This window comes from Parvibaculum indicum (assembly GCF_011762095.1).
Lineage (GTDB): Bacteria > Pseudomonadota > Alphaproteobacteria > Parvibaculales > Parvibaculaceae > Parvibaculum > Parvibaculum indicum.
This window is the reverse complement of the sequence record NZ_JAASQO010000008.1, coordinates 1-115,343: the sequence shown is the minus strand read 5'-3', so window position 1 is coordinate 115,343 and position 115,343 is coordinate 1. Positions and strand designations below refer to the sequence as shown.

General features: G+C 63.2%; 88 protein-coding genes, 1 pseudogene and 3 riboswitches (1 of these 92 running past the window's edge). Of the genes and pseudogenes, 32 read left to right on the top strand and 57 right to left on the bottom strand.

The window, feature by feature from the left end:
* Window positions 1–817: the 5' portion of a PQQ-dependent sugar dehydrogenase gene (locus FHS78_RS11335; RefSeq protein ID WP_167094287.1), read on the bottom strand. It extends 530 nt beyond the left edge of the window; the window shows 817 of its 1,347 coding nt (coding positions 1–817); its start codon is at window positions 815–817; its stop codon lies beyond the left edge, outside the window.
* A 173-nt stretch (window positions 818–990) separates the two neighbouring features.
* Here FHS78_RS11335 and FHS78_RS11330 point away from each other — a divergent pair, with 173 nt between their 5' ends.
* On the top strand, window positions 991–1,350 hold the full coding sequence (locus tag FHS78_RS11330) for a hypothetical protein (RefSeq protein WP_167094285.1): 360 nt from the start codon (window positions 991–993) through the stop codon (window positions 1,348–1,350).
* A gap of 64 nt (window positions 1,351–1,414) precedes the next feature.
* Here FHS78_RS11330 and FHS78_RS11325 read toward each other — a convergent pair whose 3' ends face one another.
* The 6 genes from FHS78_RS11325 to FHS78_RS11300 form a co-directional block, all read right to left on the bottom strand.
* The gene (locus tag FHS78_RS11325) at window positions 1,415–2,917 is read right to left on the bottom strand and encodes a flavin-containing monooxygenase (RefSeq protein ID WP_167094462.1); all 1,503 of its coding nucleotides are present in this window, start codon (window positions 2,915–2,917) and stop codon (window positions 1,415–1,417) included.
* 242 nt (window positions 2,918–3,159) lie between these two features.
* The gene (locus FHS78_RS11320; protein WP_246220457.1) at window positions 3,160–3,834 is read right to left on the bottom strand and encodes an OmpW/AlkL family protein; all 675 of its coding nucleotides are present in this window, start codon (window positions 3,832–3,834) and stop codon (window positions 3,160–3,162) included.
* Between the two features lie 178 nt (window positions 3,835–4,012).
* Window positions 4,013–5,440: a membrane-bound lytic murein transglycosylase MltF gene (gene mltF, locus FHS78_RS11315; RefSeq protein ID WP_167094282.1), complete on the bottom strand. Its 1,428-nt coding sequence runs from the start codon at window positions 5,438–5,440 to the stop codon at window positions 4,013–4,015.
* A gap of 161 nt (window positions 5,441–5,601) precedes the next feature.
* Window positions 5,602–6,831 carry an acyl-CoA dehydrogenase family protein gene (locus FHS78_RS11310; protein ID WP_167094280.1) on the bottom strand — a complete coding sequence of 410 codons (1,230 nt, stop codon included), beginning with the start codon at window positions 6,829–6,831 and terminating at the stop codon, window positions 5,602–5,604.
* Between the two features lie 40 nt (window positions 6,832–6,871).
* Complete coding sequence (locus FHS78_RS11305; protein ID WP_167094278.1) at window positions 6,872–7,996, bottom strand: acyl-CoA dehydrogenase family protein; 1,125 nt, start codon at window positions 7,994–7,996, stop codon at window positions 6,872–6,874.
* Window positions 7,993–8,133, bottom strand: a complete 141-nt coding sequence (locus FHS78_RS11300; RefSeq protein ID WP_167094276.1) for a hypothetical protein — start codon at window positions 8,131–8,133, stop codon at window positions 7,993–7,995. Before FHS78_RS11300 ends, FHS78_RS11305 begins: the two co-directional genes overlap by 4 nt.
* Before the next feature lie 216 nt (window positions 8,134–8,349).
* Here FHS78_RS11300 and FHS78_RS11295 point away from each other — a divergent pair, with 216 nt between their 5' ends.
* The 4 genes from FHS78_RS11295 (at window position 8,350) to FHS78_RS11280 (ending at window position 14,206) form a co-directional block, all read left to right on the top strand.
* The gene (locus FHS78_RS11295) at window positions 8,350–8,910 is read left to right on the top strand and encodes a hypothetical protein (RefSeq protein WP_205305289.1); all 561 of its coding nucleotides are present in this window, start codon (window positions 8,350–8,352) and stop codon (window positions 8,908–8,910) included.
* A gap of 187 nt (window positions 8,911–9,097) precedes the next feature.
* Window positions 9,098–11,752 (top strand): aminopeptidase N, encoded by a 2,655-nt coding sequence (gene pepN, locus FHS78_RS11290; protein ID WP_167094274.1) that lies wholly within the window; start codon window positions 9,098–9,100, stop codon window positions 11,750–11,752.
* 295 nt (window positions 11,753–12,047) lie between these two features.
* Window positions 12,048–13,793: a PAS domain-containing sensor histidine kinase gene (locus tag FHS78_RS11285; RefSeq protein ID WP_167094272.1), complete on the top strand. Its 1,746-nt coding sequence runs from the start codon at window positions 12,048–12,050 to the stop codon at window positions 13,791–13,793.
* Window positions 13,794–13,912: 119 nt separating this feature from the next.
* Complete coding sequence (locus tag FHS78_RS11280; protein ID WP_167094270.1) at window positions 13,913–14,206, top strand: YrhK family protein; 294 nt, start codon at window positions 13,913–13,915, stop codon at window positions 14,204–14,206.
* Window positions 14,207–14,277: 71 nt separating this feature from the next.
* Here the strand turns inward: FHS78_RS11280 and FHS78_RS11275 are convergent, their stop codons facing one another.
* Together FHS78_RS11275 and FHS78_RS11270 are read right to left on the bottom strand one after the other, a co-directional pair.
* A complete protein-coding gene (locus FHS78_RS11275; protein ID WP_167094268.1) occupies window positions 14,278–16,017 on the bottom strand; it encodes a ShlB/FhaC/HecB family hemolysin secretion/activation protein in 1,740 nt (579 codons plus the stop codon).
* 59 nt (window positions 16,018–16,076) lie between these two features.
* On the bottom strand, window positions 16,077–23,393 hold the full coding sequence (locus FHS78_RS11270; RefSeq protein ID WP_167094266.1) for a two-partner secretion domain-containing protein: 7,317 nt from the start codon (window positions 23,391–23,393) through the stop codon (window positions 16,077–16,079).
* A gap of 239 nt (window positions 23,394–23,632) precedes the next feature.
* Here FHS78_RS11270 and FHS78_RS11265 point away from each other — a divergent pair, with 239 nt between their 5' ends.
* Window positions 23,633–24,577 carry a LysR family transcriptional regulator gene (locus FHS78_RS11265; protein ID WP_167094264.1) on the top strand — a complete coding sequence of 315 codons (945 nt, stop codon included), beginning with the start codon at window positions 23,633–23,635 and terminating at the stop codon, window positions 24,575–24,577.
* Between the two features lie 21 nt (window positions 24,578–24,598).
* Here the strand turns inward: FHS78_RS11265 and FHS78_RS11260 are convergent, their stop codons facing one another.
* Together FHS78_RS11260 and FHS78_RS11255 are read right to left on the bottom strand one after the other, a co-directional pair.
* Window positions 24,599–25,516 (bottom strand): response regulator transcription factor, encoded by a 918-nt coding sequence (locus FHS78_RS11260; protein ID WP_167094262.1) that lies wholly within the window; start codon window positions 25,514–25,516, stop codon window positions 24,599–24,601.
* A complete protein-coding gene (locus tag FHS78_RS11255; protein ID WP_167094458.1) occupies window positions 25,506–28,898 on the bottom strand; it encodes a hybrid sensor histidine kinase/response regulator in 3,393 nt (1,130 codons plus the stop codon). The genes FHS78_RS11260 and FHS78_RS11255 overlap by 11 nt, the downstream gene beginning before the upstream one ends.
* 296 nt (window positions 28,899–29,194) lie before the next feature.
* Here FHS78_RS11255 and FHS78_RS11250 point away from each other — a divergent pair, with 296 nt between their 5' ends.
* The 14 genes and pseudogenes from FHS78_RS11250 to ureG all read left to right on the top strand — a co-directional run bounded on the left by FHS78_RS11250 (window position 29,195) and on the right by ureG (window position 41,396).
* Window positions 29,195–30,037 carry a hypothetical protein gene (locus FHS78_RS11250; RefSeq protein WP_167094260.1) on the top strand — a complete coding sequence of 281 codons (843 nt, stop codon included), beginning with the start codon at window positions 29,195–29,197 and terminating at the stop codon, window positions 30,035–30,037.
* A gap of 31 nt (window positions 30,038–30,068) precedes the next feature.
* Entirely contained in the window at window positions 30,069–31,367 is a 1,299-nt protein-coding gene (gene urtA, locus FHS78_RS11245; RefSeq protein ID WP_167094258.1) for an urea ABC transporter substrate-binding protein, read from the top strand.
* Between the two features lie 104 nt (window positions 31,368–31,471).
* On the top strand, window positions 31,472–33,148 hold the full coding sequence (gene urtB / locus FHS78_RS11240) for an urea ABC transporter permease subunit UrtB (RefSeq protein ID WP_343041965.1): 1,677 nt from the start codon (window positions 31,472–31,474) through the stop codon (window positions 33,146–33,148).
* Window positions 33,145–34,332: an urea ABC transporter permease subunit UrtC gene (gene urtC / locus FHS78_RS11235; protein ID WP_167094256.1), complete on the top strand. Its 1,188-nt coding sequence runs from the start codon at window positions 33,145–33,147 to the stop codon at window positions 34,330–34,332. The genes urtB and urtC overlap by 4 nt, the downstream gene beginning before the upstream one ends.
* Entirely contained in the window at window positions 34,329–35,081 is a 753-nt protein-coding gene (gene urtD / locus FHS78_RS11230; RefSeq protein ID WP_167094254.1) for an urea ABC transporter ATP-binding protein UrtD, read from the top strand. The genes urtC and urtD overlap by 4 nt, the downstream gene beginning before the upstream one ends.
* Window positions 35,082–35,084: 3 nt before the next feature.
* Window positions 35,085–35,780, top strand: coding sequence for an urea ABC transporter ATP-binding subunit UrtE (urtE, locus tag FHS78_RS11225; RefSeq protein WP_167094252.1), 696 nt, complete (start codon window positions 35,085–35,087; stop codon window positions 35,778–35,780).
* Between the two features lie 142 nt (window positions 35,781–35,922).
* Complete coding sequence (locus FHS78_RS11220) at window positions 35,923–36,636, top strand: urease accessory protein UreD (RefSeq protein WP_167094250.1); 714 nt, start codon at window positions 35,923–35,925, stop codon at window positions 36,634–36,636.
* 11 nt (window positions 36,637–36,647) lie between these two features.
* Window positions 36,648–36,947 (top strand): annotated as a pseudogene (locus FHS78_RS11215) (urease subunit gamma); the annotation flags it as partial.
* A 13-nt stretch (window positions 36,948–36,960) separates the two neighbouring features.
* Window positions 36,961–37,548 carry a HupE/UreJ family protein gene (locus FHS78_RS11210; protein WP_167094246.1) on the top strand — a complete coding sequence of 196 codons (588 nt, stop codon included), beginning with the start codon at window positions 36,961–36,963 and terminating at the stop codon, window positions 37,546–37,548.
* 11 nt (window positions 37,549–37,559) lie between these two features.
* Window positions 37,560–37,865 carry an urease subunit beta gene (locus FHS78_RS11205; protein ID WP_167094244.1) on the top strand — a complete coding sequence of 102 codons (306 nt, stop codon included), beginning with the start codon at window positions 37,560–37,562 and terminating at the stop codon, window positions 37,863–37,865.
* Window positions 37,866–37,875: 10 nt separating this feature from the next.
* The gene (gene ureC / locus FHS78_RS11200) at window positions 37,876–39,585 is read left to right on the top strand and encodes an urease subunit alpha (protein ID WP_167094236.1); all 1,710 of its coding nucleotides are present in this window, start codon (window positions 37,876–37,878) and stop codon (window positions 39,583–39,585) included.
* An 11-nt stretch (window positions 39,586–39,596) separates the two neighbouring features.
* Window positions 39,597–40,082: an urease accessory protein UreE gene (locus tag FHS78_RS11195; RefSeq protein WP_167094234.1), complete on the top strand. Its 486-nt coding sequence runs from the start codon at window positions 39,597–39,599 to the stop codon at window positions 40,080–40,082.
* Window positions 40,009–40,755, top strand: a complete 747-nt coding sequence (locus FHS78_RS11190) for an urease accessory protein UreF (RefSeq protein WP_246220456.1) — start codon at window positions 40,009–40,011, stop codon at window positions 40,753–40,755. The genes FHS78_RS11195 and FHS78_RS11190 overlap by 74 nt, the downstream gene beginning before the upstream one ends.
* Window positions 40,752–41,396, top strand: a complete 645-nt coding sequence (ureG, locus tag FHS78_RS11185; protein ID WP_167094232.1) for an urease accessory protein UreG — start codon at window positions 40,752–40,754, stop codon at window positions 41,394–41,396. Before FHS78_RS11190 ends, ureG begins: the two co-directional genes overlap by 4 nt.
* 72 nt (window positions 41,397–41,468) lie before the next feature.
* Here the strand turns inward: ureG and FHS78_RS11180 are convergent, their stop codons facing one another.
* The 7 genes from FHS78_RS11180 to FHS78_RS11150 form a co-directional block, all read right to left on the bottom strand.
* On the bottom strand, window positions 41,469–41,888 hold the full coding sequence (locus tag FHS78_RS11180) for a DUF1636 domain-containing protein (RefSeq protein WP_205305288.1): 420 nt from the start codon (window positions 41,886–41,888) through the stop codon (window positions 41,469–41,471).
* A gap of 10 nt (window positions 41,889–41,898) precedes the next feature.
* Entirely contained in the window at window positions 41,899–42,699 is an 801-nt protein-coding gene (locus FHS78_RS11175; RefSeq protein ID WP_167094230.1) for an ABC transporter ATP-binding protein, read from the bottom strand.
* Window positions 42,696–43,730, bottom strand: coding sequence for a FecCD family ABC transporter permease (locus FHS78_RS11170; protein ID WP_343041964.1), 1,035 nt, complete (start codon window positions 43,728–43,730; stop codon window positions 42,696–42,698). Before FHS78_RS11170 ends, FHS78_RS11175 begins: the two co-directional genes overlap by 4 nt.
* Window positions 43,717–44,592, bottom strand: coding sequence for an ABC transporter substrate-binding protein (locus FHS78_RS11165; protein WP_167094228.1), 876 nt, complete (start codon window positions 44,590–44,592; stop codon window positions 43,717–43,719). Before FHS78_RS11165 ends, FHS78_RS11170 begins: the two co-directional genes overlap by 14 nt.
* Window positions 44,585–45,163, bottom strand: coding sequence for a DUF7676 family protein (locus tag FHS78_RS11160; RefSeq protein ID WP_167094226.1), 579 nt, complete (start codon window positions 45,161–45,163; stop codon window positions 44,585–44,587). The genes FHS78_RS11165 and FHS78_RS11160 overlap by 8 nt, the downstream gene beginning before the upstream one ends.
* A gap of 61 nt (window positions 45,164–45,224) precedes the next feature.
* Entirely contained in the window at window positions 45,225–47,126 is a 1,902-nt protein-coding gene (locus FHS78_RS11155) for a TonB-dependent receptor plug domain-containing protein (protein WP_167094223.1), read from the bottom strand.
* A gap of 164 nt (window positions 47,127–47,290) precedes the next feature.
* Window positions 47,291–47,487: riboswitch (cobalamin riboswitch) on the bottom strand.
* 45 nt (window positions 47,488–47,532) lie between these two features.
* Window positions 47,533–48,555 (bottom strand): FecCD family ABC transporter permease, encoded by a 1,023-nt coding sequence (locus FHS78_RS11150; RefSeq protein WP_343041963.1) that lies wholly within the window; start codon window positions 48,553–48,555, stop codon window positions 47,533–47,535.
* A gap of 214 nt (window positions 48,556–48,769) precedes the next feature.
* Here FHS78_RS11150 and FHS78_RS11145 point away from each other — a divergent pair, with 214 nt between their 5' ends.
* Window positions 48,770–49,525 carry an ABC transporter substrate-binding protein gene (locus FHS78_RS11145; protein ID WP_167094222.1) on the top strand — a complete coding sequence of 252 codons (756 nt, stop codon included), beginning with the start codon at window positions 48,770–48,772 and terminating at the stop codon, window positions 49,523–49,525.
* On the opposite strand, the gene cobO is transcribed toward FHS78_RS11145, so the two are convergent.
* From cobO to cobW, 3 genes are read right to left on the bottom strand one after another with little or no spacing between them, the layout of a single operon-like run.
* Window positions 49,522–50,142, bottom strand: coding sequence for a cob(I)yrinic acid a,c-diamide adenosyltransferase (cobO, locus tag FHS78_RS11140; protein WP_167094220.1), 621 nt, complete (start codon window positions 50,140–50,142; stop codon window positions 49,522–49,524). The genes FHS78_RS11145 and cobO overlap by 4 nt on opposite strands.
* Window positions 50,142–53,906 carry a cobaltochelatase subunit CobN gene (cobN, locus tag FHS78_RS11135; protein ID WP_167094217.1) on the bottom strand — a complete coding sequence of 1,255 codons (3,765 nt, stop codon included), beginning with the start codon at window positions 53,904–53,906 and terminating at the stop codon, window positions 50,142–50,144. Before cobN ends, cobO begins: the two co-directional genes overlap by 1 nt.
* Entirely contained in the window at window positions 53,906–54,961 is a 1,056-nt protein-coding gene (cobW, locus tag FHS78_RS11130; RefSeq protein WP_167094215.1) for a cobalamin biosynthesis protein CobW, read from the bottom strand. The genes cobN and cobW overlap by 1 nt, the downstream gene beginning before the upstream one ends.
* Before the next feature lie 116 nt (window positions 54,962–55,077).
* A riboswitch (cobalamin riboswitch) is annotated at window positions 55,078–55,282 on the bottom strand.
* Between the two features lie 43 nt (window positions 55,283–55,325).
* Between cobW and cbiB the strand changes: the two genes are divergently transcribed.
* The 3 genes from cbiB to FHS78_RS11115 are packed head-to-tail and all read left to right on the top strand — an operon-like array spanning window position 55,326 to window position 58,758.
* Window positions 55,326–56,306 (top strand): adenosylcobinamide-phosphate synthase CbiB, encoded by a 981-nt coding sequence (gene cbiB, locus FHS78_RS11125; RefSeq protein ID WP_167094213.1) that lies wholly within the window; start codon window positions 55,326–55,328, stop codon window positions 56,304–56,306.
* Complete coding sequence (gene cobD / locus FHS78_RS11120) at window positions 56,303–57,298, top strand: threonine-phosphate decarboxylase CobD (protein WP_167094212.1); 996 nt, start codon at window positions 56,303–56,305, stop codon at window positions 57,296–57,298. Before cbiB ends, cobD begins: the two co-directional genes overlap by 4 nt.
* Window positions 57,295–58,758, top strand: coding sequence for a cobyric acid synthase (locus FHS78_RS11115; protein ID WP_167094210.1), 1,464 nt, complete (start codon window positions 57,295–57,297; stop codon window positions 58,756–58,758). The genes cobD and FHS78_RS11115 overlap by 4 nt, the downstream gene beginning before the upstream one ends.
* Here the strand turns inward: FHS78_RS11115 and cobU are convergent.
* The 6 genes from cobU to FHS78_RS11085 all read right to left on the bottom strand — a co-directional run bounded on the left by cobU (window position 58,733) and on the right by FHS78_RS11085 (window position 68,731).
* Window positions 58,733–59,287, bottom strand: a complete 555-nt coding sequence (gene cobU / locus FHS78_RS11110; protein WP_167094208.1) for a bifunctional adenosylcobinamide kinase/adenosylcobinamide-phosphate guanylyltransferase — start codon at window positions 59,285–59,287, stop codon at window positions 58,733–58,735. The two genes, FHS78_RS11115 and cobU, sit on opposite strands and share 26 nt — an antisense overlap.
* A gap of 13 nt (window positions 59,288–59,300) precedes the next feature.
* Complete coding sequence (locus FHS78_RS11105) at window positions 59,301–60,053, bottom strand: adenosylcobinamide-GDP ribazoletransferase (RefSeq protein ID WP_281356646.1); 753 nt, start codon at window positions 60,051–60,053, stop codon at window positions 59,301–59,303.
* Window positions 60,050–60,625, bottom strand: coding sequence for a histidine phosphatase family protein (locus FHS78_RS11100; protein WP_281356645.1), 576 nt, complete (start codon window positions 60,623–60,625; stop codon window positions 60,050–60,052). Before FHS78_RS11100 ends, FHS78_RS11105 begins: the two co-directional genes overlap by 4 nt.
* Window positions 60,622–61,731 (bottom strand): nicotinate-nucleotide--dimethylbenzimidazole phosphoribosyltransferase, encoded by a 1,110-nt coding sequence (cobT, locus tag FHS78_RS11095; protein ID WP_246220455.1) that lies wholly within the window; start codon window positions 61,729–61,731, stop codon window positions 60,622–60,624. Before cobT ends, FHS78_RS11100 begins: the two co-directional genes overlap by 4 nt.
* A gap of 180 nt (window positions 61,732–61,911) precedes the next feature.
* Window positions 61,912–62,045: riboswitch (cobalamin riboswitch) on the bottom strand.
* Between the two features lie 19 nt (window positions 62,046–62,064).
* Entirely contained in the window at window positions 62,065–63,831 is a 1,767-nt protein-coding gene (locus FHS78_RS11090) for a ShlB/FhaC/HecB family hemolysin secretion/activation protein (protein WP_167094204.1), read from the bottom strand.
* 7 nt (window positions 63,832–63,838) lie between these two features.
* Entirely contained in the window at window positions 63,839–68,731 is a 4,893-nt protein-coding gene (locus FHS78_RS11085) for an MBG domain-containing protein (RefSeq protein ID WP_167094202.1), read from the bottom strand.
* A 455-nt stretch (window positions 68,732–69,186) separates the two neighbouring features.
* On the opposite strand from FHS78_RS11085, the gene FHS78_RS11080 reads away from it, so the two are divergent.
* Window positions 69,187–69,846 carry a response regulator transcription factor gene (locus FHS78_RS11080; protein WP_167094200.1) on the top strand — a complete coding sequence of 220 codons (660 nt, stop codon included), beginning with the start codon at window positions 69,187–69,189 and terminating at the stop codon, window positions 69,844–69,846.
* A 9-nt stretch (window positions 69,847–69,855) separates the two neighbouring features.
* On the top strand, window positions 69,856–71,733 hold the full coding sequence (locus FHS78_RS11075; RefSeq protein WP_167094198.1) for an ATP-binding response regulator: 1,878 nt from the start codon (window positions 69,856–69,858) through the stop codon (window positions 71,731–71,733).
* A gap of 123 nt (window positions 71,734–71,856) precedes the next feature.
* Here the strand turns inward: FHS78_RS11075 and FHS78_RS11070 are convergent, their stop codons facing one another.
* From FHS78_RS11070 to FHS78_RS11000, 15 genes are all read right to left on the bottom strand, one after another.
* A complete protein-coding gene (locus FHS78_RS11070) occupies window positions 71,857–73,242 on the bottom strand; it encodes a glutamine synthetase family protein (protein ID WP_167094196.1) in 1,386 nt (461 codons plus the stop codon).
* Between the two features lie 14 nt (window positions 73,243–73,256).
* Window positions 73,257–74,603, bottom strand: coding sequence for an NAD(P)/FAD-dependent oxidoreductase (locus tag FHS78_RS11065; protein ID WP_167094194.1), 1,347 nt, complete (start codon window positions 74,601–74,603; stop codon window positions 73,257–73,259).
* A gap of 62 nt (window positions 74,604–74,665) precedes the next feature.
* Entirely contained in the window at window positions 74,666–75,196 is a 531-nt protein-coding gene (locus tag FHS78_RS11060) for a periplasmic heavy metal sensor (protein ID WP_167094192.1), read from the bottom strand.
* Entirely contained in the window at window positions 75,193–75,732 is a 540-nt protein-coding gene (locus FHS78_RS11055) for a hypothetical protein (protein WP_167094190.1), read from the bottom strand. The genes FHS78_RS11060 and FHS78_RS11055 overlap by 4 nt, the downstream gene beginning before the upstream one ends.
* Before the next feature lie 27 nt (window positions 75,733–75,759).
* A complete protein-coding gene (locus FHS78_RS11050; RefSeq protein ID WP_246220454.1) occupies window positions 75,760–76,332 on the bottom strand; it encodes an RNA polymerase sigma factor in 573 nt (190 codons plus the stop codon).
* Between the two features lie 161 nt (window positions 76,333–76,493).
* Complete coding sequence (locus FHS78_RS11045) at window positions 76,494–77,417, bottom strand: EF-hand domain-containing protein (RefSeq protein ID WP_167094186.1); 924 nt, start codon at window positions 77,415–77,417, stop codon at window positions 76,494–76,496.
* A gap of 230 nt (window positions 77,418–77,647) precedes the next feature.
* Window positions 77,648–78,787, bottom strand: coding sequence for an aminomethyl transferase family protein (locus tag FHS78_RS11040; protein WP_167094184.1), 1,140 nt, complete (start codon window positions 78,785–78,787; stop codon window positions 77,648–77,650).
* Window positions 78,784–80,364 (bottom strand): phytoene desaturase family protein, encoded by a 1,581-nt coding sequence (locus FHS78_RS11035; RefSeq protein WP_167094182.1) that lies wholly within the window; start codon window positions 80,362–80,364, stop codon window positions 78,784–78,786. The genes FHS78_RS11040 and FHS78_RS11035 overlap by 4 nt, the downstream gene beginning before the upstream one ends.
* Entirely contained in the window at window positions 80,361–81,974 is a 1,614-nt protein-coding gene (locus FHS78_RS11030; protein WP_167094180.1) for a phytoene desaturase family protein, read from the bottom strand. The genes FHS78_RS11035 and FHS78_RS11030 overlap by 4 nt, the downstream gene beginning before the upstream one ends.
* A 244-nt stretch (window positions 81,975–82,218) precedes the next feature.
* Window positions 82,219–85,173 (bottom strand): bifunctional [glutamine synthetase] adenylyltransferase/[glutamine synthetase]-adenylyl-L-tyrosine phosphorylase, encoded by a 2,955-nt coding sequence (locus FHS78_RS11025; protein WP_167094178.1) that lies wholly within the window; start codon window positions 85,171–85,173, stop codon window positions 82,219–82,221.
* A gap of 27 nt (window positions 85,174–85,200) precedes the next feature.
* A complete protein-coding gene (locus FHS78_RS11020) occupies window positions 85,201–86,607 on the bottom strand; it encodes an ATP-binding protein (protein WP_167094176.1) in 1,407 nt (468 codons plus the stop codon).
* Entirely contained in the window at window positions 86,594–87,271 is a 678-nt protein-coding gene (locus FHS78_RS11015) for a response regulator transcription factor (protein WP_167094173.1), read from the bottom strand. Before FHS78_RS11015 ends, FHS78_RS11020 begins: the two co-directional genes overlap by 14 nt.
* A 54-nt stretch (window positions 87,272–87,325) precedes the next feature.
* The gene (locus FHS78_RS11010) at window positions 87,326–88,849 is read right to left on the bottom strand and encodes a DegQ family serine endoprotease (protein ID WP_246220453.1); all 1,524 of its coding nucleotides are present in this window, start codon (window positions 88,847–88,849) and stop codon (window positions 87,326–87,328) included.
* A gap of 199 nt (window positions 88,850–89,048) precedes the next feature.
* Window positions 89,049–90,284: a bifunctional alpha/beta hydrolase/OsmC family protein gene (locus FHS78_RS11005; protein ID WP_167094171.1), complete on the bottom strand. Its 1,236-nt coding sequence runs from the start codon at window positions 90,282–90,284 to the stop codon at window positions 89,049–89,051.
* Between the two features lie 67 nt (window positions 90,285–90,351).
* Window positions 90,352–90,936, bottom strand: coding sequence for a TetR/AcrR family transcriptional regulator (locus FHS78_RS11000; protein WP_167094169.1), 585 nt, complete (start codon window positions 90,934–90,936; stop codon window positions 90,352–90,354).
* A 118-nt stretch (window positions 90,937–91,054) separates the two neighbouring features.
* Here FHS78_RS11000 and FHS78_RS10995 point away from each other — a divergent pair, with 118 nt between their 5' ends.
* Window positions 91,055–91,876, top strand: coding sequence for an alpha/beta hydrolase (locus FHS78_RS10995; RefSeq protein ID WP_167094167.1), 822 nt, complete (start codon window positions 91,055–91,057; stop codon window positions 91,874–91,876).
* Between the two features lie 25 nt (window positions 91,877–91,901).
* On the opposite strand, the gene FHS78_RS10990 is transcribed toward FHS78_RS10995, so the two are convergent.
* The 5 genes from FHS78_RS10990 to ccmI all read right to left on the bottom strand — a co-directional run bounded on the left by FHS78_RS10990 (window position 91,902) and on the right by ccmI (window position 96,873).
* Window positions 91,902–92,387: a cytochrome c-type biogenesis protein gene (locus FHS78_RS10990; RefSeq protein ID WP_167094165.1), complete on the bottom strand. Its 486-nt coding sequence runs from the start codon at window positions 92,385–92,387 to the stop codon at window positions 91,902–91,904.
* 3 nt (window positions 92,388–92,390) lie between these two features.
* Complete coding sequence (locus FHS78_RS10985) at window positions 92,391–94,379, bottom strand: heme lyase CcmF/NrfE family subunit (protein ID WP_167094163.1); 1,989 nt, start codon at window positions 94,377–94,379, stop codon at window positions 92,391–92,393.
* Window positions 94,376–94,861: a cytochrome c maturation protein CcmE gene (gene ccmE / locus FHS78_RS10980; RefSeq protein WP_167094161.1), complete on the bottom strand. Its 486-nt coding sequence runs from the start codon at window positions 94,859–94,861 to the stop codon at window positions 94,376–94,378. Before ccmE ends, FHS78_RS10985 begins: the two co-directional genes overlap by 4 nt.
* A 104-nt stretch (window positions 94,862–94,965) precedes the next feature.
* Window positions 94,966–95,658 carry a chitosanase gene (locus tag FHS78_RS10975; RefSeq protein WP_167094159.1) on the bottom strand — a complete coding sequence of 231 codons (693 nt, stop codon included), beginning with the start codon at window positions 95,656–95,658 and terminating at the stop codon, window positions 94,966–94,968.
* Window positions 95,659–95,712: 54 nt separating this feature from the next.
* A complete protein-coding gene (ccmI, locus tag FHS78_RS10970) occupies window positions 95,713–96,873 on the bottom strand; it encodes a c-type cytochrome biogenesis protein CcmI (RefSeq protein WP_167094157.1) in 1,161 nt (386 codons plus the stop codon).
* 192 nt (window positions 96,874–97,065) lie between these two features.
* Here ccmI and FHS78_RS10965 point away from each other — a divergent pair, with 192 nt between their 5' ends.
* Complete coding sequence (locus FHS78_RS10965; protein ID WP_167094156.1) at window positions 97,066–99,249, top strand: acylase; 2,184 nt, start codon at window positions 97,066–97,068, stop codon at window positions 99,247–99,249.
* A gap of 6 nt (window positions 99,250–99,255) precedes the next feature.
* Here the strand turns inward: FHS78_RS10965 and FHS78_RS10960 are convergent, their stop codons facing one another.
* Window positions 99,256–101,133 (bottom strand): PAS domain-containing sensor histidine kinase, encoded by a 1,878-nt coding sequence (locus FHS78_RS10960; RefSeq protein WP_167094154.1) that lies wholly within the window; start codon window positions 101,131–101,133, stop codon window positions 99,256–99,258.
* 292 nt (window positions 101,134–101,425) lie between these two features.
* Here FHS78_RS10960 and FHS78_RS10955 point away from each other — a divergent pair, with 292 nt between their 5' ends.
* Together FHS78_RS10955 and FHS78_RS10950 are read left to right on the top strand one after the other, a co-directional pair.
* Window positions 101,426–102,649, top strand: a complete 1,224-nt coding sequence (locus FHS78_RS10955; RefSeq protein ID WP_167094152.1) for a CaiB/BaiF CoA transferase family protein — start codon at window positions 101,426–101,428, stop codon at window positions 102,647–102,649.
* A gap of 29 nt (window positions 102,650–102,678) precedes the next feature.
* The gene (locus FHS78_RS10950; RefSeq protein WP_167094150.1) at window positions 102,679–103,704 is read left to right on the top strand and encodes a D-cysteine desulfhydrase family protein; all 1,026 of its coding nucleotides are present in this window, start codon (window positions 102,679–102,681) and stop codon (window positions 103,702–103,704) included.
* Between the two features lie 12 nt (window positions 103,705–103,716).
* Here the strand turns inward: FHS78_RS10950 and FHS78_RS10945 are convergent, their stop codons facing one another.
* Window positions 103,717–105,111 carry a hypothetical protein gene (locus FHS78_RS10945; protein WP_167094148.1) on the bottom strand — a complete coding sequence of 465 codons (1,395 nt, stop codon included), beginning with the start codon at window positions 105,109–105,111 and terminating at the stop codon, window positions 103,717–103,719.
* A 362-nt stretch (window positions 105,112–105,473) separates the two neighbouring features.
* Between FHS78_RS10945 and FHS78_RS10940 the strand changes: the two genes are divergently transcribed.
* Window positions 105,474–105,680: a cold-shock protein gene (locus FHS78_RS10940; protein ID WP_167094146.1), complete on the top strand. Its 207-nt coding sequence runs from the start codon at window positions 105,474–105,476 to the stop codon at window positions 105,678–105,680.
* Window positions 105,681–105,902: 222 nt separating this feature from the next.
* A complete protein-coding gene (locus FHS78_RS10935; protein ID WP_167094144.1) occupies window positions 105,903–107,285 on the top strand; it encodes a YhjD/YihY/BrkB family envelope integrity protein in 1,383 nt (460 codons plus the stop codon).
* A 530-nt stretch (window positions 107,286–107,815) separates the two neighbouring features.
* Here the strand turns inward: FHS78_RS10935 and FHS78_RS10930 are convergent.
* The 8 genes from FHS78_RS10930 to FHS78_RS10895 form a co-directional block, all read right to left on the bottom strand.
* A complete protein-coding gene (locus tag FHS78_RS10930; protein ID WP_167094142.1) occupies window positions 107,816–108,418 on the bottom strand; it encodes an RT0821/Lpp0805 family surface protein in 603 nt (200 codons plus the stop codon).
* Between the two features lie 261 nt (window positions 108,419–108,679).
* Window positions 108,680–110,053 carry a sensor histidine kinase gene (locus FHS78_RS10925; RefSeq protein ID WP_167094140.1) on the bottom strand — a complete coding sequence of 458 codons (1,374 nt, stop codon included), beginning with the start codon at window positions 110,051–110,053 and terminating at the stop codon, window positions 108,680–108,682.
* The gene (locus FHS78_RS10920) at window positions 110,043–110,714 is read right to left on the bottom strand and encodes a response regulator (protein ID WP_167094138.1); all 672 of its coding nucleotides are present in this window, start codon (window positions 110,712–110,714) and stop codon (window positions 110,043–110,045) included. Before FHS78_RS10920 ends, FHS78_RS10925 begins: the two co-directional genes overlap by 11 nt.
* Before the next feature lie 11 nt (window positions 110,715–110,725).
* Complete coding sequence (locus tag FHS78_RS10915; protein ID WP_167094136.1) at window positions 110,726–111,124, bottom strand: PepSY domain-containing protein; 399 nt, start codon at window positions 111,122–111,124, stop codon at window positions 110,726–110,728.
* A gap of 65 nt (window positions 111,125–111,189) precedes the next feature.
* Window positions 111,190–111,861: a nitroreductase gene (locus tag FHS78_RS10910; protein WP_167094134.1), complete on the bottom strand. Its 672-nt coding sequence runs from the start codon at window positions 111,859–111,861 to the stop codon at window positions 111,190–111,192.
* 35 nt (window positions 111,862–111,896) lie between these two features.
* Complete coding sequence (locus tag FHS78_RS10905; RefSeq protein WP_167094132.1) at window positions 111,897–112,925, bottom strand: acyl-CoA dehydrogenase family protein; 1,029 nt, start codon at window positions 112,923–112,925, stop codon at window positions 111,897–111,899.
* 14 nt (window positions 112,926–112,939) lie between these two features.
* A complete protein-coding gene (locus FHS78_RS10900) occupies window positions 112,940–114,082 on the bottom strand; it encodes an acyl-CoA dehydrogenase family protein (protein WP_167094130.1) in 1,143 nt (380 codons plus the stop codon).
* Between the two features lie 39 nt (window positions 114,083–114,121).
* A complete protein-coding gene (locus FHS78_RS10895) occupies window positions 114,122–114,925 on the bottom strand; it encodes an SDR family NAD(P)-dependent oxidoreductase (RefSeq protein ID WP_167094129.1) in 804 nt (267 codons plus the stop codon).
* Window positions 114,926–115,343: the final 418 nt, after the last annotated feature.

Here is a 115,343-nt window from a genome sequence, read left to right as displayed (position 1 = left end):
CCAGACCGTTGGGGTTGCGCAGGCCGCTTGCGTAAATGCGCGTCTTGCCGGTGGCGCGATCCAGCTCCCAGATGGCGGCGCGGCCCTCTTCCGCCTCCATGCCGTTTTCGCCGACATTGGAGTTGGAGCCGACGGTGATGTAGAGCTTCGTTCCGTCGGGGCTCGCGATCACGTTCTTCGTCCAGTGGTGGTTGATGCCCGCCGGCAGGTCCACCACCTTCTCGCCGCTTGCCTCGATTTCGGTTGCGCCTTCCTCATAGGGGAAGCGCCAGAGACTGTCGGCATTGGCGACATAGAAGTCGTTGCCCACCAGCGTCATGCCGAAAGGCGAATGAAGGCCGGTGAGGAAAGCGGTCTTCACATCCACCATCCCGTCGCCATCGGTGTCGCGCAGAAGCGTGATGCGGTCCGCGCTTTCCACGATGGCGCCCGCGGCGGACTGGATCTTCTCCGCCACCCAGCCCCGGAAGCCGCCATCGCCCTCTTTCGCCGGAGCGGCGGTCTCGGCGACGAGAATGTCGCCATTGGGGAGCTTGTAGAGCCAGCGCGGATGCGCAAGCCCGGTCGCGAAGGCGTTGACCTGCAGCCCTTTCGCCGCCACCGGCTTTTCGCCCTCCGGCCAGCCCACGGCCGAGGCGATGTTGACGGTGGGCATGAGGGTCTTTTGGGGCGCGGGCAGTTCAGGCGCGGGGCCCGTGCCCTCCGCCACGGTGAGGGTCGCGCTCTCCGGATAGACGATGAATTTCAGGAATGCCCCGCCCGCCAGCACCAGTACGACGAGAATTCCCAACAGCCATTTCACAGCTTTACCCGACATGACGCCCTCTTCCCTTGCCCGGCCTCCTGCCGCCGGTTCCTGTGCGGAGAAGATAGCAGACATGACCGGATTGTCTTCCCCGGTCATACGCCGAGTTCACATCACGATTATGTGGCTGGAGGGACGTGCGTCCGGCGGTTAGGCTGCGCCGGATCCAACGGAAGGAATATTCCATGCAACGCATCGTCATTGCCGTTCTTCTGGCCGGGATTGCCGGCACCGTCGCCAATGCGCTGGCGGCCATGGTCATCGGCGGCGTGGAGAAATGGTCATTGATGCTGATGCCGGCGCGCTATGCGATTGCGTGCCTGATCGCCGTGCTTCTGCCCGCGATCTTCCGCTACACCCGGCCGACCCTGGGCGTGGTGGTGGCGGCCGTCGTGCTGACGGGCATTCCTTCGCTCAATGCCAAGCTCGTGCTCGGCGTCGGTGCGCCCTGGTTCAACGTGCTGCTTCTGAACGCGGTCTATGCGGCGGTGGCGATGCTCGTCTATCTCGCCATTTCCGGCGATCTTACCCGACGCCACCGCTAGGGGAAAAACGGGCGGACGATCGTCTCGCCCGCCCGCTCTCAGCATTTAGTCGTTCAGGCCCGCCTCAGGCGTTGGCGCCTGCCAGGGAGTATTCGTCGAAATCGGGCTGGCGCATCTCCCACCAGTAGCGGGCGGTGAAGCTCGACCAGTTGTTGGTCACCCTGCCGTCCTCGGTCTTGTACCAGGAAGAGCAGCCCGCGGCCCAGACCGTGCTCTGCATGTCTTCCTGAAGTTCGCGGTTGAACTCCGCCATGGCTTCCGGCTTCACGTCGATGTAGCGGGCATGAGATGCCTTCACCGCTTCGATACATTGCAGGATGTAGTTCACCTGGCATTCGATCATGAAGATGATCGAGTTGTGGCCGAGATTGGTGTTCGGCCCGTAGAGCATGAAGAAATTGGGGAAACCCGCCAGCGCGACGCCGCGATGAGCCTCCGCGCCCTTTGCCCATGCATCGTTGAGATCGAGCCCGCCACGGCCGGTCACATCCATCGGCGCGAGGAAGCGTGTCGCCTCGAAGCCGGTCGCAAAAATGATGGCATCGACCTTGTGCTCGACACCGTCCTTCGTCACGACGCCTTCCTTGGTGATGCGGTCTACGCCATGATCGTCCACATGGACATTGGGACGGGCAAGCGCGGGGAACCAGTCATTGGAAAGAAGAATACGCTTGCAGCCCGCCGGATAGTCGGGTGTGAGCTTCTTGCGCAGTTCCGGATCGGCTATGGCGTCTTCCAGTGCCTTTTTCGACGCCTTCTCGAAGAGCTTCCCGAAAAAGCTGCCTTGCGTGAAGGCAAGGAAATTGCGCTCCAGCGTCATCCAGATCAACCAGCGCTGCAGCCGCGCCACAAAGGGGAAAGCGCGATAGAGCTTCTTTTCCCATTCCTTGTAGGGACGGTCGGCCTTGGGCACGACCCAGTTGGGCGTGCGCTGGAAGACGGTCATGTCCTTCACGACCTTCGCGATCTCGGGCACGAACTGAATGGCGCTGGCGCCGTTGCCGATCACGGCGACCGTCTTACCGGTCAGGTCGTGCTCGTGCTCCCAGCGGGCGGAGTGAAATTCGATGCCCTCGAACTCGTCCAGTCCCGGAATATCCGGCGTGAAAGGCCGGTTGAGCTGGCCGACGCCGGAGACGACGATATTGGCCGTCACTTCGCGGCCGTCCTTCATCTCCAGATGCCAGAGACCGGTCGCCTCGTCGAAGCGGGCGGCGCGAACCTCGCTGTCGAACTGGATATGCGGATAAAGGCGATATTTGCGCGCGACATGCTCGAAATATTCCTCGATCTCGGGCTGGGGCGCGAAACGCCGGCTCCAGTCGAGCTTGGGCTCGAAGGAATAGGAGTAGAGCATGGAGGGAACGTCACAGCCGGCGCCGGGATAGGTGTTGTCGCGCCAGGTGCCGCCCACGCGGTCGGCTTTTTCGTATATCGTGAAATTCGAGATACCGGCCTGCCGCAGGCGGATCGCCATGCACAGGCCGCCGGCCCCGGCCCCAAGGATGGCAACGCTCAGGCCCTCTTCCCTGACCCGGGCCGTATCGATCCCCGTTCCATCGACCATCTGGTTCAACGGCTTTTCCTCCAGCAATGCGGTTGTTTTGCGCCCGCGCCGCCCCGCGGCGACTAGGGTGATTACCCTATTTTTAGCACAAAAAAACTGCCCCCCGCAATGCGAGGGGCAGCCATCATTGGTAGCCGTACCGGCGGCGCCCGGTCTCCCGTCTTCTTCCCCGTGGGGCTGCGGGTGGTGGGGGACGAAGACCAGCCTCGAAGACCGTCCGTCCGCCTATACCGCCGCCAATGTCAGAAGCGGTAGCCAACGCCGATACCGACGATCCAGGGATCGAGGTTCACATTGGCGGTGACCGGCGTGCCGCCCGCATTGATCTTCACATCGGTGTCGAGCCAGAGCTTCTTCACATCGAGGTTCACGGACCAGCTGTCGTCGATCGCATAGTCGACACCGGCCTGCAGCGCATAGCCGAGGTTGTTTTCATAGTCGATCGAGGTGATCGAGGAGCCCGCATCCTCATTGTAGAAGATTGTGTAGTTGAGGCCCGCGCCCAGATAGGGGCTCAGACGCTCTTTCGGCATGAAGTGATACTGCACCGTCAGGGTCGGCGGCAGCAGGTTGACCTTGCCCAGATCGAGCTGGGCGGCGCCGACGTTCCACTTCACATCGTGACGGGTCGTCGCGGCGATCAGTTCCAGCGCGACGTTGTCGGTGAGGAAGTAGGTGAAGTCGAGTTCCGGGACATACTCGTTCGAGACATCGGGCTCGCCGGCAATGGAAGCATTGTCCGCGTTGTCGCGCGGGATGACGCCGATGGCGCGCGCCCGGATGACGAAGTCGCCCGCCGACTTGCCCTTGAAACCGTCAGCCGCCTGTGCAGCCGGCGCCACGGACGCCACGCCCGCCGCCAGCACCACGCCCAGCGCAATCTTGCCGAGTGCGGAATATTTCATGTTGCCTTTCATTTTCTTCTCCTTGAGACGGCACCGGAAATCGGTTTTCAGCCCCGCCGGTGCATTGCAATTCGTTCGGACACATCATCCGCCAAAGCCCATAAAAATTTAGTGGTCATTTGGTCGCAGTGGCATGGCGAGGTGTCGCACCCCTAGCTACAGGAACCGGCGCTCAAGGCATTGTCCGAGATCAAATCAGGCCGCGGCTCTGGCGAAGAATGTACATATAGGTGCGGATCTGCTGCACGAAATGAAGGGCCTGGCGGCCCCGGCCTCTTCCGTGGCGAAGCGTTGCATATATCTCCGGCCTTTGAAGCAGAGGCAGAACCTGCCGAAGGTCCGTCCACGAATTGGCATCGAGACCGCGCCGAGCGGCCAGAATGCGCGCATCCAGCAAATGGCCGAACCCCATATTGTAGGCGGCCAGCGCCATCCAGGTCCGGTTGTCTCCCTCGATCCCGTCCGGCAGCCTCTCCTCGATACCGGCGAGATATCTGGCGCCGCCATTCAAGCTCTCCACGGGATTGAGGCGATCTTCCACGCCGAGTTCATTGGCGGTCGGCAAGGTCAGCATCATGAAACCGCGCACGCCCGTGGGGCTCTGCGCCTTCGGGTTCCAGTGCGATTCCTGCCACGACATCGCGGCCAGCAACTCCCATGGCAAGCCGCTCTCCGCGGCCGCGCGACGAATCGCCTTTTCGTATTTCGGCAGCACATTCTCGATGGCGCGGCGGAAGCTGCGTATATCGACATAATCGAAAAGCGACAGGAAGCCGTGATAGCGGCGCTCCAGCCGTGCGACGAGCCCGGACTTCTCCGCCTCGGCGAACCATTCCGACAATTTGCCGTCCAGCTCTTCCTCGCCTTTGGGAAAAGCCCATCCGACCGGCTCGTCCTTCGACAGGTAGAACGCTCTCCTGAGTTCGATCCTGTAGGGCTGGGTGACCTTGAAGGTGATGCTGTTGGCGACGGTGCAATCGGCCTCGCCATCCGCGACGCGCGTGAGAAGCTCGTCGTTCGACGCATTCTCGACACTTATGTCGATCCCTTCCGAGGCCTCGGCCTTCTGCCGGAAGAGGTCCGCGCCATAGGTTCCCCCCGCCAGCAATATACGCCGCCCTTCCAGGTCCTTCATCGACCGGATGCGGCCTGCGGGCCGGCGGCAGGCGACAAGCTGGCGCACGGTTTCATAGGGTTGCGTGAAAGCGAAACGCTCGCGGCGCTCATCCGTGGCGACAATGCCGGCGGCTGCGATATGACCGGCATCGTTCGCCAATGCGTCGAGCAGTTCCGGCTCGGTGTCGTAGATACGAAAGACAATCTCAACACCGAGGGATTCCGCGAAATCCCTGGCCAGCGCATATTCAAAGCCGGTGGGGCCCGTGCTGCCTTCGTAATAAAGCGCGGGCGAGTTGCGGGTCAGAACGACAAGCCGCTCGTCGGAAAGGATGCCTTCCAGGCCCGGCGTGACCGGCGGCACGTAGAGCTGACGGATGACGGAGAGCGCAAGACCGAAAAGGATCACGCCCACGACCGGGAAATAGGGTCCATAACCGGCCGGCGTCGCCGGGAGGCGGGCCTTGAGCCATACGCCCATGGCGCGCACAACTCCGCTCATCCATGAAACTGCCGATTTCAGCGCCGCTTTCAAACCCTGCCCCGGATTTTGGATCCGGACGGGAGCCTAACACGGCCCCGCGCCGGCCACTCAAGACAGAACACGCAAAAAAGGGGTCCGGAAAACCGGACCCCTTTGCGAAGGCAGGAAAGTGCCCCGCCCTATTTTCCCTTGGGCAGTTCGTTGAACGCCTTGTCCTTGTCCACACGCACATCCTGCGGCAGGCCCAGCACGCGCTCGGCCACGATGTTGCGCAGGATTTCGTCGGTGCCGCCGGCGATGCGGTAACCCGCCGCGCCGAACCACTGCTCGGTATAGGCGCCTTCCAGCGGCGAGACATTGCGGTCGCGGATGATGCCACCCTGATCCTGCAGGTCCATGCCGAAGGAACCGAGATCCTGCATCTTCTTGGCCGCCACGATCTTGCTGATCGAGGATTCCGGGCCGGGGGTCTCACCCTTCGACAGCGCGGTCAGCGTGCGGAAGCGCGTGAACTTCAGGCCTTGGGCCTGCACATACCAATCGGCAATGCGCTCGCGCACCGCGCCATTGTTAATGGCGGGGCCGTCCGCGATATCGACATCGCGGGCGAGACGGATGAGATCGTCCACATCCGCATTGCCCTGGCTGCCGCCCACCGCGAGGCGCTCGTTCATCAGCGTGGTGAGCGCGACCTTCCAGCCGTCGCCTTCCTTGCCGAGACGCTGGCTGTCCTTCACACGCAAATCGGTGAAAAAGACTTCGTTGAAGCCGCTTTCGCCCGACATCTGCCGGATCGGACGCACTTCCACGGCCGGATCCTTCATGTCGATCCAGAACATGGTGAGGCCCTTATGCTTGGGCACATTCGGGTCGGTACGGGTCAGCAGGATGCCGTAATCGCAAAACTGGGCGCCGGAGGTCCAGACCTTCTGACCGTTGATGACCCATTCGTCGCCGTCCTTTTCCGCGCGGGTGCGCAGACCGGCAACGTCCGAGCCGCCCGCGGGTTCGGAGAAGAGCTGACACCAGATCTCCTCGCCGCGAATGGCGGGCTTCACGAAGCGCTTCTTGTGCTCGTCCGAGCCCCAAGCCATGACGGTCGGAATGCACATGCCCAGACCGATCGCGAAGATCGATCCGGGCACGTCGTATCTCGACTCTTCCTGACCGTAGATCACGCTGTGAATGGGCGAAGCGCCGGCGCCGCCCCATTCCTTGGGCCATGTGAGGGCCGCATAGCCCGCATCGGCCTTCTTGGCCTGCCATTCCTTGTTGCGCTTGACGACCTGATCCTGCGTCCGGTCGACATTGGCGTTCTTGGCTTCCGACTTCAGCGTCGCGTTCTTGCTCAGCCAGTCGCGAACCTCTGCGCGGAATTTGGCTTCTTCCGGTGTGTCGTTGAAATCCATGACGTTAATTTCCCTTTGCCGAATTCTGTTTTTGGTTCGCTCAGGCTGCGTTCTTCGCTTCGAGGCGCGAGACGAGCTTCTCCTTCCACTGGGCGGACGCGCCCACGGTGAGAGCCAGCAGCTTGGCGCGGCGGTAGTGGAACTGGCAGTTCGACTCCCATGTGTAGCCGATGCCGCCATGGGTCTGGATGTTCTCCTGCGCGCCGAAGACATAGGCGTCATTGCCCGCGATGCGCGAGGCGGCGGCGGCTTCGGTGAGTTCCGAACCCTCGTCGTTCAGCATCATGGCGCCGTAATAGGCGTTGGACTTGGCCAGTTCCTTCTTCACATACATATCGGCGAGCTTGTGCTTGATCGCCTGATAGGAGCCGATCTGACGGCCGAAGGCGTAGCGCTCCAGCGCATATTCCTTCGCCATTTCCAGCGCCGCCTCGGCACCGCCGACCTGCTCGAAGGCGAAAAGCACGGCCGCGCCGTCCAGCACGCGCTGGAGCTGCGACCAGCCCTGACCGGCCGGGCCCATCAGCTCGGCGGGCGCATCCTTGAAGGCAAGCTGCGCATGGGGCCGCGTCGGATCGATGGTGCGCAGGCTTTCCGCCGTGACGCCATCGCCTTTGAGGTCCACCAGCGCGAGCGAGATCGCGCCCTCGCCGCTGCCGCCGGAATTCACGACCACGACGGCGACATCGGCCGCTTCGCCATCGGCCACGGGCTGCTTCAAGCCATTGACCTTGCCGTTGGCGAACGCCGTTTCGATGTTGCGCGGGTTGGCGGCCTTGAGACCCTCGCCCAGGGCGAGCGTGCCGACGGCCTCGCCGCTGGCGAGCTTCGGCAGCCATTTCTGTTTCTGCTCTTCCGTGCCGAAGAGCTTGATCGCTTCCGCGGCGAGATAGATGGAGGAAGAGAACGGTACCGGCGCCGCGGCGCGGCCCAGTTCCTCGGCGATCACGCAAAGTTCCAGCGCGCCGAGGCCGAGGCCGCCATAGGCCTCCGGGATGGCCGTGCCGGTGAGGCCCATGTCCACGAGGCCCTTCCAGACGCCGGCATCATAGGCGTCCTTGCCTTCCAGATGCTTGCGCGCGACGTCATAGCCGCTCTTGTCGCCCAGGAACTTGCGTACCTGCTCCTTGAGCATTTTCTGATCGTCGGAAAAATCGAAATTCATAGTACCTCCCGCAAGGCCGGTAGCGGCGGAGCGTCGTCGCTGCCCGCCGGATCCGGCTCTTTCATGACTTTCCAGTCCGGAAAAATGGTCTTGTCGCCCGTCCCGGCAAGCGCCGGGGCGATCCGTTTGGCGCGCATTGTTCCCGGATTTCCACCATCTGAAAAGGCCCGCCTGTTTTACGTCGCGTCGGGCTTGAGGCGGCGGGGACGCCCGCGAACGGCCTCGTTCCCAAACTGCGAAACTCCGCGGTCTCCCATGGCGAAATATTCGTTTTCTTTAACAGCCTGCTAACCGGCCGTCGCCGATGATGCCCGAGGCGAAAGGTCGGGCTTAGGGGCAAAGGATATTGCGGGATGGCCAAGGCACAATTTCATAAGAACCAGCGCGTTTATGTCCGCCCCGTGGGCACATGGGCCGTGATCGAGCGGCTGGTGCCGCAATGGGTCAAGGACATGGATGAGCCCTTGCGCATCAATTACGATGTGGGTCTCGGCCGCGAGTTCCGGGCCAACGAACTCGAGACGGAGGAGAGCGAAGCCCTCACCCATCTCGATCCCAATATGGAAGCGTGGCATGTGCTGCGGGTGCCGAACAAATGGCGCTCGGACTCCGAATCGGCCAATCACCCCGTCCCCGGCACCCATCCCGTTATCGTGACGGGCGGCCATGAAGGCGGCGGCTGGCGCGTCCCCGGCATCGAATACGACCTCAATCCGGAACGCTGCGAGATACAGGCCCGGATCATGGCGGCAAGCCCGCAATTCATGGTGCTGCTGCAGCGGCTGATGGAAGTGGCCCGCAACAATCCGGAAAACCTGCCGGACGACGTCATGGACATTGCCAACGATGCCGCGGCAACCCTTGCGAAAGTGCTGCGCAAGGGCGCCGAAGACGAGGGAAACGGCGGCGCCTGACCCCATACGGGCGCTTCCCGATCCGTCCTCCCCGCCCCATTTCCGCCATGCGAATTGCGGAAGCTTTCCCGAACGATTATCTCCTGTTCACGGGCCGGTGCGCAGGGGCCTGGAAAAGCAGTTTGCCGCCAGTCCTGCCCCTTGCATATCCGCGACCCGATTGCCCCCCGGTTTCGAGTGATCATCGATGAAAAATGAAGACCCCCGCACCATCCGCCTTGCCGAATACACGGCGCCCGCCTTTCTGATCGACGAAGTGGCGCTCGACATCTCTCTCGACCCCAAGGCGACGCGGGTACATTCCAGGCTGACCGTGCGCCGTAACCCCGACAGCAAGGCCGCCGACGCGCCGCTGGTGCTCGACGGGGAAAAGCTGACGCTTCACGAGGTAAAGCTCAATGGTGAGACGGTGAGCCCGAACGGCTATCAGGTCGACGAGGCCCAACTCACCCTGTTCGATGCACCAGACGGCCCCTTCACCCTCGAAATCGTGACCGATTGCGCGCCGGAAGAAAACACGGCGCTGACCGGGCTCTATCTTTCCAGCGACATCTATTGCACGCAGTGCGAGGCGCAGGGGTTCCGCCGCATCACCTACTTCCCGGACCGGCCAGACGTGATGGCGACCTATCGCACGCGCATCGAGGCCAACAAGACCGATGCGCCGGTGCTGCTGTCGAACGGCAATCTGGAGGCAAGCGGCGATCTGGACGGTGGACGCCATTTCGCGGAATGGCACGACCCCTTCCCGAAACCCTCCTATCTGTTCGCACTGGTGGGCGGCAAGCTCGGCCATGTGGAAGACAAGTTCACGACCATGTCGGGCCGCGAGGTGACGCTTCGCATCTATGTGGAGCCCGGCAATGAAGACCGCTGCGCCTATGCGATGGAAGCGCTGAAGCGCTCCATGAAGTGGGACGAGGAACGCTTCGGGCGCGAATACGATCTCGACATCTTCATGATCGTCGCGGTGAGCGCCTTCAATATGGGCGCGATGGAGAACAAGGGTCTCAACGTCTTCAACGACAAATATATCCTTGCCCGCGCCGACACGGCGACCGATGCCGACTATGCCGCGATCGAGGCGATCATCGCGCATGAATATTTCCACAACTGGACCGGCAACCGCATCACCTGCCGCGACTGGTTCCAGCTCTGCCTGAAGGAAGGGCTCACCGTCTTCCGCGATCAGGAGTTCACCTCCGATATGCGCTCGCGGCCGGTGAAGCGCATTTCCGACGTGAAACTTCTGCGCGCGCATCAGTTCCCGGAAGATGGCGGGCCGCTCGCCCATCCGGTGCGCCCCGACGCCTATATCGAGATCAACAATTTCTACACGGCGACCGTCTACGAAAAGGGCGCGGAGCTCTGCCGCATGATCCATACGCTGGCGGGGCCGGAACGCTTCCGCAAAGGCATGGACCTCTATTTCGAGCGGCATGACGGCGAAGCGGCAACGGTGGAGGATTTCGTTTCCTCGCTGGCCGATGGCGCGGACCTCGATCTCGACCAGTTCATGCGCTGGTACAGCCAGTCCGGCACGCCGGAAGTACTCGCATCCGGTACCTACGATGCAACCCGGAAGAGCTACACGCTGACGCTGAGCCAGGTCTGCCAGCCGACGCCGGGCCAGCCCAAAAAGGCGCCCTATCACATCCCTGTCGCCATGGGGCTTGTGGGGCCGGACGGCAATGACATTCCCCTGCAGCTTCAGGGCGAGGATGCGCCCATCGGCCCTTCGCGCGTGCTGAACCTGACCGAGCAGGAACAGACCTTCCATTTCGTCAATGTGCCCGCGAAACCGGTGCCGTCGCTGCTGCGGGGCTTTTCCGCGCCGGTGAAGCTCAATGCCAATCTCAAGGAACGCGATCTCATGTTCCTGATGACGCATGACAGCGACCCGTTCAACCGCTGGGAAGCGGCGCAGCGCTATGCCACGGGACTTCTGATCGGCCTTGTCGGCGCGCAGGCCAATGGCGACAAGAACCGCCAGGGGACGGCGTTCGCCGACATGATCCGCGCCCTGCTCGCCGACAGCTCGCTCGATCCCGACTATGTGGCGCAGATGATCGTGCTGCCGAGCGAGCAGACGATTGCGCAAACCATCGGCAAGGATGTCGACCCGGACGCCATTCATGCGGCGCGGGAGACATTGCGCGGCTCCATCGCGGTGCAGCTTCGCGACGAGTTTGCGAAAACCTATGAAGCCTTCCGTGTCGACGGCCCCTACTCGCCCGATGCCGACCATGCCGGCCGCCGGAGCCTGCGCAATGCATGCCTTGCCTATCTGGCCGCCGTGCCGGGATCGCAGGACGGCGTTGCGCTTGCCCTCGCGCATTACAGGCAGGCGACCAACATGACGGACGCCATGGCCGCGCTCGGTGTTCTCGCCAATGTGGAGGAGCCCGCGCATGACGAAGCGCTTGCCGACTTCTATGACCGCTGGAAAGACAATCACCTGGTCGTGGACAAATGGCTCACCCTGCAGGCGCTCTCCACAAGGCCGGACACGCTGGACCGGATAAAACGTCTGACCACCCATCCGGCCTTCAACATCAAGGGGCCGAACAAGGTGCGGGCGCTCATCACCAGCTTCGCGGCGGCCAACCAGGTCCGCTTCCATGCCGAGGACGGCGCGGGCTACGAATTCGTCGCCGACAAGGTGCTCGAACTCGACCGGCTGAACCCGCAGGTGGCGGCGCGCATGCTCGGCAGTTTCAAGAGCTGGCGGCAATTCGAGGCCGGGCGCCGGGCGAAGATGGAAGCTGCGCTGAAGCGCATCGCCGAAACCGAGGGATTGTCCCGCGACGTCTACGAAATCGCGACCAAGACGCTTGCGTAAGCAAGATGGGATTTCGCCTGATCCAGTTGGCGAAAAATCGCCGAAAAGGCGCTATCCTGTCCATGCAATCGTCTGTGGACTGAGTCCGATTTGCATCGGTTAATGAAAAGTTAACGCGCGACTATGGACAAAGCCGTGCCCAACCCGAATCATCCCTTTCAAGTAACTGATTCGGAACGGCTATACAGGCAAGGCCATGGCGGACGCCAGCACCGGCAGACATGAGACGATAGGCAAGATGAGCGGCAGGCCCGCCATATGGGATTCGTCGCTCCGGCGGAACGGATGGCTCGGCATGTCTTCTGGAAAAGTCGCCCGCCTTCTGCTCGCCCTTTCCGGGGCCTGCCTTGTTGCGCTCAATGCCGCGCTTTATTTCGACGAGGGCTGGTCGCGCACGCTCGCCTTTTCCGGCCTGCTGTCGGCCGGCTATGTGGCGCTTGCCTGGCTCCTCGTGCATCTGCGCGAAAGCAAGCTGGAAGCGGAGGCCGCGCTGGTCGAAAACCAGCAGCGTTTCGACATGGCCTTCGCGGGCGCGCGCTGCGGGATCTGGGACTGGGACCTGACGGAAAACCGCGTCTACTGGTCGGCGGCGATGTTCGACATGGTCGGCCTCAAGCAGCCCTCGCGGCGCATGTCGCCCAATGAAGTGAAGGCGCTGACGCATCCCGACGACCTCGCCGCGATCGACGAGATCATGCAGGCGGCGAGCCGGCCTTCCCGCTCCTACGACACCGATTTCAGGCTGAAGCATGCCGACGGGTCGTGGGTCTGGGTGCATGCCAAGGGCCAGGTCTGGGGCGGCGGAAGGCTGGCCAGCGAACGGCTTGTCGGCATCACTATCGACATCACGGAACAGAAGCTCGCCGAAAAGCGCGTTTCGGAAGCGAATGAACGCCTGCGCGACGCCATCGAGAGCATCGGCGAGGCCTTCGTGCTCTGGGACGGCGACAACAGGCTGGTAACCTCGAACAGCAAGTTCGCCGAATTCCTCGACCTGCCGGAAAGCGACGTGGCGCCGGGCGTCACCCTGCCGGACCTCATGGCGCAAGCCTCGGTTACGGAAAGCTGGCCGCAGCCCGGCACGGGGCGCAATGAGAGCGTGCGCGAGATCCACCTGCCCAGCGGGCGCTGGCTGCAGATCAGCGAGCGCCGCACCAAGGATGGCGGACATGTGAATGTCGGCACGGACATCACCGACATCAAGACGCAGGAAGCACAGCTCACCGAGAGCAAGGGCGAACTGGAGCGCACCGTGCGCGACCTCGAGACCTCGCGCCAGAAGCTGCAGGAGCAGGCACGCCAGCTTGTGGACCTTGCAGAGAAATACGCGGTCGAGAAAACGCGCGCCGAAACGGCGAACCGCTCCAAGTCCGAATTCCTCGCCAATATGAGCCATGAACTGCGGACGCCGCTCAACGCCATTATCGGCTTTTCGGAAATGATGGAGTCGGAGCTTTTCGGCCCGCTCGGCGCGCCGAAATATCACGAATACACGCAGGACATCAAAGGCTCCGGGCAACATCTGCTTGAACTCATCAACGACATTCTGGACATGTCGAAGATCGAGGCGGGCCGGATGACGCTTGAAAAGGACGATCTCGACATCAACGAAGTGCTGGGCGAGTCGCTGCGCCTCGTCAGCGGGCGCGCCGAGGAAGCCGATCTCAAGATCGTCAACGAAGTCGCGGGCCTGCCCCATGCGCAGGCCGACAAGCGCGCCGTGAAACAGGTGCTGCTCAATCTGCTGTCCAACGCGGTGAAGTTCACGCAGGCCGGCGGCAGCATTCACGTTACCGGCAAGGCGGAGAACGGCATGCTCACCATTGCCGTGCGCGACACCGGCATCGGCATTCCGTCGAGCGCATTGCCCAAGATCGGCCGTCCCTTCGAGCAGGTGGAAAGCCAGCACAACAAGAAGCACAAGGGCACCGGCCTCGGCCTCGCCCTGTCGCGCTCGCTGGTGGAAATGCATGGCGGCGAACTCGGCATCGAGAGCATCGAGGGCGTCGGCACGACGGTGAGCTTCACGCTGCCGCTCTGACCGACCGTTGACTTGCAGTCCGGGTTCGGGGCCTTCATCCTTCGGGAGGGACGCTCGAGCGTCCTCCTCAGGATGAGGAACATCCGCTTCGTTCAATCCTCAGAGCAGACGAGGAGGCCATGGCGCAAGAGACGCAATCCAAAACGGCTCCCCATCCCCGCACCCTTTCGATCCATGTCGGCCATGAGCAGATCGTCATCGAGCGCATTTACGAAGTCGCCAGTATCGTCAACGACTTCATGATCGGTGCGTGGTTCCTCGCGGGCAGCATCCTCTTCTTCTGGGAAGAGACCACTTACGACGGAACATGGCTTTTCGTGATCGGCAGCGCGCAACTTCTCATCCGCCCGGCGATCCGGCTTGCGCGCCACATCCACCTCCGACGCGGCACGCCCAGCTATTCGCAGTGGTGAAATGGCTGCCCCGAAGGTTCCGCGCCCCGGCGAGACAGGGCGTCATGGTCAGCAATGCCTTTGCGTTACGCCTAATATGAGAGCGTAACGGCAATGGCCCCTCTCGCTCCGCGTTCGGATTTTCCAGGCAGGCGACGCAGCTGCCAACCCATATCGAAACGCACGGAGAGGTGTCGGTCCAGCACATAGCGCGCACCGACACCGGCCCCCTGAATGGAGGCCTGTTTCGAAACGCCGGATACCCGGTCGTGGCCGACAAGCCACGCATAATCCCAGAAGGCGACAAGCTGCGCCTGATCGCCGACACCGTTCACCGCATGACCGAGCAAACGGAACGAAGGCGAGCGCAGTTCGTTGGAGAGAAGGAGCCCCTGCGACCGGTTCACGGCGCGCTCTTCATAGCCACGCACGCTGTCCGTGCCGCCGGCGCCAAGCCGTTCGCTTGCCGGCAGATTGCCGTCGGCCAGCTGCGCCTTCAGGCGGGCAACCCAACTAGCGTCCATCGGCAGGCGCGTCACGCGGGTGACGGTGGCCGCGTCATACACATATCGCGCATCCACGTCCACCTGCCCCGCCGCTACGAAAGCACTGTCGGTATTGTCGCCGCTCATGCCGCCGGGGCTTAGATAGAGCGTATTGTTGAAGCTCGTCTGTCCCCAGTCGTCGGCCAATGTGAGGTCGTATCCCAGCAGGAACTGATCGACTTCCGTCTTGCTGGCGAAGACCTGCGTCCCGCCAAAGGAGAGGTCGTTGTTGGAGGATTTGTAGTCGAAGCCCGCCGTGACCGAGTGATTGGCCCAGTCCAGCGCGGGCAGCTCATGCCGATAGCGCAGGCTCGCCTGCCAGCTCTCGCCCACCTGACCGAAAAAGGGCCCGACATCCGGCACCTGCTGCACATAGGAGCCGAAGACTTCCAGCGTGTCGAGCCAGGGCAGCGGTACGGTGTAGGTCGCCGCATGCGCCATGAAACGGGGATCGTCCGGCAGGCCCGGCCCCCTGTCGCGACTTTTCAACAGATCGCCGCTGGTGGTGAACTGATAAGAAAGCCGATGTCCGGCCCAGAAGGCATTGCCCCAGTTGAACCCCGCGCTCCAGCGGTCGCGGCCCGTCACAGGCAGGCCGGTATTGTCGTAGCTTGCATAGACGCGCAGCGGGAAGCGATCCTTCACCTGCAATCCGATATCGGTCTCGCCGAAGGAGGCGCCGGGCTTCAACACCGCATTCACCTGACGGAACGGATTGGCGTTGAGCTGACTGAGGCCACGTCTCAGGCGGCCGACATCGATTGCCGTGCCCGGCTCCTGTGCAAGCCCGCCGCTGTACTGGCTCGCCGCAAACCACTCGTTGCCGCCGACATCGATCTTGCCGAGGCGGAACTCCATCACCAGAATCTGCACCGTGCCCGAGGTCACGTCCTGGGGCGGGAAAACGACATCGACGAGCGGCTTGCCCTGTGCGCGGAAGGCATCGACCACGGCACGCGATATGGCAGCGAGATCGCTCTGCCTCAGCGGCCGGCCGATAAAGGGGGACAACGCATCGCGCACGGCCGCAGCGTCGTCGCCCGACAGGGAGGAAATATCGACGCCCTGCTCCGTCACGCCGGCCTTGACGACATCGTCCGGCGCGGTGCGGACGACAATGCCTTCGAGCGACGGGAGGATCGTCCTGTCTTCGCCCGCGGCCTTTCCCGGCCCGGATGGTGAGGGCAATTCGAGCCCACCGCCCTCGCCGGCAGGCATTTCCTGCGGCGCCACGCGGTCGAAATCCTGTGCGAGCGCCGCGCTACCTGTCAGCGACGTCACGCACATCAACGGCAACCAAAGAGAGGCTCCACCCCGTCTTTTCACGAACTTGCCCTTTCGCATCTCTATTGCCGACCGGGCGGCAGATCGCTGCCGGATACATGCCGTATCCGGTTGATGCGGCCGGTATCGCCCTCGATGAAGGTCCAGCTTCCGGGTTCCTCGCCAAAGACGAGACGCCACGCTTCGAGGATGAGCGGCAGAGCCCAGAAGCCACCCGACTCCTCTCCCGGTCCCATGGCACTCTCTTCAGGGCTCCAGCTGTTCTCCAGCTGACGCGGCACGATGGGCGTCACCGTCGGATCGTCCGGCAGCGGCGGCATGTCGGGCCCTATCGTCAGCATGCCCGGCACGAGAGTGATGTCGTAACCGAGCTGGCTCGAATAAAGCCCGCTAAACGTCAGGTCCGATCCGGAATAACTGCCCTCCTCGTCGCTTGCCGAGGTGTAAACCGGCGTTCCGAAGACAAGGGAGCTGTCATGGCCCGATGGGTTGTAGGTCAGCGTGCCGACGTCGGTGCTCGTCGTGCCGCCGTTATAGGTCTTGGTGCCGTTGCCCCCGGTGATCGTCAGCGCGGTCAGGAAGCTGCGCAGCAGCGGCGCCGTGTAGCCCTCATAGATGCGCCAGACCGAAGCCGTGCCGCCCTCGCCGTCGATGTCGAAGCCGTGATCGAGGAAGGTCGAGAGCTGCCTCATCTGCGCGCTGGTCACGCCATCGACATTGGAGACGGTGCCGATGCCGAGATCGCCGACGGCCACCGACTGCCCGCTTGCCTCGCGGTCCCAGACACTGTCCGTGAGATTGAAATAAACGTACGCGCTCTGACCGACCAGGCCGCCCGACAAGGCCCCATCCACCAGGCCCGAGGCGTATGAGGTGCTGACGCTGGCCCGTCTGCTCCAGCCGATGAGCCCGCCGGCGATGCCGGAGCCACCCGACGCAACGGTGCTGCCCGATGCGTAGGAATCGGAGACATGAAGCCCGTCCGCCATGCCGACCAATCCGCCCGCGATGCCGGAGTCGCCCGACGCGATCGTGCTGCCCGATGTGAAGGAGTTGGAGATTCCGACATTGTCGCTCGCAAAACCAACCAGCCCGCCTACCAAGGCATTGCTGTCGGTCCCGAGGACCGATCCGGAAAACCAGGAGTCCGAAATCGAGAAATTGCTATCAAGGCGGCCGACGAGACCACCCACGTTGCTGCCGCTGCCCACCGATGTGACTGTTGCCGACGCCCAGGAATTCGTGATGCTACCGTCATCATATGTATAACCGATCAGTCCGCCAGCGAGCGTGCCGGAAACGGTTCCGGTAAAGCTTGAGTCCGTGAGGTTCAGGCCCGCTTCCACATAGCCGAACAGGCCACCGACGTTGGAATTCGCACCACCACCAGAAACATCAACGTCGGCGCGAATATTCGTGGCCGTCCTGGACTCTGTGCTGGAATAGTACCCCCCGACCCCGCCGACATAGTAGCCGCCTGACGACACCGTGCCACTGACGTAGATATTGGCCAGGGTCAAGGTGCCGGCATAGCTCTGCGAATGTCCAAACAGGATGCCTGCCTCACGGTTGCCGGCTGCAACAACATGGGCGTTGGTGAGAGACAGGTCCTTGATTTCAACCGATACGGCGCTGCCGGATTCGAGTTGGTTGTCCCAAGTACCAATGAGGCCGGCGTTGTCATTGGGGGGTTTGTAAACGTATAGCCCGTCGATGGTATGTCCGCCGCCATCGAGAGAGCCGGCGAGAAAGACAGGCGCGAACCCCGCGCCACCGTTCCATCCGGATGTGCCCGTGGCATCGATGTCGGCGACGAGCTGGTAGCTGCGGCCGTTATTGCCGGATGGTTGGTTCCCGAGAGTATCCAGTCCCGTGATCCCCTGCAGGCCGTAGACATCGAAAAGCTGATAAGGGTCCGCGACGGAACCATCGCCACCCTGCACCCTGACAAAGCTTGCGTTGTGGTGGTTCGTCCTGAAATCAAGCGCCTCGAAGGACGGCAGGCTCGCCCCGACCTGATACCAGTAGCCCTTCGGGAGATTGAAGGTGCCGACATCGACCGTGCCGTTGGAGCCGGTGCTGATCGTACCGACGTAGTCGCTTCCGCCAGTGCCATAGGCGCGCAGCGTCAATCCGCCGTTCTGGCCGTCGATCGCGCCGTTGAGCGCGATATCGTCGTCAGAGGTCAGCGTCAGCGTGCCGGTGCCATTCCAGGTGACGCCGCTGTTGAGCAGGATCGAACCGGCATCGGTTGTCTTCAGCACCCGGTCGCCGTCGATGGTGAAGGCGCCGCCGCTGGTCAGCGACAGAAGGCCGCCCGCGGTCAGGTCCCGATCGAGCATGTAGTTGGACGCGGCATTGAGATAAAGACCCTGGCCGCTCGCGGTGAGCTGGGTCGCGCTCGTGTCGATGAAATCGATATCGGTGTCGGTATAGGAGCCGAGCGCCGTGGTGAGGTTTGCGACCGTATCGGACAGCGCCGCCTCGTTCGTGACGAGGTTGAGCGATGAGCCGTAAATATTGAGCCCAGTGACGCCGCTGCTTGTGACGTTGTCGCCAAGGGCCGCGGCCTGCGTGCTTTCGCCATCGAGATAGGCGAGCACCCCGGACGCGTCGAGCGATCCCGCCTCGCGCAGGATATAGTAGTAACCGTTGGCGCCGGTGACGGCCGATCCGAACAGGTCGCCGCCCGTAATCGCATTGACGTTCGCGCCGGCAAGCGCCGTCGAGCCGTTGTCGCCATAGGCGATGCCCGAGACAGCAACCGGCGTCGTGTCGTACTGCCAGCTGAAATAGGGATAGAGCCCGTCGCCGGTCGCCCAGATGGTGTTGTCGAGGCTGAAGCCGAGACCGAAGTCGAGCGTGCCCTGCATCTGCGCCGTCGTCCGGCTGCCGGTGTTGGTCACCGTCGGGGTATAGAAGGAGGGCGCGTAACCGATCGCGTCGCTCTGCCCGGTCGTCCCGATGTCCCAGGCCGCATTGGTTATGGATACGTTGCTGTCGCTGACGTCAGCGACAAGTGCCCCCGCATACCCTTCGGCCTCCACGAGACCAGTAACAAAGGAATTTTCAATGACCGTGTTTCTGTCGGCACTGCCGACAAGGCCGCCCGCCGAGGCTCCGTCGATGCCGAGCATCTGCCCGGCAAAATAGGAGTTCGAAATCGTGAGGTCTTCCGTTTCACCGACCAGTCCCCCACCCACCCTGAAACTGCCCGACGCGATGACTGTCGCCGTCGAATAGGAGGTTTCGATCCTGTTGTTTTCGTCATCGACGGTTCCGACAAGTCCGCCGGCCCATCCTCCGTTTATTGTTCCCGTCGAGCTGGAATTCGAAATTGTCAGGCCTTCGCCCATGATGCTCACCAGACCGGCAGCGGAACTGCCTCCACTAGCCACCGTCACGGAAACATCGGCATGCACGTTGGTCATCGTCGATTGATTGATATTGCCGTAATATCGGGCGCCGACGCCCGCACCCCAGGAATTCGTCTCGACCGTGCCACTGACAGTGACATTCGACATGTTGTGACCGTGGTAGTTCCCTCCGCCGGTATCGCCGACCAGGATCGCCGTCTGGCTGTCTCCGGTGACAGACGCGTTGGTGAGTGTGAGATCCTTGATTTCCAGGTCTCTCCCAGAGGTGAAGTAATTGTCTTGCCAGTAGCTTATGAGTGCGACATTGCTCTCGGACGGCCGGTTGATATAGAGCCCGTCAATCGTATGTCCGGCTCCATCCAGACTCCCGGAAAAGTTAACGGGATCAAAGCCCGCTCCGCTATTCCAGGACGATGTGGCTGACGCATCGATATCGTTGGCGAGTTCATAATAGAGGCTGTAATCAAAGGAACCGGCGCCGACACGCTGGTCCCTATCGGCGATTCCCTGAAGGCCATAAACGTCGAAAAGCTGGTAGGGGTTGAGGTAGGTGCCATCACCACCTTGCGCTCGAATGAAGGTGGAGAGTCCGCTGACAGTAATGGACTCCGCCGAAAACGATGGCAGGCTGCCACCAACCTGGTCCCAAACGCCTCTGGTGAGCACAAAATTGCCCACAGTCACAGCGCCTCCCGCCCCCGTGGAGATCGTGCCGGTATTGTCACTGCTGCCATTGCCACTCGCGGAGAGGGTCAACCCGCCACTCTGGCCGTCGATAGCCGCATCAATTGCGATGTTGTCGGCGGCGTTGAGCGTCAGCGTGCCGGCGCCGGACCAGAGAAAGCCGCTATCGACGAGAATCGAACCGGCATTGGTCGTCTTCAGTGTCCGGTCGGCATCGATGCTGAAATCGCCGCCGCTGGTCAGCGACAGGAGCCCGCCCGCGGTCAGGTCCTGATCGAGCAGATAGTCCGACGCCGCATCGACATAAAGCCCGTAGCCATTCGCGGTAAGCTGGGTCGCGCTCGTGTCGATGAAATCGAGGTCCGTGTCGGCGAAAAGACCGAGCGTCGCGGTGAGGTTCGCAACCGTGCCCGACAGCGTCGCCTCGCCGGTGACGAGGTTGAGCGAAGGACCGAGAATATCGATGCCGGTGACGCCGGTGGCCGTCACGCTGTCGCTGAAGGCCGCGCCCTGCGTCGCTTCGCCATTGAGATAGGCCAGCGCACCGTCTGCGTCGAGCGTGCCCGGAAGAGCGAGATAATAATAGTAGCCGTTCGCACCCGTGCCGGTGCTGCCGAGGATCGAGCCGCCGGAGAGAATGCCGATCTCGGCGCCCGTCAGCGCCGTCGCACCCGCGTCGCTGTAGGCGAAACCGGAAACGCCGATGGGGCCGTCAGGATAGAGCCATTCGAGATAAGGATAGAGCCCCGCCGCCGCTTCCCAGATGGCGTCGTCGAAGCCAGTGAGGAGACTGCCCTGCATCTCCGCGGTCGTCAGCCCCGTGATGCCCCCGTCGCCACTGCCGATACCGCCCGCCTGCCCGCTGGTCTCGGTGTTCCAGTACACCGACGTGATGTTGGACGGATCGCCGTGGTTTATGCCGGCGAAACCGCCGGTCAGCGACGGCCCGGTGACCAGTCCGGTCGAATAGGAAGTGCCGATGCTACCGTAGTTCTGTCCGACGAAGCCGGCGATATGGTTGGCCGTTCCCGTACCGGTAACGGCACCCGTGGCGTAGGAATTGGTGATCGTGCCTTCGTTGCTCCCGACAAGCCCCCCTGCCCAGTCAGCGCTGCTCGTGACCGCGCCAGTGGCGAAGGATTGGTCGAGCACGCCATCGGCGCTGGCATAGCCAAGCGAACCCAGAAGGCCGCCGACCCCGCCCGCGCCGGACACGGCGCCGGTGGCATAGGACCGGGAAATATCCATGCCGAGCGTCACACCGGCCAGACCGCCGATCCCGGCGCCCGAGCCGGTAACGTCGCCGCTGGCGGAGGAGAGCGTGATCGTTCCGTACTGGAGGACCCCCGCCAGGCCGCCGGTAAAGCCCGCACCCGCGACCGTCGTGCTCGTGGAAACCGAGGTGATCGACCCTCCGTAGAGCTCCCCGAGCAGGGAGCCGGTTCCATCCCCGCCGGTGACGCTGCCGCCGGACAGGACCAGATTGCTGAACGTGGCGTTCTCGGCATTGCCGAAGAGACCGACCCATTCTTCGCCCGGCCGGCTGATCGTCAGGCCGGAGATCGTGTTGTCCTGCCCATCGAAGCTGCCGGTGAACTTGATATCGGAGGGGTCGTCATCATTGCCGATCGGATCGAAGCCCAGACCGCCGTTCCAGCCCGCCGTGCCGGAAGCGTCGATATCGTTCGCGAGCACGAAGCTCTCCGCGAGCAGGCTTTCCGATGCGATGCCCTGCAGGCCATAGGTATCGAAGATCCGGTAGGGCGCGGCGCCGGACCCGTCGCCGCCGAGCACGCGGAGGAAAGTCGCGTTCTCGATGTCGAAGCTGAAGTCCGTGGCGTTGAAGGAAGGCAGGCTTGCGCCGCTCTGTTCCCATGTGCCGGAGGTGAGCGAGAAGGTGCCGACATCGACGGCGCCGCCGGCGCCCGTGGTGACGGTGGCGCCGCTTCCCGCCGCAAGCGTCAGCCCGCCATTCGCGGCGGTGATGGCCTCATTGATCTCGATGTTGCGGACGGCCGTCAGCGTCAGCGTGTTCGCCGCGGACCAGCTCAGCGCGTCGTTGACGAAGATGTCGCCATTGCCGTCTGTCGCGCCGTCATTGCTCGACAGGGCGACGTTGCCGCCTTCGAGATTGGCGGAAAGCGTCGCGCCCGTGATGTCGCCGCCGGAGGCCGCGATGGTGAGGTCGTTCGGATCGATGAGCCAGATGCCCGACGTGCCGCCTTGGGCGAGCGTCGTCACGCGCGCCGTGTCGGCGATGGTGAGGGTCGCGCCCGAGGTCTCGACGAAGCCGCCCGTGCCGCCCTCGCCGCCCTTCGCGTCGATCTTGCCTGAGAACGCCGTCTTGCCGGTCGCGATCAGCGTCGCCTCGCCGCCGTCCTTCCCCGCCGCCGCCGCGGAGACGTCCACGGTGCCGGACAGGGCGATCTCGCCCGCCCGAACCTGTACCTCGCCGCCCGAGCCATCCGCGTTGCGAGCCTCGAGCTTTTCCCCGATGGAAACCTCGCCACCGGCGGTGAGAAGGATACGACCATCCTTCGTTTCGCTGCCCGTCGCCCGGATCACGCCTTCGGTGTTGCCCGCCAACGCATAGACATTGCCGCCCGCGGCGGCGAGCTCCGCCTGCGCCGCGGTCACCGCGCCGTCATTGGTGAGGTCGCCGTCCCCGGCACCGCTCTGAATGTAGATGCGTCGGTCGCCGCCCACCGGCTGCAGGACGACATCATTGCCCGCGACCATGGCGGCTGTGCCCTCCGGCGCATCGATACTGCCGCTGTTCGAGACGTTGCGGCCGATCAGCACCACATCGCCGCCTTCCGCCCGGATGGTTCCCTGATTGACCACATCGCCCGAAGAAGTCCCGGCGAAGCGGTCGGCATCGCCGTTCAGGAAATCCTCGTTGGAGATATCGCGCGTCGACCCGACGAAAGACCCGCCGGTGACAACCTTGCCGCCGCGGCCGATCACGATTCCGTTTCGGTTGATGAGATAGGCGGAACCCGTGGCGCTGAGCAGCCCGTCGATACGCGAGAGATCCGAGCCGTTGACGCGATTGAGGGTCGCACCCGCCCCATTGTCGATGACGACGCTGTGGCCGGACCCGATGGAGAAGGAATTCCAGTCGATGATACCGGTGTTGCTCGACTGGCTGACGGCAACTGAGTTATCGTCCCCTCCAATAGACCCGACGCCCGCCGTAAAATGACCGCCGGTCGGCAGCGCATCGGCTGCATGCGCGGCCGATGCTGCGCCTTGCGCCAGCACCGCTCCCAGCAGGACCGCACGGCAGCGCCTGCACCGGAAGAAATATCCGCCCATGTTCCATACCCTCGCATCACCGGTCGTTCCGCAAAGAAAGAGCAGAAGTTCGGCAGAGGAACCAGTGCACCGGATCGAGCGCCGTCGTTTCAGGATGGGAAATTCCAAGTGAAATCAATAATGTACCGCTTCGACGCGGCTACTATTTTATTTCCGAATTCGGCCTATTCTTTTTCGGAATTTTCGGCACTGTTTCGACAAGGCGAGAGCCCGAAGAGCGTCACGCAAAGAGGAACGAGATGAACATCCGGCAACTCGATCTCAATCTCCTGCTGATTTTCGACGCGATCTACCGCGAGCGAAGCATCAGTGGCGCGGCGCGCAAGCTGAACCTGTCGCAGCCGACGGTCAGTAATGCGCTATCGAGGCTGAGGAATTTTACCGACGATCAACTCTTCTACCGCTCCGCCAATGCGATGCTGCCAACGCGCGCGGCGAATGCACTGGCCGTGCCGATCAGCCATGCGCTCAACGCCGTGGAAATCGGTTTTTCAACGATGAAGGATTTCGATCCGGAAACATCGGACCGTACTTTCCGGCTCGGCATCAACGACTTCATGCGGCTCATGCTCATTCCCGCGCTCGCCAACGCCGTTGAGCGGGAGGCGCCCAATATCGTGCTCGACTTTCAACGGGGCATGAAAACTCCGCCGGAGATGATCGACGCCATCAGGCGTAACGAAATCGACCTCACCATCCTGCCGGCGCATGTACGCGGGAACGACGACGACATCTCCGTAGAGGTCTTGTATGGAGACAAGCTGATCTTCGCGGTGCGCGCGAGGCATCCGCTGGCGGAAAAACAGTTGGAAGACGGCGATCTGCGCGACCTCAAATTCGTCACCACGGCCAACTCGCCTGCCCTGAGGGCGATGGTCGAAGCCGAGTTCTCAAACCGCGGCGTCCGGAGGAGAGTCAGCTGCATCATGCCCGATACGATCACCATTCCCGCCATCGTCGAGATGACGGACAATGTGGCGATCATGGGCTATCATGATTTCCTGCGTCACAAGCAGGAATATGCGATTGCCGAACTTCACCTCCCATTCGAGCTGCCGGACGTTCACGGCGCTCTCTTCTGGTCCAGGTCCATGGACAATGATGCCGGTCACCAATGGCTGCGCGAACAGGTGGCGCAGATCATGAAGGCCGCCATTTCGGTAAACACGCCGACCGGCGCATAGTCTTTTCGGCGATCCCGGCGGCTATCCGTCCGCCAAAATGCGCACTGCGAGCATAGCGGCAGCCGTTCTGTTCTCGACATTCAGCTTGTTGAATATCTGCTCCAGATGCTTGTTCACGGTGCGGGGGCTGCAATCGAGGATGCCGGCCACATCCCGGTTGGACTTGCCCTGCGTGACCCATAGGAGCACTTCCGACTCGCGCCTGGTCAGGTCGAAAGCACGGCGCAGAAGCTCCATATCGCGCGATACATCGCCGTCGTTCAGCCGGATCAGATGCTCATATGGCGCCGTCTCGCCGACATAGCTCGCAACGATGGGAGTGGAGAGGCCCTCCGTCAGCTGGACCTTGCCCGGCTTGTTTTCCACCATACGGGCAAGTGCCGGTGTGACCTTGTCGAACCAGTGCGTCCCGAACATCTCCCCGTCCGGCAGAACCTTGCGAAACAAATCGGATGCCTGAGGCGTGATCCAGATGACCTCACCATCGTCGCGCACCGCCACAAGGGGCGTGCCGGAAATGTCGAGCGCCATGCGCGCGCTTTGCGTCATGCGCGAATTGGCAAGATGGACGCGGATACGCGCCGTCAGTTCTTCCGGGTCGACGGGTTTCGTCACATAGTCCACGCCGCCCGAGGAGAAGCCGCGCACCACATGCTCGGTGTCGCTGAGACCGGTCATGAAAATGACGGGGATATGCGCGAATGCTCCGTCCTGCTTGAGCGCAGCACAGGTTTCGAACCCGTCCATGCCGGGCATCAACGCATCCATCAGGATGAGATCCGGCGACACATGCGAGAGAAGCGACATGGCGCCCTTTCCGCTATGGGCGACCAGGGCCGTCATCCCGGCATTCTCGAGAATGTCGGTCAGAAGGCTCAGCGTTTCCGGCGCGTCGTCCACCGCGAGAATGACAGGCTGCGGCTTTTCATCAGGCTTCATGTGATGCCAGGCTTTCCATCGCGGCTTCATACCGCTCCATGTCGCAGTCCTCCGCGATCTCGCGAAGGTGATCGAGCACGGGCGCCGTTTCTGGCCGTTCCCTGCCGATCTCGTCCAGTTTGTTCAGTATTCCACGTATGTAACCCATCTGGCCCAGCTTGCGGAGTTCCACAAGCTGGCCGCGAGCCGGGATCTGGTTCGGGGCGAGGCAATCGAGCGCGAGCGAGGCGTGAGGCGGCGGCTCGCCTTCATCGAATACCCAGTCAAGATCGAGAGACTGCTCGAGTGCTTCGAGAAGGGCGGAGATCTGCAGCGGCTTCATCAGATACATATCGTGGCATCCGTCCGCGCCTTCATGTTCGCTGTCCTGTCGCGAGTTGGCGGATATCATGATGATCTGCAACCGGCTTCCCATCTCCTCGCGCAGCTTGCGCGCCGCTTCCCATCCCCCCATGCCGGGCAGAGAAATATCCAGCAACACCGCATCGGGACTGCACATACGCGCCGCCTCCAGACAGCCCTCGCCCGAGGTTTCGGTCACGACCACGAAGCCCAGATGGGAGAGCGTATCGCGAACGAAGGCGACGTGGTTCGGGTCGTCATCCACGACGAGCACGGTGCGGGGCGGCCCCAGATAGCCGGTGAGAGGTTTGCGCGGCTCCTTGCGCAGATGCGCTACATTGTGGATCGAGGACAGCATCAGGCGAACGGTGAATCTGCTGCCCTTACCAGCTTCGCTCGACACGGTAATTTCCCCGCCCAATGCCTCGACGAGCAGCTTCGTGATCGTGAGGCCGAGCCCCGTGCCGCTTTTCGTCGTCTGATTGGGATTGGCGATGCGCTCGAAGGGCAGGAAGATGCGCTCCATATCCTTTTCGGCAATACCGATGCCGGTATCCTCAATGTCGAAGCGCGCCACCTCACCCGAATAGTTCATCCGGAGTGTGACACCCCCCTCTTTCGTGCAGCGCACGGCATTGGAAAGAAGGTTGATCAGAATCTGGCGCAGCCGCTTCTCATCCGTGCGAACCGCTTCAGGCAGCCGGTCCGGCGCCTCGAAGTTGAACGCGATGCCCTTTTCCTGTGCCTGAAGGCTGAACATGTCGACGAGCTGTCCCAGAAACTCCGACAGCAGCACTTCGTCACGATAAATATGAAGGCGACCGGCTTCGATCATGGAGATGTCGAGAAGACCGTCGACAAGGCTCGACAAGTGCGCGCCCGAGCGGCGGATCACGCGCACGCTGTGCTTCAGATGGGAAGGAACGGAGGCGTTCGCCTCCAGCAGCTGCGCATATCCGAGAACGGCGTTGAGCGGTGTGCGAAGCTCATGGCTGATACCGCGCACATATTTGCTTTTGGCAAGACTTCGGGCTTCGGCAAGTTCCTTGGCTTTCTGCAGTTCCAGATCCGTCCGGCGATGCGCCTCGATTTCATCGAAGAGCAGTGTGGTTTGCTGTTGCGTTTCCTGGCGGGCCGCCAGACTGCTCTCCTTGGCCAGAAGGAAGGGCCAGATCGCTATCGCGATTACAACGACAAGAACGAAAAAGACGTAGCGAAGAACCTCGGATATGAGGGCTGCGTCCTGCGGATACTCTCCCGCCAGATGGACATAGATGATGCCGATGAGCCCCGCCGCGATGCAGCTGTTGATCAGGAAAAGCCCGACATATTTCACCAGCCGGCCGTTCACATGCTCGGAGAGACTTTCGGGGAGAATGCTTTTGATACCGTTGCCCCAGCGCTCGCTGAGGCTTCCCGCTTCTTCCTTGCACGCGTCGTGACAACGCGCATCGAGCGTGCAGCACAGCGAACAGATCGGACCGGAATAGACCGGACACGAGGCCATGTCCTCGGGCTCGAATTCATGCTCGCAGACGACGCATCGGATATCCGCACCTGCGTTCGGCAGATCGCCCCGGGGGCGCGCCGTGTAGTAACGCCCGCCCGTTACCCAGGCGATGGCGGGCACGAGCGCGAAAGCCACGCCCAGCGCCACAAAGGGAGCAAGACCGCGATACTCCATGCCGAAGGCACCCGCATAGGTCGCCATGGCGGTAGCGGATGCGGCCAGCATGGCGCCGATACCGACGGGATTGATGTCGTAGAGATAGGCACGCTTGAACTCGATATGTTTCGGGCTCAGCCCCAGCGGCTTGTTGATGGCGAGATCCGCCGCGATGGCCGCCATCCAGGCAACCGGGATGTTCGAATATAAGCCCAGCGTGCGTTCCAACGCTTCGTATATGCCGAGTTCCATCAGCATCAGCGCCAGGGTGACATTGAACACCAGCCAGACGACACGTCCCGGGTGGCTGTGCGTCAGGCGCGAAAAGAAGTTCGACCAGGCAAGCGACCCCGCATAGGCATTCGTCACATTAATCTTCAGCTGGGAAATGACGACAAAAATGCCCGCGATGGCGATGGCAAGCTGCGGGTTGCCCACGACTTCCCGGAAAGCAAAAAGATACATCTCCGTGGGCTGCCCGGCGCGGTCGTGCGGCAGGCCGGCATGCACAAGCAACACCGCCAGAAAAGAACCCACCAGCATTTTCAGCACGCCCGGAACGATCCAGCCGGGACCGGCGCAGATGACCGCCACCCACCAGCGCAGACGCCTGCCCCGGCGCTGGCGCGGCATGAAGCGCAGAAAATCCACCTGCTCGGCATTCTGCGCCACCAGTGCGAAAATGACCGACGCGGCGGCGCTGAACATCAGAAAATCGAAATGGCCGTCCGCATGGCCGTACCGGCCGGTATAGCCCGTCCAGTCGTCCATCGAAATGATGCCGTTGACGCCGATATAGATGATCGGCACGAGCTGCAATCCCGCCCATAATATCTGGGTCCAGAATTGAAAGCGGTTGAGGAAGGTGAAGCCGTGCGTCACCAGCGGTATCACCAGAAGCGCGCTGATGAGATATCCCCAGGCGAGCGGAATGCCGAAACACATCTCCAGCGCGAGCGACATGATGGCCGCCTCGAGCGCAAAGAAGATGAAGGTGAAGGACGCGTAGATCAGCGAGGTGACGGTGGACCCGATATAGCCGAAGCCCGCGCCGCGCGTGAGAAGATCTATATCGACGCCGTATTTCGCCGCGTAGTAGCTGACCGGCAGTCCCAGCAGAAAGATGATCGCCCCGACCAGGAGGATGGCCGGCACCGCATTGCTGAATCCGTAGCTTAACGTAACGGCACCGCCGACCGCCTCCAGCACCAGGAAGGCAACGGTGCCCAGCGCGGTATTCGCCACACGGAAGATCGAGCTGCGACGCGCCTTATGGGCGGTGAAACGCAGGGCATAGTCCTCCAGCGTTTCATTGGCGACCCACTGATTGTACTGCCGCCGCCCCTGAATCACTCTTTGCCGCGCAATCCCCATACCCGCCAACCTTCCACTTCCTTGTGCACCGCACATCGGCAGGCGGATCGCAGTGTGAAAACTCAACTTAAAACACACCTGGCCGCCTAAAAAATTGTAAGTGGATTCAGTCCCCTAGTCGATGATGAGCCTATTGTCGTCCGTCATTATGCGCAGAACCATACGCGTAATGACGTATTGGTGCGCTGCATCAATTGCGGAAACGTTTCTCTCGCCACAAGGGGCGCACCGGGCCCGGACGAGCCGGTGCCGTGGCGCCAGTGATGGTCATCCATCCGCGAAACAAGGGGACAAGTATGCACAATCGTTTCACCGCCGGGCCTTCCACTACCCGGAAACTCTGCCTTTCCGCCTGTACCGCCGCACTCATGCTCGGCGCCGGCACCGCGGGTCACGCCGCCGACAAGGTCGCCGGTCATTTCGGTATCAGCTACAACTCGCACTTCGTATCCTACGGTGCCGATGTGTGGAGCGCCGGCGGCGACTTCTTCGGCGACGAATCCACCACCTTTGTCACCGGCGACGTGACCGTCGCCGCCACCGACAACCTCAGCTTCAATTTCGGCGCCTGGGCGGACGTCAACGACAATACGAACAGCGCCATTGGCGGCTCGCTTCAGGAAGTCGATATCTGGGGCGGCGCGAGTTACACGATCGACCTCGTCACGCTGGGGGCCACATACCAGTCCTGGAACTATGCCGGCGGCACGGAAGAAGTCGTCGATCTGAGCATCGGCCTCGATGATTCCGGCTTTTATGGCGGCGGCTTCGCGCTGAACCCCTCCGTGACCTGGCATATCCGTACCGACGGCAACAAAGCCGTCGGCCAGCAGGACGGCTCGGCCGTCGTACTCGCCGTTGCACCGGGTTTCTCGCTCACCGACACAGTGTCTCTTACCATTCCGGCCGGTGTCGCCTTCTTCACCACCGACGATTTCCAGGGTGGCACGAAGAGCGGCTATGGCTACTCCTATCTCGGCGCTTCCGTGGGCGTTCCACTCGATTTCGTTCCGGCAGACTACGGCGCATGGTCGCTCAGCTTCGGCGTGACCGGCTATTTCACCCGCGAGGACGCCATTCCCGGCAACCCGGAAGAGAACTTCCTGACCGGCTCCATCGGCCTGTCGCTGGACTTCTGACGTCCTCCCCCGACCACCCAAGGAGAAATCGATGAAACTCTGGAAAAGTGCATTGGCGGGTTTTGCCATGCTTTCCGCAACGACAGCGGCACATGCCGATTCCGACACGATCAAGGTCGGCATTCTGCATTCGCTGTCGGGCACCATGGCGATCAGCGAAACCACGCTGAAAGACGACATGCTGATGCTCATCAAGCAGCAGAACGAGAAGGGCGGCCTTCTCGGCAAGAAGCTCGAGCCGGTTGTCGTGGACCCCGCGTCCAACTGGCCGCTTTTTGCCGAAAAGATGCGTCAGCTTCTGTCGCAGGAAAAGGTCGCAGCGGTGTTCGGCTGCTGGACGTCGGTATCGCGCAAATCCGTGCTGCCGGTCGTGGAAGAGCTGGACGGTCTTCTCTTCTATCCGGTCCAGTATGAAGGCGAAGAAAGCTCCCGCAACGTGTTCTACACGGGTGCTGCGCCGAACCAGCAGGCCATTCCCGCTGTCGACTACCTCATGGAACAGGAAGGCGTGGAGCGCTGGGTGCTGGAAGGCACCGACTATGTCTATCCGCGCACGACCAACAAGATCCTCGAAGCCTATCTGAAGTCGAAGGGCGTCAAGGATGAAGACATCATGATCAACTACACGCCATTCGGCTTTTCCGACTGGCAGACGGAAGTGTCGAAAATCAAGACCTTCGGTTCGGCCGGCAAGAAGACAGCCGTGGTGTCCACCATCAACGGTGACGCCAATGTGCCCTTCTACAAGGAACTCGCCAATCAGGGCATCAAGGCGGAAGACATTCCGGTGGTCGCCTTCTCCGTCGGCGAAGAAGAGCTTGCCGGCATCGACACCAAGCCGCTGGTGGGCCATCTCGCCGCCTGGAATTACTTCCAGTCCGTCGACACGCCGGCGAACGAGACCTTCATCAAGGAATGGCACGACTACACGGGTAACGAAAAGCGTGTGACCAACGATCCGATGGAAGCCACCTATATCGGTTTCAATATGTGGGTGAAGGCCGTGGAAAAAGCCAGCACCACGGATCCCGACAAGGTTATCGCCGCACTGCCCGGCACGGAAGTCCCGAACCTGACGGGCGGTACGGCGAAGATGTTGCCGAACCACCACATCACCAAGCCGGTTCTGATCGGCGAAGTGCAGGATGACGGCCAGTTCGATGTCGTGTGGGAAACCGACGATCTCGTCGCCGGCGACGCGTGGTCCGACTATCTGCCCGGTTCCAAGGATCTTATTTCCGACTGGACCGGCGGGGAAACCGGCGGCACGCCCTGCGGCAATTACGACACCAAGACGGAAAAGTGCCTCGGCCTGAAAGCCATGCACTGACCGAAAATGGATTGGCGCTCCTCTTCCTCGCGGAGCGGCAATCCGGCCTGAGGTGAGCGCGCATAGCACTGCGCGCTCACCCCCCTCCCTCCAGACAGCCGGGCATGAAACCGATGAGGGCGACCATTCGTTCCGTACTGACAGCGATCGCACTGTGCCTTGCGCTTGCGACGCCGCTTCATACCTCCGCCGCACAGGAAACCGTGCCGGACGGGCCGACAACGGCGCCCACGTCCGCCGCAGAGACGCACGATCTCGCCGGTCTCGTCTCCCGACTTCCCAAGGCCAGCTACAACGAGAAATCCGAATTGGCCGGTGCCATTGCCGAGACAGGCAATCCCCGCGTCGAGCTCATCCTCAGCTCTTTCTCAGCGGGCCGCCTTCAGGCAACGAAGGAAGGCCGTGTCGTCATCGCGCTCAAGGATGACGGGCCCTATGAAGACGCTCTCACCGGCGACAAGCTCGGCATGATGGAGGGTATCCGGCTCAAAAAGGTTCGCGTGAACAACAGGCTGCGCGGCGAACTGCACGGGCTGGTCGCCCGGCTTGCCTTGAGTTCGCCCGATGCATCGATCCGCCGACACGCCGCCAGGGAAACCTTCGACGCGGCCGACCCGGATTCTCTGCCCAGTATCGAAAAGGCGCTCTCCCGGGAGACGGAAAGCGATATTGCCGAAACGCTGCGTCAGGCCCGCGCCGCCATCATCCTGAAAAACGGGGTTGTCGATGAAGAAGGGCAACTCGCTGCGATCGAAACATTGCGCGACCGCGGGGACCTGGAAGCCCTCAATGCGCTTCTCGGTCTCGACAAATCCGACAACCTCGTGCTTCGCGAGTCGGCAGCAAGCGCTGTGCGTTCCATCAAGAGAACGCTCGAATATTGGGACGTCGCCCAGAACGTCTATTACGGCCTGTCGCTCGGTTCCGTTCTGCTGCTGGCTGCCATCGGCCTTGCCATCACCTTCGGCGTGATGGGCGTCATCAACATGGCGCATGGCGAGATGATCATGCTGGGCGCCTATACGACCTATGTCGTGCAGCAGGTGCTGCTTGCGGTCGCACCGTCGCTGATGAGCGTGTCGCTCATCATCTCCATTCCTGCCGCCTTCATCGTCGCGGGCGGCGCGGGCATTCTGATCGAGCGGACAATCATCCGGTTCCTCTATGGGCGACCGCTCGAGACGCTGCTCGCGACCTGGGGCCTTTCCCTCATCCTGCAACAGGCCGTGCGCACGATCTTCGGCCCCACCAACAAGCCGGTGGTCGCGCCGGACTGGATGTCCGGCGCCTTCCAACTCGGACAACTCACCATCACGTCTTCGCGCATCTGGATCATCGTCTTTTCGATGATCGTTCTGGCCGTCCTGATGGCCTTCCTCAAATACACGCATTTCGGGACGCAGACCCGGGCGGTCACGCAGAACCGCAAGATGGCGGCCTCCATGGGCGTGCGCACCAATCTGGTCGACGCGCTCACCTTCGGGCTCGGCTCGGGCGTGGCGGGCATCGCGGGCGTGGCGCTGTCGCAGATCGACAATGTCAGTCCCAATCTCGGTCAGTCCTACATCATCGACAGTTTCATGGTTGTGGTGTTCGGCGGGGTCGGAAATCTCTGGGGCACGCTGGTCGGCGCAATGACGCTCGGCGTCGCCAACAAGCTGCTCGAGCCTTTCGCGGGCGCAGTCGTCGGCAAGATCGTCGTTCTCATCTTCATCATTCTCTTCATCCAGCGCCGGCCGCGCGGCCTGTTCGCCCTCAAAGGAAGGTTCGTCGACGCATGATCTTCCATCGCCTCAAGCATATCTCCTGGGATCTGGCACTCGGCGTCTATGTCACGCTGCTTGTGCTCGCCATCGCCGTTCCTTTCTTCAATCTCGTCGTACCCGAGGGATCCGCATTTCACCTCTCGACCTATATGGTCACGCTGCTCGGCAAATATATGTGCTATGCGCTGCTGGCCCTCGCGCTCGACCTCGTCTGGGGTTATTGCGGCATTCTCTCGCTCGGCCACGGCGCCTTCTTTGCGCTCGGCGGCTATGCGATGGGCATGTATCTCATGCGCATGATCGGCCCCCGCGGCGTGTATGGCGATCCGGTTCTCCCCGACTTTATGGTCTTCCTGAACTGGAAGGAGCTACCCTGGTACTGGCTTGGGTTCGACATCTTCCCCTTCGCCATGCTGATGGTCGTGCTGGTCCCGGGGATACTCGCCTTCGCCTTTGGCTATCTCGCCTTCCGCTCCCGCGTGACGGGCGTCTATTTCTCCATCATCACCCAGGCGCTGACCTTCGCGCTGCTGCTCGCCTTCTTCCGCAACGATATGGGCTTTGGCGGCAATAACGGTCTGACCGACTTCAAGGATATTCTGGGTTTCGACATCCAGAGCGATGCGACACGCTCGGGCCTGTTCATCGTCACAATAGCGGCCCTCGCTGCGGGCTTTGCCATATGCCGCGCCATCGTCGGCTCCAAGCTCGGCAAGGTACTTCTCGCGGTGCGCGATGCGGAAAGCCGGACGCGCTTCCTCGGCTACCGCACCGACCGTTACAAGCTCTTCGTCTGGGTCGTCTCGGCCTGCCTTGCCGGTGTGGCCGGTGCGCTTTATGTGCCGCAGGTCGGCATCATCAATCCGAGCGAGTTCGCACCGGCCAATTCCATCGAGGCGGTGGTGTGGGTCGCCGTCGGCGGACGCGGCACACTGGCAGGCGCCATTCTGGGTGGCGTCCTCGTCAACATCTTCAAGACATGGTTCACCGGCGCATTGCCGGAGTTCTGGCTCTTCGCCCTCGGCGCCCTCTTCGTCCTCGTCACGCTGCTGCTGCCGCGCGGCATCATCGGCACCGCTCTTCACTATCGTGAAAAGCACCTTGAAAAGAAGGCCTCCGAGGACAATGCGTTCGACGAGATCGCCCCGGAGCAACCTCACGATGAGGCGCAGGAAGAACTGGAAAGGGCCGGCGCATGACCCTGGAACTCTCTCGTTCGCTGCTCTATCTCGACGACATCACGGTGAGCTTCGACGGCTTCAAGGCGTTGAATGCGCTGTCCCTTCTCATCGAGCCCGGCGAAATGCGCGCCATCATCGGCCCGAACGGTGCCGGCAAGACCACGATGATGGACGTCATCACGGGCAAAACACGACCGGACGAGGGATCGGCCATGTTCGCGGGCCGGCACGATCTCACCTCCATGGACGAAGCACGGATCGCCAATCTCGGCATCGGGCGCAAGTTCCAGAAACCGACCGTGTTCGAGTCCCACACCGTGTGGGACAATCTGCTTCTCGCTCTCAAAGACAGTCGCGGCGTCTTCGGCACACTTTTCTCTTCGACTTCCGCAAGCCAGAAGGAAGCAATCGAAGAGCTGCTGGAAACGGTTCATCTGACCGATGCCAGCATGGCCATGGCGGCAAACCTTTCCCATGGTCAGAAGCAATGGCTGGAGATCGGCATGCTTCTCGCGCAGGACCCGCAACTCCTGCTCGTGGACGAACCCGTCGCAGGCATGACCGATGCGGAAACCGCCCAGACGGCGCAGCTCCTGCGAAAGATCAACGAAACGCGCTCCGTGGTCGTCGTCGAACACGACATGACCTTCGTCCGCGATCTCGACGTGAAAGTCACCGTCCTGCACGAAGGATCCGTCCTCGCCGACGGGTCACTCGATCACATCAGCTCGAACGAGCGCGTCATCGAAGTTTATCTGGGGAGATAGGTCATGCTGTCGGTCGAGAATGTCGATCTGAGCTACGGCGCGGCACAAGTGCTATGGAACGTGAGCCTGGAGGCCGCGCCCGGCGAGATCACTTGCGTGCTGGGTCGCAACGGCGTCGGCAAGACGAGCCTTTTACGCGGTATCGTCGGCCATCAGGCCGTCGGCAAGGGCCGGGTCATGTGGAACGGCAAGGACATCTCGAAACTGCCGCCCTTCGAGCGCGCCCGGCGCGGTATCGCCTATGTACCGCAAGGGCGCGAAATCTTTCCTCTGCTGACGGTGAGAGAGAACCTCGAAACGGGTTTCGCGTCGCTCAAAGGCGGCCGACACAAGATTCCCGACGAAGTGTTCGAACTCTTTCCGGTGCTGAAATCCATGCTGTCGCGACGCGGCGGAGACCTTTCCGGCGGCCAGCAGCAGCAACTCGCGATCGGGCGCGCCATGGTGGCCGCACCGGAAATCATGATCCTCGACGAACCCACCGAAGGTATCCAGCCCTCCGTCATCAAGGATATCGGACGGGCGATCACCTATCTGCGGGATTCGCGCAGCATGGCAATTCTTCTGGTGGAACAATATTTCGAATTCGCCTGCGAGCTCGCCGACCGTTTCGCGGTGATGGACCGCGGACAGGTCGTCGTTTCCGGCGATCAATCCGGCATGATGGATGAGAATGTACGCAAATATCTTACGGTCTGATGCGGAGGAGAACTTCCCCAGCCCCTCGCCTCCGGAAAGGTCATCCGGTTCCGTCTTTCAGCGCGGTCGCGGCGAAGCCCGTCTCGTCTTTTCGATGCGGCACGGACAAAGCCTTGCAACGGAGCGCTTTCAGTCCGGCACGATGAAACTGCGTTTCCCGCGCGTCGGCCCCGGCCTGCCACCGGAAGCGGTGCTGGTCAATCTCGGCGGCGGCATGACGGGCGGCGACAGGCTGGATATTGCCACCGAACTTACGCGCAGTACCTCCGCAACGATCACCACCCAGGCATGCGAAAAGATTTACCGCTCGCTCGGCGACGACGCGCTCATCAGGACCGCTCTTCATGTCGATGAAGGAGCCAGGCTCGACTGGTTGCCGCAGCCCGCCATTCTTTTCGACGGCGCGCGGCTAAGGCGTGAAACCTATGTGACGCTCGCAGCCGATGCCGGCTTTCTGGGCGTCGAAGCCAATATTTTCGGCCGTACCGCCATGGACGAGACAGTACGCAAGGGTGCGTTGGCGGATAGCTGGTTCATCCGCCGCGACGGACGCCTCATCCATGCCGACCGCTTTCATATCGACGGCGATATCGACGCACTCCTGAAACGCCCGGCCATTGCCGGCGGGCATCTCGCCACGGCGACGCTGCGCTATGTCGCGCCGGATGCGGAAGACCGGCTGGATGAAATGCGCGTGCTTCTCGAATCCCTCCCCGACCACGTCGCAGCAAGCGCATGGGATGGAATGCTGATTACCCGTTTCGTGATGGCGGACGGACATGCGCTGACCAAGGCGCTTTGCCATGTGCTGACCGGATTTCGCAAGACGCCGATGCCGCGCAACTGGATCATCTGAGGAAAGTCTTCATGCAACTGAGCCCTAGAGAAAAGGACAAACTCCTGATTGCCATGGCCGCCCAGGTCGCGGAACGGCGGCTCGCGCGGGGCGTGAAGCTCAACTACCCGGAAGCGATCGCACTCATCTCCAATTTTGTGGTCGAAGGCGCCCGTGACGGGAGAAGCGTCGCCGAGCTGATGGAAGCCGGCGCGCATGTCCTCAGCACGGAGCAGGTCATGGAGGGCATTCCGGAAATGCTTCACGACGTGCAGGTGGAAGCGACATTCCCCGACGGCGTCAAACTCGTCACCGTTCACAACCCGATCCGCTGAGAGGTCCGACATGAACAGCAAACCCCGCCTGCTTGCCGCAACAACACTCGTTCTCACCATTTCGCCGACGGCCGCCTTCGCGCATCCGACGATCTTTCACACCACGCCGCTGATGGCCGGGCTCGCCCACCCCTTGAGCGGTCTCGACCACATCCTCGCCATGGTGGCGGTCGGCATGTGGGCGGCACAGCGGGGCGGCCGCGCACTCTGGGCGTTTCCCGCCGCCTTCATAGGCATCATGATCGTGAGCGGTGTGGCAGGCATGGCAGGCTTTGCGCTGCCTATGGTGGAACCGGGCATCGCAGCCTCCGTCCTGGTTCTGGGACTTCTCGTGGCGAGCGCGGCGCCGCTGCCGGTCTGGGCCGGATCGGCGGCTATCGCGGTCTTTGCGGCCTTTCACGGCAATGCACACGGGCTTGAAGCCGGCCACCTTCACAATGCCGGTCTCTATGCGCTCGGCTTTGCCGTTTCGACGGCGTCTCTTCACGCAATTGGCATCGGCGCGGGACTTGCCACGCGTTCCGCGCGGATGGAGACCGCCCTGCGGGCAGGCGGCGCGGGTATTGCGCTCGCGGGCGCGACCTTGTTCTTCGCATGAGGGAGGCACGCATGATCCCCGGTGAAGTCATTCCAGCGGCAGGCGAGATCACCCTCAATGAAGGGGCGGAGACGCTGATGCTGACGGTTGCCAATAGCGGTGATCGACCCGTGCAGGTCGGCTCGCATTATCACTTCTTCGAGGTGAACAACGCTCTCCTCTTCGAGCGGGAGAAAGCACTCGGCATGCGGCTCGATATTCCGGCTGGCTCCGCGATCCGTTTCGAGCCCGGCCAGTCGCGAGACGTGACGCTGATCCCGCTTTCCGGCGGACGCACCGTCTACGGCTTTCAGCAAAAAATCATGGGACCACTATAGGAGCCGCATCATGGCCGTTACGCTCTCTCGCGCGCACTATGCCGACATGTTCGGCCCCACCACGGGCGACAGGGTCCGCCTGGCGGATACCGATCTCTTCATCGAAGTGGAAAAGGACTTCACCATTTATGGCGAGGAAGTGAAGTTCGGTGGCGGCAAGGTAATCCGTGACGGGATGGGCCAGTCTCAAGTCTCTCGGGCGGGCGGCGCGGTGGACACGATCATCACCAACGCGCTGATCGTGGATCACTGGGGCATCGTGAAAGCCGATATCGGTCTCCGGGACGGGAAGATCGCCGCCATCGGCAAGGGCGGCAATCCGAATACGCAGCCCGGCGTCGACATCATCATCGGCCCCGGCACGGAAGTAATCGCGGGCGAAGGCAAGATCGTCACCGCAGGCGGCATCGACGCGCATATTCATTTCATCTGCCCGCAGCAGATCGAGGAAGCGCTGATGTCCGGCATCACCACCCTGCTGGGCGGCGGCACAGGGCCCGCCACAGGCACGAATGCCACGACCTGTACGGCCGGGCCGTGGCACCTGATGCGCATGATCCAGGCTATAGACGCCTTCCCGATGAATATCGGCCTTGCAGGCAAGGGCAATGCGTCGCGCCCGGACGCGCTCATCGAGGAAGTGCGCGGTGGCGCCTGTTCCCTCAAGTTGCATGAGGACTGGGGCACGACGCCTGCCGCCATCGACTGCTGCCTCGGCGTCGCCGACGAATTCGACGTTCAGGTCATGATCCATACGGACACGCTGAATGAAAGCGGTTTCGTGGAAGATACGATCGCCGCTTTCAAGAACCGCACCATCCATGCCTATCACACCGAAGGCGCGGGCGGCGGCCATGCACCGGATATCATCAAGGTGTGCGGCCTGCCGAACGTCATCCCCTCCTCCACCAATCCGACACGGCCCTATACGGCGAACACGTTGGAAGAACATCTTGACATGCTGATGGTGTGCCACCATCTCGATCCATCGATCCCGGAAGATGTCGCCTTTGCCGAAAGTCGTATCCGCAAGGAAACCATCGCGGCGGAAGACATTCTTCACGATCTCGGCGCCTTCTCCATCATCTCGTCCGACAGCCAGGCCATGGGCCGCGTCGGCGAGGTGCTGATCCGGACCTGGCAGACGGCGGACAAGATGAAACGTCAGCGCGGCGCGCTGCCGGAGGAGACCGGCGATAACGACAATGCGCGTGTGAAGCGCTATATCGCAAAATACACGATCAATCCTGCGCTCGCCCAGGGCCTGAGCCGGCATGTCGGTTCGCTGGAAGTCGGCAAGCGGGCGGACATCGTTTTGTGGGACCCCGCCTTTTTCGGCGTGAAGCCCGCCATGGTGCTGCTGGGTGGCAGCATTGCCGCTGCGCCCATGGGAGATCCCAATGCATCGATCCCCACACCGCAGCCGGTGCATTACCGGCCCATGTTCGGCGCCTATGGCCGGAACAGGACGGAAAGCAGCGTCACCTTCGTTTCGCTGGCCTCGCTGGATGACGGACTGGCGGAGAAGACGGGTGTCGCAAAGACGCTCCTCCCCGTCTCGGGCACGCGAACCGTCTCCAAATCCGACATGGTGCACAACTCTCTCATGCCGCAAGTCGAGGTCGATCCCGAGACCTATGAAGTGCGCGTCGATGGCGAACTCATCACCTGCGAGCCTGCCACACAACTTCCCATGGCCCAGCGCTACTTCCTTTTCTGAGGAGACCCCGAATGAGAGCGCATGAAATCATCAAAGACTGGACCGGCGAAATTGCGGACCGCGTGGTGCTCGACTATGAGGGCCGGCACCGGCGGCGGATTGCGCTGACCACGGAACGCGGGGTCGGCTTCCTGCTCGATCTTCCCGATGTGCCGGATCTGCGTGATGGCGATGCGCTGCGCCTGACGTCAGGCGAGGTGATCGCGGTCAGCGCGGCGCCTGAAGCATTGATGGAAATACGATGCCGGGATGCGCTGCATCTGGCGCGCATGGCCTGGCATATCGGCAACCGGCATCTCGCCGCGGAAATCGGCGAAGGCTTTTTGCGTATCCGTGCCGACCATGTGATCGCGGAAATGGTGAAAGGCCTCGGCGGCAAGCTGGAAATGCTCGAGGCCCCCTTCAATCCCGAAGGCGGCGCCTATGGCGCGCATATCCCGGTATCCGGGCACGACCACGGTCATTCTCATCATGAACATGGCCATTCGCATGGATAGCAGCGCGCTCTACCGCCTGATGGCCTGGCTTTCGCCTTCCTATCCGGTGGGTGCGTTTTCCTATTCACACGGACTCGAATGGCTGGTCGAAGACGGTTCCATTCGGAGTTGCGGCAGCATGATCGAATGGATCGAAGACATCCTCCTGCGGGGCAGCGGGCGAAACGACGCCATTCTTTTTGCCTGCGCCTGGCACGCCGCCGCGCAGCCGGACATGGAGAGCCTTCGGGACGTGCGAGACCATGGAAATGCCCTCACCGGCAGCGCGGAGCGTCAGCTTGAAACCCACGCACAAGGACGCGCCTTTTGCGACATCACGCGACGTACATGGACGAGCCCGACGCTCGACCGGCTGCTGGCGGGAAACCGGATTCCCGTTCCCTATCCCTTTGCGGTGGCTGTCGCTTCCTTCGATCACGACATCGCGCTGGAGCCCGCGCTCGGCGCCTATCTGCATGCTTTTGCGGCCAATCTCATCTCGGCAGGGTTGCGCCTCGTGCCACTCGGCCAAACGGATGGTCAGCGCGCCATGATCGCTCTCGAAGCGACAATCGACGATCTCACGCAAGAGGCCCAACGCCTCGACCTCACCCATCTCGGCAGTTCGGCGCTGATAGCCGACATGGCCGCGATGAAACATGAAACCCAATATACGAGGTTGTTCCGCACATGAGTACATCCCCCCATGGCCCGCTGCGTGTGGGCATTGGCGGCCCGGTTGGTTCCGGCAAGACCGCTCTCATGGAAGCACTCTGCAAGAAACTGCGCGATGCATACGACATCTGCGCGATCACAAACGACATCTACACGCAGGAGGACGCGAAAATACTGACCCGCACCGGAGCGCTGCCGCAGGAGCGCATCATGGGTGTGGAAACCGGCGGATGCCCGCACACCGCAATCCGCGAGGACGCGTCCATCAACCTCGCCGCCGTCTCCGATATGTGCGAGCGCTTTCCGAATCTTGACCTGATCCTGATCGAATCCGGTGGGGACAATCTCGCTGCCACGTTCAGCCCGGAACTTGCCGATCTCACGCTTTACGTGATCGATGTTTCCGGCGGTCAGAAAATTCCGTCGAAGGGAGGTCCGGGCATCACACGCTCCGATCTCCTCATCATCAACAAGACAGACCTTGCCCCATTCGTCGGCGCTTCACTTGAGGTGATGGATACCGATACGAAACGCATGCGCGGCGAGCGACCCTATGTCTTCACCAATATGAAGTCGGGCAAAGGCATCGATTTCATCGCCGACTTCATCATCCGACATGGCGGGCTCGAAATCGTTTCCCAGATGCAACACGAGCAATAGGGAGTTATGCGCGGAGGCGGCTTCTCTGTCTGGCCACGATGTCTTCATGAACCGCCCGCCTTGAAAGTCCTGTCAGCCCGACTCCAGGACATATCCTTCGGGCGGCATGCGGGCGATGAAGTGGCCCTTCACGCCTTCCGGCCATCCGCGGAAGGGCACGATTCCTTCCTCGCTTTCCCGATAGGCGCGGAAGAAAGCGAGGATTGCCTCCGCGGATTCGCGGTCGGGCGTGAAATTGCCGAGAACATAGCCGATCTTGCCAGGTGCCCTGAGATGAATGGTACAGAAGCGGGAACAGGCAAAGAGACAGGGCATGCGTTGCAGCGAGACACGGCCCGAGGAATCTTCAGCTTGCCCTGCGAGTGCCTCGAGTTCGCGGTACAGCAACTCGCCGCCACGCTCGCCTTTCTCATTCTCGCGATTATCCGCGTCATGCCGGCACGTACTGCACACGACGATGGACGCCTCTCTCTCAACGCTTTGCATCGGCATCGCTCACTCCTCACACCGGGTCGGATTTTGCACCATGTTCCAGGCAGCGCCAGGGAAGCACATAGTCCTCGCCCGCATTGCGCCCGTGCAGCCCTTCGATGGCATAGGCAGCTTCCAGATTCGGTTCGCTCAATACGTCTTTCGGTTCTCCGTCCGCGACGAGCCTGCCATCGCTGAGCAGCAGGAGGCGTTCGCAGAAACGCGCTGCGAGCGGCAAATCGTGCAGCACGACGATGACAAGGCGTCCTTCCCCGGCAATGTCGCGCAGGAGGTTCATCACCTTGATCTGGTGAAAGGGGTCGAGCGAGGCAATCGGCTCGTCGACCAGCAGCACCGGACTTTCCACGGCCAGGGCGCGCGCCAGCATGACCCTCGCCCGTTCGCCGCCGGAGAGCGTACTCACGTCGCGATCGAGGAACGGTTCTATGTCCGCCTTGTCGATCGCGCGCTGGACGGCGGCCGCATCGGCCTCGGCCATGGAAGACAAAGGGCCGAGGTGGGGAATGCGCCCGAGCGCCACGACCTGAAACACATCCAGCGCCCAGTGCACCACATGACCCTGGGGCATATAGGCGATGCGGCGGGCCAGTATCTTGCGGTGGATGTCGCCGACGGGCTCCCCATCGAGGCGAATCCTTCCCCCGCCCGCGGGCTGCAGCCCGGCGATCAGCCGGGCCAGCGTCGACTTGCCGGCGCCGTTCGGCCCGATGAGGCCGATCAACCGGCCTTCATCGACGGTGAAGTCGATATCGCTCAGGATTTTCTTACCCGCGATGGAGAAGCCGACCTTCTCTACTGCGATCTCCGTCATCGCATCGACCCTCCGACCTTGAACAGAAGATAGAAAAAGAAGGGTGCGCCGATCAGCGACGTCACCACGCCCAGATGAAGCTCTGGCCCGCTGTTGGCCAGCAGCCGGACGCCGATATCGGCGGCTGTGAGAAGACAGGCCCCGGCCAGTGCGCTGGGCAGCAGCAGACGGCTCGGCATATGGCCCGTTACAGGGCGCAGGAGATGCGGCACGACAAGCCCGACAAAACCGATGGTGCCGGCGACGGCGACGCCCGCTCCCACCGCGGCACTCGTTCCGACAATGGCCAGGACCCGCAGGCGGCGAAGATCCACGCCAAGGCTTTGCGCCCCTTCCTCGCCAAGGCTCAATGCATCGAGCGCGCGGCCCGAGGACATCAACACGGCCGAGCCGATCAGGATGAAGGGCAGCGCAAGATTGACCTCGTAGAAGCTGCGATCCTTCACCGAGCCCATGAGCCAGAAGAGAATTTCCGACACCGCCCAGGGATTGGGCGAGAGGTTCATGGCGAGCGACGACAGCGAAATCGCAAAGCCGCTGATCGCGACGCCCAGAAGGATCAGCGTCAACACACTGCCGGAGCGCGCCGCGACGATATAGAGAATGATCGTGGCTATCGCCGCCCCTGCCATCGCGCTGGCCGGCAGGGCGAGCGGCCAGGCCATGCTCCACCCGAAATAGAGCGCGATCACCGCGCCGAGCCCCGCGCTGGAACTGATGCCGATAATACCCGGCTCGGCGAGCGGGTTGCGCAGCAGCCCCTGCAGCACGGCGCCGGCTAGCCCCAGCGCGCTGCCGATTGCCATGCTCAGCAGCGTGCGCGGCAGGCGAAGTTCCCAGACGATCGTCTGCAGTTTTTCCCCCGCCGTTCCCGTCAGGGCGGCGAGCGTATCGCCCAGCGACAAGGACACATAACCGATGCCGACCGAGACGAGAAACAGCACAAGCAACAGCGCTCCCAGCGCGGCGTTCAACTGCCAGTTCGCGCGGCGGCGGCTTGCGAGACGCATGGTAAGACTATCCGCCGTCACGGCTCATCTCCCTATCATTTGATCCGGTTTCCCGATGCGCACGGGCGAGGAATTCCACCGCGTTCACAAGAAGCGGGCTCGAGCAGGGCCACAACTTGCCGGGAACCTGAACCAGCGTTCCCTTCTGCGCCAGCTCCCAGAAGACCGGGTTGTAGCGGAACAGCCCCCGCACGGACTGGTAAGGCGTGTCGAAAAAGCTGGTGACGAAAACATCGGGCGGCGTCATGACCGCCTGTTCCAGAGGAAGCGTCCCCCAGCCTTTCTTGCCGAGATCGCGTTGCAGGTTCCGAAAACCCGCGGCGCGAATGGCGTCATCCACGAAGGTGCCGGCCCCTGCGCCGCCGCCGTCGGAACGAAAGTAGAGCGCAACGGGTTGTGCCCCGCCCTGCGCGCTGCGCGAAACCGCTTCCACGCGCTTCTTCATCCGCCCGACCAGACGGTGTCCTTCGGCTTCGCGCCCGAGCTTTTGCGACAGGGCAATCACCGTCTCTTCGACATCGCCGATGGTCTCGCCGAGCGGCAACTCGAAATAGTCGATCCCGAATTTCCGCAGGATGCGTTTCAGTTGCGTGTCGCCATAGGCATTCAGCACCACAAGCTCGACATCGGAGAGGATCAGTTCCTCGACCGATCCGCGGTTCCGTGGAAAGGAGGCCGCTCGCTCCTTCACATAAGACAGGGGCGACATGGACTGATGGCTCAGCGACACGACCTGTCCCGGGTCGGCCAGCATCATCAGATACTGGTCGCCGCAAAGCGAAACGGAAGCGACCTTAGGCGGGCCCGCCGCACAGGCAGCGCCCGCTCCCCAGCAGAACAGGACAAGCCAGAGCCCCGGCCATATGAGGGCCCGTTCAGCCACTCCCGAACCCCTTGCCTTTTCGGTCGAGCCCGTCCGGCTCGCACCCCGTATAGGCAGGCAGGAACTTCTCCCACATGGCAAGGCGGGACCAATCCGGCTTATCGGCGATCCGGTCTTCGTCCGAGATGAAGGGATTGGGGAAGAAGAGCGTGATCTGCGGCGTCGCATCGCCGTTGAACATACGGAACCCCCAGGTGACCGGGTTCCCTTCCTTGTCGAGCCCGCGATAAAGTTCCGCCCGACTCGGGCGACGCTGTACGATGAGTTCCGGCTGGTTGGGCGATTGCGCGGAGCCGTAATTGGTTCCCAGGCAAAGATGGAAATGGCCGCCCCGCCCCCAGTGAATGGTCATATAGCCGCCGCCCATGGAAACGCGTTCGGGCTTGCCCGGGCATTTCAGTTCATAGGCCGCGCCCGGAATGAGCGGACCGAACGTCAGCTCGTGATAGTGGTTTTCGAAGGCGTCGCGCAGCAGCTTTTCCAGAAACGCCTCTTCGACGGGAAGCGACCAGATATGCTCGACGACGCGTCCTTCCTCGTTCTTCTTTTCCGCTCTCGGGGTGGGTTGCATGTTGCTCTCTCCTTCCGCGGTAAAAAATGGGGCGGGCGCAAACAGCGCCCGCCCGCTCTCGTCAGAACCGATAGGTCAGACCGGCATAGAAGGCACGGTCGGACGTGCCGTAGCCGTATTCCGTCTGGTACTCGTCATCGAGAAGGTTCTCGATACGGGCCGTGACATCCAGATTGTCGAGCAGGCTGTAACGCGCGGCGAGCTTGACGACGAAGGGATCGTCGAGACGCACGCTGTTGCTCCTATCGCGCGTGTCGATCCGATGAAGGACGTTGAGGTTGACATTCCCGCGTCCATCGAACAGCGCGTAGTTCACATTGAAATTGACGCTGTGGCGGGGTGCGTTGTCGTAGCGCTCCCCGGTCGCATCCTGCACGACGTTCCAGGTATAGGCGACGTTCACGCGCAGATCGGAGTTCACCATCCAATCGGCACTCGTTTCAACGCCACGCGAGCGCGACTCGCCGGGCTTGTTGAAATAGTTCGGCGTCATCGTGCCGTATACGCCCTCGAACTGGATTGCGTTCTCGGTATCGATATTGAAGTAAGCGACGGACAGGAACATATCGCCGCCGAACAAGGACTGGTCGATCCCTGCGTCCCAGCTCTTGCTTTCCTCCGGCGTCAGGTTCGGGTTGCCGAAGTTCGGGTCGCCGCAGCACCTGCCATAGAGTTCGAACAGGCTCGGGGCTCGGAAACCGGTCGAGTAGCTTCCGCGGATCGTGGTTCCCGTATCGGCGAAACGATAGGCCGCCGTCCCCCGATAGGTATCATGCGTTCCGTAGGCTTCATGATCGTCCAGTCTCGCGCCTACCGACAGGAAGAGGTTCTCGACGGGGCTAAACTGGTACATCCCGAACAAGGCGTTCGTCCAGATATCGACACCGGCCGGACTGGTATCGGATTCATAGCTCTCTTCGTTCCGCTCGACGCCGACGATGATGATATTGTCCGGGTCGAAATTGAGCGTTCCCTGGAAGTCATATGTCACTCTCTCGCCGACATAGTAGTAGGCCGGAGCGCCGTTATCGAAGCCGTCGCGCTTGGAATAGCTGTAGGCGACGCCCGCTTCGCCCACGAAGAACCGGTCTTTGGTTTCAAAGGTGACCGCCCCTCGGCCGGAGTACTGGAGGTAGTCGTCGCCCACATCGGGATCGTCGCCATAGGGACCGCTGGACGCATCATAGTTCAGGGTTCCTTCCGCGTAGCGAAAATTGCCCTTGATGCCGATACGGTCCGTCAGCTGATAGTCCAGTCGACCGAGCGACGAGAAATTGTCGTAGTCTTCACCCTCGCTGTTGCCGGGCAAATTTTCGTCCGCGGCGGAGAAACCGCTCGTATCGAGATATTGCGCGCTGACGTTGATGCCTCCGCGGTCGTCGTCGAAGCCGCCGCGCACGCCGCCGCCTACAAGGTAGGTGTCATAGCTGCCGATTTCGCCGAAAGCGCTGCCCTTGATGTCACCTCGCCCGCGTTCTGTCACGATGTTGACGGCACCCGCAACGGCCTCGCCCCCGTAAAGCACGCTCTGCGAGCCGCGCAGAACCTCGATCCTGTCGATCCCTGCGGTCTGAAGCTGCGAAAAGTCGAAAGCCGTTTGGGAACGGCTCGGATCCGACACTTCCACGCCGTCGATGAGAACCGAGGTATAATGTCCGGGCATGCCGCGCATACGCACGGTGGAGTCGGTACCTTTCGCGCCGAACTGCGAGACGGAGATGCCCGGCGTCGTAGTCAACGCATCGAGCACCTGGCGCGTCTGTTGTTCTTCCATCTCCTCTTTCGTCACGACGGAGATGGAAGACCCCGTCTTTTCGATCTGGGTGGGTATCTTGGTGGACGTCACGATGATCCCGTCCGTGTCCCGGTCGGTATCGTCCTGTGCATGCGCCGGCATCGCCAATGCGATACAGGCAAGGGCCGTCGCGCCCATCAGCGCGCGGCGGAAAACAGTCTGGTGCATAATCTCACCCCGTTAGGCAGGCCTAAGCCCCCGATTGACCAACGGGTGAGCACAAAGTTCACAATTTCGGACACGGCATAGCCCGCCGCGGAATCCCCTGCGCTCAACCCAGTTACGGTTGTCGCCACTACGGGTTTCCGCTCCTTCGGCTAATCCCGGCCAAAGGGGGGGCGACGCAGGCAGCAGGTCTCCTGACTTTCGGATCATCGCCCTGACCGTGCCTTCCCAAAGCATGACGCTTCAGTGGCTTGTTACGGTGGGCTCCCCGATCACAGTTGCGGGTACAGTCCCGGATTTGCCGAATCTCGGCTCACCGGATTCCCTTTTATCCCTTGCGGGCACTACCTGCGCGGCACATTACATATGAGGCATATGTCGGGCAACAGTCTTTTAAGGTGATATTTTTTCAGAACATTCGTCTCTGCCGCATCAGGAGATAAATGAAAAAGGGAATGCCGAAGAAAGCCGTGACCACACCCAGTCGCAACTCGCTCGGCGTCGGCAGCAGACGGACGAAACTGTCCGATAAAGTCAGCAACAACGCCCCCGCTATCGCGGAAGGAAGCAGCAAGCGCGAGGGCCTGTGCCCAACCACCGGCCGAAGAAGATGGGGGACGACCAGGCCGACAAATCCGATGGCGCCGCTCACCGCGACCGCCGCGCCGACACCAATGGACACGCCGAGCACGATCCAGGCCTGCAACCTGCGCATGTGGATTCCCATGCTTTCCGCCGCCTCTTCGCCCAGAGCGAGTGCATCGAGCGCATTGCGCTGGCTGTAGAAAATCGCCCAGGCAATCATCATCAGGGGCAGCGAGAGCCCGACATGCATCATGCTCCGGTCTTCGAGCGACCCGAGAAGCCAGAACGCTATTTCCGACATGGCGAAGGGATTCGACGACAGATTGAGCGCCAGCGATATGCATGCGCCTGCCAGAGATCCGACGGCGAGCCCCGCGAGAATAAGCGCCACTGCGGTAACGCGGCGGCGCATCATGCCGAATACGCAGGACAATGCGAGAAGCGACATACCGATGGCGAGCCCGGGGAGGATCAGCGGATACCGGTTTGCATATCCGAAATAGAGCGCGATCACGGCGCCGAAAGCCGCCGCATTCGACGATCCGAGTACGGAGCTGTCGGCCAGCGGATTTCGCAGATACCCTTGAAGGACCGCGCCTGCCATGGCCAGTGTCGCCCCCACCCCCATGGCGAGCAGCAATCGTGGCAGGCGGATTTCCAGAACGATCGCGCGATGGACCTCGGTCGCCTGCCCCGCCAATGCAAGCAGCACCTCGCCCGGCGATATCGACACAGGCCCGACGAGCAGCGCCCCGAGCCCGACAATGACAAGGAATGATATGAGAACGGCCCAGACGGGCAGCCGCTTGATGTTTCGACGTTCACTTGCAGATTGCGCGATAGACACAACAGACCTCGTCCAGATCGGCCCAGCTCATTGACAGAGCATCCCGTCACGTCAAGTGTCCCGGGATTGTGATAAGAACACCGGTGTATCCGGTATCGACGAAAGAAAGAGACGCGGCGTGCGCCTAAACCGTTTTACATTTCATGTCCTGTTCCTTGCCTGTCTTACCACCGTCACGCAACGCCCCGCGCAGGCGGAGACATATCAACGGATCGTGTCGCTGAACCTTTGTGCCGACCAATATCTGCTGGCCCTCGCCGACCCGTCCCGGATCGCGGCGCTGACGACCTTTGCGCAAGATCCGGGCATATCCTTCCTCGCCGACAGGGCCGAAGCATTCCCCACGGTTCCCAGCGCGGCGGAAGCCATCATCAAACTCGACCCCGACCTCATCATCGGCAGCCGCTTTCGCGATACCGACACGAAAACCATGTTGCGGCGCCTCGGATACAAGGTCGTCGAAATCGAACGTACCAATACCGCGCAGGAGATGGCCGAGCAGACGCGCCGGATGGGCGACATTCTCGGCTCGCCGGCGCGGGCGCGCGAATTGATCGGGCAGATCGAAAAGGCGGCTTCGGCCGCGCCGCTTCCGGGCGATGCGCCGAGCGCGCTCGTTTACCAGAGAAGGGGCTACATCTCCGGCTCCAAAAGCATAATCTCCCATGTCATGCGATATGCGGGCCTGCGCAATGAAGCGGAAAAGCTCGGCCGTTCTTCCATTTCGCGCATCTCGCTGGAGGAACTGGCAGTCACCCGCCCCGACTTCCTCATTCTCGACACGGAAGCGCTCGGTAAAGGTGACATCGGCTCCGAGGTTCTTCATCATCCGGTTCTCAAGCGCCTTTTCAGAAAGGAGCAGGTCATTCGCATGCCCTCCGCATTGACGGTGTGCGGCGGGCCGTCGTTTCCCGCGGCGGTCGATTTTCTGCGACACGCCATCTCCCGCGTCCGGACGACGGACGGCTAGAATTCGATACCGGCCTGCGCCTTTATGCCCGCCCGGAAAGGATGCTTGATCTCCTTCATCTCCGTCACGAGATCGGCGACCTCCATCAGTTCTTCCTTCGCATTCCTGCCGGTAATGATGACATGCGTGTCGGCCGGTTTGTTCCGAAGCGTCTCCAGAACTTCATCCATCGGCAGATAGTCGTAGCGCAGAACGATATTGAGTTCGTCGCACAGCACCATGCGGTAGGCGGGATCCTCGATCATGGATTTTGCCTGGGCCCAGGCGCGCTGGGCGGCGGCAACGTCCGCTTCCCTGTCCTGCGTATCCCATGTGAAGCCTTCGCCCAGTACATGAACCTCGACGAGATCGGAAAAAGCCTCGAACACCGTCATCTCGCCCGTTTCCCATGCACCTTTCACGAACTGCACGATGCCGGTTTTCATGCCATGCCCGATGGCGCGGCAAACCATGCCCATCGCCGCAGTGGACTTGCCCTTCCCCTTGCCGGTATGCACGGCGACGAGACCCTTCTCGGCCGTCTTGCCCGCCACGATCCTGTCATGGGCGGCCTTTTTCTTTTTCATTTTTTCATTATGGCGGGCGGTGCGTTCTTCTTCTGTCAGAACCTTACTCATCAAGCGCTCCTTTGTGAGGAAAGGGTGTCGAGTGTCGCGGCGACCGAATTGCGCTGCGGGCGCCACAGCTCGCGCCGAATGGCCTCGTCGAACCGATCGGCAATTTCGCGCATCGCATCCGGATTGTTCTCCCACAGGAAGTCCCGCACCGTTTCGTCGCCCAGATAGGCATCGAAGACGAGATCGAAATGGTGATCGGCGACCGCGCTCGTGGAGGCAGCGAAGGCGAAGAGATAGTCCACCGTCGCCGCCATCTCATAGGCACCCTTGTAGCCATGGCGCATCGCAGCCTCGACCCATTTGGGATTGGCGGCGCGGGCGCGAACGACGCGGCCGATCTCGTCGGCGAGCGTCCGGACCTTCGGCGTTTCGGGACGCGAGTGATCGTTGTGATAGATCACCGGCTCGGCGCCTTTCAGCTCCGCCACGGCCGCGGCCATGCCGCCCTCGAACTGGTAGTAGTCATCGGAGTCGAGAAGGTCGTGCTCGCGATTGTCCTGGTTCTGCACGATGGCATCGACGCCGCTCAGGCGCGCCTCGAAGCTCCGGCGGGCGTTTTCGCCTTCCGCACCTTCGCCATAGGCGTATGCGCCCCAGGTAAGATAGGCCTCGGCGATATCGGCCTTGCTGTCCCAGACGCCTTCATCCATCAGCACCTGAAGTCCCGCGCCATAGGCGCCGGGCTTCGAACCGAAGACCCGGAAGCCTGCCTCCTTTTCCGCGTCGGCGCGGTCCACTCCCGACGCCACTTTCTCATTCACCTCGCGGGCGTAGCGCGCGGCCAGCGGGTTGTCGGCCTCGTCTTCCTCGAGTCGCATGACAGCTCGGAAAGCGGAGGAAAGAAGGTCCGTCTGCGCGGGAAAGGCGTCGCGGAAAAAGCCGGATATGCGGAACGTCACATCGACGCGCGGGCGGCCGAGCTTTGCGACCGGCAAGATCTCGAAGCCCGTCACGCGGCCCGAGGACAAGTCCCATTGCGGGCGCGCGCCGATCAACGCCAGAGCCTGCGCGATATCGTCGCCGCCGGTGCGCATGTTCGAGGTGCCCCATGCCGAGAGCGCCATCGCCACCGGCCATTTTCCGTGGCGCTGGCGATAATCCTCTACCAGCAATTGCGCCGAGCGCCAGCCCAGCGTCCAGGCCGTCTGTGTCGGCACGGCGCGACTGTCCACCGAATAGAAGTTCCGGCCGGTCGGCAGAACTTCGGGCCGCCCTCTCGTCGGCGCGCCGGACGGCCCCGGCATGACGAAACGCCCGTCGAGACCGCGAAGCACGGCGGCGAGTTCCGCCTCGCCGCAAGCCGCCAGATCGGGGGCTATCGTCGTTTCGATGCCGCGCAGCACCTGCGCCGTGGCCGGCCAGTCCGGGGGGCAGTTTTCTCCGCCCGACACAAGAGCCGCCGCGAGCGCTTCCAGCCGCTCGAGCGTGTCGCCATTGCTGCGCCAGACGCCCCCGGCGCGCGTCCCCAACAGGTCGGGCTTCGGGCCCCCGTAAAAATCGCCCAGTTCGCAATCAAGCGGGTCGAAGCCGGCGAGTTCGAGATCGGCGGCGAGCGCGCGCAGGAGGGAAGCGTCCTCGCCTTCCCCTGCCTCGCGCGGCGTGCGCGTCAGGGCGACCAGCGTATCCGTTCTCAGCCTGTCCGTGGGCGAACGGCCGAAGACATGCAGCCCGTCGCGAATCTGCATTTCCTTCAACTCGCAGAGATAATTGTCGAGTTTGGAAAGAGCGTCGTCCTCGCCGGCGTCCTCATCGAAGCCGCAATCCCGGTCGAGCCCGGCGGAACGGGCGAGGTCCAGTATCTCCTTGCGCAAAAGTTCCATGCGCCGCGGATCGACATTGGCGGCTTCGTAATATTCGTCCACCAGCGCTTCGAGATTGCGCAAGGGACCGTAAATCTCCGCTCGCGTCAGCGGCGGCGTCATGTGATCGATGATGACGGCCTGCGCGCGCCGCTTGGCCTGCGTCCCCTCGCCCGGATCGTTGACGATGAAGGGATAGAGATGCGGCAAAGGACCGAACACCGCATCGGGGAAACAGTTTTCCGACAGGGCGATGGATTTGCCGGGCAGCCATTCCATCGTGCCGTGCTTGCCCATATGGATTACGGCATGAGCCCCGAACGCCTCCCGCAGCCAGAAATAGAAGGCGAAATAGCTGTGGGGCGGCACAAGGTCCGGATCGTGATAGGTGCCCTTGGGATCGATATTGTATCCGCGCGCAGGCTGAATGCCGACAACCACATTGCCGTATTCGATGGCCGGCAGACGGAATTGCTTTTGATCCCCCGCCCCCGAAACGAAGGGGTCGTTCTCCGGCGCGCCCCAGAGCGCGACAACATCCGCGCGGACTTTGTCCGGCAGGGTTTCGAAAAAACGCCGATAGGTATCGAGATCGAGCCCAATGCCGCCTGCCCGATCCGCCCGTCCTTTCAGCGCATTGGTCGGCCCTTCGATCAAGGCCTTCATCAGTGCATTGCCGTCATCCGGCAGGACACCGGTCGTATATCCCTGCGCCTTCATGCTGCGCAGCATGACGAGCGTGCTCTGCGGCGTATCGAGGCCGACGCCATTGCCGATACGGCCGTCCCGATTGGGATAATTGGCGAGAACGACCGCCACCTTCTTTTCGGCGACGGGCGTCGCGGCAAGCCGCACCCATCTTTCAGCCAGCGCGGCGACAAAGGCGACGCGGTCTTCCACGCAGCCATAGCCCACCACCGGACATTGCGCCGTGCTGTCGAATTCCATCTCGGCCTTGAAACCGATGGCACGGGTGACGATCCGTCCATCGACTTCGGGCAGGGACACGTTCATGGCGATATCGCGCGCAGAAAGCCCGCTCAGCCCTTCGCGCCATTTGGTCTCATTCTGCGAGGAAAGGACCACCTGCAGCACGGGACAATCCGCCTTTTCCAGCACGGAGGCGCGGCGCTGCCGCCCCGGCACGGAAACGGCAAAGCTCGTCAGGTTGAGTGCGACCGAGGGTTTCACCTCGTCCATGCGCTCTTCCAGCAGGGTCTCGCAAAAAGGATCTTTCAGGCTCTGGACGAAAACGGGGAGCGGATTGAGGCCCTGTCCGCGCAGCGCGTCGACAAGAACATCTACCGGTTGCGTCGTGCCCGACTGGACAAGCGACCGGTAGAAAGTGACAAGCGCCACGGGCGCGTCTTCCATCCATTGCGCCCGGATATCGTTCATGGAAGGCCGGTCGAGACCCGGCCAGTAAAGCCCGGCATTGAGCAGCGGTGCCGGCTCCTGCCAGTCGCCTCCTTCGGCGGGGTCGATGAGTGCGTGCAGGTAGCGCAGAAAACTCGTGGCGTTCGCGACACCGCCATAAGCCAGATAGGACCAGAGCCGCGTGTAGCACTCGTCCGCCACACTGGACCAGGAAGCGAGTTCGCCGTCCGGTTTGTCGTCACCCGGCACCACGGCAAGCGGGATATCGCGTTCGGCGCAGACACGCCGGATTTCCGACAATCCGTAAGGCCAGTAGCGCGATCCGCCGAGGAGCCTTACGCAGACGAAACGCGCATTCTCGATCACGTTTTCCACATAGAGGTCGACAGAGAGATTGTGCTGAAGCTGCAGGAAATTGGCGAGGCGCAGTTCGGGAAAATTCTCCCCCAGCGTCTTGCGCGCGGCCACCAGCGATGCGAGGTCGGAATCCGCCGCCGACAGAACGACGATATCCCCCGCCGTCTGCCCGAGGTCCACCGCCTCGGAGCCATCCGAAATGTCGCCGGGCTGGACCGCGAGCAGATGCATCAGCCGATCGCCTCGCGCAATGCATCGCGGGTCTCGGCCTTGTTTATTCCCTTTTCACCAATCACGACAAAGCGCGAGCGTCGCGCCTCACCCTCCTGCCAGTCCCGGTCGAAATAATGCTGGATGCGGGGGCCGACCGCCTGAACGGCAAGCCGCATTCCGCTTCCCTCAACGGCAGCAAACCCTTTCAGCCGCAATATGTCGTGCGTTTCCAGCACCGGCCGGAGCGCATTCGCCAAAGAACCGGCATCGGCAATCTCGCCCGCTTCCACCACGAAGCTTTCGAAATCGTCATGGTCGTGATCGTCTTCCGCGTCGTGATGGGAAGGACGCGCATCGAGGTCTCCTTCCACTGCGAAGGAAAGTCCCAGCAGGACGTCCGCGCTGACAGCGGCGTTTTCGGAACGGAGAAATTTCACGCTCGGGCGTACTTCTTCCCGCAAGCCGTTTTCCAGTTGGTCGAGTTTTCCCGGTTCGACGAGATCGGCCTTGTTCATGATGACCATGTCGGCGCAGAGAAGCTGATCCTCGAAAAGCTCTTCCAACGGGCTTTCATGGTCCAGCATCTCGTCGGCCTGGCGCTGCCGGTCCACGGCAGCTTCGTCGCTTGCGAAACGGCCTTCCGCCAGCGCGGCGGAATCGACCAGCGTGATGACGCCGCCGACCGTTACCCGCGTGCGGATTTCCGGCCAGTTGAAGGCTTTCACCAGCGGCTTCGGCAAGGCGAGGCCTGAGGTCTCGATCACGATGTGGTCGGGGAGCGGTCGCCTCTCCAGCAATTTCTGCATCGTGGGCAGGAAATCGTCTGCCACCGTGCAGCAGATACAGCCATTGGCGAGCTCCACCACATCGTCCTCGCCGCAGGTTTCCTCCCCGCAGCCCTTCAGCAAATCGCCGTCCACGCCGACATCGCCGAATTCGTTGATGATGAGCGCAATGCGCCGCCCGCCCGCGTTTTGCAGCAGGTGACGGATCAGCGTCGTCTTTCCGGAGCCGAGAAAGCCCGTGACAACGGTTGCAGGTATCTTGCCGAGAGGTTCGCCTGTTTCGCTCATTCCATGCCTCGCGTGATGCATCGGACAGGAATGGCGGGGATTTCCGAAGTCGGATACCGCTCCATGGAGCAGGCAACAGAAACCCGTGCGCCGTTTCGCCCCGCCCGGGCTCTACGGTGTTCATCAGGCTTCAGGCCGGTATCCTGGCTTGCACCGTTTTCTTCCGGGCTTCGCCGCCGCCTTCCCGGTTTCCCAGTGGCGATCGTGACGACTTTATCCCGGCCGGTGCTTACAGTTGCGGGGGCAGCCACGGCCTTGCGATTGCGCGCGCACCGTGTTCCCGTTTAGGCGTTTTCGCCCACCTGGAAGCCATTTGCTGGTAAACCATCCCCCCTTTGGTGTCAAACGAGCCCCTCGTCGTCGCATGATTGTTTTGTCTCTTACCGGACCTGCTCTCGCCTTTCTGGCGCTCGCCGCGGAAGGTGCATTCGGCTATCCGCAGGCATTGTTTCGTGCGATCGGCCATCCCGTGACCTGGATGGGGCATCTCATTTCCGCTGCCGAACGGCAGCTGAACCGCGAACGCATGGACGACGGAAAACGGTTCGCAGGCGGATGCGTTCTGGTTGTCCTGCTTCTTTCCATCTCCGTCGCTTGCGGCCATGCCTTGCATCTGTTTCTCGCTTCCCTTCCTTTCGGCTGGATCGGAGAAATACTGATCGCAAGCGCATTCGTCGCCAGCCGCAGTCTTGCCGAGCATATTCGCGACGTGGCCCATGCGCTGGACGATGACGGGATCGCAGGAGGACGGATAGCGGTTGCGAAGATCGTCGGGCGCAATCCGGCCGACCTCGACGAGCATGGCGTGTCGCGCGCCGCCGTGGAAAGCCTTGCGGAGAATTATTCGGACGGTATCGTTGCGCCGCTTTTCTGGTGCGCGGTGGCGGGTCTTCCCGGCCTCATCGCCTACAAGGCCATCAACACGGCGGACAGCATGATCGGACACAGAAACGCGCGCTATGAATATTTCGGCAAGGCCGCCGCGCGCCTGGACGATCTGGCGAACCTGATCCCGGCACGGGTTTGCGGCTGTCTTGTCGCTGCAAGCGCGCAGCCCGCACACCGCATAGGGCACCCCTTCTCGATCATGTGGCGCGATGCGGGGAAACACCTGTCCCCCAATGCGGGCTGGCCGGAAGCGGCCATGGCGGGCGCGCTCGATATACGTCTCGGGGGCCCTAGAAGTTATGGCGCTGTTCGGACGGAGGGTGCCTGGCTGGGCGACGGCAAGGCGGACCTGACGTCCCGCGACATTCGTAATGCCCTCCACATCTACAGGCGGTCATGGGTCCTTCTCGCTCTCCTGCTTGCCTTCATCGCAGTGTCGATCGGGATGACCGTATGACAAACATGCTCGCCCATGGGGGAGAGATGGACGATCTGCGCAGCGCGTTCCCAGACGCGCTGCGGCCGTTCATCGACCTCAGTACCGGGATCAATCCATGGCCCTACCCCGTCGAGATCGGCGACGACGCATGGGCACGGCTACCGCAACGACGCGCCGAAGCGCTGTGCCGGGAGGCCATGGCCGCCTATCTGGGCGCGTCGCCGAGGTCACTTCTTCTTACCCCCGGTACCCAGATTGCCATTTCACTGCTGCCGCTTCTCGTTTCGCGGTCCCGTATCGCCATCGCGTCCCCCACCTATGGCGAACACGCACAGGCATGGCGCGCGCACGGACATGACGTCACGGTTTTCAACATTGGCGACCTCGCCGATATGGAAGCGGATATCATCGTCGTCACCAATCCCAACAATCCGGACGGAAGGCCGACCGCCCCCGACCGGTTGCTCGACCTTGCGCGGCGGCAAGCGTCGAAAAACGGGTTTCTCGTCGTCGACGAAGCCTTTGTCGATGTCGCGCCCGAGTTGAGCTTGGCCGCGCATGGCAGCATGGAGGGATTGGTCCTGCTGCGCTCCTTCGGCAAGTTTTTCGGGCTTGCCGGGCTGCGGCTCGGCGGAGTTCTGGCACCCGAGACGTTGCGCCAAAGGATGGAAACGGCTTTCGGTCCATGGGCGGTAAGCGGGCCGGCGCTTGCCGTCGGCGCCCGCGCCTATGCCGATACGGACTGGGTGTCGAATATGCGTCAACGCCTGTCGGCAGCCGCGAGGCAGCTGGATACGTTACTGGCCGCGAACGGGGTTCATCCCGTCGGCGGCACATCGCTTTTTCGGCTGGTCGCCACACCCGGCGCGACGCAACTTCACCGTCACCTCGCTTCGTGCGGCATCCATGTACGACGTTTTCCCTATGACGAAACATGGTTGCGTTTCGGCCTTCCGCCCGACGACAACGCAATGCGACGGCTTGCGGCAGCTCTGGAGAGTTTCGCATGAGTGCCGCGCTGATGTTTCAGGGCACGGGGTCGGATGTCGGCAAGTCGGTACTCGTTGCCGGGCTTGCCCGCGCCTATACGCGACGCGGGTTGCGCGTTCTTCCCTTCAAACCGCAGAACATGTCGAACAATGCCGCCGTCACCGCGGATGGCGGGGAGATCGGTCGTGCCCAGGCATTGCAGGCGCTGGCCTCCAACGCCGAGCCGCGCATCGACATGAACCCCGTCCTGCTGAAGCCGCAAACGGATGTCGGCGCACAAGTCGTCCTGCACGGGCGCGCCATCGGCAATGCCAGCGCCATGGACTATCACGCGCTGAAGCCGAAGCTGCTTCAGGCAGTGCGCGAGAGCTTCGACCGCCTTTCCGCCGAGGCCGACCTCGTGCTGATCGAGGGCGCCGGGAGCCCGGCGGAAACCAACCTTCGCGCGAACGACATAGCCAATATGGGGTTTGCAACGGCGACGGACACGCCCGTCATCCTGATCGGAGATATCGACCGCGGCGGCGTCATCGCAAGCCTTGTCGGCACTCATACCGTTCTGTCGGATGAAGACCGCGCGATGATACGCGGCTTTCTCATCAACAAGTTCCGGGGCGATGTTCGCCTGTTCGACGAGGGGCTGCGCGACATCGAACGACGTACCGGATGGCCGGGTATGGGCGTAATGCCCTGGCTTGCCGCCACGTCGAGGCTACCGGCGGAGGACGCCGTAACGCTGGAACGGCAAGACGAAACGCGGCGAAGCGTCTTCCATATCGCCGTGCCCATGCTGTCGCGGATCTCCAATTTCGACGATTTCGACCCGCTGCGTGTCATGCCGGAGATCGAGCTCACTTTCGTGCCGCCGGGCAAACCGGTGCCGCGGAACGCCGATCTCATCATTCTGCCCGGCACGAAAGCGACGATCTCCGACATGCATTTCCTGCACGCGCAGGGCTGGGACATCGACATCAAGGCGCATTGGCGACAGGGCGGCGGCGTGTTCGGCATTTGCGGCGGCTACCAGATGCTCGGCACCCATATTCACGACCCGCATGGCATTGAAGGAGAGACGCGCAGCACCGAGGGGCTGGGACTTCTCGACATCGAAACGACATTGCAGCCGGAAAAGCATCTGGGTCTCGTAACCGGAACGGATGCAGGCGGCGCTTCGCTTACCGGATATGAAATTCACAATGGCCGCAGCGAGGGCGCCGATACGTCCCGCCCGGTTTTCATGCTGGAAGGCCGCCCGCATGGCGCGCGCTCCGCCGACGGTCGCGTTGCCGGATGCTATGTACACGGTCTTTTCGACAAGGCCGGCTTTCGGCAATCCTTCCTGCACTCGATGGAACTCGCCGCAACGGGGAGCGCCGACCATTTGGAGAATGTCAGCTCCGCCCTGAATGAGATCGCGGATTCCATGGAGCGCCATCTCGATCTCGATGCGATGCTCAGGATTGCCCGGGCGGCGCCTTGAGCACAAGCGGCAGCCCCGCCATCACCGCCACCGCGCCGTCCGCCCGCCCCGCGATCCGCTGATGCATCCGGCCCGCCTCGTCGCGGAAGCGCCTCGCCATCTCGTTATCCGGCACGATGCCCCATCCGACTTCGTTCGAGATGAAGACGACACGCGCCGCACAGGCCGACATGGCCATGAGAAGATCGTCGACGGCCGCCTGCACATCCCTTTCCGCGGCCATAAGGTTAGATAGCCAGAGGGTCAAACAATCCACCAGCACGACGTCGCCCTCCCCAACCCGGCTGCGCAATACCTTCGCAATGGCCAAAGGCTCTTCAATCGTGTGCCAGCCCTCGCCGCGGCGCGATTTGTGATGCGCGATACGCTCCTGCATTTCGCCGTCATGCGCTTCGGCCGTGGCGAGATAAATGTGGCGCGCTGCGCTCTCCGCCACGATGCGCTCGCCATAAGCGCTTTTGCCGGAACGGGCACCCCCCAGAACGAGAAGCGAAAAGGGCCCTCGGTCGGGCAAATGGATCGCGGACATCTCTTACGCCCCCTTAAAGGATCAGCAGAACCATGACGACGAGCGCACTGCTCTCCACAATCTCGACGCCCGCGCCGAGGCAATCGCCCGTCTGCCCGCCAAGACGGTATTTGAGGAAGAGCCACCAGCCGCCACAGGCCAGCGGCACAGCCAGAAGCACCGGTGCAAGGAATACGGGAAGCAGAAGGAGTATCGCCAGAGCGAAGATGGCAGGCCGGTCGATTTCCCAACCGAACCGCTCACCCAAGCCGGCCCCTTCCGTGCCCGGCGGCCGGAGAACGGGCAATACGGCCGACCAGAGCAAGGGCCCGAAACGGGCCCATGCAAGAAGCGGCACGAGCAGCCAGCCATGACCTTCCCGCGCGAGAAGCATCAGGAAGACGAGCTTTGCCATGAGCTGCATCGTCAATGCGATGGCGGCAAAGGACCCGACATGCGGGTCTTTCAACACGCTATGAAAGCGCGAGGGATCGCCATGCGCCGCGCCGAGCGCGTCGACGAGATCGCCCAGCCCGTCAAGGTGCAGACCGCCCGTCACCCATACCCAGAAGAGGAGCGCCAGCACCGCGCCCGCCCACGGGTCAAGATTTGCACCCAGCATGAGGATTGCCGCAAGCATGCCCCCGAGAACCAGACCGACCAGCGGAAAGTAAAGCGAGGAGCGGGAGAGATCGGCCGATGAAAAGTCTTCCGTATGCGGCATGGGGAGCCGCGTCAGAAACTGAAAGGCAAGGATGCTGCCTCTGATATGCCTGCCCACCTTCATCCGCAAAGCCCCGTCAGGGCGGCGCGCCAATCTCCTGTGTCTTCGTCGCGGAAAAAATCGAACTCCAGCATCGCAGCGGGCGGCAAGGCGATGTTCCAGGCCGCCGCCAACGGAATGCCGATGTAAATCTCCAGCATGGCGCGCATGACGCCTGCATGGGTGATCAGCAATACGGAGGCTCCACCACGGGACAGAACACCATCCATCGCCCGGGCGACCCGTTTTGCAAGATCGTTCCAACGCTCTCCATTCGGCGGCGGAAAGCAGTCCGGGTCCTGCCAGAACCGGGACAAGGCGTTTTCATTCTCTTCCCAGATATCCTTGCTGCTGCGACCTTCCCATGCGCCGAAATCGATTTCGCGCAAGCCGGTTTCAAACGCGCAGTCCCCCGGCATCGTTGAGGCAAAATCCCGGCAACGACGGAGGGGCGACGACACGAGACGATCCCAGTGGCGTTCATGGCAGCGATGGCGCATCGCTTCCCACCCGGCCTCCGTCAAAGGCGGGTCGGAGCGGCCGCAGAACCGGCCCTGCATTTCCGTCTCGCCATGGCGGAGTACGGAAAGCCTCATGCCTTGTCCTTCTCGGAGACGCCAGCGCTTTCGAAGGTCGCCATACCGGCATGAAGCGCGCAGGCCAGGCGCAGCAGCGGCAGGGCAACCGCCGCGCCGCTCCCCTCGCCCAGTCGCATGCCGAGATCGAGAAGGGGCGATGCGTTCATCTCGTCCAGCAGGATCCGGTGTCCCGGTTCAGCCGATGCATGCGCGAAGAGGAGCCAGTTTTCCACGCCGGGGTTGATCCGGCCGGCTGCCAGCACCGCGGCGGAACAGATGAACCCGTCGACCAGAACGGGCAGACCGGCCTGCGCCGCGGCGACGAAAGCCCCTGTCAGCGCCGCGATCTCATGCCCGCCGACGCGCATCAATATGTCGAGGGGGTCGCCGCCCTCCGTCAGCCCGTGATGCAGCAGCGCGTCCGACAGCACCCGCGCCTTGTGCGCAACGCCATCCTCCGTCAGGCCGGTGCCGGGCCCGCAGATCTCCGCGACGGAACGTCCCGTCAGCGCGGATGCGACCGCCGCCGCCGAACTCGTATTGCCGATCCCCATTTCACCGAAGACCAGCAGGTCGGCGCCCGCATCCACCGCGCGCCGGACGGCGCGCCGCCCGGCCGCCAGATCGTGCGCCAGCTCCGCATCGCTCATCGCCGGTCCTTTGCGGAAATTGGCCGTGCCGGACGCCTTCTTGTCGAGAACGACGTCTCCCGGCAGATCATCCGCCCGGGATCCTGCGTCGATCACCGAAAGCACGGCGCCCTGCTCCCGCGCCAGCACGGAAATGGCCGCGCCGCCCGCGAGGAAGTTGAGGATCATCTGACCGGTCACCTCGGCCGGGAAAGCCGACACCCCCTCTTCCACGATGCCGTGATCGCCCGCGAACACGATGACATGCGGCGCATCGATCGCGGGGCATTCACGGCCCTGCATGGCGGCAAGCGAGATCGCGGCCTCTTCCAGCCGGCCGAGCGAGCCCGGAGGTTTCGTCAACTGAAGCTGCCGTGCCGATGCCGCCCGCCGGGCCTCCGGGTCCAGCGACCGTACCGGCGCGCTCAACCAGTTATTATTCGGTCCGCCGTCGCCCGTCACGCCGCGCACCATAGGGTCATGCCGGCTTTGCATTCGACGATGCCGCCGCGGAGAATAAGTTCCACCATATGCGTCACCTTCAACGACAGAGAAGGGTCAGCGCATGACGGCGGTCGTGCGTATATTCGCGCACCCGAACGGGATCCGGGCGAGCGGCAATATTGGCGGTGTCGGACATCTTCATGCTCCCTGGGATTGCGCGTCCCGTTGAAGGAAAGTCAGGCAGAATGAAGGGGGGTCTGGCTACGGAACGGAATGCGTTCCGATTACAGTGGCGCGACCGCGCCGGAATTGCACCGGCTTCCCCGCTCATCGATGAAGCGCAAAGCTATTCAGCGTCTGCCATGAAGTCAATCGGACACAAGACTAGTAGGAAACCGTCAGCCTGAAACCGAAGAGCTGATCGTCCTCGGTGTCGATTCCCGCTCCGGCCAATTGCCGGCCATAGCTTGCCTGCAAGGTCGCATACTCGCTCCAGCGATAGGCCATACCGACACCGACGCTCGCCAGCGCCTGCCGTTTCTCCTCGCCCGGCGCTGCATGCTGCAGGAAGGCCTCGCCCTGGTCGAAAAAAACAAAGACGTCCAGTTCATCCTGAAGCCCCGCATCGGCGAGCGGCGACATGAGCGGTGCATGAAACTCCAGCGACGTCCGATAACCATGATCGCCCAGCACCTCGCTTTCGCGGAAGGCACGAACCGTGCGGACACCGCCGAGTGCGAACTGCTCGCTGGGAAGCAGGTTGGCGGACGCAAGCTGGCCGGCAAGACGGCCCTTCATCCAGAAACCGGCAAACAGACGCTGGTCGCGAACGAGAGCGAGTTTGGCGTAGGCATATTCGGCGTCGGCGCCTATGCGCCCCGCGCTTGTCGCAGACGGTCGATAGTCACGGTCGTCATTGAAGGCGGAGAGCCCGCCGGGACTTGCATAGACCTCGATATTGCCGGCCGTCACGCCCCAGCTGTCGGGCCGGCTCCCCGACCAGTCGAAAACGGCCTGCACGATATCGGTCGAGGAGGAGGAGACGGACGTCCCGCCGAAAGCAAGATCATTGTCGGTCCGCTTGAAATCGCCGCCCAGAGCAATTTCATGTGACATTCCTCCGTAAACGGGAAGCGGCACGACGTAGCGGCCGCTCACCTGCCATGACCGGCCATCGGATGTCAGCGGCGTTCCGAAATTCGGGTGCACTTCCGAATAGTAGCCGAAAAACGACAGCTCATGCCGCCATGGCAAGGGCGCGGTATAGCTGAAGGAATGCGCGAAATAACGCGGGTCGTCGGAGGTCGTGCCATGCGGGAACGCGCCCTCGGTGAACAGATCGGAATCCGTCGTTGCCTGGTAGGAAAGGACGTGGCCGAGGCCGAACAGGTCGCCCAGATTGAAACCGGCGAAGAACCTTTCCCATCCCGTCGAACGCGAACCGGTATTGTCCGCGCCGGCATAGACGCGCCATGGCCGCTTGTCCTGCGTATCGAGCACGATATCCGTTTCGCCGAACGCATCGCCCCTTTCCAGCACCAGACGCACCTTGCGAAACGGGTTCCGGTTGAGCCATCTGAGATCGTCCACCAGCGCACCGGCATCGATGGGCTGCCCGGGCTCGCTACGGATCTCCGCGACAAGGCGCTCATCCGGCACGTGGCGGTTGCCTTCGCTGCGCACCTCGCCAAGGCGGAACTCCAGCACCGCGACCTGCACGGTTCCCGACGTGATGTCCTGTTCGGGGATCAGCACATCGACAAGAGGACGGCCCGCCGCCCGGTAAACCTTGACGATGGCGGCCGATATACGATCGAGTTCCGCCAGCGTCACAGGCCGACCGAGAAATGGGTCGAGCGACCTGCCTAAAGGAGGATGGCCGGACGGCAGGTGTGACACGTCAATTCCGTCGCCGGGCGCGCCTGCCGCCGCGATGTCGTCGAGCGAGCCGAGAAGGACCAGCCCGTTCAACTTCGCGACCAGCACCGTTTCGTCGTCCGACGTTTTCAGCTCGCCCGACGGCAATGCCGGTTCTTCTTCAAAAAGGGGTGGAACATCCGGCGCAATCCGTTCGTACTCGTCAGCGGCACGGGCCTCGAACCCGGCCAGACCTGCCATCAGGACACAGGACGTCAAAACCGACTTTTTCATCTTGATCTTATTCTCCGTCCTGTTCGCCGAGCCCGGAGGCGTATGCGAAAAACCCGTTTCCGGTCCTGCTCATGAGACTGATCGGGACGACGCCGTTCCTGTAGCCGAGAGGCATGCCGTTGAAGGTCATATGGGCCTGCGGCGTCCCGCCACCTCCGGCATCTGCGAAACCGCCACTTCCGAACTGGCCGGAGAAAATCGAACCGCTATCTTCGGGACCCTGGACCGCGACAGGCCGCGTCAGAACGTCGAAGGTTTCCGTAAATGCATCGTTGGAGGGGTTGACCGGACGGACCAGCACCACCAGCACGCCGTCGACATATGTGATGGCGTAGTTCGTGGAGGTAAGCCCCGAAGGTCTGATCGTGTAGTCGCCGGGCGGCGACCCGGCATCGGCCGAACTGGCAAACAGCAGCGAGCCCGATAGCGACGAAACGTCGTCACCGGCCAGAAACCCGTCGAAACTGGCTGTGAAGACAGGGTCCGCCTCGCCCTCCAGGCGCGAAGCGTCATCCGCCGTCACCGTCAGCAATTTCGGATCGACGGTGAGCGTGCCATCCAGGAAGGTGAGATCGTAATTCGCATTCGTCCCGTCGACTTCGATGGCGTAAGTCCCGGCGTCGCTGCCGGTATCCGCCGCCGTCGTCAAGCCGAGATCGGCCAGCGCATCGCCCAGCGTTGCATGATGCGCGGCCAGACCGCCGCTGGTGATGGAGGCCGAGAAGGCCGGGTTGGCATCGCCATAGGTCTTGGAGGCATTGTCCGCCGTCACCGTCAGGGATTTCGGATCGACGGTGAGTGTGCCGTCCAGGAAAGTGAGGGCGTAATTCGTATTCGTTCCCTCGACTTCGATGGCGTAAGTCCCGGCATCGCTGTCGGTATCCGCCGCCGTCGTGAAGCCGAGATCGGCCAGCGCATCGCCCAGCGTCGCATGATGCGCGGCCAGACCGCCGCTGGTGATGGAGGCCGAAAAGACCGGGTTGGCATCGCCATAGGTCTTGGACGCATCATCCGCCGTCACCGTCAGCAATTTCGGATCGACGGTAAGCGTACCGTCCAGGAAAGTGAGGGCGTAATTCGCGTTCGTCCCCTCGACTTCGATGGCGTAAGTCCCGGCATCGCTCGCGGCCCCCGCCGTCGTCGTGAAACCGAGATCGGCCAGCGCATCGCCCAGCGTCGCGTGATGTGCGGCAAGCCCACCGCCGGTGATGGAGGCGGAGAAGGTCGGGTTGGCATCGCCATAGGTCTTGGACGCATTGTCCGCCGTGACTTCCAGCACACGCTGCGTAACCGTCAGGGTTCCGGTAGCCGGAAGCACCTGAAACGAGTAGCCCAGCGTTGAACTCGCTCCGGACATATCGACATTGATTGCATAATCGCCGACATCGGATTGCTCCGTGGCGGTTGTCGACAGCCCCACGGTCCCGGACAGAGCTTCCGACAGGCTGTCGCCCGCGACGAGACCGTTCGTATCCACCGTGTAAGTGAAGGCCGGATTGTCGTCGCCATAGGCTCTCGATACGTCGTCCGCGTACAGGGTCAGAACCGGAGCATATGTGTAGAAGAAGAAATCGCCCGATTCCGAGATCGTCGACGGTGGATTGACCGAGTAGCTTCGCGCATAGCGCCGCACACCGGAAAGCCCGTCCACATCGTCGGTGAGCGGCGAAACCGAGTAGACAAGATAACGTCCGGTTCCCGCGTCCAGCGCCGCCGCGCCAGCCTCATTCGTGAAGCTGCTCGCGGCAATCACGAGTTCGCCGTCAGCCGTCAGGCTCCCGCCGCTTTTAATCGTGAAGTCGTTGTCCGTCAGAAGGCTGGCCGCCCCGACGCCGGACAGGTCGATCGCATCCGTCACATCGATGTCAGCCTGAGAGGCCGACCTGTCCCCGATGAAGAGTTCGTTCGCGACGATCCGTGCGATTTCGGCTTGGCTGAGTTCGATGGTCGAGACGGCATCGTCGGTAGTCGAACCCAGGTCGACCGCCTCATGGCCCGGTCCCTGAATGTGAACGCTACCTGTCGTCGCAGAGACATTCCCATCCAGTTTCATGCGCGGCGCGAGAAGCGAAAGCCCGGGTGCTCCGCCACCCACTACCGAAACGGTTCGTCCCGTCGCGATTTGCAGCGTGCCTTCGCCATCCCCATCCGCGTCGGCGCCGAGCAACAGATTACCAGCAACGGAGAGATCGCGATCCACCGTCAGATGCCGCGTCGCCCGAAAGGCCACGCTTCCATTGAAAACCGGCGATTCAGGGCCGAAATAACCCGCATCCAGCGTCAGATCGCCGCCGGAGGTGATGCCGGCACCGTCTGCGAATGTGACGGCGCCGGAAAGATCGCCATCTCCATCGGGGTTCAGCGTGACGGCGCCATTTTCGGATTCGAAGATACCGTTGAACTGAATGCCGTTCGAAGCCTGGAACACAATCTCGGTGGTAATATTCGCCGTCTGCGCGGCAGACATGGCACCGACCGTCAGGACGGTTGTATCGGTGGCATCGCCATAGACGAGACGCGGCGCGCTGACGAGCGCGGCGCTCGGCGCGGTGAGGGCACCCGGGCTGTAGTTGCTGATATTCACCGTCCCGACAGTTGCCTGGAGCGAGCTATTGGTGAAGTAGTTGAAGCTATTCGTGCGCAGGTAGAGATCGCCCTGCGTGGACCGGACGTAATAGCCATAGGTGTAAAGGCGAAGTTGCGGAGAAACGAGCGTCACATCGCCTTTGGCCGACAGCGGATTGGATATCGCGAGATCGTTGTAGCCGCCCGCGGAATTTTCGATGAAAAGAGCGGTTTCGATATTGGCAAATCCGCCGTAAATCGTGATCCCGCCATTGGCGTAGAAATGGATTTCGTCGGAAATGCCGACACCCCAGTTCTGCTGATCCGCCGAATCGTAAGCCGAGAAGTATTTGTAAGTGCCCTTCTTCTTCTGCTGGTTGATATGAAGGTTGGCCGCCGACACTTTGGAAAGGTCGTCCGAGAACAGATAAAGATAGTCGTTATGTATACCGATCGTACCGCGCCGCGCGAGCGCGATATGGCCGCCATGAGAAAGGTCGATGAAAACATCACCCGCCCCTGCATCCAGCACCGTAGCGGAGAGAGAGGGACCGTAGATATTAAGGCCCTGCGTTTCGATGCGGACATCGCCGCCACCCGACACGACACTGCCGCCATTCGCAATCGAAAAGACACCCGTACCGCTCGCAATACCCTGGCCGTTCGCATCGTCGTCGGCGCGCAGGAAGATATCGCCTCCGCCGCTGTCGACCGCCCCCGTCGCCGCCACGTCGATATTGTTGTTCGCCACAGCGTTGAACGCCGCACCTCCGGTTTCGATACTATCGGAAACGGTAATGTCGTTGCCCGCCTGTAGCGTCACGCCCAATGGGCGGTTGGTATCGTCTGTGCCTATGGCCGCGTTGACCTCGATATCGTTCTCCGCGTTCAGCGTGAGGGTCGTCGATCCGCTGCCGCCGGCTTTCGTCACCGCCGCCTCGACAGTTATGTTGCCGCTGCCGTTCCCGGACGGATTTACGGTCGTGATGGTCACATTGTTGGTTTCCAGAAGCGACGCGAGGGTTCCCGCTTCGATTTCCGATGCGTCCACCGACTCCTGTTCGGCATAACCGTAATCGCCCGAAAGCGCGCCTTCCGTCGCATTGCCGGTAATCGTGTCGACGATGGAGATATCTGTGGGGTCGAGCAGCAACCTACCTCCACCCGTATCGACGGTGCCGGCGAAGGAGAGCGTCTTCTTGCCTGAAACCTCTACGCGACCGCCCTGCCCCGCATCGCCGCCACGCGCGGTCACATGTCCTGCGAAGTCGGTACGCCCATCGGCCCAGAGCACGGCTTCGCCGCCGCTCCCCGTTGCGCCGGCGACGTCGATCTCGGCACCGGATGCCACGGACAGTGTTTCGGCATTGCGGATATCCGGATCGCCGCCCTGCCATCCGCCGCCGAGATTCACCGTGCCGCCGTCTTCGGCGCCCCTTGCATCGATGCGCGCCTGCGCGCCGAGGGCCACATACGCGCCTTCCGCCACGATATGCCCGCCGTCCCCCGCCTCGCCGCTTGCGTCGATGCGGCTGTTGATCTCTACGCGCCCCGCGGCGCGCAGGAGCACCCGCCCTCCTTCATGCGTCGCAGAGCTAGCCCGGATGGCGCCGTCCGTGTTTCCCGCAAGGGCATAGACATTCCCGCCAGCCGATTCCAGCCGTGCGACCGTTGCCTTGATAAACCCCTTGTTCTCAACATTGCCGGAACGGCTCACCCGCACGGCGATATCCGCCCCCTCGCCCATATCGGAAAGTTCGACATGATGCGCGGCCGCCATTGCAACCCTGCCGCCTGCGGAGATTTCGCCTTCGTTTCGGACGCTATGAGCCGCCAGAACGACATCGCCGCTACTCGCGGCGATCTTGCCGAGATTGACCACCGGCGCTTCGGACTGACCGGACAATGACAATGCGCCATCCGACATGAAGGCGGTTTCGTCGGCATCGAGCGTGGTGGCGGCGAAACTGCCGCCGGTCCTCACGCTTCCCCCGGGGCCGACCACGACCCCGTTCGGGTTCATCAGATAGAGAGATCCGGTCGCCGACAGCTTTCCGTCGATGCGGGATTCCACACCGCCCGTCACCTTGTTCAGGGTTGCTCCCGCACCATTGTTGAAATGAACGGAGCCCGAGGCCCCGACGGAAAAGTCGCGCCAGGTCATGACGGCATTGACGCTGCTCTGATTGATCGTCAGGGACCCGCCGTCGCGCCGGATTTCACCTCCGCCTGCGGAAAAAGCCCCGCCCACGGGCAGCACTGGCCCGTCCGCATGGGCCGCGGCGACTCCTACCGTGGTCAGACAGGTACAGCCGAGCAGAAATTCCTTGAACATATGATTGCCCCTTCTTCACGTAGCACGAACCACCCGCCCCCCACCGGATGGCCGTTCGGATGAGATGCGCGGCACCCGCCCACCTTCTTCCGAACGAGGTTCATTTCCGGTGGATTTGCGTTCGCCTGTTGATGGCAGAATGTCTCTGCACTGACCGTTGCGATGTACAAATTGTCGCACTCGCGCCAACCGCCACAGGAAATCTGCCATTCGGCATAAACTGCCCGAACATGGGTACCCACCTTTCTACCCAATCGGCGCGGTCCGGTATGGTCCGGCCATTCGACGCCTGTCATCGGGGGAAATAAGGGCACTCGCGACGGTGCTTGTCTATTTGGGCTGAGGACATATGACTTTAGTCATAGGTCGCCCATTGACGCGCCATCACACAACGCAGGACAATCGAAACCTTCCGATCTTGAAGATGCGTGACACCTAAATCAGAGATCCCCGTCATGAGAATTCTCATCGCCGACGATCATGAGCTTTTCCGGGACGGGCTCCGCCTTATTGTGGAGGATACGTTTGCTGGCGCCGAAATCCGGGAGGCGGAGAATTTCACCAGCGCCCTGTCTTTGATCGATCGCCAGGGAGACATAGACCTCGCCCTGGTGGATTTCGGTATGCCGGGACTGGACGGTTTCAACGGCATCACCACGTTGCGGACGAAACTTCCCAGCACACCCATCGTCGTCGTGTCCGGCCGGGAAGACAGGGAGACGATCTACGACACGTTGCGCGCGGGCGCATCCGGCTACATTCCCAAAAGCGCGTCCCGCGCTCGAATCGCCGGCATCCTCGAAACGGTCTTCGAAGGCGGCATCCATTTTCCCGAAGACGTGCTCGATACGCTGCACTCGCGCGAGGAACCGGCACAGACGCGCGAAAGCATCATCGCCGCGCTGACGCCCCGCCAACTCGAAGTTCTGGCGCTTGTCTGCAAGGGACAATCGAACAAGGAAATCGCCGCCGCGCTCGAACTGACCGAGGGAACCGTCAAGGTACATCTCGGCGCCATCTTCCGCGCGCTGCGCGTCACAAACCGGACGAGCGCCGCCATGCTGTGCGCAAGCGTGGGGATGGAAGAAAGTCCCCACCCGTTCGCTTCGGCCTGACCCACCGCCATGACCGTGCATGAACCCCCGCGAGCGCCCGCCGCCCCGTTTCGTTCGGCCCTCCTCGCCCTTTCCGGGATAGACCCCCGAAACGAAGCGAACTGGCGGCTGTTTACCGACCGTGTCGACCTTCTTTACCAGCAGGCACTGCCCGGGCTTATCGTGCATGCGGTCGTCATCACCGCCACGACCTATTCCATGTCGCTTGCGCCGAACGCCGGAGATGAAGTCTTCGTTTGGGGAGGCGTCATGATCGTGCTCGGCCTCCTGCGAGTGGCCGTCATTCTGCATTTCCGCAAGAGCCCCGCTCTGACGGCCGATCCGCTCGGTTCCTTGGCGGCGTTCTATCTCGTCATCGGGCTGACAGGTATCGGATGGGGCATTGGCGGGGTCTTCATTCTGCCAGCCGGTGCCCTGCCGCAGCAGGTCTTCTTCATCATGATGCTGAGCGGCACCGCGGCCGGCACCGTCGCGACGCTGGCGCCGTTCCTCTCCGCCCAGCTTCTCGCAATGGCGACATCCGTTGTCCCTCTTATGATCAGGTTCGCCCTTGAAGGCGGATCGGACCAGCTTCTGATGTCCGGCGCGCTGCTTCTATTCATCCTGGCCATGGTCGCGACGGGTCGTAACACGCATCTGGCGATCGTCAACGGATTGCGGCTGCGCCAGGAAAATTTCGACCTGCTCGAAGACCTACGCAAAAAGAGCGATGCCCTCGAACTCTCATCCCGGGTGAAAACAAGATTTCTCGCCGCGGCCAGCCATGACCTTCGCCAGCCCCTGCATGCGCTTCGCCTCCAGTCGGAGTCTCTTGCGATACGTGCCGAGAGCGATCCGCGCATCCAATCCGTAACGGACCGGATCGGGCGGTCGGTAGGGGCCATGGAGCGGCTCCTCAACAGTCTGCTGGACATTTCGCGGCTGGATGCCGGCGTGGTTGAGCCTCATATCGCGACCTTCCGCATCGACAGTGTGTTGAGAACATTAGACGACGAGTTTCGCGCAGCCGCTGCGGTGGCCGGATGCGATCTGCGTATCGTGTCCTGCTCCACGGCCGTCAGCACCGACGCCACCCTGCTGGAGACGATCCTTCGCAATCTTTTGTCCAACGCCATTCGGCATGCCCCGGGGGCGAAAATTCTTCTCGGATGCCTGCATCGCGACAGCAATCTGCGGTTGGTTGTCATGGATAGCGGGGCCGGCATACCATCGGACCAGAAGGAACGTGTATTCGAGGAATTCTTCCAGATAGACAATCCGGCACGCGACCGGAACCGGGGGCTGGGGCTCGGCCTTTCCATCGTGAAGCGGTTGACCGATTTACTCCGGCTTCCCCTCGGCTTTCATTCCATAGAGGGACACGGGACATGTTTTTCGGTGGATATTCCCGTCGGTCCTCAGATTGTGACGTCCGGGGACAGTTCCGATTTTGTCACCCGGGGCGAGCGCGGAACCGGGCGGAGAGAAGGGTACAGGGTCTGGATCATAGACGACGACGAACAGGGACGGGTTTCACTGGCCGATGTCGTCGAAAACTGGGGATATACGCCCGAGACCGCAGCCGGTTTCCGGACATTGCTGGACGACGAGAGGATATCGAGCATCATGCCGCATGCCCTTCTCGTCGATTATCGTCTGGAAGGCTCCGAGAGCGGGCTGGACGCCATTCGCGAAATCCGGCGTTTCTTCGGCGCAGACACGCTCCCGGCGATTATCGTCACAGGGGATACCGCGCCAGGCCGGCTCAAAGCGCTTCAGTCGAGCGGGGTACATGTGCTGCATAAACCCGTTCCCCCCGGCCGCCTGCGTACCCTGCTCGCAACGCTGATGAAAGAGAGCGATACCCTGTTCCAGAAATACGCGACACATATCGAGAACGGGTCCTGACGCAGGACGCTGCTTCCGGCTCAATACATCAGACGCGGAACAGGCACCTCTCGCTTCGGCTTCAACACATATCAATGCTGAAAATGCCTTACCGGCATTTTCCTGTTTTCATAAAAATGTGACTTAAAGATACCAGTCGTATTCCAGAGCGGATATCTCGCTGTTGAACTTGTCGTACTCCAGGATTTTCGTTTCGGCGTAGACATCGACATATTCCGCACCGAAATATTCCCGCATCGGGTCCGAATTGCGCAGGCGTTTCAATGCGCTCGGCAGGTAGAAGGGAATATTCTCGTCCACCACGTCGCAGGCATTTCCTTCCGCCGGAGCGCCCGGGTCGCATTGATTGACGATGCCGTGGTGAATGCCTGCCAGAATGGCCGCGACGACGAGATAGGGATTGGCGTCCGCGCCCGTCACGCGATGTTCTATGCGGCGCGCATGCGCCGGTCCGTTCGGCACGCGGAAGGCGACGGAACGGTTGTTGTATCCCCAGCTTGCATTTACCGGCACGAAAAGGTTCGGCCCGAAGCGGCGATACGAGTTGAGGTTCGGCGCGAAGACCGCCATGGAATCCGGCAACAGCGCCTGCACCCCGCCAATGGCGTGGCGCAGCATATCGGATCCGTCATCCGCGCCGTTGTCGAAGACATTGTTGCCCTGCTCGTCCTGCACGGAGACATGGACATGCATGCCGTTGCCGGTCTGGTCGGGGAAGGGCTTGGCCATGAAGCTCGACACGAAGCCGTGCTTGCGCGTGATGGCGCCGATGAGATTGCGCAGCATCACCGCGTGGTCGCAGGCGACGAGCACATCGCTTTCATGGTTCAGGTTGATTTCGTACTGGCCGGGCGCGAACTCCGCCGTCGCGCCGGACGCCGGCACGCCCTGCGCGGCGGCCGCCTCGTCGATCTCCTTCAAGAGCCCCATGAAGCCGTCGAGTTCGGTGATGCCATAGACCTCGTTCGCGGTTTCGCGCATCCCCGTCGCCGGATTGATCGGCGGCTGCGGTCTGCCCTTCGCATCGTTGTTCTTGTCGAGCACATAGAATTCGAACTCGCAGGCGATGGTCGCATGGAGACCGAGTTCGGCGAGCTTGTCCTTCACCCGGGCAAGCACGTTGCGCGGCTCCAGCCAGAGCGGCGATCCGTCCTTGCCTTGCATGGTCATCAGCACCTGGGCCTGTTTCATCGACGCCCAGGGCACCGGCACGATGGAGCCGGACAGCGGAAAGCTTTCCGCATCGGGGTCCCCGTCGGAAAAGCCCATGCCGAGAATGTCCTCGTTCACCCCCGTCACATCGAAGAAATAGATGGATTGCGGCATCTGGATGCCGCCGGTGAAAACCTTCTCCGCTTCTTCGGATGGAAAGCGTTTGCCGCGGACGGTGCCGCACATATCGACGAAGATGGCGTCGAGATAGTCGATCTCGCCATTCTCCTGAACGAATCTTTCGTATTCGGCCAGTGTCGCGTGGGCCGGGGCGGACGTCTTCTTGCGATCACTCATGAAAAACCCAAGGGTCAGAGGTCAGTCCAGCGATAGTAGCTGAGAGCCCCCCTGAGATACCAGCGCCGCAATGCCGCAAAGGGAATGGCCCCCGGTTCGCCCCGGAAAGGCGCCGGCAAATCCGCCTCTTCGGCGGTCCCGACAATGAGCCGGGCGGCCATGCGGCCCGCCCAGGGGGCTGCGGACACCCCGTCGCCATGATAGGCAAGCACCGCCAGCGCCGTCCGGTCGTCCTCCATGAAGGCGATGGACGGCGTCAGGCGGCGCGTCATGCAAACGAAACCGCGCCAGTAATGGGTGGTTTCGACCGCCGCCCATGCCGGAAAGACCTCGCCGAGACGCCTTTCCATCCAGCGACGCATGGCGGCCCCGTCCTCGGGCCTGCCCGTCAGGTCGCCCCGCGCGCCGAAGAGGAAACGCTTGTCCGGCAACATGCGGTAGTAAAAAAGCAGGTTCCGCGTGTTGGAACAGGGCCGCTCCGTCCGCCATTTCTGCGCCAGCCTTTCGCCCTCGGCAAGGGGACGGGTGACGACGATGTTGGACAGAACCGGCACCACCCGCCTTTCAAGGCGTCGATCGAGGGCCGGACGGAGAAACCCATTGGTCGCGGCGATCACCTTGCGGGCGCGCAACGTGCCGCCTTCGGTCGCCAGGTGATGCCAGCCGCCATGCCGCTCCCAGCTTTCGACATGGCTGTTGCCGTGCAGTTTCGCGCCGTGTCGAGCCGCCGCCGCGGCAAGCCCCCGGGCAAAGCGCATGGGGTGCAGCCCGAAACCGACGGGGTTGAAGGCGGCGCCGAATTGTTCGGTGGAGTCGTACTGGCTGGCGGCCACTTCTTCCCGGCGCATCAGCCTTGCCTGAACGCCAAAGCTGTCGCGCCAGAGGCGGACTTCCTCTTCCAGTTGCTGAAAACGCTTTTCGTCATGCGCGACATGCAGTGTGCCGTCGCCTTGCGGGCGGTAATCGATCCCCTCGTCCCGCGCCAGCGCCTGGATGAGGTCCACCGCCTCGATTTGCGAGGAGATAAAACGCCGGGTCTCCGGCTTTCCGAAACGCGAGATCAACTCGCCAAGCCCGAGCCCGCTGGGCTGCAAGGTGCAAAAGCCGCCATTCCGGCCGGAGGCACCCCAGCCCAGCGGTCCGGCCTCAAGCAAGCGCACATCGACATGATGATCGCGGGCAAGATGCAGCGCTGCGGAAAGCCCGGTATAGCCGCCGCCGATTATGGCGACCTCGCACGTCGCCTCCCCTTCGCGGAAAGCACCCCGGTCAACGCCCGCCGCCAGCGGCGGGGCATCCTCTTCCCAAAAACTTCCCACCGGAACGGCGGGATCGTACATGCTCGAATGATACCAGCTCATCGCCCGGAGCTTAGCGCAGGCGCAAGAGCCCGTCCCGCATCAACTTGCGGAAAAAAAAGCCATCAGCGATCGTCGTCGTCATCGTCCCGGTTCCAGCGGTGATGGCGTTCTTCGCCGATCTTTTCGGCCACATGACGTCGCTGCTCCGGCGTCATCTTTTCGAGTGTGTCGATGAAAGAAGCCTGCCCGATCCGGCGCACCTCATCCATCGGCGCGTCTATTCCCGCCATGGCGGCGCGCACCTTGTCGGGATCGAACGGATCGGCGCCGATCGCGTCCGCCAGCGCCTTGCGCCCACTTCCCGCCTTGCGCAGGAAGGGCCTCATCTCGCGAAAACTGTCGCGCATGGACTGGCGCAACATCTTGCGGTCTTCGGGCGGCAGTTCCCGCAAGGCCGCGAAAATGCCGTGGCGAGACCCGCTCTCGCGAAACCCGCCGTCATGAGGCCCCGGCCATCCGTGGAAGACGAGCGGCGTCGCGATGAGCGCGATCAAAAAGATATTGAGCGCGGCGGAGGCGAGAAAGGCGGGCCCGAGCCATCGCCGCTGTTTCGGCGCGGAACCGGAATCGGTCTGCGGGTTCATATCGCTCATTGAGTCCATTCCTCGATATAGCCCGAATCGGCCAGTGCAATCGCGATCAGCTGGTCGTCAGTGGAATCCGCCGTCTCGGTGGCGGTTATCGCCACGCCGTTATTCGTCGCGATGGGGCTGATGCCGGTGGAGGTGCCGAGTGCAATCCCGAGCACCAGCGAGGCCGCCAGTGCGCCCGCCGGAAATGCGGAAGAGCCATAAGGCCAAAGCGCGGCGGCGAAACCGCGCAGGCTGCCGCCCTTCTTCCTCATCCCGCCGGATGCGCGCCTAGCGCCCGTCAATTCCCTCGGCAATTCTCTGGGGCGCGCGGCCATCAGCCGTTCAACCAGCTCCGCGGACGGCTTCTCGACAGGCGCCGCGTTCAAAAGCGCATCCAGCTCCCGCGCCTCCTCCAGCAGCCGCCTTGCCTCGTCGGAGGCGGCGATCAGCTCGTGCGCCGCCTGCCGTTCGCCGGCGGGCCAGCCCGCCTCGTCCGCGCCATAGGCGGCGAGCAAGCTATCGAGGCGTTCCAATGTCATCGGTCCAGCGTTCATCATTTCAGTATCCCGTGGGCGGCCTGCTTCTCAGGCGCCTGTGTTCATTTTACGGAGCAACTCATCCTTTTCCGTCGCCAGCGCCGCCTTCAGCGCGCGACGCGCTCGGCCCAGCAGCGATTCCACCGCTTCGACGGTCACATCCATCACCTGCGCGGCCTCGATATTGGTGAGGCCCTGATAATGCGACAATGTGATCGCGAGGCGCTGGCGCGGCGGCAATTGCTGCAATGCCGCTTCCACGCGCCGGGCGACATCCTTCTGTGCCATCGCCTCATAGGGGGTCGGGTCTTCGCTGGCGGGTTCGGGGATCGCGTCCAGGTCGTCCATGCCCTGCTTGCGCAGCCGGTCGAGACAGAGATTGGTTCCGACCCGGTGCAGCCAGGTGGAAAACTGCGCCCGGCCCGGCTCCCACTTTTCCGCATGCTTCCAGACCCGCAGGAACACTTCCTGCGCAATTTCTTCCGCATCGTCCTGATTGCCGAGCATGCGCCGGGCAAGCGCCACCACCCGGCCGAGATGGCGCTTCATCAGTTCGCGGCACGCGTCTTCGTCGCCCTTTGCGACGGCGGCCACCAGCTCGTCGTCCGGAATTCCGTCCAAACGCGGTCTTCCCCCTTCCAGGCGCCCGGCAGGACCGCCTTGCGCAGATATGACGAAAAGGTGCGGGCTTGCGCCCGCACCTCGCGGCGTTCCTACCGGGTGCCGCTCTTTAAGCTTACCCCGATTTGCCGTTTCAGGCATGACTGCCCCGCCCGGGCATGTCAGCCACGCTTGCCGAAGCCGTGGCGGCCTTCGCCACGCTCGACCTTGCCGTCGTCATTCCGGTCCATATAACCGAACATCTTTTCGGTCCGGGCCTGAAACTCGGCCAGCGTCACGCTGCCATTGCCGTCGGCGTCAAGCATCTTGAAGTGCGCCTCGCGGCGACCTTCCCGGCCCTTCGACCATGCAGCCTTGCGCTCTTCCCTGGAGAGGTAGCCGTCACCGTCGCCATCCAGCGCCTTGAAGCGTTCGGTCCCGAAAGCGCCGGCTTCTTCCTTCGTGATGACGCCGTCGTCGTTCGTATCGGCTTTGGCGAGACGCTTCATGAAGGGACGGTCGCTCTTCAGTTCGATCTTGCCGTCGTCGTCACGGTCGAACCGCTTGAACATCTTTTCGCCGCCCGCGTTGAATTCAGCCAGCGACACCTTGCCGTCCTTGTCGGTATCGGCCCTGCCGAAACGAGGTCCGTCGCCGCGTTTCCCGTGCTTGCCGTGATGGCCATAGTCGCCACCGCGGTGATACTTGCTGAAGTCGCGGTCATCGGAACGCTTCATGCGCTTCTCGGCGGCTTCCTCCATTTCCTCGCGCGTGACCGAACCGTCATCGTTGAGGTCCAGCCGCTCGAACCGCTTGCCGGCCATTTCCTTGCGCCGTTCGGCGCGCATCTTCTGGCGGGCTTCGCTCATCTCTTCCTGCGTAAGGGAACCGTTCCCGTCGAGGTCGAGCTTCGCAAACATGTCGGCGCTCTTCGCCTTCGCTTCTTCGAGCGTGATCGCGCCGTCGCCATTCGTATCGGCTTTCTGGAACATGCCGCCGTGATGGTCGCCATGCGGGCCTTTGCCCATGCCGGTCGTCGCCGCCAGGGCCGGAACCGCCAGCGCAAGCGTCAGCGCGCCGATTGCGGTGAAAGTGAGCTTCTTCATTTCATAGCCTTTCGTCAGTTCGCCGTACCCCGGTGAGCCAACATTTTTTCGGGTCGCCCCGGGGACCGGCCGCCGGGAGTTATGAAATTCCGGCCGCCGATCTCCGCGGGAAAGGAACCGCAAGACCCGCTAGGCCAGGGGGGAGGGGCCGAACGCCGTCTCGCCGTTCCTGCCTTCATAAACGGGGGAGGCACGGCGTTCCGTCGCATGAAGCGAAGATTTTTTCGGGATCAGCGCTTTGCCGGGAGCGGACGGATCCGGGCGGGCAGTTTTTCGCGCCATACGGCCAGTTCGCGCCGGATTTCCGTCTCGACGGTGAGGCCGCCCGAGGCACAGGCCGCCGCTTCCACCGTGGCTATGGCGAGATACTGGCCGGTCTCGGGCATGAAGGCGATGCTGGTGCAGACGCCGACCTGATGCTCGCCCTTGCAGACGATGGCGAATGTCAGGTCCCGTGCATCGTCCACCGCCAATGCCACGATCCGGCGGGCGGCGGATTGCACGGCCATGCGCCGCAGCGCAGCGCGGCCGTTGAAGACGGGCTTGCCGAAATCGACATCCGTCTCGCCGGGCATTTCATAAGGCGTTCGCACATGATCGCCCGACACGGCGGAAAGCGCGCCGAGATAGTCCGCCCCCATGCGCGGGCATCCCCGGTCGATCCGCACAAGGTTCCGTGTCCTTTCGCCGATCGCCTGAAGACCGGCCTCGCGGCCCGCCTGCATGAGATGACGCCAGAGCGGGACCGCGTCGTCCTCTTCCGGCCAGAACTCGAAGACATCGCCGACATGGCGCAGGACCGCCACCGGCATGCCCATCAGATCGCGTGTCTGGGCATGGCCCGCCTGCAGCAGGCGCACGGGATCGAAACCGGCTTCCTCCAGCACCGCCTCGGCCAGCGGCCCCGCCAGCTCGATACCGGCACTTTCCGCGCTGACGTCCTCGGCATGGACCTGGAAGCCCGTCGAATTGCGCCGAAGCCATGACAGCACTTCTTCTTCCGTGAACAGACGGTATTCGGTCGCACCGATACGGGCCAGTTCCCCCTCGCCCACCAACTGTCCGTTTTCATCGCAAAATGCGACCGGACCGAAATGCCCCTCTTCGAGGGTGGAAATATCCGATGTCACGAGCCGGTTCAGACAATCCATGGCTTCGCGGCCCGCGATGCGATAGCGGAAACGCGGCGAAATATCGGCCAGCGTCGCGCGGTGGTAGCGCGCGAAGACTTCCGTTTCCGGCGTATCGAGGTGACCGGCTATGGTGAAGCCGTTGCGTTCGACCCAGTCGTTTGTCCGGCTTTCCGCCGCCACTTCGCTGTGGAGCGGAGTCATGCGCAGATGCCGCCTGAAGGGGAGATCGCCGCTCATGCGCGCCCTCCCCGGCTCTCGGCTTCCAGAACGGTTTCTGCCGCGAACTTGCCCGGCAGGCCGGTTACGCCGCCACCGGGATGGCAGCCCGCGCCGCAAAGATAAAGACCGCTCACCGGCGTTGCATATCCGGCCAGCTCCGGCTCTGGCCTTAGCCCCAGCAGGTCGAACGGATTGAGCCCGCCCTGATGCCAGTCACCGCCCCGGATGCCGTATTTCGTTTCGAGATCGGGCGGTGTCAGCACTTCGCCGGCCAGAATGTAGTCGGTCGCATCCGGCGCATAACGGCACACGGTACGAATGGCGCGCTGCACGAATTCCTCGCGCCGCGCGTCCCAGCCGCCTTCGACCTCATAGGGCACCTGATGCACGAGGATCGACATGATGTGATGACCGCTCGGCGCAAGCTCCGCGTCGTGGCATGTTGGCATCACGATTTCCATGACGGGATCGAGCGGCAGCGCGCCTGCCCGGGCGCTCAGCGCGGATTCCTCCACTTCGTCCAGCGAAGGCGCGATGACGATGCGCCCGCCCACCTGTTCCGGCGTCAGGCCGCGAAAGCCCGGCATGCCGTCCAGCGCCAGATTGATCTTGGCCGTCGCCCCGCCCGCCTTGCCAAGCGACAGGCGATCCGCCAGATCCGCTTCCAGGTATCGCGCCCCGACGAGACGCAACAGCGTTTCGCGCGGCGCCGCGCCGGAGAGGACCACCGGGGCCGACACCTCGATACCATTGTCGAGGACGACGCCACAGGCCGTTGCCCCGTCCATGAGGATGCGGCTTGCGCGCGCTTCCGCCCAGACTTCGCCGCGCTGACCTTCGATCAGCGCCACAAGCGTTTCAGCAAGCGCGCCCATGCCGCCTCTGGGAATGGCGACGCCGCTTTTCGCCTTCAAGGCATGGCGATAGATGAGACGGAAAGCCGTCCCCGCGTCATAGGGTGCATCGGTGGAACCGAGCGTCGCATCGAAGGCGACGAGCCCGCCCAGAAGCGGTGCCTCCAGTTCCTCATGCACCCAGTCGGAAATGCTCTTGGCCGCCAGCGACAGAAAGGCCTCCCGCGCCCGCTCGCCCGAGGCTTCGGCGAACATGGCACGCGCCATCAGCTTGCCGCGCGCGGCGGAGGACGCGGCGACCAGCGGCGGACGGTTGAGCAGGGGCGAAAGCCATGCCGCACTGTTTTCGAGCTTGCGCGCAAAGCCCGTCCATTTCGCGCCGTCCTGTCCGCGGGCGGAAAGGAAGGCTTCGTCGTCTTTCGCCTTGCCCGTCAGCACGAGATGGCGGCCGTCGGGATCGAGCGCCACGGTGGGCAGGCCAGAGGCCGCATAGGCAAAGCCGTGCCGCGCGAGCTTGAGGTCCTTCACGACGCTATCGGAAAGGCCGTCCATCAGATGCGAGACGGCGGGCAATGTGTATTTGTGCTGAAGCTCGGCGGCCAGGGCGCCGCCGCCGACGATACCGCCTGCCTCCAGCACGAGAACGCGCTTGCCCGCCCGGCCGAGATAGGCTGCGGCGACGAGCCCGTTATGGCCGCCCCCGATCACGATCGCGTCATATGCCTGCCGGTCGCCGGTCATGCGCCCTGCCTCCGCTTCATGGAGGCAAGGATGGCCGCGGCGGTGTTGGCGCCCGCGCGGGCGGGCAGCAGCGCGCCCGGATGCGTGCTCTGCGAGCAGAGGTAGAAATTCCTGAGCGGCGTCGCATAGCCGCCGCCCGGCGCGCCAAAGGGCGTCGGGCGGTTGAAGAACATCTGATCGAGCGTCATTTCGCCCTGATCGAGATCGCCGGAGGTGAGGCCGGTTTCGTTTTCGACTTCATGCGGCAGCCATGTCTCCTGCGCGCGCACGATCTCGCGCAGGCCGGGCATGACCGCTTCGAGCTTCTCCAGCACGGCCGCGGTCAGGCAGTCCTTCTTTTCGTCCGTCCAGGGGCCGTCATGCGGCGTTTCCGGCACCCAGTTCACCAGCACCGACATGACGTGTTTTCCGGGCGGCGCCAGCGCGGGATCGACAATGCTCGGCAGAAAGACGGAAAGCGACGGGTCTTCCGGCACCACATTCATGTGCCAGCGCGCATGCGCCTTGTCCTGTTCGGCCAGCCCGCCCATCAGGCGCAGGCCGCCCGCCAGCGCCGGACAGTCGCGGGGCACGCCTGCTATACGGGGCAGCCGATCCAGCGCGAGGTTGAGTTTCGCGGTCGCGCCCTTCATGCGGAAACGGCCCGCCGCCTCCACGAGATCGCCCGGCAGGTCCTTCCACTGGAAGAGCCCCAGTATCGTGCGCTTGAAATCGAGATCGGAAACGATGACGGAGGCGGCGATTTCCTGTCCGTCGGCAAGCAACACGCCGCGCACCTGCCGGTCGCGCAGCTTCACATCCGTCACTTCCGCTTCCATGCGGAGTTCACCGCCCGCTCCTTCGACGATGCCGGCAAGGCATTTCACCAGGGCATCCGTGCCGCCCACCGGCAGCAGAAGACGCGGGCTTCCCTCCGTCGCATCCGCACCGGTCCGGAGGAAGGGCACCAGCAGGCGCCAGGCGCTCATCGGCGAGGACGGCCCCACCGTCGCCCCGGCAAGCGCGGCGCCTGCCAGATGCGCCTTCACCAGCGGCGAGGTGAAATAGCGGTCCAGAATGGTGGCGATGCTTTCCGTCCAGATGTCGAGCTTGGCGGCCATATCGTTGCGCGGCCAGGCGGCCAGTTCGCTTGCAAAGCCCAGACGGCGGCCGAAGGCGGCCAGTCCCGCTTCGCCGGGCTGCGGAGAGGCCATGGCCAGCGAAGGCGACACGGCGTCCGCCAGCCTCAGCATGTCCCGGCGGTAGCGGCGCCACGCATCGCCGTCCTCACGGGCATGACGGGCAAACTCGGCGCGTTGCGCCGTGCCCGATCCCAGCGAGGCCGTCCATTCATCGGGGCCGAGCCAGCCGATGCCCGCATCCACGGCGCGCACCCTGAGGCCGGCTTCCGCCAGGCCGAGACCGGCATAGGTTTCGGGATCGATGACGGCGCCGCGCAGCGACCAGGCAGGGCCCGTAAAGCCCGGCGCGATTACGCGCATGGCCGCGGTGCCGCCCGCTCGCCCATTGCGATCGAGCACCAGCACCTTCAACCCGGCGCGGGCGAGATGAGCCGCGGCTGTGAGACCGTTCAGACCCGCCCCTATGACGATCGCATCATGACGCTCCATCGCGTCACCACCCCACTCATGCTCCGTCTCGCCGCGTCCATTACCTAACTGAAACGTACCAGATTGGCACGTCCGGATTGGCGACGAGATACCGGGCGCTCATACACCCCGGCTGTTAACCATCTAAGACACGGATTCCCTTTGCCCTTTGCCTTTGGATAGCTATCGGGCAGCGACGGGGGCACCGGCCTTCAGGGGTGGATGTGCAAGAGTCCAGCCATGGATTTGAAACATGCGGAGACGTCTATCGGGCGGCGCCGACGATCTCGTCGAAGGCGTGCAGGACGCGGGCCTGGCTCTCGGCGAGCTGGCTTTCCAGCGCCTCGAAACTGGGCGCATTGCCGGCCCTGAGCAACAGCGTCTTGAGGCCCTGACTGGCCTCGGCGGGCTTGAACACGCCCTCCACGCAGACGCGGATGGCCTGGGTGAGATTGTGATTGAGTTCCAGCGCCGAGATCAGTTCGTCCACCTGCGCGGTGGGAAGCAGGCGCGCGGCGGCCACGGCTTCCAGCGAAGCGCGGGTATGCGTGTTCAGCACACCGGGGTGCTCCGCGCCATGGATGAGCTGGAGGTATTGGGCGATGAACTCGATGTCGATGAGCCCGCCCCGCACATGCTTCATCTCCCAGGGATCCCGGTCGGGAAATTCCTTCGCGATGCGGTCGCGCATATCGGCCACATCGACGGCGGTTTTCAGCCGGTCGCGCGGCATGGTCAGGATGTCGCGAACGCTTGCCTCCACATCCGCGATCAGGTCGTCGGGTCCGGCGATGGGGCGAGCGCGGGTCAGCGCCATATGCTCCCATGTCCAGGCTTCCGTCGTCTGGTAGCTTCTGAAGGCATCGAGCGGGGTCGCGATCGGTCCCGCATTGCCGGAGGGGCGCAGGCGCATATCGACTTCGTAGAGCTTTCCCTCCGCCGTCGGCGCCGTCAGCGCGCTGATGAGCTGCTGACAGATGCGCGCATAATATTGCGAGGCATAGAGCGGCTTCGCCCCGTCCGATTCCGCGTCCGGCGCGGGAACGTCGTAAAGCACGATGAGATCGAGGTCGGACGAGGCGCTCATTTCCTCGCCGCCGAGCTTGCCCATGCCGAGAACACAGAAGCGTCCGCCGGGAATGCGGCCATGGCGCTCTGCGACCTTCTCCTCCGCCGCGGGGGCCAGCGCCGCGATCAGTTCCCCGGCAAGCGCCGCATAGGCCGGCCCCGCCTCCTCCGCGTCGGCGCTTCCCGTCAGCACACGCACACCGAGCCGGAAGCGGTATTCCCGCGCCCAGACGCGCGAGAAATCCAGCATGTCCTGATAGTCGACCGCGTGGACGAGCTGCGATTGCAGGCTCTCGCGCAATTCTTCCCGCCCCGGCAGCACCTTGAAGAAGTCCGGGTCGATCACCGCTTCCAGCACGCGCGGGTTCTGGCTCAGATAGGTCGCCAGCTTCGGCGCCGTGCCGCAGATCCCGGCCAGCAGGTCCAGCAGATGCGGGTTGGAATAGAACATCGAAAAAAGCTGCACGCCCGCGGGCAGGCCGCGCATGAATTTGTCGAAGCGCGAAAAGGCTGTATCCGGGTTCGCCGTCCGCGAGAGGGCGCGCAGCAATGCGGGCATGAGGTCCGTCAGCAATTCGCGCGAGCGCGTGGTGCGCGTCGCCGCGAAACGGCCCGAATGCCAGGCGCGGATCGCCTCCGACATTTGCGAGGCATGGGTAAAGCCCATGCTCCGCAATGTTTCCAGCGTGTCGGGGTCGTCGTCGATACCGGTGAAAACGAGGCTGCCGCTTTCTTCCGCGAGTGGCGGCGCGGTCTCGAACAGAAGCGCGTAATGCCCCTGCACCGTGCCCAGCGTCTTCTTCACCTCGGCGGCAAACGCCTCCGCGTCCTCATATCCCATGAAGGCGGCGATCTGCGCGATGCCCTCGTCGGTTGCGGGCAGAGTATGCGTCTGCTCGTCGGCGACCATCTGGATGCGATGTTCCAGCGTGCGCAGGAAACGATAGGCGGCTTTCAGTTCCTCCGCCGTTTCCGCTTCGATCCATTGCTGGCGCGCCAGCTCGTCCAGCATCTCCATCGTCTTCTTGCCGCGCAGCGCATGTTCGCGCCCTCCGGCGATGAGCTGCTGCGTCTGCACGAAGAACTCGATTTCGCGAATACCGCCCCGGCCGAGCTTGATGTTGTGCCCCGCCACCGCAATCGTTTCATGCCCACCGACGGCGTGGATCTGCCGCTTCATGGAATGAATGTCGTCGATGGCCGCGAAGTCGAGATTGCGCCGCCAGATATAGGGCTCGATGAATTTCAGGAAGCGCCCGCCCGCTTCCATGTCGCCTGCCACGGGACGCGCCTTGATGAAGGCGGCGCGCTCCCAGTTCTGGCCCCGGCTTTCGTAATATGATTCCGCCGCCGGCAGCGAAACGGCGACCGGCGTGCCGCCCGGATCGGGCCGCAGACGCAGATCGGTGCGGAAGACATAGCCGTCCTCGGTGCGCTCCTGCAGCAGCTTCACGAGGTCGCGCGTTACCCGCACGAAGAACTCGCCATGGTCGAGGCCGTCCTTCAGCGGCATCTGGTCGGGCTCGTAGAAGACGACGAGATCTATGTCGGAGGAATAATTGAGCTCGCCCGATCCGTATTTCCCCATGCCGAGAATGACGAGCCCGCTGCCCTCTTCCAGCGCTTCGTCGGGCCCGCGCCGGATCTGACCGCGCGTCGCGGCCTCGCGCAGCAGGAAGGTCACGCCCGCCTGCACACAGGCATCGGCGAAATCGGTGAGCGCGGCCGTCACGCTTTCGAGCGGCCAGACGCCTGCGAGGTCGGCCAGTGCCACCAGGAGAGCCGCTTCCGACTTCGCTTCGCGCAAGGCCTTCATCAGCCCGGGCCGGCTTTCGGACAGGGCCGCCGCCTTCACGCGGTCGATGATACGGGTGAGATTGTCCCGCGGCGCTTCGTTGAAAAGCGCAGGCAGGCGTTCGGGATAGCGCAGCATGAGACGGCCGAGAAAAGGCGAATCCGCGCAAATACCGCCGATGAGCGCGCGCGGGATATCGTTCTTCAGCAAGACGCCCAGCGCCTTGCCCTCTTTCCCGTCCAGCCGTTCCGCCGCGGCCTGAAGGTCGGTAAGGCCGTGTTCGGCGCGCTCGAGGTCATGGGCGGTCAATGCCGGCTTGGCGGTCTCGATCAACGCGCCGTCGACATGCTTCCACATCCCTGTCCCCTTGCCGATATACCGTTCCTACCGGCCCGATACCGGCAGGTGAAGGGCTACCACAAGGCCGGGGGCGTTGTCTTCCAGCGTGACGCGCCCGCCATGCAGCCGCGCGACGGCGGCGACAAGGCTCAGGCCCAGGCCGGAGCCGGGTGTGTTGCGGCTGGCTTCCAGCCGCACGAAACGCTCCAGCACATGGCTGCGCTCCGCCTCGGGAATGCCGGCGCCATGGTCGGCCACCGAGACGACCACCCCGCGTCCCGGCTTTTCCGGGTCCGTCGCCACGGTGACGGTGATCGCCGCCGCCTCGCTCTGCGGGGAAACGGGCCGGCCATGCTTGATCGCATTGTCGAGCAGATTGGCGACGGCCTGCGAGAGAAGCTCGCGATTGCCGCGAATGCTCATCCCTTCCTGTGCCTCGATGCGCAGCGTCAGATCGTTTTCTTCCGCCACCGGCTCGTAAAGTTCGGCGACATCCTGCACCACATTTGCCGGATCGACCCATGTCATGCTCTCGCGCAGCGCACCGGCTTCGGCGCGCGCGATCATCAGCAGCGCGTTGAACGTGCCGAGAAGCTGGTCGGCTTCGGCAATCGTCCGCTCCAGCGCCATGCGGTAGTCCGCGGGAGATGAATCGTGCATCAGCGTGACTTCGAGGCGGTTGCGCAGGCGATTGAGCGGGCTTCTCAGATCATGCGCGATATTGTCCGTCACCTGACGCATGCCCGTCATCAGCGCCTCGATCTGGTCGAGCATCTCGTTGAGGTTTCCGGCAAGCTGGTCCAGTTCGTCGCCCGATCCGGAAATGGGCAGGCGCTGGGACAGGTCGCCCTGCATGATGTCGCGGCTGGTCTGGTTGATGTCGTCCACGCGCGCCAGCATGTTGCGGCTCATGAAGAGGCCGCCGACAAGGCCCAGCGCCACGGTAAGCACGATGGCCCAGACAAGCGAATTGGTGATGAGGTCCTCGATCTCGCGGCGCTCCTGCACGTCGCGGCCGACCAGCAGGTAATAGCCTTCCGGCAGGTAAAAGGCGCGGGCGCGCGCGGCCTTTACCTCTTCCCGGCCGTCGATGGTCTTGCGGCGATAGTCGAAATCGAACCAGCCGTCGGGGCCGGGCCGTACATTGGGCTTGCCGTTCAGCGTGCCCGCCAGCACGCGGCCCGCCGGATCGAGGACGAGATAGATGCTCTGGCCCGGATCGCGCGATCGCTGAATGACGGTATGAACGAGAAGCGGCAGCCCGCCTTGCGCATATTGTTCGGCAAGGCCGGTAATCTCCGCCTGGACGGCCTCGTCGGTCTGGCGGCCCAGAAAGCCGGCCGTGTTCCAGTAGACATAGGCCAGCACCGTGATCGCCGAGGCTGCGAACAGCGCCAGATAGATGACCGCCAGACGGAAGGTCGAGGTCCTGAGGAGATTAGTCAGCAGCACGTAGCGAGTATCCGGCCCCTCGGATCGTGTGCAGGAGCGGCTGCTCGAAATTCTTGTCGATCTTGGCTCTCAGCCGCGAAATATGCACATCGATCACATTGGTTTGCGGGTCGAAATGATATTCCCAGACATTCTCAAGCAGCATCGTCCGGGTGACCACCTGTCCCGCATGTTTCATCAGATACTCTAGCAGACGAAACTCCCGGGGCTGCAAATCTATATCCTGGCCTTCCCGCGTCACCTTGCGGGCCAGAAGGTCCACTTCAAGATCGCCGACCTGAAGCCGCGTGCGAACCTGGTCGGGATTGGCCCGGCGCACCAGCACCTCGATGCGCGCCAGCAGTTCCGCGAAGGCATAGGGCTTGGTGAGATAGTCGTCGCCACCGGCCTTCAGGCCCTTGATGCGGTCGTCCACCTCGCCCAGCGCCGAGAGGAAGAGCACCGGGGTACGGTTTCCTTCCTCGCGCAGCGTCTCCACCACGCTCAAGCCGTCGCGCTTGGGCAGCATACGATCGACGATCATCACGTCGAAGGAACCGGAAAGTGCAAGCGTCAGGCCTTCTTCGCCGTCGGCGGCATGGTCGACGATATGGCCGCTTTCCTTCAAACCCTTCACGACATAGGCCGCCGCTTCCAGGTCGTCCTCGATCACCAGTATCCGCATGAGATTACCTCGCATGGGCGCGGGCCGGCGCGATGCCCCGGCCCGCTTCCCGGCTTACTTCTTTTCCTTGACCGAAAGCGCCACGAAGCGCTGCTGGTCGTCATTGCGCAGCAGGAGCATCACGGAGCTCTTGCCGTCCTTTTGCGCGGCCTTCACCGCCGCCACGACGTCTTCGGGCTTCTTCACATCCTTGCCCGAGACATTGACGATGATATCGCCGGGGCGGACGCCCTTTTCGGCCGCGTCGCTGTCGCGGTCGACATCGGTCACCGTGACCCCGTCATCGCCGGCGGTGAGCGAAAGGCCCAGCGTATCCACGCTGCCCTGCCCCTGAGGCGCACTGCCGCCGTCGGAGGACAGGTCGACATTGTCGGGATAGGTGCCGATCTTGACCGTGATCGTCTTTTCCCGGCCGTCACGCCAGATGCGCAGCGGCGCATTCTCGTCCGGCTTCAGGTCGGCCACCTCCCGCGTCACGTCGCGCACGTCTTCCATCGTCTTGCCGTTGACGGAAAGGATCACGTCGCCCGCCTTGACGCCGTATGTCTGGGCCGGGCCGTCCTTGGTGACCTGCGCCACAAGCGCGCCCTTGGGCTCCTTGAGCTGCAGGCTGGCGGCCATGTCCTCGTCGACGGGCTGGATCACCACGCCGAGCCAGCCGCGCGTCACCTTGCCGTCGTCCTTCAGGTCTTCCACCACCTTTTCCGCGATGGTGGAGGGGATGGCGAAGCCGATGCCGACGCTGCCGCCCGTGGGCGAGAAGATGGCCGTATTCACGCCCACCACATTGCCATGCACGTCGAAGGTCGGACCGCCGGAATTGCCCTTGTTGATGGGCGCGTCGATCTGGATGAAATCGTCATAGGGACCGGCGCCGATCTCGCGTCCGCGCGCGGAGACGATGCCCGCGGTCACCGACCCGCCAAGCCCGAAGGGGTTGCCCACGGCAAGCACCCAGTCGCCCACGCGCAGCCCGTCGGAATCGCCGAACTTCACGAAAGGAAGCGCCTTTTTCGGCTCGACCTTGATGAGGGCGAGGTCGGTCTTGGGGTCCGTGCCGATGAGCTTGGCCGACAATTCGTCGCCATTCTTGCGGATCACGGTGATCTTGGCGTTTTTCAGCTTGTCCCTGGCCTCGCCGCCGACCACGTGATTGTTGGTCACCACATACCCGTCGGCGGAAATGATGAAGCCGGAGCCCAGCGCCCGCGCCTTGCGGGTGAGCGGCTTGCCGTCCTTGCCCTTGGGCTGCAGGTCGCGGAAGAATTTCTCGAACGGACTGCCGGGCGGGAACGGCAGATCCGGCATGCCGTTATTCTGCACTTCCTCTTCGGCGTCCACGCGGATCGACACCACGGCCGGGCTCACCTTCTCCACCAGGTCGGCAAAGGAAGGCAGAGACTGAAGAGCCGATTTGGACGGCGCGGCGGCCTGCGTGTCCAGCGGCTCCTGAGCCAGCGCGGGCGCGGCCTGAAGACCGATAAGCCCTGCGACGGCGAAGGCTGCCACCGCCAGGCGCATCTTGCCTGCCGGCTTCTGCGCCGAACTCCGTCCGCCTGTTTCTGCGGCGTATTCCATACTGGATAACTCCTGTCACTTCGATGAGTGTTGCCTCGCCCGGTCTTTCCGTGCCGGGTCCGTGATCTGCCACCCCTGCCCGATATGGGGGGATACCCGTTTGCTCTCTATCGGAGAGCATGCTTTCCATTCCCTTTCTCAATCATGAAAGAGACATTACAAGCCGGTAACCATCAATCATGGCGACAGCATGACGGGCCTAACCGACAATTTTGGTCGGAATATGCATTTCATGCGTGATGGTCCGGTGAACCGGACATTTATCCGCGATCTCCAGGAGCTTCTCGCGCTGCGCCTCGTCGAGATCGCCGGACAGGGCGATGTCGCGCGTCAGCACCTCGATCATGCCCGTTCCGGTTTCGCAGTCCGCGCAGTCCTCCGCGTGGACCCGCTCATGTGTCAGGTCCACCCGCACCCGCTCCAGCGGCCATTTCTTGCGGTCGGCATACATGCGCAGCGTCATGGAGGTGCAGGTGCCCAGAGCCGCGAGCAGCAGGTCATAGGGCGTCGGGCCGCTATCCATGCCGCCCAGATCCTCCGGTTCGTCCGCCGTCAGCACATGGCCGCGCACGAGAACGCGCTGCTGGAGCTTGCCCGCGCGCGTTTCCTCCACGCGGACGATCCCGTTCTCCACCGGCTCCGTCGCAGCCTCCTCGCCCTGCTCGTCGATGAAACGCGACGCCCAGGCGCTCATCACATCGGCGACATAGACCGCGTCCTTCCTGCGGCTCAGCAGATGGTCGGCATCGTCCAGCGAGACGAAACTCTTGGGGTGTTTCGCCGCGACGAAAATATCCGTCGCATTGTCGATGGAGACGATCTCGTCCCTCGGCGCATGGAAAACGATCAGCGCCTTTTTCATATGGGCGATCTCGCCGGCCAGCGCCCGGCCTTCGATGTCGTCGAGGAATTGCTTGCGGATGCGGAACGGCCTGCCGCTCAGCATCACCTCCGCCTCGCCCGCGCTTTCGATCTCGTCCAGGCTGGCGTTCAGATGCGCCTTCACATGCTCGGCGCTGGAGGGCGCGGCAATGGTCGCCACCGCGCGCGCTTCCGGCATGCGATGCGCCGCCGCCAGCACCGCCGCCCCGCCCAGGCTGTGACCGATGAGAAGCGCGGGCGCCTCATATTCCTCGCGCAGAAAATCCGCCGCGGCGATCAGGTCCTGCACATTGGAGGTGAAATTGGTATTGGCGAAATCCCCGTCGGAATCGCCCAGCCCGGTAAAGTCGAAACGCAGCACCGCAATGCCCCGCGCGGCCAGCGCCTGCGAAATCCGGCTCGCCGCGAAGACATCCTTGGAACAGGTGAAGCAATGCGCAAACAGCGCATAGGCGCGGACGCGGTCCTTTGGGCTGTCGAGCCGCGCGGCCAGATCGCCTCCCTCGGCGCTCTTGAAGGTGACTTTCTGCGTGCGAATGGCGCTATCCGTCATGAAGGCCTCTTTCCGTTCGGGACGGTCACTCTAGCTGCAAGCCGACCGCTTTCGAAGGGCCGCCGCGTCATCCGCCGGATAGCTCGGTATCCAGCAGCCGGGCCAGTTCGTCCGCCGCGGTGAGAATCGGGGCCGCGCTTCGCTCCACCCGCGCCTGGACCAGCGAGCCCTGCAAGGCGGATATGCAAAGCACGGCCAGCCTTTCGGCCCTGGCGCGCGCAAACCCGTCCGCGACAAGTTTATCCGTCAAAATCTTCAATCTTGCGGCATATGCGTTCCGGCCGGCCTTGGAAACAACGCGCTCTCTCGGCGCGAGTTCCAGCAGCACGGTCGTGATGGGGCACCCGTCGCGGTATCCCGATTTCTTCATCCAGCCCGCGAGCTGATTTGCATGGCGGATCAGCAGATCGCCGGCCGTCGGCGCGTCGCCGGCCAGTTCGGCAAGCGTGTCGGCGACGCGGTGTCCCGCCTCCTCCACCGCGGCCACGGCAATCGAGACCTTGCCGTCGGGGAAGTAGTGATAGAGCGAGCCTTTCGGCGCGCCGCTCGCATCGACAATGTCGTTCAGGCCCGTCCCGGCATAGCCCTGCCGACGAAATAACGTAACGGCGGCATTGATAATCGGCTGTCTGTGTTTCGGCGCTGCGGACAAGGCCCGTTCTCCCGTCGATGAATCTCTCACGAATTATATTGACTGGTCTACATGGTGCAAGCATTGCTGTCTCCGAAACACAGAGCACGGATGAACTTCTTGCAGAGGAGAGACTGTCATGAGTGCGACGCCGCCGGCCGGAGAGGCCAAATCCGAAACCCTTGTAGACACGGCGGCGCAGCTTGCGCTGATGCTTGCCCATTCCACACCGATGCCCATGCGTCCGCAGGATGAACATCTGCTGGACGGGCTTGAAGGTTTCCGCTTCGGGCCGGACAAGAGCCGCCTTGCCTGGTCGGTCGGTCAGGGACCGCTCGTCTTGATGGTACATGGCTATGGCGGCCGCGGCGTACAGATGGCAGGCCTTGCCCGCTTTCTCTCTCGGGACGGATATCGTTGCGTCTTCTTCGACGCGGGCGGGCATGGGGATTCCCGGAACGAACGGGTCGGGTTTCACACCTTCATCAATGATGTGCGCGATCTCACCCGCGCCGTTGGGGAGCCGATTTACGCCTGGATCGGTCATTCCGCCGGTGGTCTCGCCATGATGCGGGCGCGCACGCTCTACCGGGTTCACGCGGAACGCTATGTCTGCATTTCGGCCCCGCTCTACCCCTATGTCCCGCTCGACAGTTTCAGGCAGCAGGCGGGAGCGGATGACGAGACGCTCGAATACGTCAAACCGATCCTGGCGGAGCAGTTCCAGACGACATGGACGGCGCTGACCAAGGGACAGTCCTACCAGCCTGAAGACGATGCGCGCTTGCTCGCCATTTACGACAGGGACGATGAAAAGGTCCGGCATGAAGATGCGGACCGGATCGCCGAGCTGTGGCCCGGCACATCCGTCATGAAGACCGAAACCTATGGCCATAACCGCATCCTCCGCGCTCAGGAAGTGTGGGACGCGGTGGCCGGCTTCCTTCAGCCGGACAGTTAGGCGACGGGACTATGACGAGCGCTCGTCATTCCGGCGGATCGTTCTTCACGATTTCGTCGAGGCGGCGGCGCTCGGCTTCGCTGAGCGCCGGATTGCCGGTCGCGTTTTCGTCGCGGCGGGACGAGCGGCGCAGGAAGAGGACGATCCCGACGGCGCCGCCCAGCAGGATCGCGCCCGGCCCGAGCCATAAGAGCCATGTCGCGGGCTGGAAAGGCGGCCTCATCAGCACGAATTCGCCATAGCGCGCGACGAGATACTGCTTCACTTCCTCATTCGTGTCGCCGGCAAGGATGCGTTTGCGCACCAGCATGCGCAGATCCTTGGCAAGTTCCGCATCCGAATCGTCGATGGATTCGTTCTGGCAAACCAGGCAGCGCAACTCTTTCGAGACTTCGCGCGCCCGCGCCTCGAGCCCGGGATCGGACAGCTTCTCGTCCGGCGAAATGACGGCGAAGGCGGTCGCCGGCGTCAGCGCGAACAGCAATGCGAAGAGGAATGCGCTGAGCTTCATCGGTCACTCCGCGGGCGCGGCTGCGCTGCGCCCTTTGGTCCGGGCCCGCTGCGGCGCGCCGACGCGCAGCCGACGGTCGGTCAGCGATACGAGGCCGCCCAGCGCCATCACCATGCCGCCCAGCCAGATGAACGGCGCAAGCGGGTTCACATAGGCCCGCAAGGCCCATTCGCCCGCGCGGTTGCCCTCGCCCAGCACGACATAGAGATCGGAGAAGCCGGTCGTGTAGATGGCGGGCTCGGTCTTTTCCTGTCGCTCGGTCGGATAGCGGCGGCGCTCGGGCAGCAGGAAGGTCACGAACTCGCCGCCCCTTTCCACGCGCACCACGCCGGTCGTCGCATCGTAGTTCGGCCCGCCGCGCGTACCGACCTTTTCAAGCGTCAGCTCGTAGCCGGAAATCGAGGTCGTTCCCCCTTCGGGCAGGGCCACGATGCGTTCCGACTTCCAGGCCGTCACGCCGACAATGCCCGCCACCGCGATGCCGAGACCGCCATGGGCAAGCATGGTTCCCCATGCGGCGCGCGGCAGGCCGCGGGCACGGCGCCAGCTTTCGCCGGCCGGCGCGGTGAAGAGTTTCACGCGCCAGGCGATTTCCGACAGCGCACCGATAACGAGCCAGACCGCCACGCCCATGCCGATGGGCGCAAGCCACGGCCCGTCGCTCACCACGCCGTAGAGCACGAGGCAGACGACGAAGGCGGCACCGGCGGCGAAGATCAGGCGCTGTCCGGCCGCGACGATGTCGCCGCGCTTCCAGCTCATCATCGGGCCGAACGGCACCATGACGAGCAGCGGCGCCCAGAGCGGCACGAATGTCGTGTTGAAGAAAGGCGGCCCCACGGTGATCTTCGGCCCGCCGACCGCATCGAGCAGCAAGGGGTAGAGCGTGCCGATGAACACCGCCGCCGCCGACGCCGTAAGCAGAAGGTTGTTGAACAGCAGCGCGCCCTCGCGGCTGATCGGCGCGAAGAGACCGCCGGTCTTCAGCATCGGCGCGCGCCAGGCATAAAGCGTCAGCGATCCGCCGACGAAAACGCCGAGGATCGCCAGCACGAAGACGCCGCGCGCCGGGCTCACCGCGAAGGCGTGGACCGATGTCAGCACGCCGGAGCGCACGAGGAAGGTGCCCACCAGCGAGAGCGAGAAGGCGAGGATGGCGAGCAGGATGGTCCAGCTTTTGAGTGCGCCGCGCTTTTCGGCGACGATGGCCGAATGCAAGAGCGCCGTGCCCGCCAGCCATGGCATGAGCGAGGCGTTTTCTACCGGGTCCCAGAACCAGAACCCGCCCCAGCCCAGTGTGTAGTAGGCCCACCACGACCCCATCGCGATGCCGATGGTCAGCGCCAGCCAGGCCGCCAGCGCCCAGGGTCTGACCCAGCGCGCCCAGGCCGCGTCCACCCGGCCTTCCATCAGCGCGGCGATGGCGAAGCTGAAGGTCATGGAAAACCCGACATAGCCCGCATAGAGCCAGGGCGGATGAAAGGCGAGCGCGCGGTCCTGCAGAATGGGATTGAGCCCCGCCCCCTCGAAGGGAGCCGGGTCGAGCCGCAGGAAGGGATCGGAGGTGGCGAGGATGAAGAGCAGGAAGGCCACGCCGACCGAGCCCTGCACGGCGAGCACGTTCGCCTTCAGGCGGTCGGGCAGATTGCGGCCGAACAGCGCCACCAGCGCGCCGTAAAGCGCGAGGATCAGCACCCAGAGAACCATGGAGCCTTCATGATTTCCCCAGACACCGGAAATCTTGAAGATGAGCGGCTTGTCCACCGCCGAATTGTTGGCGACGAGCGCGACCGAGAAATCGGAAACCACAAAGGCGAGCGTGAGCGCCAGAAAGGCGATGGCAACCAGCGCGAGCTGGGCCAGCGCGGCGGGCGTTCCGACGCGCATCATCGCGTGATCGCCTTTCCACGCGCCATAGGCCGGCAGGATCATCTGGACCAGTGCCACGGCCAGCGCGAGTACGAGGGCGAAATGACCTGTCTCGGCAATCACGGATAGGCCCCCTCTCCGTATTTTTCGGCGTGGGGTCTGCCGGATCCTTCCTCGCCCTGCCAGTCGCCGCGTTTCTTCAGCGCCTCGGCCACTTCGGGCGGCATGTAGTTTTCGTCATGCTTGGCCAGCACGCTATCGGCCCTGAAGCTGCCGTCGGGCCGCAGCTCGCCCTCGGCCACCACGCCCTGCCCCTCGCGGAACAGGTCGGGCAGGATGCCGCTGTAGTGAACGCGGATGCTGTCGCCGAAATCGGTGATCGTGAAGATCACGTCGGTGGAGCCGTCCTTCACGACCGAGCCCGGCTGCACAAGCCCGCCCAGCCTCAGCCTTTCGCCGGGACCGATGGCCTTTTCCGCGATGTCGCTCGGGCTGTAGAAGAAGACGATGCTGTCGCGCATGGCATTCAGCACGAGCGCGACGGCGATCCCGAGAATGGCCAGTCCGAGGACGATGAAGGCGGCGCGGCGCTGCTTGCGCGTCATATGGGGTCCCATGCTTGCTGGAAGATCGGGTCTCCGGAAAATCCGGGGCAAGATATAGCGCCCGCTCCCGCCTCATCAAAACGCAAATCGTCGCGGTTTGCGCGCTAAGGCCACAGTTTTTCAGGGGTTATTTGCTGTCCGCGCAGCGTGAGCGGCAGGTCGAGCGCCCAATTCCCCTCATCGGCCAGCGCGAGCAGCGCATCCATGCGGTAGACGGTGCGATGCAGCAGGCGATTGGCGTGGCCTGCGAGCCAGGCGCGGCGGGTATGGAGATAGCTTTGCGTCCAACTGCGCGCACCGCGGCTTGTCGGGGTGCCCGCCGCCCCGATCGTACGGTCGCGCATCCGAGCCCATGAGCCATGGATGTAACTGTCATAGACCGTGGCGACGCTCAGCGCCTCCTCCAGCCCCAGCCGCGCCGCCTCACGCGACGCGGGCGTCCAGAAGAGCCTGTCGAAAAACGCATCCTGCACATGCCGCATGACGGGATCCGCGCCCGCCTCGCGCAGCCGCGCGCAAAAGACATCGTCCGTATCCAGCGCGTCGTCGCGCGCGGCCAGTTTCGGCAGATAGGGCGCAAGATCCGCGGCACGGGCCGCCTCCGGCGCCGCGCAATAGGCGTCGACCAGCTTGTGAAGATTGCCGCTTGCGCGCGTCGTTTGCGACCGCCCATAGGTCAGCCCGCCACTGTCGCCCGCGAGCCGGGTCACGCTGGCATAGTCGCCCTGCACATGGCCCGTCTCGAAGATATTGACGATGGCCTGTGCCGTTCGTTTCTGGAGATCGTTCAGCATCATCCGCTCCCTGTCCTGTCCGAACGATCAGGATAGGAAGCGCATGAAAGACGGGGATTAGTTCGCGCCGGGGGCCTGCTGCGTCCGGGCGGCCGCGTCGAGCTGTTTCAGCGCATCGCGATCGTCGGCGAATTGCGTCTTCGCTCTCTTGAGCGCGGCGTCCGCCTTCCCGTCGTCGCCAAGCACCCGATAGGCGCGAATGAGGCGCTGCCAGCCTGCCAGGTCGCCGGGCTCGTCTTCCAGCTTCGATGCCAGACGCGCCACCATGCCTTCGATCATCTGACGGCGCTGCTCGGGGCTCAACCGGCTTGCCGCATCCACATCGGCGGCGCTCGGGCCGGGAGGCGTTTTCGCGGCCGGGGCGCCGGATTTCAGTTCGGCAAGCCGTGCCTTCAGCCCCGGCAGCCAGGGCGCATCCTCCGGCGCCGTATCGACAAGCCGCTGCCAGCGCGTTTCCGCCGCCTGTTTCTTGCCGTCCTCGACTTCGGCAAGGCCCAGATAATAATTCGCCTTGGGGTGCCCCGGATTGAGCTTCACCGCGTCGCGAAAATCCTCCCGCGCGGCGTCGGTCACCTCGCCGCGCGCACCGAGAACGCGCAATTGCCCGCGCTCTGCATAGAGGTCCGCACTCTCGCCTCTGATTGCCATCAACCTGCCGACCGCCGCGACGGCTTTATCCGCCTGGCCGATGCGCATATAGGCGGGCGCCAGCACCGCCCAGCCCTGGGCGTCGTCGGGATGTTCCTTCAGGTGCCGCTCCACCTTGGCGATGAGGCCCGGCAGCGGCAATTCCTGCGCCGGCTTGTCGAGACGCGCGAGCAACGGCTGGTCGGGAATGTCGGGGGCGCCGCGCATGAGATAGATGCCGAGCGAGAAAAGCGGCACGAGCACGATGATGCCCAGCGCGACCCATTTATGTCCGGCCGCGCCGGTCGCCTTCTCCGGCTCGCCCTTGCGGGCTTCCTCATCCGCGGCAAGCAGGCGCCGGGAGACTTCCAGCCGCGCGGATTCCGCTTCCGCCTCGCCGATCGTGCCGCGCGAAAGGTCGCGGTCGATTTCGGCAAGCTGGTCGCGATAAAGCGTCACCTCGAATTCGGCTTCGGAAGCGGGCGCATCCTTGGGCGCGGCCATAAGCGGGCGCAGCACGGCCCAGATGGCCGCGCCGGTGAGCACCGCAAAGATGAGCCACACGGCCATGCCTGCAAAATCGAATGCCAAAACTCGTCTCCTCGGGCCGCGTGTGTCTGAACCTGGCTGCCGCCACCGGGCCCGAGATATAGAGGCTTGAGACGCTCGCGGAAAGCGGCGAGGCGCCGCAGGCCTTGCGCGCGGCTGTGGCCCGGTTACCCTTCCCGCCCAGATCGGCCTTCGGGACGATATCAAGAGAAACGTCAGGAACCGGACCCATCCATGCTTCGTTATCTGAAAACGGGCCTCGCGGCCCTCGCAGGCCTCGTCGCGCTCGTATTGGCCGTCATTCTCGTGCGCGGAGCGATGGAAGCGCCCGCCCCGGCCGATCCCGCCCCTATCCTCGCCGCGGCGAAAACCTATGACGTCCAGATCGAGCGGGACGAATACGGCATTCCCCATATTTCGGGGCCGCGCGACGCGGATGTCGCCTTCGGACTCGGTTTTGCCCATTCGGAAGACGATTTCTCCACCATCCAGAATGTCGCCATCGCCACCCGTGGCAAGCTCGCCGCCTATAAGGGCAAGGAAGCGGCCATTACCGACTATCTGGTCCGCCTGATGGGCGTGTGGGACACGGTGAATGCGAATTACGACAAGCTGCCGGAAGATCTGCGCGAGGTTCTGGAAGCCTATGCCGAAGGCGTGAACTTCTACGCCGTGAAGCATCCCGACGAGGTGGATACGGGGTTCCTGCCTTTCACCGGCAAGGATGTGGCGGCGGGGTTCGTCTTCAAGACGCCGTTCTTCTACGGGCTCGACAAGACGCTGATCGCCGTTTTCGAAGGCCGCATCGGCAGCAAGTCGAAGGAACTTTCCAAACAGGAGAAGGACGCCTTCCTGCCCGGCGCCGCAAGGCTGCCCATCGGGTCCAACGGCGTGGCGGTCGCGCCCTCGCGCTCCGACGACGGCGTGACGCGCCTTCTCGTCAATTCGCACCAGCCCTATAGCGGGCCCGTCGCCTGGTACGAGGCGGAACTCCACAGCGCAGAAGGCTGGCATGTCTCCGGCGGCTTCTTCCCCGGTTCGCCCTTCATGCTGCACGGTCACAACGAAAATCTGGGCTGGGCCAACACCGTCAACGAGCCGGACCTCGTCGACATCTACCGGCTCACCATCAACCCGGACGATGAGAACCAGTATCTTCTCGACGGAAAGTGGCGCGATTTCGAGAAGGAAACCGCCGAGATCAGGGTCGATCTCTGGGGGCCGTTCTGGTGGACGGTGGAACGCGACGTGCTGCGCTCCGAACACGGGCCGGTCCTGAAGACGCCCAACGGCTATTTCGCCGTGCGCTATGCGGGCCTCGGCGAATACCGGCAGGTGGAGCAATATTACCGGCTCGACAAGGCACGGAACCTCGACGAGTTCCTCGACGCCCTGAAGCTGCAGGCGCTGCCGAGCATCAACTATGTCTATGCCGACCGCGCGGGCAACATCGCCTATATCTACAATGCCCAGTTCCCGAAGCGGAAGCCGGGCTTCGACTGGCAAGGCGTGCTGCCGGGCGACCGGTCGGACCTGATCTGGCAGGACTACGTCCCCTTCGACGGCATCCCCAAATACGTCAATCCCGAAAGCGGCGTGCTCTTCAATGCCAACAACACGCCGTTCCGCGCCACAACACCCTCTTCCAATCTCGAGGCCTCGGCCTTTCCGGACTGGATGGGTATTCAGCGGGACATGACGAACCGGGCCTACCGGCTGGAAGAAACCTTCGGCGCCGACCCGCGGATCACGCGAGACGAATTCCGCGCCTACAAGTTCGACGTCGCCTATTCGGAAAAATCAGAGATGGCGAAGCTTCTGAAGAAGGTCGCCTCCGTCGATCCGGGCGACGACAAGGATCTTGCCGAGGCACAAAAGATCCTTCGCAACTGGGACATGCGCGCGACGAAGGACAGCCGAGGCGCCGCGCTCGCCATTCTGATGGCCGAACCCGTCGTCCATGCCGGCATCGTCGGCGAGACGCCGCCCGACCCGATGGACACGCTGCATGAGGCCATTACGCGGCTGAAAGAGCATTTCGGGCGGCTCGACCCGGCATGGGGCGAGGTCAATCGCCTCATCCGGGGCGATGTCGACCTGCCGGTCGCCGGCGGACCGGATCTCCTGCGCGCGATCTACGCGAAGAAGCTCGACGACGGACGGCTCAAGGCCATCGGCGGCGACACGCTTTTCATGTTCGTGGAATGGGATGCGGCGGGCAAGGTCAGCTCACGGAATGTCAGCCAGTTCGGCAGCGCCATGACCCGCCCCGCCTCGCCGCATTATGCGGACCAGACACCGCTCTATGCCGGCGAGGAAATGCGACCGGAACTCTTCACGGAGGCCGAGCTGAAAGGCCATGTCCGGGAAGCCTACCGGCCCGGCGAGCGGGACGGCGAGGCGTCGTCCGCGAACTGATGCGGCTCAGGCGGTGTCCCGGCTCCCGTCGGCGTGACTGGCAACGCAGTCGATCGGCAGGTCGACATGCACCGTCGTTCCGATATCGGGCGCGCTCTCGATGGAAAGCGCACCGCCATGCAGCTCGGTCAGATGCTTGGCGAGCGGCAGGCCGAGCCCGGTTCCCTCATGGCTGCGCGACAATGTGCCGTCGAGCTGGCTGAAGGGGGCGAGCGCCCGGGGAATGTCGTCCACCTCCATGCCGATGCCGCGATCGGCGACCGAAATGCGCAAGGAGTCGCTTCTCAGACCGGCGCTGACCGTCACGGCGGAACCGGTGTTGGAGAACTTCACCGCATTGGTGAGGAGATTGATCAGGACCTGTTTCAGGGCGCGCTCGTCGACGACGACGGTGAGCGGCGGATCCGGCAACACGCAATTGAGCGAAATGCCTGCCTTTTCGGCGCGGTGATGGACGAGCCGCAAGGCGGAGGAGACGATCGGATTGAGGTCCGCCTCGTCCTCATGGAGCTTGAAATGCCCCGCCTCGATTTTCGACAGGTCCAGAATGTCGTTGATGAGAGTGAGGAGATGCACGCCGCTGTCGTGAATGTCCTCGGCATATTCGCGATAGCGCGGCGAGCCGACGGGGCCGAAAAGTTCGTTCTGCAACGCCTCGGAAAAGCCGATAATCGCGTTGAGCGGCGTCCTCAGCTCATGGCTCATATTGGCGAGGAATTCGGATTTGGACCGGCTGGCCTCATTGGCCATGTCGCGCGCCTGGCGCAGCGTATCGAGCTGGCGGCGCTTTTCGGTCACGTCCTGAAGTCCCACCAGAACGGACCGGCGACCCTTGAACCCCACCGGCGCAACCGATACGGCCACCCAGATCGGGGTTCCGTCGGAGCGGATCAGTTCGACTTCGTTCCCCGCGCCGCGCCCGCCGCTTTCGGCGACCATGCGCAATGACGGCACGACATCGCCGCTGGGAAAGAAGCTCGAGACGTTCAGCTTGCCGTCGCCTTCCTTCTCATACCCCACCAATGCCTGCGCGGCGCTGTTCGCCTGGATCACTTCGAGGCTGCGCGGGTCCACCAGCGCGAGCGGCTGGGGCGCATTGAAGAAGAGGCTTTCGAAACTCTCCTCCGTTTCGCGCATGGCCTGCTCGGCCTCGCGGCGCACATCGATTTCATGGGTGAGCTGTTCGTTCAGTTCGTCCTGCTGACGCATGGTCAGATAGGCTTCGCGGCGCAGACGGTTACTGGCGCGCACGATCTGAACGCCGACCGCATTGGCGGCGAACAGCAGCAGCGCATTCTGAAGCAGCGTCGCCGGATCGTAATTGCCCAGCGCGGGCGCCACCAGAATCGCACAGAATGTCAGCACCAGCGACGCGGCGAGATTGCGCGAGAGCTTGTTCGGCACGCCGACATAGAACGCGAAAAGCACCACGACGATACTCATGATGCCCGTGCTGTAATCCGTGCTGTCCCACCAGAGCGAGAAGGGCGCGATGACGGCGACCAGAAACTGCGCCATGGTGAGCGCGGAGAACAGGCCGTTGAGTTGCGACGGCGTCTTGAAAAGTTTGAGGGCCGCGACAAGCAACAGGAGCGCTGCCAGGCGTCCGGTCGTCACCAGAAAGAAGAGCGGCGTCGGTCCATGGGTGAGGAAATCGAACACGCCCCAGATGACGAACACATAGCAGCCATAGAGCGTGGCGCGGACCCGGGCCCGCAGATCCTTCAGATTGGCGTGCAGGAATTCCTGTTCGAGCGCCGCGTCGGTAAATTCCCCCGTCCAGCGAAGGAACGCCGAATCGCGCGTCCCGCCGGCCGCGTCCGTTCCCGCCGGTTCCACCATGCGCTTTCCCGCCATGTGCTTCATTGTGGCGCCAAGATTCATGGCACACTCCCTTTGCGGCGAAAGCTCGCCCTTCTCCCCTCCGGCATGACGGAAGCCGGTCTTCCTCCTCAAGCTCTCCCGAAGAGCGAGAACAAAGAACGCCTGACAGATCGTCGCCGGTATCCGGCCGAACGCAACGCGCCGGACAGGAGCAACCCTAGGGAACAACCCTAAACAAATGGCAAAACCGCTATTGCGCTTCTGGCCACCGGCGAGCCGGGCGCTTATCGTGCGGAAAAACGCGGACCGGCGCGAAAAAACAGCCGGCAGGACAAGTGGAGGGTTCTGAAGAATGGATCAAAACGGCACGGCACGACCACTTCTCGAAGGCGTCCGGGTACTCGATTTCGGGCGCTACATCGCCGGTCCCTATTGCGCGGCGCTGCTGGGCGATCTCGGCGCGGAAGTCATCCGGGTGGAAAAGCGCGACGGCAGCGAAGACCGCTTCGTGCAGCCCGTCGTGCCCGGCGCGGCGGCGGGCGATGGCGGCGAAGGCGCCATGTATCTGCAGATGAACCGCAACAAGCGCGGTCTCACGCTCGACCCGATGAGCGAAAAAGGCCGCGAGGTCGTGAAGAAGCTCGCCGCCACCGCCGATGTCGTGGTCGCCAACCTGCCGCCTGCGACGCTGAAAGCGATGGGGCTCGATTACGAAAGCCTGAAGGCGGTAAAGCCCGACATCATCCTCACCACCGTCTCCGCCTTCGGCCATGGCGGCCCCTATAGCGAGCGGACGGGCTTCGACGGCGTCACGCAGTCCATGGTGGGCGCATCCTATCTCACCGGCCATCCCGACGAGCCGATGAAATCCTACGCCCCCTGGGTCGATTTCGGCACTGCCTCGCTTTCCGCCTTCGGCACGATGGCCGCGCTGATGGAGCGGGCGCGCTCCGGCGAAGGACAGATGGTGGAAGGGTCGCTTCTGTCGACCGCGCTTTCCTTCTTCAACTTCCACCTGATCGAACAGCAGATGCGCCAGCTCGACCGCGTCGCCATCGGCAATCGCAGTCCTTACGCGGGGCCTGCCGACATCGTGCCGACAAAGGATGGCTGGATTCTCGTACAGGTCATCGGCCAGCCGCTTTTTAAACGCTGGGCGCGGCTGATGGGCGATCCGGAAAAATGGCTCGAAGACCCGCGCTTCAAGGACGACATCTCGCGCGGCGACCATGGCGAGCTGCTTTCGCAGCGCACGCGCGAATGGGCCAGCGAGCGCACCACCGAAGAGGCGCTGGCCGAACTGGAGGCCGCCCGCATTCCCGCCGGGCCCGTCTATTCGCCACAGCAGGCGCTGGACGACCGGCACATCCAGGCGATGGGCTATCTGCACCCCTTCGCCTTTCCGGGCATGGAGGGGGCTGCGCCGATTGCCGAAACGCCGGTGCGCCTGTCGCGCACGCCGGGGGCGCTTCGCCATCGCGCCCCGCAGCTCGGCGAACATACCGACGCCATCCTCGCCTCGCTCGGCTACACTCCCGAAGAGATCGGCGCCATGCGCGCGGACGGAACGATCTGAGCGGAAAATCCGTGCGAAAGGAAACATCCATGTCCGACAAACTCGCCGCCCTGCCCCGCGCGCGGCTTGCCCATCTGCCGACGCCGCTCGACGAACTCCCTCGCCTGCGCGCCGCGCTCGCGGAAATGACGGATAACGGCGTGCCGCGCCTCTTCATCAAGCGCGACGACTGCACCGGGCTCGCCTTCGGAGGCAACAAGACGCGCAAGCTCGAATTCCTGATCGGCGAGGCGTTGGCGGGGGGCTGCGACACCGTCATCACGGCGGGCGCGGCCCAGTCGAACCATGCGCGCCAGACGGCGGCGGCCGCGGCGGCCGCGGGGCTCGACTGCGTTCTCGTGCTGTTCGATACCGTGCCCTATCGGGGCCGCGACTATCGCCGCTCCGGCAATCTGCTTCTGGACGACCTGCTCGGCGCGCGCGTGATCGTGGAGGCGGCGGACGCCGATCCGGCAAAGGTCTTCGAGCGCGTCATGCAGGAACTCGCCTCGCAGGGGCGCAAGGCCTATTTCGTGCCCGTCGGCGGGTCCAACGTCACCGGCACGATGGGCTATGTGAATGCCTATCTGGAACTTTCCGACCAGCTCGAGGCGCGCGGGATATCGGCAAGCCATATCGTGCACGGCTCGTCGAGCGGCGGCACGCAGGCCGGTCTCGTCGCCGGGCAGATGCTGCGTCCGGGCGGCCCCGCCGTGCTGGGCATCAATGTCTATCGCGACGACACCCAGGCCATGGCCAACGGTATTCACGCGCTCGCGGTCAAGACGGCGGAGGCGCTGGGCGCGGAGCTGCCGCCGAACGACGTCGTGGCGCTGGAAGCGGGCTATCTCGGCGAGGGATACGGCATTCCCACCGAGCAGATGCGCCGGGCGGTGGAAACCGTGGCGCGTCTCGAAGGGGTTTTCCTTGACCCGGTTTATTCGGGCAAGGCCATGGCGGGCCTGATCGGCCTCATTCTCGACGGGCGGATGCGCGCGGAAGACAATGTGGTGTTCCTGCACACGGGCGGCGCGCCGGGGCTCTTTGCCTATGCGGAAGAATTTTCGGAACGCTGAGGCGCCTCGCGCTCAACCCTGCGCCGCGGCAAGGCCACGGCGGCGCAGAATGTCGGCCTGATCGAGATAGCCGAGTTCCTCGCGGAAATGCGCCACCAGTTCCAGATAGCGGGAGGCGTGTTCGCGCCTTTCGCCGTCCGACAGGCGCAATTCCTCCAGCAGGCGGTCCTCATAGGCATCGAGATAGGCGTTGACCTGCTTGTTCACGCTGCAGCAATGGCTCTGCGCGCCCACCGCCTCGGCATAGGGCGCGATGCCGTGCAGGAAATGCACGGCGGCCAGCGCCTTGTCGCTGCGGTCTTTCGACGGCGCGACGGCGATATCCGGCCGCTGGGGCGCCCCCCGGCCATAGGCGCCGACCTGCTGCAAGGGCAGCGCCCGCACCAGAATGAGTTCGATGCGCGACAGCTCTTCGGCCAGCGCGACGGAGAATTTGGCGCGCGCGCCGAGCAGGCGCTGCCCCCATTCGCCGCAACGGCGCAGGTCGATCTCCGTCGTCAGCCCCTTTGAAAGGCGCGTGAAGCGTTTCACGTCCTCCAGTAGCTTTTCCAGATCCGTCCGCCCGGGGCGCGCGGCTTCGGCCCGGCCCGCAATGGCTTCCATTTCCGACAGAATATCCTCGCCGAGCACGGCAAGTTCCGTCCGGCTGATCAGGATGTCGTTGCGCTGATGCGCGATGCGGCGCGCCAGACGCAGCACCTGATGCGGTTCGCTCAGCCGGCCCGCCAGGCCGTAAGCGATGTAGATGGCGCGGTCCGGCGCCTCGTCGCCGACTTCGTCGTAAAGCTCCTTGACCTGCGCGACCATGGTCTCGTCGAGATTGGCGATCGGCTTGGGCAGCATCTTCTGGAGCTTCAGCATGGCCGGCGCGATCGCCAGCACATCGGCGATCTTGCGGGCGTCGTCGAGCCCCTCTTCGCCCGACAGCCGGCGCTCCAGTTCCCGGCGATAGGCGGCATCCTTTCTCGTCCGCTCGATCTCGGCGAGCATGGCGCGCGAGGCCGACGCATGCATGACGGACACGGCCGCTTCGAGACCGGCCTTGTCGCCTTCCAGCGTCTTTTCCGTCACATGCCGGCAAAGATCGGGCAGCGCGTCGGGCAGGAGATCGTTTTCGAGCCAGGCCCAGACAAGCGCGATGGCGCTGCGCGAGATCTGCCCCCGTCCCGGGCGTACACCGTCCGTAACCAGAAGATCCTCGAAAGGCTGGCAGAAATGGCGCATGGGATCGGGCAGGCCCGGACGCTCGCCGCCGACCGTGGCCAGAAGCGGACGAAGCGCGGAAATCAGTTCGTCGAAAGGCAGACCCTGCGTGCCGCGAAGTTTCTCGCGCTCCAATCCGTAGGCGAGTTTCAGCAGAGCCGGCTCGGGCAGTTTCTCAAGATACTGCGCCAGCTTCCTGCTCAAGCCTGTATCGGCCGTACTCTCCATAGCTCCGATCCGCCACCTGGAACAGCAACGCGGGCGCGCTCAAACATCCTGCCCGCAAGGCAGCAACGCTAGGTCTTTATATTTAACATTTGGTTCCCGACGCGGGGATGACAACGCCGCGGCGAAAGGCCCGAACGCATATTTCCCGTTCCGCGAAACGCGCGGACGCCGAAAATACGAACGGTACTAAATGTTTACGAGCGCCCCGAAATTATATCGACCGCAGTCCAGATTTCGATTCGCGACGGCGATTGTTCGGTGATAGCGTTAACAACTGGACATCTTCGGTAATCCCGGGGGTGCCCTGATTACTTACTTACTGAAGGCTATCGACGCATATGGCTACCGGAGTCGTTAAGTGGTTCAACGCCACGAAAGGTTATGGGTTCATCGCACCGGAAGACGGCGGCAAGGACGTGTTCGTGCACATCTCGGCTGTTGAACGTGCCGGACAGAAAACACTGCAGGAAGGCCAGTCCATCCAGTACGAACTGGTGGAAGGCCGAAACGGTCGTTTCTCTGCCGAGGAACTCGTTATCGGCTGACACGGCCGCTAACAAGACCTCCGGCCGGGTTTCCCGGCCCTACAAGTTCGAGACCCCCCACCCCCAGCTGGGGGGTCTTTCTTTTGTCCCAGGCCGCCGCCGGCGGCGCCGTCGTCATCGTCCGGCGCGCGGCCGGCGCTTCCCTGCGACGACCGGACCGATGAAAGACCCGAAACGCCGTTGCGCGGTCTATGGTTCCCGGAAACGATTCTGGATTGCGCCATGATCAGCCCAAGTCTGCTTCAAAGCCGTGTTGAGAGTTTCATCTGGGAACCGATGGACGAAGACCAGCCGTTCTGGCGCCGGGTTCTCGTCACGTCGCTGCGGATTTCCTGGGTCGTCATTCGCGACCTGCTTGCGGGCTCGCTCAATCTCAGGGCGATGAGCCTGGTCTATACGACGCTGCTTTCGATCGTCCCGGCGCTGGCCATCGGCTTCGCCATCGCCCGGGCCTTCGGTTTCGACAGCTATATCGAGAGCATGCTCTCCGACTTCCTCTCCCCGCTCGGCGATCAGGGCGCGGAGGTCACGCAGCGCATGATGGAATTCGTGCAGCGCGTGAACGCCAATGTGCTGGGCACGGTCGGTTTCGCCTTCCTCATCTACACCGTCGTTTCGATGATCAAGAAGGTGGAAGAAGCCTTCAACGCGATCTGGCATGTCGAGGCGAGCCGGTCGATCACCCAGCAATTCACCGAGCTTGTCAGCATGGGGCTGCTCGGCCCCATCGTCGCCTTCACCTTTGCCGGCATCGCGGCGGGCGCGCTGTCCAATTCGATGGTCGGCTCGGTCGTGGAATGGGGGCCGGTGCGGTTCATCGTCGAGCAGGGAACCCGCGCCCTTCCCTATATCGTGCTGATCGGCGCCTTCACCTTCATCTATGCGCTGATCCCCAATACGCGGGTGCGGCTTTCCTCCGCCTTTGCCGGTGCCGCGATCGCGGGCATTACCTGGGGCGCGGTCGGATGGGGCTTTGCCACCTTCGTGGTGAAGTCGGCGCAGACGGTCGCCATCTATTCCGCCTTTGCCAGTCTCGTGGTCTTCATGTTCTGGCTCTATGCGGCCTGGCTGATCCTGCTGGGCGGCTGTGCGATCTCCTTCTATTTCCAGAACCGGCGGCATCTCTCGCCCGTGGCGGGGATCGGCTATCTCAACTCCTCCCAGCTTGAGCGGATGTCGGTTCAGGCCCTGCTGCTCATTCACGAATCCTTCTCGAAGGGGCACACGCCCTGGACGGAGGAAACGCTGTCGCGGCGGCTGCACCTGCCGATGGAGGCAGTCGGCCAGATATCCCGGGCGCTGCGCAAGGCGGGGCTCCTGAACCTGACCGGCGACAGCCCGGCCCGCTTCGTGCCCGGCAAACCGGGCGACCGGACCAGCGTCACCGACGTGCTCGCCGCCGTGCGCCACCGCAAAGCCGCGGAACAGGCGATCCAGTCGAGTAGTTTCGCCAGGGAGCCGCGCGTGGAAACGCTTTTCGCCAGGCTTGCGGAGCGGGAAGAAGAGATTACCGACGACGTCACCATACAGACCCTGATCGACCGGGACGGCGATCCGCAGGAGACCGCGAATCCGGCGAAACCGCGCGCCGTCAGCGGCGATTGATTCGTCTTCAATGCGCAGCCGCCATACGGCTCGCAGCGCCGGTGGCGCGCAGACCCGAACACTCCGGTAAATTATCCGGCGGCGTCCGCCTACGGAAAATCCCCGAAATACGCGCCTTTGTTTCCACATGATGCAGTGTCGGGAAACTTGTCACATACATCCCCTTGACGCGGGACGCATCGGGATTCACGGTTAAGTCCCGTGTTCAACAAGGAAAGGAGGTGATCCGATGTCTAACGGTTTAGTGACACCGTTTGCCATCGCCCGGATTTCGATTCCGACTCAGGATCGTGAGGCGAGGTGGACAAGGACGGACACTTCCGGGACCCTTTCCACCTGATCTCATATTCCATTCGCCGCCCCCACGGGGCGGCAGTCGACCGAACATCCGGCACGCAGACGGGGCGGCCTGACGACAGCACAAATAGCAGGTCGCGTCGCAACCGTTCCGAACTGGCCGCCGCACTCCCCGAGGGGAATGCGGCGGCCTTTTCATTTGTATGGAATGAGACCGGTCCGTCGACGGACGATCAGTTGACGATCTGCCAGCTTCCGTCCCGCATCCGGCAGGCCGTGCCATGGGCATTGCGGGCCCGGTTGTTGATATAGATGGTCTGCTCATATTCGCGGCAGTGGCGGCCGGCGCGTTCATAGCTGGCAGCCGGCGTCACATAGCCGTAATTGCCGCTATCGGGATTGCGCCACTGCGTCCGGCGGCCGCCCGCCAGCGCATCGTAGGAGGCACGCTCGACATAGGGCCGGTCGCGGCGATCCAGATTGCCGGCGATGTTCTGGCCCAGCATGGCGCCCACCAGCACGCCTGCGCCTGTCGTGAAGAGCTTGCCGTCGCCGCCGCCGAATTGCGAGCCGATCAGGCCGCCGATCAAGGCGCCGCCGATGGCGCCCAGCATATCCTTGCCACGGTCGTTTCCGTCATTGCCGTAATACGACCCGCCGCGATTGCCATAGTCGTAACGGCTGTCATACCGGTTGTCGTAGCGCTGCTGGTCGTAGCGATTGTTGTACTGGTCGTAGGAATAGCGCGGCCCGGCATTCGCCATGGTGCTCGCGGCGGACATGCCGAGGACCAAAGCCACGGCGGTCGCCATTTTCGTCACACGGGAGAAGGTCATTTCGGCACCCCTTTCGGATGTTGTTCAAGCCGGCTTTCCGGCTGCGATAGGGAACACATTATCGGGGGGTGCTTGAGCGAGCCCTGAATGCGGCGTTCATCCGCCGTTCAGCTTCGCGGGGCGGGTAAATCGAGGGAAACGCCCTCTCGTCCGACATCGACCGTCACCCCGGGCTTCGTCCCGGAGCCCAGGGGCCGCAAGGCAAAGAGGTTGTCGCCTCTGGATCCCGGCACAAGGCCGGGAGGACACCGAATGCCCTCTCTACTCGCCCGCTTGCGGCAGCCGCACCTCGGCGCGCAGGCCGCCCGTGGCGGCATCGGCGAGCGTCAGGTCGCCACCATAAAGCTCGGCGATTTCCGTCACGATGGAAAGACCGAGGCCGGAGCCGGGTTTGGATTCATCGAGCCGCGCGCCGCGCTTGAGCGCCGCCGCGCGCTTTTCCGCCGGCAGGCCCGGCCCGTCATCCTCGATGGCGAGCAGGAAGAAGGGCCGCCCCTTGCGGCGCTCGGCAAGCGGCGTCAGTTCCACGCGCACAGTGCTTTCCGCCCATTTACAGGCATTGTCGAGAAGATTGCCTGCGATCTCTTCGAGATCCTGCGCTTCGCCGCGAAAGCCCAGCCCGTCCGGTGCGATCAGTTCGATGTGGATGCCCCGTTCGGCATAGATGCGTTCCAGCGTGCGCGAAAGCCGCTTCATCACATCGGCCGCGTCGCTATGGGCGCCCAGCACATTGGCCGAGGCGGCCATGCGCGCCCGCGCCAGATGATGGTCGATCTGTTCACGCATCTGGCCCGCGGTCTTGTCCACCAGCTCGCCGAATTCACCGTCCTGCGCGCGGGCTTCGTTGGACAGGATGCTGAGCGGCGTCTTCAGCGCATGGGCGAGATTGCCGACATGGGTCCGCGCGCGTTCCAGCACTTCGCGATTGCCCTCCAGCAGGCCGTTCAGCTCGTCGGCCAGCGGTTCGATCTCGCTGGGGAAATCGCCTTCGAGCCGCATCGCTCGGCCGGAGCGGATATTCGCCAGCGACAGGCGCACCCGGTCGAGCGGTTGCAGGCCGAAGCGCACCTGAATGAGCAGCGCGCCGAGCAGCACGATGCCCAGCACACCCATCGAGGCGGCGACCCATCCGTTGAAGGTGGAGATTTCCGCTTCCATTTCCGCGCGGTCGGCGGCAACGGCGAAGGACACCGGCACATCGTAGCCCGGCAGCGAGATACGCCGCTCCAGCACGCGCAGATGCTGGCCTTCCGGCCCGGTCGCGCCGAAGGCCTTGATGCCGTTTTCGCCGCGCTCGACCTGCTTGCCCGCGTCGATATCGAGTTTCTGATCGAAGAGCGAGCGCGAGCGCAAGGGCGCGCGGGGAGCGAGCGGCGCGATCTGCCAGTAGAGGCCCGAATAGGCGAAATCGAAGCGGCTCTCGCTGAGCTTCTGCGTCCGTTCCAGCTTCCCCTCCGCCGTCACGTCCGTGCTGGCGATGAGGCTGTCCAGCATGGAAGCGAGCCGCGCATCGAAACCGCGCTCGACCGTTCCCCTGAACAATGTGGAGAGGATGATCCCGCCCGCCACGAGGACGATGGAACTCCAGAAGGCCGCGCCCGCGACGAGGCGGAAGGCAAGACTACTAGACCGCATCTTCCGGCGCCGTCAGGCGGTAGCCGAGGCCCCGCACGGTCTCGATCAGATCCTTGCCGAGCTTGCGGCGCAGGCGCCCCACGAATACTTCGATCGTGTTCGAGTCGCGGTCGAAATCCTGGTCGTAGAGATGTTCCACCAGTTCGGTGCGCGAGATGACGCGGCCCTGATGATGCATCAGATAGGAAAGCAGCCTGTATTCGAGCGAGGTGAGTTTCACCGCCTTGCCGTTCACCGTCACGCGCGACGTGCGCGTGTCGATCATCAGCGGCCCGCATTCCAGTTCGCTCGACGCATGGCCCGCCGCCCGGCGCAAGAGCGCGCGCAGCCGCGCCAGCACTTCCTCCATATAGAAGGGCTTGGCCACATAATCGTCCGCGCCCGCGTCGAAGCCTGCCACCTTGTCCGACCAGCGGTCGCGCGCGGTCAGGATCAGCACCGGCATGGCCTTGCCGTCGCGCCGCCATTTTTCGAGCACGGTCACGCCGTCCATTTCCGGCAGGCCGAGATCGAGCACCACGGCGTCATAGGGTTCGGTATCGCCAAGGAAATGGCCTTCCTCGCCATCCGTGGCGCTGTCCACCACATAGCCGGCTTCCTGCAGCGCGCTCACGAGCTGCCGGTTCAGATCCGGGTCGTCTTCCACCACCAGAAGCCGCATGGGGGTCCCTCCTATCTCGCGCCGAGAATTTTGCCGGAGCGGGCGTCGACGGTGACGATCCTAACGCTGCCGTCGTTCATGCGCATCTTCACCTTGTAGACGGCGCGTCCGCCCGCCTGCACGAGGCGCGAATCCAGATGCCGACCGGGAAAACGCGCCCGCACGCGCGGCAGGATCTGCTCCAGCGACAGGATATTGCCCGCCTTCACCGCATTGCGCGCATTGTCCTGATCGGAACTCGCCCCAAGAAGCGGACGGCCGACATAGCCTTGCAGACGCGGGGACGCCGCCCCGTTGCCGAAGGAGAGCCCGTCCGCATGGGCGGCCGTCCCGGCAAGCGCGAACGCCGCCGCCAGCAGGGCGGTCCGCGCGGCCCCGGCCATGAAGCGATATGTGGACTGCGAAATCATAGGCGGACCCTAGACCGTCCTCACTGAACCCCGGATGAACGGCGGATTACGCCCTCGCGGAAAGATCAGAACCCTTCAAAGCTCACGATTTCCCCGAGCGGCGCGCGATCCGTCCGGAGCCGGTTAATGGGCGCGCTTTCGTCCATGTAGCCCAGCCCCATGCCGCAGAACAGCATAAGCTCTTCGGGCATGTCCACAAATTCGACAATGGTCTTGTGCCAGATCGCCCAGGCTTCCTGCGGAGCGGTGTGGAGCCCGTATTCGCGCGCCAGCAGCATGACCGACTGCATGAACATGCCGAGATCGGCCCATTGGCCGAGGCCCATCTGCCGGTCGATGGCGAAGAAGAGCGCGACCGGCGCGCCGAAAAACTCGAAATTCTTCGCGAATTGCTCAAGCCGTCCCGCCTTGTCCTCGCGCGCCACGCCGATGGAGGCATACATATCCTCGCCGCATTTGAAACGGCGGCTGCGATAGGGGTCGGTCAGCCCCTTGGGATAGATGTCGTATTCCGTCCCCTCGCCGAAGGGATTGTCCTTCGCCTTCTCGCGGATGATGCCCAGAAACTCTTCGAGCTTCTTTCCGGTCAGCGCATAGACATGCCAGGGCTGGAGGTTGCCGCCGGACGGCGCATATTTCGCCGTCTCCAGCAGCTCGCGCAGCGTCGCTTCCGTCACGGGCTTGTCCAGAAAGGCGCGGCAGGTAATGCGCGTCTTCAACGCTTCGGACACATTCATGGGAGATACCTCTGTTTGCGGTTCGATGAATACCGTTAGCGCGCGGTCACGAAGGGCCAAAGCGCATCGGCGCCGCGTGTGATCGTCTGGCGGCCAAGCTGCTCGGCCCAATGCGCGCCCGCGCCGAATTCCGCCCGCCAGGACCAGAGCCTGCGCGTGGCGTAGTGCAGCCCGTGCTCATAGGTGAAGCCGATGGCGCCATGCACCTGATGCGCGATGGACGTGGCGAGATTGGCCGCGTCGTCGGCGCGAACCTTGGCGACCGCGATCTCGAAGGAGGGATCGTCCTGCCTGTCGGCGCTGGCGCAGGCATGGGCCGCCGCCGTTCCCGCCGCCGCGGCCTGCGTCGACAGCACGGCAAGCTGCTGCTGGATCGCCTGGAACTTGCCGATCTCGCGGCCGAACTGCTTTCGCTCATTCGCATATTGAACGCTCTGGCGCAGCAGATAGGCAAGCGCGCCCGCCATCTGCGCGGCGCGGATGAGTGCGCCGTAAAGTGCCAGTGCGTCTCCGTCGAGCCCGGCGGGTTTCGCGCTTGCCGCCGCGCCGTCGAAGGTCAGCGTGTCGCGCGGCTCGCGCGCCACATTGATGTCTTCCTCGATGGCCGCGCCGTCGAGCGCCACGAGCACGGCCTGCGCCCCGACCTCGCCGTCGATGAGCGTCACGGCATGTTTCGCATTCCGGCCCCAGGGCACGCGGGTCGCCCTGCCCGACAGCCTGTCGCCATCGAGGCGGAACTCGCCCTCCATCACGGTGAGAACGCCGTCCGGCACCGCGATCCCCGCCTTGTCGAGCAGCCAGCTTGCCAGCACCGCCTCGGCGATGGGCAGCGGGGCGGCATGTTCGCCCGCCGCCTTCAGCACCGCATTGGCGTCGGCCCATGTGCCGCCCGCGCCGCCCTTATCTTCCGCGACCAATACGCGGGTCAGGCCGTTCGCCTCCACTTCGTCCCAGAGCGCCTGCGGGAACTCGCCGCTTTCAGCCTTTTCCAGAAGCTGTTTCGTCACGCGGTCGCCGAGCAGGCCGTTCACGCTGTCGGAGAGGATCGTCTGCAATTCGTTCATGTCTCTTTCCTCCCTCAGCGCAGGCCCAGGCCGCGCGCGATGATGCCGCGCAGGATTTCGCGTGTGCCGCCCCGCAGCGAGAAGGACGGTGTGACCTGCGTCAGATAGCCGAGCACCTGTTCGAAATCGCTGCCGGTGCCGATATGCGCCTCGATCCCCGTCATCTCATGCGCGATCACCGGCATGTTCTGCTCGAAGACGGCGCCGAGATCCTTCACCACGCTCGCTTCCAGCGCCGGGTTCTCGCCCTCGTTCAGCATCCCCGCCACCGAGAGCGACATCTGTCTCAACGTCGTCAGATGCGCGACGAGACGGCCGATTTCGGCGGCGCCCTTCTCGCCCTTCTGCTTTTCGAGTTCGCGGATGAGTTCCACCATCAGGATGAAACTCGACAGATAGCGTTCGGGACCGGAGCGCTCGAAGGCGAGTTCCGCCGTCACCTGCGCCCAGCCGCTGCCTTCGGTACCCACCAGCATCTCGTCGGGCACGAAGACGTCGGTGAAGTTCACCTCGTTGAAATGCGCATGCCCCGACAGGTCCGTGATCGGACGGATGGTGATGCCGGGCAGCGTCAGGTCGACGAGAAACTGCGTCAGCCCGCCATGCTTGTCATCATTGTCGGTGCGGAAAAGCGCGATCATGTAATGCGCCTTATGCGCATTGGAGGTCCACAGCTTCGTCCCGTTCACCTTGTAGCCGCCATCGACCTTTTCGGCGCGGGTGCGCGTCGCGGCGAGGTCGGAGCCTGAATCGGGCTCGCTCATGCCGATGCACATGAAGCATTCGCCCTTCGCCACCTTGGGCAGGATTGTCTGGCGCTGCTCCTCGGTGCCGAATTTCAGCAGCAGCGGCCCCGACTGGCGGTCGCCTATCCAGTGGCCGCCCACCGGCGCGCCCGCGGCCAGCACCTCTTCCAGCATCACATAGCGGTCGAAGAAACTTCTCTCATGGCCACCGTATTTTTGGGGCCATGTCATGCCGATCCAGCCCTTTTCGCCCATCTTGCGGCTGAAATCGGCGTCGAAGCCGCTCCAGGTCTGGGCGCGCGTCACGGCGGGGATCTCCGCCAGTTCCTTTTTCAGGAAGGCGCGAATGTCCTGCCGGAGCCCTTCGGTCTCGCCCGGCAATTCGCATAGATCGAAGCGGAATTCCTGCATCTTGCTCCCCGTTCTGTCTTTTATCCTGTTGCCGGCGGGTCAGGTCACCAGCGCCGTGGTACCGCCATCGACGCGGATATTGAGCGCGTTGATCGCGCCCGCCCGCGCACTGGCGATGAAGACCACCACATCGGCGATTTCCTCCGGACGCGGAACATGCCCGGTCAGGTTACCCATGAATTCCTTCAGCACATGCGGCTCGACCTCGTCCCAGGTGTCGCCCCAGCCCTTTTTCCGGCCGCGCTCGATGAAGCGTTCTTCCACTTCCTTCGTGCGGATGAGGCCGGGGCTGACGAGGTTCACCGTGACGCCGGTGCCGGCGAGATCCTTGGCCAGGCTCACCGTCATGGTCGCCATGGCGCCCTTCGCGGCATAGTAGTGCGGCATGCGGGCGGCCGGTTCGGTCGATCCGATCGTGCCCAGATTGACGATGCGGCCCCAGCCTTTCGCCTTCATGCCGTCCATCAGCCCGCGCGTCACGCGCACGGCGGACAGCACGTTCTTTTCATAGGCCTCGATCCAGTCCAGCGTTCCGGACTTCGCCCATGAACCGGCATCTGCAGTGCCATAATTGTTGACAAGAATGTCCACATCGCCCAGCGCGGCTTGCGTCTCGCGCAATAATTGCGCCGCGCCGTCATCGGTGAGGATGTCGCCTTCCAGCGCGGAAGCCGCGCCGCCCTGTTCGCGAATTTCATGCGCAACGGTTTCCGCCTCGGCGAGCGCGAATCCATGCACGCCGACATGCGCACCCTCGGCGGCGAGCGCATGCGCGATCATGCGGCCCGTGCCCCGATAGGATCCGGTCACGAGCGCCGTCTTTCCGGCAAGCTGCAAATCCATGGGCTGCTCCCTGCTCGCGGCCCGTTTTGCCGGGCTCGTCGTCGTTCAACGCGGCAAGCATTTTAGCAGGTTACATGGCCCATGTCGCAGGCGCGGCAAGACATCAAGGGGAGAATTCGCGAAAGACGAAAAGCAGGCGAGGATGACGTTGCGTCGAATGCACACAGGCTTCCGGCACCGCGCATCCGCCGGAACCTGTTGCCTAAATATCTGGATATCTGGCCGAATCGAACAAGGGGAAAACAGTCAATGACAATGTGTGTGATTCACCATAAATTTTGTACTTTCCACTCACAGAATATTTTGTGCATAAAGGGGGAATACGTAAGCGGTGTTGTAGCCCCACCTTTCGCATTTTGAGGTGATGATTGATTTTGCTTCCCGTTGATTGGCGGGAAGGAGTTTCTCCATGGAGGCT

Coding starts and splice junctions, on each gene's coding strand:
- FHS78_RS10960 (WP_167094154.1), bottom strand. CDS start 101,133: ATGAATCTTGGCGCCACAATGAAGCACATGGCGGGAAAGCGCATGGTG.
- FHS78_RS10950 (WP_167094150.1), top strand. CDS start 102,679: ATGTCCGACAAACTCGCCGCCCTGCCCCGCGCGCGGCTTGCCCATCTG.
- FHS78_RS11220 (WP_167094250.1), top strand. CDS start 35,923: ATGAAACTGCGTTTCCCGCGCGTCGGCCCCGGCCTGCCACCGGAAGCG.
- FHS78_RS10920 (WP_167094138.1), bottom strand. CDS start 110,714: ATGCGGCTTCTGGTGGTGGAAGACGACCCGGATCTGAACCGGCAGCTC.
- FHS78_RS11045 (WP_167094186.1), bottom strand. CDS start 77,417: ATGAAGAAGCTCACTTTCACCGCAATCGGCGCGCTGACGCTTGCGCTG.
- FHS78_RS11115 (WP_167094210.1), top strand. CDS start 57,295: ATGAGTGCCGCGCTGATGTTTCAGGGCACGGGGTCGGATGTCGGCAAG.
- FHS78_RS11065 (WP_167094194.1), bottom strand. CDS start 74,603: ATGAGCTGGTATCATTCGAGCATGTACGATCCCGCCGTTCCGGTGGGA.
- FHS78_RS11300 (WP_167094276.1), bottom strand. CDS start 8,133: ATGCGCGCCAAACGGATCGCCCCGGCGCTTGCCGGGACGGGCGACAAG.
- urtE (WP_167094252.1), top strand. CDS start 35,085: ATGCTGTCGGTCGAGAATGTCGATCTGAGCTACGGCGCGGCACAAGTG.
- FHS78_RS11210 (WP_167094246.1), top strand. CDS start 36,961: ATGAACAGCAAACCCCGCCTGCTTGCCGCAACAACACTCGTTCTCACC.
- FHS78_RS11155 (WP_167094223.1), bottom strand. CDS start 47,126: ATGCACCAGACTGTTTTCCGCCGCGCGCTGATGGGCGCGACGGCCCTT.
- FHS78_RS11055 (WP_167094190.1), bottom strand. CDS start 75,732: ATGATGAACGCTGGACCGATGACATTGGAACGCCTCGATAGCTTGCTC.
- FHS78_RS11070 (WP_167094196.1), bottom strand. CDS start 73,242: ATGAGTGATCGCAAGAAGACGTCCGCCCCGGCCCACGCGACACTGGCC.
- ccmE (WP_167094161.1), bottom strand. CDS start 94,861: ATGACGCGCAAGCAGCGCCGCGCCGCCTTCATCGTCCTCGGACTGGCC.
- FHS78_RS10975 (WP_167094159.1), bottom strand. CDS start 95,658: ATGATGCTGAACGATCTCCAGAAACGAACGGCACAGGCCATCGTCAAT.
- FHS78_RS10995 (WP_167094167.1), top strand. CDS start 91,055: ATGAGTGCGACGCCGCCGGCCGGAGAGGCCAAATCCGAAACCCTTGTA.
- urtB (WP_343041965.1), top strand. CDS start 31,472: ATGAAACCGATGAGGGCGACCATTCGTTCCGTACTGACAGCGATCGCA.
- FHS78_RS11205 (WP_167094244.1), top strand. CDS start 37,560: ATGATCCCCGGTGAAGTCATTCCAGCGGCAGGCGAGATCACCCTCAAT.
- cobN (WP_167094217.1), bottom strand. CDS start 53,906: ATGCATCTGCTCGCGGTCCAGCCCGGCGACATTTCGGATGGCTCCGAG.
- FHS78_RS11180 (WP_205305288.1), bottom strand. CDS start 41,888: ATGCCGATGCAAAGCGTTGAGAGAGAGGCGTCCATCGTCGTGTGCAGT.
- cobT (WP_246220455.1), bottom strand. CDS start 61,731: ATGCAAAGCCGGCATGACCCTATGGTGCGCGGCGTGACGGGCGACGGC.
- urtA (WP_167094258.1), top strand. CDS start 30,069: ATGAAACTCTGGAAAAGTGCATTGGCGGGTTTTGCCATGCTTTCCGCA.
- FHS78_RS10895 (WP_167094129.1), bottom strand. CDS start 114,925: ATGGATTTGCAGCTTGCCGGAAAGACGGCGCTCGTGACCGGATCCTAT.
- urtD (WP_167094254.1), top strand. CDS start 34,329: ATGACCCTGGAACTCTCTCGTTCGCTGCTCTATCTCGACGACATCACG.
- pepN (WP_167094274.1), top strand. CDS start 9,098: ATGAAAAATGAAGACCCCCGCACCATCCGCCTTGCCGAATACACGGCG.
- FHS78_RS11160 (WP_167094226.1), bottom strand. CDS start 45,163: ATGCAACCCACCCCGAGAGCGGAAAAGAAGAACGAGGAAGGACGCGTC.
- FHS78_RS10990 (WP_167094165.1), bottom strand. CDS start 92,387: ATGAAGCTCAGCGCATTCCTCTTCGCATTGCTGTTCGCGCTGACGCCG.
- mltF (WP_167094282.1), bottom strand. CDS start 5,440: ATGAGCGGAGTTGTGCGCGCCATGGGCGTATGGCTCAAGGCCCGCCTC.
- FHS78_RS11260 (WP_167094262.1), bottom strand. CDS start 25,516: ATGAAGCCTGATGAAAAGCCGCAGCCTGTCATTCTCGCGGTGGACGAC.
- FHS78_RS11330 (WP_167094285.1), top strand. CDS start 991: ATGCAACGCATCGTCATTGCCGTTCTTCTGGCCGGGATTGCCGGCACC.
- FHS78_RS11275 (WP_167094268.1), bottom strand. CDS start 16,017: ATGTGCGTGACGTCGCTGACAGGTAGCGCGGCGCTCGCACAGGATTTC.
- FHS78_RS11015 (WP_167094173.1), bottom strand. CDS start 87,271: ATGCGGATACTGGTGATCGAGGACGACCTGGAAGCGGCGGCCTATGTC.
- urtC (WP_167094256.1), top strand. CDS start 33,145: ATGATCTTCCATCGCCTCAAGCATATCTCCTGGGATCTGGCACTCGGC.
- FHS78_RS11195 (WP_167094234.1), top strand. CDS start 39,597: ATGAGAGCGCATGAAATCATCAAAGACTGGACCGGCGAAATTGCGGAC.
- FHS78_RS11100 (WP_281356645.1), bottom strand. CDS start 60,625: ATGAGGCTTTCCGTACTCCGCCATGGCGAGACGGAAATGCAGGGCCGG.
- FHS78_RS11250 (WP_167094260.1), top strand. CDS start 29,195: ATGCACAATCGTTTCACCGCCGGGCCTTCCACTACCCGGAAACTCTGC.
- FHS78_RS11265 (WP_167094264.1), top strand. CDS start 23,633: ATGAACATCCGGCAACTCGATCTCAATCTCCTGCTGATTTTCGACGCG.
- FHS78_RS11295 (WP_205305289.1), top strand. CDS start 8,350: ATGGCCAAGGCACAATTTCATAAGAACCAGCGCGTTTATGTCCGCCCC.
- FHS78_RS11270 (WP_167094266.1), bottom strand. CDS start 23,393: ATGGGCGGATATTTCTTCCGGTGCAGGCGCTGCCGTGCGGTCCTGCTG.
- FHS78_RS11255 (WP_167094458.1), bottom strand. CDS start 28,898: ATGGGGATTGCGCGGCAAAGAGTGATTCAGGGGCGGCGGCAGTACAAT.
- FHS78_RS10910 (WP_167094134.1), bottom strand. CDS start 111,861: ATGAATGTGTCCGAAGCGTTGAAGACGCGCATTACCTGCCGCGCCTTT.
- FHS78_RS10965 (WP_167094156.1), top strand. CDS start 97,066: ATGCTTCGTTATCTGAAAACGGGCCTCGCGGCCCTCGCAGGCCTCGTC.
- ureG (WP_167094232.1), top strand. CDS start 40,752: ATGAGTACATCCCCCCATGGCCCGCTGCGTGTGGGCATTGGCGGCCCG.
- FHS78_RS11310 (WP_167094280.1), bottom strand. CDS start 6,831: ATGGATTTCAACGACACACCGGAAGAAGCCAAATTCCGCGCAGAGGTT.
- FHS78_RS11040 (WP_167094184.1), bottom strand. CDS start 78,787: ATGAGCGGCGATCTCCCCTTCAGGCGGCATCTGCGCATGACTCCGCTC.
- cobD (WP_167094212.1), top strand. CDS start 56,303: ATGACAAACATGCTCGCCCATGGGGGAGAGATGGACGATCTGCGCAGC.
- FHS78_RS11030 (WP_167094180.1), bottom strand. CDS start 81,974: ATGGAGCGTCATGATGCGATCGTCATAGGGGCGGGTCTGAACGGTCTC.
- cobW (WP_167094215.1), bottom strand. CDS start 54,961: ATGAGCGAAACAGGCGAACCTCTCGGCAAGATACCTGCAACCGTTGTC.
- FHS78_RS11025 (WP_167094178.1), bottom strand. CDS start 85,173: ATGTGGAAGCATGTCGACGGCGCGTTGATCGAGACCGCCAAGCCGGCA.
- FHS78_RS11325 (WP_167094462.1), bottom strand. CDS start 2,917: ATGGTCGATGGAACGGGGATCGATACGGCCCGGGTCAGGGAAGAGGGC.
- FHS78_RS11175 (WP_167094230.1), bottom strand. CDS start 42,699: ATGACGGAGATCGCAGTAGAGAAGGTCGGCTTCTCCATCGCGGGTAAG.
- FHS78_RS11035 (WP_167094182.1), bottom strand. CDS start 80,364: ATGACCGGCGACCGGCAGGCATATGACGCGATCGTGATCGGGGGCGGC.
- ureC (WP_167094236.1), top strand. CDS start 37,876: ATGGCCGTTACGCTCTCTCGCGCGCACTATGCCGACATGTTCGGCCCC.
- FHS78_RS11010 (WP_246220453.1), bottom strand. CDS start 88,849: ATGGAATACGCCGCAGAAACAGGCGGACGGAGTTCGGCGCAGAAGCCG.
- FHS78_RS11060 (WP_167094192.1), bottom strand. CDS start 75,196: ATGAGCGATATGAACCCGCAGACCGATTCCGGTTCCGCGCCGAAACAG.
- FHS78_RS10925 (WP_167094140.1), bottom strand. CDS start 110,053: ATGCGGTCTAGTAGTCTTGCCTTCCGCCTCGTCGCGGGCGCGGCCTTC.
- FHS78_RS11005 (WP_167094171.1), bottom strand. CDS start 90,284: ATGACGGATAGCGCCATTCGCACGCAGAAAGTCACCTTCAAGAGCGCC.
- FHS78_RS11280 (WP_167094270.1), top strand. CDS start 13,913: ATGGCGCAAGAGACGCAATCCAAAACGGCTCCCCATCCCCGCACCCTT.
- cobO (WP_167094220.1), bottom strand. CDS start 50,142: ATGAGTAAGGTTCTGACAGAAGAAGAACGCACCGCCCGCCATAATGAA.
- FHS78_RS10900 (WP_167094130.1), bottom strand. CDS start 114,082: ATGCAGGAATTCCGCTTCGATCTATGCGAATTGCCGGGCGAGACCGAA.
- FHS78_RS10905 (WP_167094132.1), bottom strand. CDS start 112,925: ATGAACGAATTGCAGACGATCCTCTCCGACAGCGTGAACGGCCTGCTC.
- FHS78_RS11305 (WP_167094278.1), bottom strand. CDS start 7,996: ATGAATTTCGATTTTTCCGACGATCAGAAAATGCTCAAGGAGCAGGTA.
- FHS78_RS11075 (WP_167094198.1), top strand. CDS start 69,856: ATGACCGTGCATGAACCCCCGCGAGCGCCCGCCGCCCCGTTTCGTTCG.
- FHS78_RS10915 (WP_167094136.1), bottom strand. CDS start 111,124: ATGATTTCGCAGTCCACATATCGCTTCATGGCCGGGGCCGCGCGGACC.
- FHS78_RS10935 (WP_167094144.1), top strand. CDS start 105,903: ATGATCAGCCCAAGTCTGCTTCAAAGCCGTGTTGAGAGTTTCATCTGG.
- FHS78_RS11190 (WP_246220456.1), top strand. CDS start 40,009: ATGGCGCGCATATCCCGGTATCCGGGCACGACCACGGTCATTCTCATC.
- cbiB (WP_167094213.1), top strand. CDS start 55,326: ATGATTGTTTTGTCTCTTACCGGACCTGCTCTCGCCTTTCTGGCGCTC.
- FHS78_RS10955 (WP_167094152.1), top strand. CDS start 101,426: ATGGATCAAAACGGCACGGCACGACCACTTCTCGAAGGCGTCCGGGTA.
- FHS78_RS11285 (WP_167094272.1), top strand. CDS start 12,048: ATGTCTTCTGGAAAAGTCGCCCGCCTTCTGCTCGCCCTTTCCGGGGCC.
- FHS78_RS10930 (WP_167094142.1), bottom strand. CDS start 108,418: ATGACCTTCTCCCGTGTGACGAAAATGGCGACCGCCGTGGCTTTGGTC.
- FHS78_RS11080 (WP_167094200.1), top strand. CDS start 69,187: ATGAGAATTCTCATCGCCGACGATCATGAGCTTTTCCGGGACGGGCTC.
- FHS78_RS11085 (WP_167094202.1), bottom strand. CDS start 68,731: ATGTTCAAGGAATTTCTGCTCGGCTGTACCTGTCTGACCACGGTAGGA.
- FHS78_RS11105 (WP_281356646.1), bottom strand. CDS start 60,053: ATGAAGGTGGGCAGGCATATCAGAGGCAGCATCCTTGCCTTTCAGTTT.
- FHS78_RS11320 (WP_246220457.1), bottom strand. CDS start 3,834: ATGAAAGGCAACATGAAATATTCCGCACTCGGCAAGATTGCGCTGGGC.
- FHS78_RS10940 (WP_167094146.1), top strand. CDS start 105,474: ATGGCTACCGGAGTCGTTAAGTGGTTCAACGCCACGAAAGGTTATGGG.
- cobU (WP_167094208.1), bottom strand. CDS start 59,287: ATGTCCGCGATCCATTTGCCCGACCGAGGGCCCTTTTCGCTTCTCGTT.
- FHS78_RS11090 (WP_167094204.1), bottom strand. CDS start 63,831: ATGAAAAAGTCGGTTTTGACGTCCTGTGTCCTGATGGCAGGTCTGGCC.